Below are 115,343 nucleotides of genomic sequence, written 5' to 3' on the forward strand. Positions count from 1 at the left end.
TAAAAAATTATTCAGTATATTTTCTTAGGGGGATGACTATTCTTGAATAATAAATATGAATTTAAGATTAATAATAAGGTAGAAATAGAGTGGGATGATGGCTATTATAAGAGCATTATACAAGATGTAAATGAAGATACTATTTATATAACCATACCTGCTAATGAAGGTAAATATTTGCCACTAAACTATAATGATAAAATAACTGTTTTTTATTTTGATGGTGAAAAAATATTTAAGTTTAAAACTATAGTAACAGGAAGAAAAGTGGATAAAATATTGCTTATAGCCTTGAAAATACCAGAGAAAATGAACAGAATCCAAAGAAGAAATTTTGTAAGAATAAGTTTAATTTTAAAAACTTATGCCGCATTAATAGATACTAAAAGAGACTTAAAAGAAATTTATTATAGTAATAAATGTAATACTGAATTTGATTTTTTCGATGCTGATATTGTAGATATTAGTGGTGGTGGATTAAAGCTTTCTACTAAAAAGGAAATAGAATTTGACGAAGAAATTATAGTAAATATTCCTTTTGAAAAGGAAAATATAGCTGTAAAGGGTAAAATAATTAGAAAGCAAAAGGAAAACGAAAAATATATTTATGGAGTTAAATTTTTAGATATAGATGTATTAACGAGAGAAAAAATAATAAAATTTATTTTTTCTAAAATGAGAAAACAAGTGCATAGGCTATAGAGGAGGATAGGTCATGGCAATAGCTGATAATAATTTATATGTTAAAGAAGAAATAGTAAAAAAATATATCCCTTTGGTTAAATATATAGCCTCTAGGGTGATAATCGGTAAAACTAAATATATAGAATATGAGGACTTAGTTAGCTATGGTATGATCGGATTGATGGATGCTTTAAATAAGTTTGATGAATCTAAAGGCATGAAATTTTCTACTTATGCATCCATAAGAATAAAAGGTTCTATGATAGATGAATTAAGAAGAAATAGCCCCATATCCAAAGGGGCTATGGACAAATTAAACAGATATAATGAAGCTATAGAAAGGCTTCAAAAGAAATTAAACAAAGAACCAAATTTAATACAAATAGCGGATGAGTTAAACATATCTTTAAAGGAAGTAAGCGAAATTGAAAATTATATAAATTATATATCAGTAATTTCCTTAGAGGATTTAATATTCTCGTCAGAGGATGAGGTGCCACTTATAGGAACCATAAAGGATGAAAAAAGCCCAAGTCCAGAAAAACATGTAGAAGAAAATGAACAATTAGATTATTTAGCTAAAGCCATAGAACTTCTCAATGAAAAGGATAGATTAGTAGTAACCTTATATTATTATGAAGAGCTAACTTTAAAAGAAATAGGAAAAATATTAAGTGTATCTGAATCTAGAGTGTGCCAGCTTCATAGTAGAGCTATAATCCATCTAAAGAAAGCTATGACTAAATTAAAATATAACTAAAAACCATATTAATAGGGAGAATAAGAAATGGTAGCTTTTTTATTAATTGTTATAGGATCAATACTTATATTTATAAATTTTAAAGCTATAAAAAAGGAAAAGGGTTCTTTTAGTGAAACTCTTAAAGGAAGTATTGAAAATATAGATGAATATAAGGAAGAAATGGGACTAATAAGAAAAGAATTTGCAGAAACCTTAATAGATGTTCAAAAAGAAATGGAATATTTAAAAAAAGAGCTAAATGTTTTAAAGCATACATACGAAAATAATATAGAAACAGAAGATTTCTATAAGAAAAATCATAGTACAAATTACCCTAAGGAAAGTGAGGGCAATTTATTACAACCTAAATACATAGATAACAAGAATGCTGAAAATATTTCCAAGGAAATAAATAAAAAAAATATTCAAAAAGACATTTTAACAAATGATAATGATAAAAATAGTTCTAAGGATGATAATAGCATAAAAGTTAATGAAGTAAGCAAGCTCCTTGAAGAAGGACATGCTGTAGAGGAAATATGTGAGATTCTTAATATGGGTAAGGGGGAAGTAATATTAATAAAAGAATTATATTTAAAATAAAAGAAATTATTAATTTTCTTTCCGATAGAAAAATTTTAATAGGTATAGGTATAGGTATAATTTTAGGTACAACTGTTATGATTGGAGTTAAGATAAATTATAATTTAAGTAAAAGTCAAATAGAGAGCAAAGCTAGAGATTTAGGTATGGAATATCCCCAAGAAATGAAGGTTATAGACAAAACAAAAAAATAAATTATTTTTATATATTTAATTTTAAATATAAATTTATAAAGGAAAGTAAATGAGGTAGTGATAGTATGATAAGAAGTTTATATACGGCGGTTTCTGGTATGATATCTTTAGAAGCAAAGCAAGATACTATAAGCTCTAATTTATCTAATGCTTCTACAGTAGGTTACAAATCAACCAATTTAGCTTTTAAAAAGTTTGAAGATGTGTTAATGGAAAATTATGATAAAAAATTAGGAAATAAGAATATAAAGAATGTTATTGGTGGCTTGAGTATGGGAAATAAAATAGATGAAGTAAATAACTTATTTACTCAAGGCATTATTCAAGATACAGGAAAGCCTACAGATTTTGCATTAGAAGGAAGAGGTTTTTTTACTATAGAAAATAACGGAAGAAATTATTATACAAGAGATGGGCATTTTCATGTAGATACTAGAGGATATTTAGTAAATGATTCAGGATACAATGTAATGGGGATGAATAGAAATACAGGAGCCAGAGAGGCTATATTTGTAGGGAATAAAACAATTGGTACAGATGCTAGTGGAAATATAAGTTTAAATGGAGTACCTTCTTATAGTTTTCAAGTAGCAGATTTTAATGATTATAATTCATTAAAAAAGATAGGAGACAACTTATTCGAAGGAAATAATCCTCAAAACATAAATGGAATAGTAAGACAAAATTCATTGGAGAAATCTAATGTAAATGTAACTAATGAAATGGTAAATATGCTAACAACAATGAGAAGTTTTGAAACAAATCAAAAAATGGTACAAGCAATAGATGAAACTTTAGGAAAAACAGTTAATGAGGTTGGAGTAGCAAGGTAAAATAAATTAAGATGATTAATTATAAAATGTTTAAAGGGTGATGATTTTGTTAAGAGCTTTATGGAACAGTAAATCAGGATTAATAGCACAACAAAATAAATTAGATTCTATATCTAATAATTTAGCTAATGTAAATACTGTAGGATATAAAAGAGAAGATGTATCCTTTCAAGAATTAGTTCAGGAAACTTTAAAAAGAAAGGGGTATCCAACTTCAGATAGACCAGAAATTCAAACAGGAACAGGAGTTAAGGCTACTAATTGGATAAGAGATACCCATCAACAAGGAATACTTTTAAACACTGGAAATAAAACAGATTTGGCTATAGATGGACAAGGTTTCTTTAGAGTAATAATGCCAGACGGCAATTATGCCTATGAAAGATCAGGTAATTTTGTCGTAGATAGAAATGGAATGTTAGTAGATGAAAATGGTAATAGGTTAGAAATACAGTTGCAACAACCAGAAGGTAATCAAATTTTAAATAGAATAGGTGGATTTAACAAAAATAATATAAATATAGCTGAAGATGGATCTATTTCTGTAAAAGATGTAGATGGAATAAATAAAATGATAGGTAAAATTAATGTATATAATGCAGTAGGTTCTGATGCTTTTGTATCTATAGGAAGAAATTTGTATATTCCTCAAGAAGGGGTTAATGTTTTTGTTAATAATGATGTAAGTATGCTCCAAGGATTTTTAGAAAATTCTAATGTGGATGCAGGTAAGGAAATGACAGAAATGATAATAACTCAAAGAGCCTTTGAACTAAGCTCAAGAGGTATTAAAACAGCAGATGAGATGTGGGGTATAGTGAATAATCTGAGAAAATAAAGTGAAATTTAATTTACTTTGAGTTTTTACCATATCTTAATTTTAGTTGAGCTAATTTAGGGACTTTAAAATTGTGAAGTCTAGGATAAAAATTTAATATTAAACAAAAAAAGCTATGAAATATAGATTTAATTCTTATATTTCATAGTTTTTTATTTCTTATTTTAGAATAAATAGGAAATGATCTAGTTTAAAATAGATTTAATCTTAATATAGCAGATATAAAAAATACAATCAATAAACATATGAATAAAATTTAGTAGTTCTTAATTTGGTAGAATTAAAAATTTTTTCTGTAAACAAATAAAAAATTAATCATATAATGTGTTGTAAGGAATTATATTTAAAGTATAAGGTTAATAATAATTTATAGGGGGATTTATAATGAATAGTAATATATATGACAGAAAAAAGCACTCATATAAGAATAGACCCTATTATTGTCCTATAAACAACATGTGGTTTTATCCATATATGTATATGAACCCATATACATCTTATATGGTTAACCCTTTTATGACTCCATATATGGATCCTTATATGAATGCATATATGACTCCTTCATATTATAGAAATATATGTTCCTGTAATGATAGAGCTCAATGTGAAGCTACTAGAGTTTATGATGAAAATAATTATAATTTTACAAAGGAAGATATATATGCAAATCAATATGAAGAAGAAAAGAAAAAAATATATTACGAAGAAGATTCTTTAGATGATATAGTAATATTTAATGAAAAGGACAGAAATGAACATAGTGAAAAAGAAGAAAAATTAGATAAGGCACAACAGAATACTTTTGATTCAGATTTAAAATCTACTTTTACAGAAAAAAAAGATATACAGTTAGAGGAAGTTAATAAAGGAGAAGAAATAGATGAATCAAAAGAAAAAGAATCATATAGGTCAGTAAAAATAAATATGAGAAAGGTACCTTTAAAAGAAATAACAGATTAGAGTTGTAATTTTATATGTTAGAAGTTTTTAGTTGGAAAAAGATTTTATATAAAAATATATTTAAATTAATATAAGTTAAATATAAAAAATACACTTGATAAACCTTATAATAAACAAGATTTTGGATCTCTTAGGAATTTAAATTGGTTTATGAGTGTATTTTTTATATTTGTGTTATTAAGTTTAAATTATTATTAAATTAATCAAAGTAGTTATGATGTATTTAATAATAATTAGATTTGATAATTTTTCACTTTTTGTTTAACCAGAACATGATATGTATTTAAATACTTTTAACATTATATGTAATTCGTGACTTTTGATAGTACTAAATATTTATTTGTAAATAACATATTGGATACATGTTTAGATCCAAAAGAAGTATAGTATTACAGCTTATTTCAAATGTGAGCTATATACTATCTCTTTTGGATTTATAACAGTAGTATGCATAAAAGATATACTTGTCTAAAAATTACTACATATGGGATGACAAAAATATACCTGTACTAGCTTTTACATCTGCCCATGTATTATGTTCTATTTCATACTTCCCATGACCTATTTCTGTATAATCTTTATTTGTACCATTATCAATATATACATCTATTTGGTGATATCCAAAGTAGTCAAGATCTCGTCCATAAACCTTAACAGAGTAGTATCCATTTGAATCAGTATGTACTTGATCATATACTATTGTTCCCATTGTTGATGGGCCTGTTTGTGCCTCTATTTTAATCCATATAGCTGCATTTATTAATGGGGTTCCATCACTATTTTTGGCGTAACCACTTATTACACTTATTCCACTAACTGGTATAGCTGATTTACTTCTATCAACAGTTAATGATGGTAATTCTTCTTGTGATGCAGCTAAACTTGCACTAGTATTTTTTACAGTGTTTGTCGCAGCAAACACTGGAGTTGAAGACATTATTGTAACTGCCATTACTCCTAAAATTAATGATTTTATTTTGTTTGTTTTCATTTCATACACTCCTTTTAAGTGGTATTATATATAATTATCGGTATGAAATACAAAAACTTTAATCAATGTATAAAATAGTAAAATAAAATTTGCTTATAATCCAGTTTAATATTAAATTAATTTCTTGTGCTAGTTAATTATTTTGGCATAATTTACAAATAGAAAAGTCCCAACATAATATGATAACTTTTCATTAAAAACAACCAAATAATCAATAGAGGTAACATATATTTAGTTAGAAATATTATATAAGATTTACAAATGATATACTTATAAGAATAGAAGTAAAAAAGAAAATTAAGTACCTAAGAGATATAAACCTCATAAAAAAGGTGTAAAAAAATTCAATGGAGTTTTATTAAGTGCTGAAGAATATAGATATAGCATAGCAGTGTGTAAAGCAGAAGAATCAGAAGATACTTAGTATTTAGTAACCAATATGGATAGTAAAAAAGCCGCTAGAGAATATAAAAAAAGATTCATTATAGAAGAAATGCTTAGGGATTTAAAATCAAATTGATACATGGGCAGGAGATATTGTGTATTTTGAAAATTTATATTTATAATTAAATATAGCCTACACAGGGATGATAATATTAGGAGCAGATTGTTCTAAAAATAAAAAAGTAAAATTGTAGAAACCACAACAAATTAAAGAACAAGGTGATTAGAATATGTATGGTTTATTTAGTTGTGGTATGAGATGGTTCAATAGATACTATGATTCTGATATAAAAAAACATAGGCTTAAATTTAATTTCATACTTTATGATATATAAGAAAGATAGGTAAATTTAAAATTTATTAAAGTTTCAATTTCCAAAGGGATTTAGACAATTAATATTTAAGAGAAGAAGATTAATTGAGACTGTGAACTTACAGCTCACTGAACAGTTAAAGATCTATTAGGAGTTATTGTTAGATTGGAAACTAAAATTTCAGCTCATAACCTATACTATTTCATAAATATAATCCAAGATGATGTAGAGAATATGCGTAAAATAAATCAACTCATATTTGGATAACATATCCTTGAATTTAGAGTATTTAGTTAATAGAAATTTATACTATAAATTCAAGGATTAATAATCCAAGTAATGGAATATATATACTTTAGCTTTTAAATAGCTCAAGAGATTAAATTACTTATTTTCTATTGCATTGGTAATTGGTGGTATTACTTGTTTTTTTCTTGATAATACTCCCTCAGCATATAAAGAATTATCTTTGCCTAATGATTTTCCAAAGGCTGAAGCTATAGTTTCTTTTTTAGGTCCTATAACATATATATAAGAACCTTCCTTTAATAGGTCAGTTAACACTAGAACTAAACCTTCATAGCCTTCCTTTTCTACTTTTTCTTTCATTAAAGCTAACATATCTTCTTTTAGTGGATCAAAGCTTGAAGGATCCATAGTAGATACTTGAGATACGCCTATTTTTCCTCCACCTATAGTAAAATTCTTAAAGTCTTCATGGAATAACCCTTCTACAGTTTTCCCTTTTAAGGATGTACCTGCTTTAAACATTTCTACAGAATAGTTTTTAGGATCTATTTCTGCTATTTTAGCTAATTTACCTAATATTGTTTTATCTAATTCTGTGGAAGTTGGTGATTTAAATAATAATGTATCAGATATAATTGCAGAGGCTAATACACCGGCTATTTCTTTTGATGGTGTAATATTATTTTCAAAGAACATATTTGCAATTATAGTAGATGTACTTCCCACCGGTTGATTTCTAAAGAATATAGGGGATGCAGTATTAACTCCACCTATTCTATGATGATCTATTATTTCCATTATTTCAGCTTCTTCTAAACCTGGTACAGATTGACCCATTTCATTATGGTCTACTAATATAACCTTTTTCTTTTTAGGGGATATTAAATGATATCTTGAAATAGTTCCTACTATTTTATTATTTTGGTCTACTACAGGATAGCTTCTAAATCTTGTTTTTAACATAACTTCTTTAATATCTTCTACAAAATTAGAAAGTTTGAAACTTATTATATCAGAAGAAGTCATAATATAGCTAACAGGTATGCTTTGAGTTATAAGCACTGATGTTGTAAAGGTATCTTCCTTTGATACTAATATAGAGCATCCTAAATCTTTTGCTTTATTTAATATTTTATCTGATACTTTATGGGAACCTGTAACAACTAATAGATGCGCTTTGCAATCTAAAGCAGTTTCTTGAGCATCCTCTCTGTTTCCCAGGATAACTATATCTCCTTCTTTAACATAATTTTTAATATCCTTAGCTTCCATAGCAGCTACTACTAAATTACCTATAAATTTTTGTTTTTCTTCTTTCTTATAATAAACTTTAGCATTTAAAGTATCTATAATATCTTCTATATTAGCATTACTTTTAGCTAATATGTCCTTTTGCCATACTCCCATATAAGTAGAGCTTATATTAGATAAGGAAGCTAGACCAATTAATTTACCTTCTTCATCCTGTACAGGTAAGGTTTTAACATTATTTTCTTCCATTATAGTCCAAGCTTTTTTTAAAGATAAATCCTTAGATATAGGAGTAACTTTATCTATATCTAAATCAGAAACTTGAGTTTTTACTGTATCTATAAGAGTTGGAGCTTCAACGTTAAAATAATCTAAAACAAATTTTGTTTCGTTATTTAACTCTCCAAGTCTTCCAGATACTATGTTTTTATAACCTAATTGTTTTTTTAAATCTGCATAGCCTAAAGAGGCACAGATGGAGTCAGAATCAGGATTTCTATGTCCTGTTATATAAATAAGGTCTTTCATTTAAATTTCCTCCTAATGATATTTTATATAATAAATTTCAGTATTAACTATTTTATCACAAAAATGAACATTAAGTTCAAATTTCTAAATTTTATTAATATTTAAAAATATTGTTTTTTTTCATAGCTTCAGATTATGTATCATATATTATTATATAAAAATATATAGTTGTACTTCAATATGTAATATAAATAATTAATATCTTTATAAACAGAGTTCTTGGCTTCAGAGGGAGTTTTTACTCCCTCTAAAGCTTAGAAATCGTTATCCAGGGACATAGCCGCTCTTTACTCCCACTTTGAAAAAGATGGGAGTATTAGAGCGGATAGTCATCGGATAAAGAGAGTATTTAATATGTATATTATATAGGATATCTACAATTTTTAGTAAAGATTTAATAAAATTCATTTGTTTAAGTTAAAAAATATTCATAAAGTGCATCAATATTAATTATACATAATATAAGAAAATAGGTTAAGGGGGAATTAAAGTAATGAATGAGTCTAAAATAGATTTATATAGGGGACTTACCACAAGAGAAGCGCAAAGGCGCATTAAAAAATATGGACCCAATGTTTTAAAGAAGAAGAAAAAAGTATCTCCTTTCAAAATATTTCTAGAACAGTTTAATGATTTTATTATATGGGTATTAATAGCGGCTACTTTAATATCAGGATTTATGGGAGAAAAAGCAGATGCTATAACTATACTTATTATAGTTATAATGAATGCTATATTAGGATTTGTACAGGAATTTAAGACAGAAAAATCCCTAGAGGCATTAAATGAATTATCTTCTCCTACAGCTAAGGTTATAAGGGATTCTAGTGTAAAGGTTATAAATGCAGAAGAACTTGTTATAGGTGATTTGGTTATTTTAGAAAGTGGAGATAGAATACCAGCAGATTGTATATTAGTAGAACAGAGTAGTTTTATGGTGGATGAATCTCTTTTAACCGGTGAATCTGTAGGTGTGGAAAAAAATAGTAATTCTAAAAATAGTAGTATTTATATGGGTACTGTTGTTTTAAAGGGAAGAGCAAAGGCAAAGGTTGTAGAAACAGGCATGGGTACAGAAATGGGGAAAATAGCAGAAATGTTAGATGACATACAGGTGGAAAAATCTCCACTAAAAGAAAAACTGTCCTACTTGGGAAAAGTTCTTGTAGTTCTATGCATTATAATATGTGTTATTGTAACTTTAACGGGTATATGGAGAGGACAAGATAAATATGAAATGTTCCTTCTAGGAGTAAGCTTAGCAGTAGCAGCTATTCCTGAAGGACTTCCTGCTATAGTAACGGTAGCCTTAGCCTTAGGAGTATCTAGAATGCTTAAAAGGAATGCTTTAGTTAGAAAGTTACCTGCTGTAGAAACTTTAGGATGTACATCTATTATATGTTCAGATAAGACTGGTACTTTAACAGAAAATAATATGACTGTTAAAAAGATGTATTATGATAATAAGATTTATAATTTAGACAATAAAAATTTTCCAGAGAATTTAATACTAAAGAAAATCTTTACTTATTGTAATGACTTTAATTTGGATATGAAGGAAAAAGATATAAATAAGAGTGTGCTAGGAGATCCTACAGAAACTGCTCTTGTTAAAGCTTTTTTTAGAGGTAAAAATGAAATAAAAAGTTTTACAGACAAAGGTAGAAGAATTTATGATAATCCTTTTGATTCTGATAGAAAGATGATGTCTGTTATAGTACAAGATGGAAGTGGTGAAACCTGTTACGTAAAAGGTGCTCCAGAAAGAGTTATAAAAAAATGCAAATATATTTTAATTAATGGAGAAATAGAGGAATTAACAGATAAACATAGACATGAAGTAGAGAGAGCTATAGAAAAAATGTCCTATGAAGCATTACGTTGCATAGCAGGAGCTTATAAAAGAGAGGGACTTACAAGAAGTGCATCTTTGGAAAAGGATCTAATATTTGTAGGAGTAGCAGGTATAATAGATCCCCCAAGAAGAGAAGTTAAAGATGCAGTATTAAAATGTAAAATGGCAGGTATAAAACCTATAATGATAACTGGAGATCATAAAAATACTGCCTATGCTATAGGGAAAGAACTAGATATTTGTAAAAGTGAAAAAGAGGTTTTGCAGGGAGAGGAGATAGATAAATTAAATGATAAAGAGTTAAATAAAAAATTGGACACTATTACAGTATTTGCAAGAGTTAGTCCTAATCATAAATTGAGAATAGTAAAAGAATTTAAAAATAAAAATAAAATCGTGGCAATGACAGGAGATGGGGTAAACGATGCTCCAGCAGTTAAGGAAGCAGATATAGGTATATCTATGGGCATAACTGGCACTGATGTAACAAAAGAAGCCTCTTCTATGATTTTATTAGATGATAATTTTGCAACTATTGTAGCTTCAGTAGAAGAAGGAAGAGTTATATATGATAATATAAGAAAGTTTATAAGATATTTACTTTCCTGTAACTTAGGAGAAGTTTTGACTATGTTTATAGCTTCACTTTTGTATTTACCAACACCGTTACTTCCAATACAAATATTATTTGTAAATTTAGCTACAGATGGACTTCCGGCCATAGCTTTAGGTGTAGATCCTGCAGATACAGATATAATGAGTGAAAAACCTAGACCTAAAATGGAAGGGATATTTGCAAGAGGATTAAAAGAAAAAATAATTATAAGAGGTTCTTTAATTGGGGTTTGCACTGTACTTTCTTTTATGGCAGGGTCTTATTATGGATTCACCTTAGAGACTTGTAGAACATTAGCTTTAAGTACACTTATAATGTCACAACTTATACATGTTTTCGAATGTAGATCCGAAAGGCATTCTATATTTGAAATTAAATATTTTACTAATATATATTTAGTGGGAGCGGTAGCAATATCTGTAGCTATGCTTATAAGTATTTTATATATACCTTTTATGCAGAATATATTCCATACAGTTGCTCTTAATTTAGCTCAATGGCTTATAGTGATTTTTTTCTCTGGAACCATTGCATTTATAAATAGTCTTTATTTATATATAAAAAAATAATTATAAAAAATAGGGGTATCAATGATTTTGGAGGTACTATGAAAAAAATTATTAAATCCCTTATGATTATATGTTTAATAGGGATTTTCAGCTTTATTATAACTAAGCACTATTATGAAAATAATAAAGTTAAGCTTTATAATGATAAACTTAATTGTGTTTTAAAATATAAGGGATTAAAAGAAGCTAAAGATTTTGTTTTAGATAAGGAAGGGAATTTCTATATAGCTTTTAAAGATAAGATACAGTTTATAGATGTGAAAGGTAAGAGTTACGACATACTAAAGAAGGAGAACTTAAACATAACTAGTTTAGCCTATAGGGATAAACATTTATATTTTACTTCTAATAATGAACTTTATTCTTATGATATAGAAAAAAATAAGGAAAAGGTTTTAATGGATAATTTGCCAAATATGGGGGATTATAATAAAAGTCTTATTATAATAAAGAAAGATCATTTGTATTTGACTATTGGAGCTGCTACTAATTCAGCAGTAGTAGGTAAGGACAATAAATGGCTTAGTAGTTCTCCTTTCTTTTCAGATGTATCTCCTTATTCTCTTACATTAAACGGTAAAAATTTTGGACCTAAAGGTACAGGAGCTTTTAGTACTTATGGAACTAAGTCAGTAAGAGGGCAAAGGGTAGCAGAACATTTTCCAGGTAATTCTAGCATTATAATATATAATTTAAAAAAAGGACAAATGGAGACCTATGCATGGGGTATAAGAAATTTCAATGGTATAGATTTTAATAGTAAAGGAAAGCTTTTAGTTTCTGTAGGGGGAATGGAATTTAGGGGAGATAGACCAATAAAGGGAGATAGAGATTATATTTATGAAATAAATAAGGGTACTTGGTATGGGTGGCCTGATTATTCAGGCGGAGATCCTATAAATTCTCCTAGATTTAAGGGGAAAGACAATAAACCTGTAAGTTTTGTTTTGGATAAACATCCCCACACTAATCCACCAGCGCCATTATATCAACATAAAACATTAAATTCCATAGGAACTATTGCAATAGATTATACTGGGGATATATTTTCAAAGGATTCTATAATATTTTACGAAAAGAGTGAAAAAGCCTTATATTCTTTAGATGATTTAGGTATAATAAAAAAAGAAGCAGAATTTGAAAAAGCAAATATAGAAAGTATAAAAGTAATTAATAAAAAATTAATTATACTAGACAACAATAGAGGATATTTATATATTATAAATAAGGGAAATTAAATTAAGAGAAAGAAGGTTCCTAATGATAAAAAAACTTGAAAAAACTTATGGGAGTGCTTTAAAAGGAGTATTTTTTGCGGTAAATCCTTTAAAAAAGAAAATGCTTAAAACTAACTGTACTGTGCATAAATATATAAATATTAAAGCGGTGGATTTACTTAAAGTAGAGAATTATGAAAAAGAGTATGAGTTTTTTAAAAAATATATAAAGCACATAAATAACGGTGTTTCTTGGGCAGATCAGGATTTTAAAAGTTCTAATCATTTTTATCATGTAAGCAAAGGAAAAGGATTATATGGCTTTTCTGATGCATTAACAGAATGCAGAAAATATTATAAAAATGCAAAAGAAAGTTTTAATAAAGGTAATATAGAAAAAAGTTTATTTTATTTAGGTGCTGCCTGTCATTTAATACAGGATGCTACAGTGCCTCAACATGTAAATAACAAACTTTTAAAAAGCCATAGAAAATTTGAGCTTTGGATAATAAGTAAGCTTATGACAGATTATTCTTTTGATGCAGAAGAAGGAATAATTAAATATGATGAACTACAAGATTTTATAGTAAATAATGCTATAATGGCTAACGATACCTATTTAAGGAGCATAAATATAAAAAACACAGACAAAAGATATGCTAAAATAGCTACTACTATAATACATGAAGCTCAAAAGACCACTGCAGGGTTTTTATTATTATTTTATGAAGAAATGAAGGTAAAAAATAAGATTCTCCTTTAATAGGAGGATTTTTTTTTTTATTGTAGAATAGTATACAATTAAGAATTATTTATATATAGTGACTATACTTAATATAAATAAAAAAATGTTCCCTTTTGCTACAATTTGAAATTAAAATAAGTATTTTGATTATAAAAAAATGGTAAAGTGGACTTAGGGGATATATAAAGAGGGTGAGTATTATAAACGAAATTGTTATTAATATGGAAAATGAAATTTTTAGGGGCAACTTATTAGATGTGGGTACGGATAATTATGGAATAATATACAACATATATAAACAATATAATGAGGATTCAAACTTAGAATATATAAATGGAGCAGAGGAAAAGGAAAACATAAAAGAAGGTTATTATGATAACTGTATTTTATTGTTTTCCTTTAGCAATATATTTTTCAAAAAAAATAGGATGAGTCTTATACGTGATATATATAGGTATTTAAAGGAAGGGGGAAATGTTTATATTTGGGATATTGATAAAAAATTAAAGGAAACCTTTAATGGAAAAATAAAAATTTTATTGCCAGGAGAAAAAGTTAAAAATATATCTATAAAGGATCTAAATTTACTAAAAGATAGTTCTATAGATACTACTATAAAATTATTAGATCCTTATTTTGAAATAAAGGATTTAAAGTCTTCCGATGGAGTGTACTACATAAAAGGGAAGAAAAAAATAAATACTAATACCAAAGAGGACGAAAAGAGGAAGGAAGAAATTAATGAAAGCACTATTAGTAGCCATTAATTCTAAATATATTCATAGCAATCTAGCTCTTAGATATTTAAGAGCTAATACAGAGGATTTAAATTATGAGTGTATGTTAAAAGAGTTTACTATAAATGATAGGAAAGAAAATATATTAGAAAAAATAATTATGGAAAAAGCTGATTTAGTAGCTTTTTCTTGCTATATATGGAATTTAGAATATGTAGAGGAACTAGCAAATTTAATTAAATTAGTAAAGCCTTCTACAGAAATAATTTTTGGGGGGCCAGAGGTTTCCTATGACAGTGAAAGCTTTTTAAGAAAAGTTCCTGGAGAATATATTATAAGAGGAGAAGGTGAAGAAACCTTTAGAGAATTTATTAAATGCAAAATAGAAAATAAAAGTTTAGATAAGGTAAAAGGATTATACATTAAAACATTAAATGGGATAGAGTACACTGGAGAAAGACATAATATTTCTATGAATTCAGTAGTATTTCCTTATAAAAAAGAAGAAGATTTGAAAAATAAAATAGTTTATTATGAAGCTTCAAGAGGGTGTCCATTTAAGTGTAAATATTGTTTGTCCTCCACATTGCATGGAGTAAGATTTCATGATATAGAAAGAGTAAAAAAAGAAATTAAATTTTTAGTAGATAAAAATGTTAAGCTTATTAAATTTGTAGATAGAACTTTTAATTGTAATCACAAATTTGCAATGGAAGTATGGGAATATATTATAAATTTAGATACAGATGCTACTTTTCATTTTGAAATATCCGCAGACTTGCTTACAAAGGAAGAATTAGATATTTTAAGTAAATCAAAAGAAGGAAGAATTCAATTTGAAGTGGGAGTTCAAACTACTAATAATGAAGTTTTAAAAAATATAAATAGACATGTAAATTTTGAAACTATTAAAGAAAAGGTAGAGGAACTTAAAAAACTTAAAAATATCAAACAACATTTAGATCTTATTGCAGGGCTGCCAGGAGAAGATTATAATTCTTTTAAAAATTCCTTTAATGATGTTTACAGCATAGAGCCAGAAGAAATACAATTAGGATTTTTAAAGCTTTTAAAGGGATCTCCTATGAGGTCAGAAGCAGAAAAATGGGGTATGGTATATTCTCCTTATCCACCTTATGAAATATTAAATACAAAGGACATAAGTTATGAGGAATTGCTTATACTAAAAAAAGTAGAAGGGGTAGTAGATAAATATTATAACTCAGGAAAATTTAATAATATATTGAAATATTTTATGGGAGAATTTAAAAAACCATTTGACTTTTATTATAGGTTAGCTATGTTTTGTAATGACAAGGGATATTTTGACAGAAATATATCTGGACCTCAATACTATAAAGTTTTCTTAGAATTTAACGAAGAATTTCTAAATAAAAATAGTGAGTTTTTAAAAGAAATAATAAAATATGATTATTTAAAATTTAATAAAAAGCAATGGATGCCAGAGTTTTTAATTAGAGATATAGATAAAAAAATTAAAAGATATTTAAAGGATAAGCTACTACAAAATAGAGTTCAGATATCCGATAATATACACGTAGAGAAATTTTTCATAGATATAGAGAAGTTTATAAGGTCAGGTATAAAAGAAAAAAGAGAGATATATGTTATATTTGACGAAAGAGACAGAGAAAATATAGTTTTTTTAGGAAATAAGGAATAGATATTAGTTATAAGGAATTTTTAGTTAAAAATTAGTATTGATATGTATTGCTAATAAGTATAATTAGTATTATACTTAGATATAAATAATTTAAAGGTGTATTCAATACCATTTAATATAGTATTGAATTGTTTAATCTGCGAGGGGGTGATATTTTGGCAAAGGATGCAATTAAAGAAATTAAAGCTGCAGAGGAAGAAGCTAATAAAATAATTAATGATGCTAAGCTTGAGAGCAGAGAAATTATTAAAAAAGCTGAAGAAAATGCTTTAAGAGAGTATAAAGATATAATTAATAAGTCCTCTTTAGAAGCAAAAAGAATTATGGATGAAGTTGAAAGTAAGGCTAATGGGGAAGCAACACTTATTTTTAAAGAAGGTAAAGAGAAAGCAGATGAAATCTTAAATGTTTCCAATGACTTGCTTGATAAAGCAGTTAATCTTGTGGTTGAAAGGATAGTGAAGTTTAATGGCAATAGTTAAAATGAATAAATTTACATTATTAGCCTTTGAATCACACAAAGAAAAGCTTTTGGAAGAACTTCAAAGCTTTGAAGGAGTTCAATTCATAAATCTTCAAAATGATGCTTTGATTGAAGAAGATGAAAGTTTGAAGCTTCTTGATAAGGACTCAGTTGGTTCAAAATATTCAGAATATGCAGCGAATTTATCGAAGCTAAAATTTGTCTTAGATTTTTTAAAAGAATATGTTACTCAAGCATCAGGGTTAAAAGCACTTTTACAGGATAAAAAATCTTTATCTTATAGTACATTAAATGAAAAAATTAAAACTATTGATTGGAAAAGTACTTATGATGATTTAAGAATGAAAGAAGACAGATTAAATTATTTAAGCAATGAAAGAACAAAGATTGATGCAGAAATAAACAGTCTTCTCCCATGGAAAAAGTTTGATGCAAAGTTTAAAAATTTAAAGGAACTTAAACAAACTTCATATTTCATTGGTACTATATCTAAACAATATAAAGAAGATTTTCAAAATGAGTTTCAAGATAATCTTCAAAATAAATATATAGAATTTATTAATGAAGATAATGAAGACTTATATATCTTTGCTTTAGTTTTAAAAGAGGAAGAAGAAAAGGCAAAAGAATTATTTAAAAACTATGGATTTAGTTCTTTAACTTTAGTTTATGAAGATAGTCCTAAAGCAGTTATAGAGAATTTTAATATTAAAATTTCAGAAATAGATAAGGAAGTTGAAAAAATAAATACTGAAATTAAAACCTATGAAAGTAAGATTGAAGAAATACAAATTGCCTATGAATATTTCAATAATCTTATTATTAGGCTTAATGCGTCAGAAAATTTCCTTAAATCTGAAAAAGTTATTGCCATATGTGGTTGGAATACTCTAGATACAAATGAAGAACTGGAAAATATCATTAAGAAAGCTATAGGAAATGATTATTATCTAAGTTTTACAGAGGTTAATGAAGAAGATGATGTAGAAGAAGTACCTATTAAGTTAAAAAATAATGGTTTTGCATCAGCTTTTGAAAGTGTGGTTGAAATGTATAGCCTTCCTTTGTATAAAGAAATAGATCCAACACCAATTTTATCAATATTTTATTTCTTATTTTTCGGCATGATGCTATCTGATGCTGGATATGGATTAATTATGGTTATAGTATCTTCTATTGCTTTAAAGAAAGTTAAAGATACAGCAAAAAGAAATACCTTTAAACTTTTCTTATTTGCTGGAATTTCAACGGTTATATGGGGTGCAATGTATGGTGGATGGTTTGGAGATTTGTTCTCTAATTATTTAGGAATAAAGATACCATATCTTATAGACCCAGCAAAAGGTATAACTCAGATATTAATATTATCTGTTATATTTGGATTAGTTCATATATTTGTAGGCTTAGGTCTTAAGGCTTATATACTTATAAGGAGTGGACAATTAAAGGATGCAATATATGATGTGTTAACATGGTACTTTGTACTCATTGGCGCAATTTTAATGTTAGTTGGTGTAGCTTCATCTGTTGGAAAAATTCTTTTAATTATAGGATTTGTAGGATTACTTCTTACACAGGGAAGATCAGCTCCAACTCTTGGAGGAAAAATCGGTGGAGGCATATATGGAGTCTATGGTTCTACAAGCTATCTTGGAGATGTAGTATCTTATTCAAGGCTTTTAGCTTTAGGGCTTGCTACAGGATTTATTGCAAATGCATTAAATCTTATAGTAAATCTTATTCCAAGCCCATTTAGCTATATAATATCACCAATTTTATTTGTAGCTCTCCATTTATTTAATTTACTTGTTAATGCACTTGGATCATATGTGCATACTGCAAGACTTCAATACCTAGAATTTTTTAATAAATTTTATGAAGGTGGAGGAAAGAAATTTACTCCATATAAACTTTCAGATCAATACTTAAAAATAACTAAATAAGATTTATAAAGGAGGACTTTAATTATGACATTTATGAATTTTTTAACTGAAAATGGTGGATTAATATTTGCTCTTTTAGGAGCTGCATTAGCAACAGGTTTAGCAGGAATAGGTTCAGCGAAAGGGATAGGAATAGTTGGTGAAGCTGCTTCAGGACTTATGACAGAGGAACCAGAAAAGTTTGGTAAAACATTTATATTAGTTGCTCTTCCAGGTACACAAGGATTATATGGATTTGTTATTACACTTATGATTTTATTAAACATTGGTATTCTTGGTGGTAAGGCACCTACACTTGCTAATGGTTTTGCATACTTTATGGCAGCTCTTCCAATAGCACTTGCAGGTTGGAAGTCAGCAATAGCTCAAGGTAAAGCAGCAGCAGCTGGAGTACAAATACTTGCGAAGAAGCCTAATGATGTTATGAAGGGCGTTATATATGCAGTTATGGTTGAAACTTACGCATTACTTGGCTTCGTTGCATCATTATTTATGGTTTTAAACATAAAATAGTTTGGAGTGAGGCGAATGTCTAGCATAAATAATCTAACTGGGAAAATTCTTGAAGAAGCCAAAGTAAAAAAAGAGGAATTTATTAAAGAAGCTAAGGAAGATGGAAAAAAAATATTAGATAAAAAAACTGTCGAAGCTAAAATTATAGAAAAAAATACTATTGAAAAGGCAGAAAGAGAAAGTGTAATAAGAAGAGAAAGAATATTATCAAATGCAGAGCTTAAAGTAAGAAATGAAAAGCTTCAATCAAAACAAAAAGTTATAGAAAATGTCCTTGAAAAGTCCTTAGAAAAGTTAAGCTCTTTATCAAAAGAAGAATATCTTTCTTATATTAAAGAGAGAATCTTAACTCTTCCAATAGACGGAGATGAAAAGATTATAATAAATCTAAAGGACAAGTTACTTATAACTGAAGATTTTATAAATGAAATAAATAGTGAATTGGTTAAAAAAGGAAAACCAGGCAATCTTTCTTTAAGTGATGAAACAAGAGATTTTAAGGCAGGATTTCTACTAGAGAAAAATGGAATTGAAATAAATAATTCTTTTGAAGCTTTAATTAGTTCTATGAAAGATGAATTGGAGTATGAAGTTGCAAGAGTGTTATTTAACTAAGGAGGGAAATTCATGGATGCATTACTATTTACTCAGGTAATACCTAGAATTAGAGTATTAGAAACTAGACTCCTTGACAAAACAAAACTTGATAGGATGATAGATAGCAGCTCTCCTTTAGAAGCTTTAAAGATTCTTGAAGAAACTGAATATTCTATATTTATGTCAAAGGTAAAAAGGCCTGAGGATTATGAAATACTTTTAAGTAATGAGCTTAAAAGAGTTTATCATTTGCTCTACGAAATTTCCCCTGTAAAATCTTTAGTTAATATGATGAGTTTAAAGTACGATTATCATAACATTAAAGTTATGATAAAAGGGAAAATTTTAAATAAAGATTTTACAGATATAATAATCCCTGTGGGTAATGTGCCTATAGAAAAGCTTAAGACTTTTATAGATAATGAATATTATAGAGATTTAAATCCAATAATGAGAAAAGCTATAGAAGATGCTTTGGAAGACTTCGGTACTAATAAAGATCCACAGAGAATTGATATTATACTTGATAAATATATGTTTGAACAAATGCTTTCATTAAATAAGGAAATAGGAGATGAATTTTTAGATAAATATTTAAAAAGTCTTATTGACTTAAATAATATAAAAACTCTTTTAAGAGTTAAAAAGCAAAACAAAGATAAAAACTTTTTTACAAGTGTAATCATAAGTGGAGGTTTTATAGATAAAGATAAACTGATAGCTTTACTTAACGATTCAGTTGAAAATATTCCGGCAAAACTTTCTTATACAGATTATGGAGAAGTTCTTAGAGTTGGGATAGATGCTTATTCAAAGACTGGTTCAATAAATATTTTTGAAAAATTAAGTGATAATTTTATAATGGAGTATATGAAAAGAGCAAAATATATAAGTTTTGGCCCAGAACCAATAATATCTTATTTATATGCCAAAGAAAATGAAATAAAAGTTATAAGAATTATAATGATTGGAAAGCTCAATAACATGAAGAGCGAAATAATAAGAGAAAGGCTGCGTGATATCTATGTATAAAATAGGTGTAGTTGGAGATAAAGATTCCATATTGGCCTTTAAAGCTCTTGGTATTGATGTATATCCTGTTACTGAACCAGATGAAGCAAGAATTACTATAAATAAAATGGCCGCGGAAAAATATGCTATTATATTTGTTACAGAACAAATAGCTAAAAACTTGGAAGAAACTATTGAGAGATATAATAGAGAATTAATTCCTGCCGTTATACTTATTCCTAGTAATCAGGGGTCTCTAAATATTGGTATGCAGAGAATAAATGATAACGTGGAAAAAGCAGTTGGTGTTAATATTTTATAAGGAAGGTAGGTAGGTGAACTTGAAGACAGGACGTGTTTTAAAGATATCTGGACCTTTAGTTGTTGCTGAAGGAATGGAAGAGGCAAATATATATGACGTTGTAAAAGTTGGTGAAAAACGTCTTATTGGTGAAATAATAGAGATGAGAGAAGATAGAGCTTCAGTTCAGGTTTACGAAGAAACTGCAGGTTTAGCACCAGGAGATCCAGTAATAACTACTGGAGAACCTTTAAGTGTTGAATTAGGACCTGGATTAATAGAAGCTATGTTTGATGGAATACAAAGACCTTTAAATGCTATAAAAGCAAAGGCTGGAGATTTCATAACAAAAGGAGTAGAAGTTCATTCATTAGATAGAGATAAGAAATGGCATTTCACTCCAGTTAAAAAAGCAGGAGATACCGTAGAAGCAGGAGATGTAATAGGTATTGTTCAAGAAACTTCTATAGTAGAACATAAAATAATGGTTCCTTATGGTATAAAAGGAACTATAGAAACTATAGAAGAAGGGGATTTTACTATAGTTGATACTGTGGCAAAAGTTAAGGATGGAGATAAACTTTCTGACTTAATGATGATGCAAAAATGGCCTGTTAGAAAGGGCAGACCTTATGGTAGAAAACTTAATCCAGCACAACCTATGATAACAGGTCAAAGGGTTATAGATACATTCTTCCCAGTTACAAAGGGTGGTACAGCTTGTGTTCCAGGACCATTTGGAAGTGGAAAAACTGTTGTACAACATCAATTAGCGAAATGGGCAGATGCTCAAATAGTTGTTTATATTGGTTGTGGAGAACGTGGTAATGAAATGACAGATGTTCTTAATGAATTCCCAGAACTAAAGGATCCTAAAACTGGTGAACCATTAATGAAAAGAACTGTACTTATAGCAAATACTTCTAATATGCCCGTTGCAGCTAGAGAAGCTTCCATATATACTGGAATAACTATAGGAGAATATTTTAGAGATATGGGATATTCTATTGCACTAATGGCAGATTCTACATCTCGTTGGGCTGAGGCTCTTCGTGAGATGTCAGGAAGACTTGAAGAAATGCCTGGTGATGAAGGATATCCAGCATACTTAGGTTCAAGAGCAGCAGAATTCTATGAAAGAGCGGGTAATGTGTTATCTTTAGGATCTGAGGAAAGAGAAGGTGCTCTAACAGTTATAGGGGCTGTATCCCCTCCAGGAGGAGACTTATCAGAGCCCGTTACACAGGCTACTTTAAGAATAGTTAAAGTATTCTGGGGATTAGATGCACAACTTGCATATAGAAGACATTTCCCAGCTATAAATTGGTTGAATTCCTATTCATTGTATATAGAAAAAATAAGCCCTTGGATGGATGAAAATGTAGCATCTGATTGGACAGCACTTAGAATTAAGGCTATGTCACTTCTTCAAGAAGAAGCTAGCTTAGAGGAAATAGTTAGACTTGTAGGTATAGATGCTTTATCTGAAAAGGATAGATTAAAACTTGAAGTTGCAAAATCCTTAAGAGAAGATTACTTGCAACAAAATGCCTTCCATGAAGTAGATACTTATGCTTCATTAGAAAAGCAATATAAGATGTTAAAATTAGTTTTATTCTTCTATGATGAAGCTGAAAGAGCATTAAATGCAGGAGTATATTTAAAAGAAATTTTAGATTTAGAAGTTAGAGATAAAATAGCAAGATCAAAATATATTTCAGAGGAAAATATAAAAAATATAGATGCAATATTTAATGAATTATCAGAGGTAATAGATGAATTAATCAGCAAAGGAGGTATAATGAATGCTTAAGGAATATAGAACAGTTAAAGAAGTAGTTGGACCACTTATGCTGGTTGATCAAGTAGAAGGCGTTAGTTTTGATGAACTTGTTGAAATAGAACTTCATAATGGAGAAAAAAGACGTGGAAGAGTTCTTGAAATTAATAAAGATAAAGCATTGGTTCAATTATTTGAAGGTTCAGCTGGAATAAACATTAAAGGAGCTAAAGTTAAATTCTTGGGCAAACCTCTAGAGCTAGGTGTTTCTGAAGATATGTTAGGAAGAGTATTTGACGGACTGGGTAATCCTAAAGATGGAGGACCTAAAATAATTCCTGATGAAAAAAGGGATATAAGTGGTATACCAATAAATCCAGTGGCAAGAAACTATCCAGATGAATTTATTCAAACAGGGGTTTCAGCTATAGATGGACTTAATACTTTAGTTAGGGGACAAAAGCTTCCTGTTTTCTCAGGATCTGGTTTGCCTCATGCGGAACTTGCGGCTCAAATTGCAAGACAGGCAAAGGTTTTAAATTCAGATTCAAAATTCGCTGTTGTATTTGCAGCTATAGGAACAACTTTTGAAGAAGCACAATATTTTATTGATGACTTTACAAAAACAGGAGCTATAGATAGAGCGGTTTTATTTATAAACTTAGCTAATGATCCAGCTATAGAAAGAATTGCAACACCTAGAATGGCTCTTACTGCAGCTGAATACTTAGCCTTTGAAAAAGGAATGCATGTACTTGTTATAATGACTGATATAACAAACTACTGTGAAGCTCTTCGTGAAGTATCTGCTGCTAGAAAAGAGGTTCCAGGTAGACGTGGATATCCAGGATACTTGTATACAGATCTTTCAACTTTATATGAAAGAGCTGGAAGAATCTTAGGCAAAGAAGGTTCTATAACACAAATTCCTATACTTACAATGCCTGAAGATGATAAAACACATCCAATTCCAGACTTAACAGGATATATAACAGAAGGACAAATAATACTAAGTAGAGAATTATACAAAAAAGGTATAATGCCTCCAATAGATGTATTGCCTTCATTATCAAGACTTAAAGATAAGGGTATAGGTAAAGGCAAAACTAGAGAGGATCATGCAGATACAATGAACCAATTATTTGCAGCTTATGCACAGGGTAAGCAAGCTAAAGAATTATCCGTAATACTTGGGGAATCTGCATTATCCGATGCAGATAAATTGTATGCTAAATTTGCGGATGCTTTCGAAGGAGAATATGTATCTCAAGGGTTCACAACTAATAGAACTATAGAAGAAACACTAAATCTTGGATGGAAATTGTTAACTATATTACCTAAGTCAGAGCTTAAGAGAATAAGAGATGAATATCTAGAAAAATATTTAAATAAAGCTGAAGAAAGCAAATAATAACCATTAAAAGGGATGAGTGATCTTTATGAAATTAAATGTAAATCCTACTAGAATGGAGCTCACTAAACTTAAAAAGAGGTTAACAACAGCCACAAGAGGACATAAACTTCTAAAAGATAAGCAGGATGAGCTTATGAGAAGATTCATAGATATGATAAAAAAGAATAACGAACTTAGAAAAGATGTAGAAAAGGAATTGGAAGGGTCTTTTAAAGACTTTTTAATGGCTAGTGCTGTTATGTCTCCAGAGTTTTTGGAGGAAGCCGTAGCTTATCCAAAGGAAAGCATTTCTGTAGATGTTAAAAAGCAAAACATAATGAGTGTTAATGTGCCTGTATTTGACTTTAAAAGAAAGTTAGAAGGAGATAAAGGAAGTATATTCCCGTATGGTTTTGCCAATACTTCTGCTGAATTAGATGGTGCTATAGAAAAGTTATATGGTATATTACCTAAGCTTTTAGAATTAGCTAAAGTAGAAAAAGCATGCCAACTAATGGCGGATGAAATTGAAAAAACTAGGAGAAGAGTTAATGCTCTAGAATATATGACTATACCTCAACTAGAGGAAACTATAAGATTTATACAAATGAAGTTAGATGAAAATGAAAGAAGTACAGTAACAAGACTTATGAAAATTAAGAGTATGATGGAAGAAAAGCAAAGTAATATGGTATAAAAAAAGCAGCGAAACCCGCTGCTTTTTTTATCTAAAGTAAATATGTTTTACTTTAAAATCAGTGAATAGTTATATATGAGAAAATAATTTTAATAAAATATTATGTTTGCACATATATTAAAGTAAGTATTTTAATTTTAGAGCAAGACTATAAGTATAGCTAAATAAATTTCTAAATTTCGTATTTTCCATAATAATCTCGCATTTTTCTTGAATATTATGTATAATTTAGATATACATCACAAAAAGGAGGGAGTTTTAAAGCTTTTGGCTTTAAGAGTTATTATGGCAGTAAGAGAGATATTACAAGTTGGAGATAAGACTTTAAAAAGAGTTAGTAAAAAAGTAGAATGTATTGATGATGAAATTAAAGGTATTATAGAAGATTTAAAGGATACTTTATATGCAGGTACCGGTATTGGCCTTGCAGCACCTCAAATAGGTTATTTAAAAAGAATTTTTATTATAGATTTAAGAAATGGGCAAGAACCTATAATTCTTATAAATCCTAAATTTTTAAAGGGAATAGGAAAAGAAGAAAGTCAAGAAGGATGTTTAAGCTATCCTGGTTATGAAGGGATCGTTATTAGACCTAGAAGAGTTGTTATAATAGGACTAAATGAGAAAGGTGAAGAAGTTACTTATGAAGCAACAGGCTTACTAAAAGATGCTTTTTGCCATGAATATGATCATTTAGATGGCATAGTTTATATAGATAAGGCTAAAAAAGTATACAAAGTGGAACAAATAGAATAAAAAAGGGGAGAATGCTAATGCATAGGATTATTTATGACTGTGATAACACCATGGGGCTTAAAGATAAAGACGTGGATGATGGTTTAACTTTAATGTATCTTATAGGTAATGAAAATGTAGAGCTAATTGGTTTAACATCAACTCATGGTAATGGTACTGTAGAGGAAGTTCATGAAAATAATCTTAGAATTATGAATCTTTTGGACAAAGAATATAAGCCTATTTTTAAAGGTGGAGATTTAAACACAGGAAGAATTAGTGAAGCAGCTAAATTTTTAGCTATAAGTGCTAGCAGATATAAAGGAGAAATAACTATACTTGCTACAGGTTCCATGTCTAACTTATATGGTGCATATTTATATGATGAAAATTTTTATAAAAATGTAAAAAATATTGTACTGATGGGTGGTATAACAAAACCTTTGCTTATTTCAGGGGTAGAGGTTAGGGAATTAAATTTATCCTGTGATTATGAAGCATCCTATAGTGTTTTAACTTCAGGAGCAGATATAACTATATTAGATGGACATGTTACTCTTCAAGCTTTGTTTAGAGAGAAAGAGTTAAATGTACTTAAAAATAGTTCAAATGAAATATTGAGATATGTATATAAAGAAATAGAGCCTTGGTTTAATTCTATGGAAAAAACTTTTAATATAAAAGCCTTTTGCAATTGGGATGCATCGGCAGCTATGTATATAACAAATAAGGAGATTTTCAATGAAAATTTTGTTTATATAAATCCTGATATAGAAGAACTAAAATCTGGAATTATAAGTTTAAGTGAAAAAGATAAAGGATTTAAAGTAAATATGCCAAATAAGATAATAGATTTAGATAAATTTAATAGTATTCTTATTGAAAAGTGGGGAAAACTATAAAAGGAGTAATTCTTAAGTTTACATGTAGTTTATTTATGAGAAGAATCTATATTTATTTAAATTTTGAAGGCCCTTACCTTAAGACATGGCTATGGAATAAAATTATTTTAAGATAGTAGGTGTTTATATGAAAAATATAGTTATTCCAATAGAGGAAAATGAGATATGCGCTCTAGAGGAAGATACTACTAAATTTACGTTCTATACACTAAAAGAAGATAAGTTTATAGAAAAGCATATTATTTTAAAAAAACTTAAAGAAGATATGGTAGAATTTTTAAAAAAGCAGGACGTAAATACTATTATTACATTAGGGATATCTAATAATCTTAATTTAAAATTAAAAGAAAATAATTTTCATGTAGTTGTTTTAAATGATAAAGAAAAATTAAAAGATTTTATTCATAAACTGACATAAAATTATTACTAGTTTTAGATAGACTGCATTTATCATAAGCACCTTTATTCACTAAAAATTTAGAAAAGTTTATATAAATATTATATGTTAAAGATATATTAAAAGTAAAAAGCTATAAATTTGAAAGATTAAATTTCAAATTTATAGCTTTTTAATTATTAATTTATTAAAAAAATATTTATATGCTTTGTATTTTTAGTTTATTGTAATTAAAATTCTATTTAGGGTACTAGTACTCCTTTAATACCATATATAGCCCCTATAAAAGGAAGTTTAAGCTTTTGATAAACTAATATTTCTTCTCCAAGTTTTAGAGATTTATTTATAAATATTTTTATGCCTTCATATTCAAAACTATGAAAAGCATTTTTTACTGGAATTTTCTTTGAAATCTCAACACTGAGATTTTGGATTTGGGATCCGTTAGATCCTCATCCACCACAGGTCGTAGTTATTAAGTTAATTATAAAATTTGAATTTTTTTCTTTTGCTATTTTTAATGCTTTTTCATCTATTTTTATCATAATATATTCACCTCCATACCCATATGGGGTATGCTTATATATTAATATATTCTATAGATAGTGTCAATAGGTATAATTTATATTAATAATAAATTTAAATAATTTAATAATAGATTTAGTTTTTTAAAGTAAAGAAAAATTTCTAATATATATTTTCATAATAGTTTAATAAAGATTTAGTTGTAGAGAAGATAATTATATAACTTTTTATCAATAAGCAATATAAAAGTATATTTACAAAAGGGAAAGTATAGTGTATACTAATGTATATACACTTAACTATACAGGGGGATAAAAAAATGAAAAATGTAAAAAAAATGACCTATGCTGCAGTTTTAACTGCTTTAGCCATAGTAATTCCATTAGCCTTTGGATTTTTAAAAATTCAATTAGGACCTTTTACAGCTACCTTAGCATCACATGTGCCTTTGTTTGTAGCTATGCTTTTAGGACCAGCTTCAGCGGTGATGGTAGGGTTAGGTTCCACTTTGGGATTTTTAGTATCTACCCCTTTAGTGGTCGCAGCTAGAGCGTTTATGCATACTTTTGTTGGGCTTATAGGAGCTATTCTTATAAAAAAAGGTATGCCTTTTAAAAAAGTAATAGCTATAACTGCGCCAATACATGGAGCTTTAGAAGCTATAGCAGTAATTCCTTTTGGATTTACACTATATAAAATATTAGTTGCTGTAGGAATAGGATCTATACTCCATCATTTAGTAGATGGTATAATTGCTTTTGCTTTAGTAAAAGCACTATCTAAAACATTAAACATAAAATTAGTGCCTACAGTTTCATCAAAATAATAAATATATGCTTAAACTATTATTTAAAAATAAATTTTAAAAAATATATAAAAAGGCTATGATTCCTTTATTTAAAACTATTTAGGTTATAATACTATTATGTAGTTTTAAATATAATATGTTTTAGGAATAAAGCCTTTTTTCTTCTAGTAAATTATAATTTCTTTAAGAATTAAATATAAAATACCTTATATAAAACTTCCTAAAGCTACATAGATAACTATTAGTATTTAATATTTTCTTTTAATATGTTAAAATAAATATAAAAGATAAAGTTAGTATATTGTGAAAATATTTCTTAAAATACAGGAGGTTAAAAATATGGCGAGTGTACAATTGAAAAAAAACATACATTGGATTGGAGTTAGAAATCCAGAATTAAGAGTTTTTGATATTATAATGGAAACTAAAAAAGGAACCACATATAATGCATACCTTATAGATGATGAGAAAGTAGCTCTTATAGATTGTGTTAAAGATGGTTATTTTGATGAATACATGGAAAATATAAGAGAAGTAATAGGTGATAAAAAGGTCGATTATATAATTGTTCAACATACAGAATTAGATCATAGTGGATCTTTGAGTAAATTATTGGAGATCTATCCGGAGGCAACAGTTATAGGATCAAGAGCTGCATTAATTTATATTAAAGATATTATAAATAAAGAATTTAAAAATTTACCAGCACCAAAAGAATTAAATTTAGGAAAAACCACATTAAAGTTTATAACTGCACCAAACTTACATTGGCCAGATACTATGTTTACTTATGCTGAAAATGAAAAAGTGTTATTTACCTGTGATTTCCTAGGTTGTCACTACTGCCCAGAAGGTTGTATAACAGATACTTGTTCTGGAGATTATTTAGAAGAGATGAAATATTATTTTGATGTTATTATGGGTCCATTTAAAAAGTTTGTATTAATGGGATTAGACAAAATAAAAGATTTAGATTTTGACATGGTAGCTACAAGCCATGGTCCTGTTCATATAGAAGATATTTCTAAATATATAGATCTTTATAGAAAGTGGGCTACAGAAGATACAAAGGAACAAAATATTCAAGTATTATATATTTCAGCTTATGGAAATACAGAAAAAATGGGAGAATATTTAGTTCAAAAACTTAATGAAAAAGGAATTAAAGCAGAAGGACATGAAATAACTTCTATGCCTATGGAAAAGGTATTAGAATTAATAGAAAATTCTACAGGAATTATTTTAGGTTCTCCAACTATAAACCAGGATGCAGTAAAGCCAGTTTGGGATGTAATGAGTCATATAGGTGTTATAAGTAATAGAGGTAAAGCAGCAGGAGCCTTTGGATCTTATGGTTGGAGTGGAGAAGGCCCTTCTCTTATGACAGATAGATTAAGAGGGTTAAAATTAAAAGTTGTAGAAGAACCTTTTAAATTTAAGTTTGTTCCAAGTAAAGATGACTTTAAAAGAGCAGAGGAATTTATAGAAGAATATATAAAACTTCTTTAAAAATAATATTCTTGCATGGGTTTGTGGATTTATCATAGTATAAAGCAATTTGTTTTTATAAAGAACCATAAGGACATCAGATAGAAAAGTAATAAAACAAATTTTATTTTAAATTTAAAAAGCTATGAATTTGGAAATATAATATTCTAAATTCATAGCTTTTTTATTAGAATTATAATATTTCTATTTTAGATAGTTTTATAAGATTTTAAAATTCTAAAATAAAGAAATTATTTAAAATTAATAAAGATTTTTTAAAATTTAAATCTTTATTAGATTTAAAAATCATATATTGGGTAAAATGATATTTAAAGAAACTTAGTAATTGTTAATTTATTTCTAAAATCAGCACATATTTACAAACAACGCATACATATAAATAGATTAATTAAAGGATTTTTTTAAAATTCGTTGAATTAATAAAAATGATATTTTAATAATTAAATTATAAGTAGGAGGATTAAAATGAACAGAGAAGAAATAATAGATTATTTAAATGACAACGACATATATAATATTGAAGAAATAGAATATAATGAGGATGTTTTTCCAATTAAAATTTATTATGAATTTGATGAGGAAGAGATATTAGCAGCTAAAGCTTATGCAGAGGAAGAAGCTTCTAAGGAAAATATAGAAGATGGAGAAGAAGTGGATGATTTATATAAGCCTTATTTAAATGATATATCAAAAGATAATATAGAGGACATACTTGAAGACTTAAGAGAAGATTTAGATATAGAAGCTCAGTATATATGTTATGATGATACTGTAGATAATGGGGTAAATGAATTTATTGTAGTTTTCTATGAACAAGGTAGAAACATAGATATAGATGAAATAATAGGATTTGTTTATTAAAAATGAAACCACAGATAAATCTGTGGTTATTTTATTAATATAAATTTTTATATTTTTTATTTTCATATTCTACAATAAGCTTGTCCAATTCTTTACTGCATTGTATTACTTCAGAATTAGATAAATCATGCTCATCTATTAAGGTATATAAATATTGTTTAAGATAATAAATTTTTAAATTTAAAGTTTTTAATTGTAAATTATTCACAGCATCAACTCCATTTATTGTGTAAGTTTAATTATAATTAATTACTTCTTTGTTTTATATCCTTATTCTAACAGATTATATCGAAGTTATCATATATTTCGTAAGTCAAGGTTATACATTCTGCAACATAAATAACTATAATTTCTGTTGATAAAATGTGTATTACTATGTTGATAAATTGTGGAAAAATTGTGTAGGAATTGTGGAAAAATATGCTAGTTGTTGGCACCTAAGGGATAGAACTGTGAATAAAAAACTATAAAATAAAAACAAGATGTCGAAAAGTTTTTTTATTTCAACAAAATAATCTATTTTATTTAAGCTACTTGTCATATTTATTAAATATGATATAATAAAAAAGATTAATGGTTACATATATATTAATATGATATGCTAATTGAGAGATTTTAACGAAATAAAAGTAAAAAATATATATAAATTATTATTTGTATACAATAAACCATGATTTGAGGGGGAAAATATATGCTAAATACAGATATTGCTATGGGACTTGCGAGAGTAACAGAAGCAGCAGCGTTAAGTGCATCAAAATTTATGGGTAGAGGAGATAAAAACGCAGCAGATCAAGCAGCAGTGGATGGTATGCACAAAGCTTTTCAAATAATGCCTGTAAGAGGTAAGGTTGTTATAGGAGAAGGAGAATTAGATGAGGCTCCTATGTTATATATAGGTGAAGAAGTTGGAATTGGTGCAGAGGATATGGTAGAAATGGACATAGCTGTAGATCCAGTAGATGGAACTAAACTTATAGCAAAAGGTTTAGAAAATGCTATAGCTGTAGTAGCTATGGGACCTAAAGGAAGTTTATTTCATGCGCCAGATATGTATATGAAGAAAATAGCTGTAGGATCAGGGGCTAAGGGAGCTATAGATATAAATAAATCCCCTAAAGAAAATATATTGAATGTAGCTAGGGCTTTAAATAAAGATGTAACAGAACTTACAGTTATAGTTCAAGAAAGGGATAGACATGATTATATAGTAAAAGATGCAAGAGAAGTAGGGGCTAGAGTTAAGCTTTTTGGAGAAGGAGATGTAGCGGCAGTATTAGCCTGCGGATTTGAAGATACTGGAGTAGATATAATGATGGGAACCGGCGGAGCTCCAGAAGGTGTTATAGCAGCAGCTGCTATAAAATGTATGGGCGGTGAAATGCAAGCGCAACTTTGTCCAACTAGTCAAGAGGAAATAGAAAGATGCAAGACTATGGGAATAAAAGATCATGAAGCTATACTTTATATAGATGATTTAGTAAAAAGTGATGATGTTTATTTTGCAGCTACAGCTATAACAGATTGTGATTTGTTAAAGGGAGTAGTTTACAATAGAAATGAGAAGGCTATTACAAATTCTATAGTTATGAGATCTAAAACTGGTACTATTAGATTTGTTAAAGCTTGCCATAATTTAGCCAAAAGTGCTATAGTAGTTGAATAATTTAAAAATTAAATTAGTTCTTTAATAATTCTTTATATATAAAAAAAGTATGTATTAAGATTTAGCTCTTTAATACATACTTTTTTGATTTATAGTAGTGTATAAAATTTCTTATTTATAGATTACTATACAATATTTTAAATTTAATCAACTAATACTTCAATATAGTTCTATTTTAAAATGTGATATTTAATAATTTAATTAATATATTCAAATTATTTTTCTATTTGTAAATTCTTATCCGCTGACCACATATAGAAGGACCCATCATAGTTTTTAACGTTATTATATCCGCACATTTTTAATACTAAAGCTAAGTGGGCAGATCTTATACCAGCAGTACAGTAAGTAAGTATTTCATCATCTTTTTTAATACCAGCTTCTGTTAACAGGTCTTCTATCTCTTTTTGGCTTTTTAAACTTTGATCCTCATTGAATGCTTTATTAAAAGTAAATAGTTTAGCTCCAGGTAGGTGTCCACCTCTAGCCTCACCATATTTTGTTGCACCCTTATATTCCACTTCTTCTCTAGCATCTAATATTTTTATTTTGTCTAAGTTTTCTTTAACCCACTTTGTATCTGCATACATAGATTTGTCCATATTCTCTACTATAAAATCACTTTTTTTAGGAGTAACATCATCTTTTGATATTTCTAAGTTTTTGTTTTTCCAATAGTCAAATCCACCATTTAACATTTTGGAATTTTCTATGCCTAGCATTCTAAGCATCCAAATTATTCTCCCATCTTCTCCCCAACCACTTTTATTTTCTGCATAAGCAACGATGGTTTTGTTTTTATCTATACCTAAGGAAGACAATTTTTTAGAAAGTTCTTTTTCTGGTAAAAGCATTCCCCAATCTTTTTCACCGGGTTTTCCTTCCTGGTTAGTAAAATATGGCCACTGAACATTTATAGCTCCAGGTATATGACCTTTTTTATAGTCTTTGTCAGGGCGAGCATCTATTATTATTACATTATCTTTATTTAAATTTTTAGATAGCCAGTCAGAATCTACTATGTAACTACTGTCTTTATAGGATTTTTTTTGTGTTGTTTCTTGCTTTTTATCCTTTGTTTCTTCTTTATTAGAAGATGAGTTAGAACAACCAGTAAAAAGTGTAATTCCTAAAACAAAACAAAGAACAATAGAGGAAAAACTTCTAAAGAAATTTTTTTCCATTTTCATATATTATTTCACTCCTTTTTTAATAGATGTTATAATTAGTATATCATTTAATTTTATACATATAAAAGTCAATAAAAAATACAAATAGGTGGACTATAACCTATAATTTTTTTTTATATAACAACAAATAAGTATTTCAAAAAATTATAATTAGATTAATACATGAGATAAGGGTTGATGAGATTATATGGTTTCTATAATAGTTCCAGTTTTAAATGAAGAAAAAACTATAGAAAATTTATTGATAAATTTAAAAAGATTAAAGGGTGAAAAAGAAATTTTAATTATAGATGGAGGAAGCAAAGATTCTACTATAGATATAGCCTCTCAATATGGTAAAGTTATAAAAAGTAAAAAGGGTAGATCTAATCAAATGAATTGTGGAGCTAAAGAAGCTAATGGAAGTATTCTTTGGTTTGTACATTCAGATTCTACAGTTCATTATGAAAGCACAGTGGCTATAGAAAAAGCTATAAAAGATGGATATATAGGAGGTGGATTTCCTATATATTTTTATGATTTAAATAGTTTATTTATGAAATATATATCTAAAACTTCAAATATAAGAGCGAATAAATTTAATATATATTATGGAGATCAAGGAATATTTGTTAAAAAAGATATATTTTTAAATATGGGAGGATATCCAGCATTGGATATAATGGAGGATTTAGAATTTTCTTTTAGATTAAGAAGATTAGGCAAACTTAAGCTTTTACCTTATTATATTGGTACCTCTGCAAGAAGGTTTAAAAAGGGAGGCCAATTTAAAACACATATTCTAATGCATAAATTAAGAATTCTATATTTTATGGGAGTACCTACAGAAAAATTAAATAAAATATATCGGGAGGAAAGGTAATGAATGCACTTATAATAATGACTAGGATACCTGTACCGTGTAAGACTAAAACTAGGCTTATGAAAATATTAACAGGGCAGCAGTGTTCAGAGATACATAAATGCTTTTTAAAGGATGTATTTAATATGTGTAAATACTTAAAAGAGAGTATGGATATATATGTAACTTACAGTGATGAAGGGGATTTTAGTATAATAGAGCCTTTGGTACCAAGTTTTGCCAGATATTTTTCACAAGAAGGTAAAGATATAGGACAAAGAATGGGAAATGCTGTAGATGAGGTTTTAAAAAAAGGTTATGAAAAAGTTGTTTTAATAGGTTCTGATATACCAGAGATTCAGATCAAGGATATATTAAGGGCTTTTGATATTTTAGAATATAAAGATTTATGTTTTGGACCTACATTTGATGGAGGCTATTATCTTGTAGGTATGAAAAAATTAAATAAAATAGTTTTTAAAGAGGATATAAAATGGGGAGATAAATCTGTATTTTATAGTACTATGGATTTATTAAATAAAGAAAATTTAACAGTAGATTTTACAGGGAAATATGAAGATATAGACACAAAAGAGGACCTTAAAAACTTGATTTATAGATTAAATTACAAATTATATAAGTATGATATTATACCTAAAAATACTAAGAAGTATTTAGAAAATTGGTGGAGAGATGAAGATGCTGAAAGATATGTTGATTAAAGAAATAAGAGAATATGTTTATCATAAGAATTTGTTTGAAATAATAAATTTAAGTAGAAATTTTAATGTTAGATTTTTGGCCCAGGGTGAATATAATATAAATTTTATATTAGAGGATAAAATAAATAAGTATGTTTTTAGGGTAAATACGGGAAGCCAATTGTCATTAGAAAATCAAATACAATATGAATATGGAGCATTAAAAAGGTTAGGAAAGAGTAAAGTTACTCCAAAGGTTTATTATGTAGATGGTAGTAAAGAGTACATAAGGTATGGTGTGTTAATAATGGAATTTTTGGAAGGCATACCATTAAATTATGAAAAAGACCTAAATAAAGCTGCTGAAATATTTGGCAAAATACATTCTATAGAACTTAATAAAGAGGATTTTTCTTCTTTTATAGTAGAAAATAATATATTTTCTGACAGAATAAAAGAAGCTAATAATCTTTTAAAGGATTTTTGGAATAGTTCATTAATAAGAGAAGATATAAAAAAATTCTTTTATAAATTTATAAATTGGGCTACAGAAAATTCTTATAAAGAAAAATATTTTACAGATAATCCTATGCAGGTAATAAATAACACAGAGGTTAATTCGCATAATTTCATAATAGGATTTAAGAATTTTTATTTAATAGATTGGGAGAAACCAGTTATAAGCGACCCCTGTCAGGATTTAACACAGTTTTTAGCACCAACCACTACTCTTTGGAAGGGGAATTATATATTAAAGAACTATGAGATAAATGAGTTTTTTTGTAATTATGAGAAATTTTTTAAAGGGAAAAATATAAGAGAAAGAGTAGATATGTATACACCCTATCTTTATTTGAGAGCTTTAAGCTGGTGTGCTTATGCTTATTTAGAATATCAAAATCCAGATAGAGATATAAAAAATATGGATACTTATGAAAAGATAAAAGAGTATTTAGAATTAGATTTTATGAGTAATCTATTGAATAGGTGGTTTTAATGGATAAGAAATGTTTTTATATAAAAGATACAAAAAGAAAAAAACGTATAGAAAACATAAAAGAAAATTGTATAGAGTGTAATATATGTGTTAAAAATTGTTCTATGTTAAAAGAATTTGGAGGTAATCCTAAGAAAATATTTGGTAGGATACTTGAGGAGGGGCAGTTTGAAGCTATACTTCCTTATTCTTGTGCTATCTGTGGGAAATGCAAAGAAGTTTGTCCTAAAGATTTAAATATGACAAAAGTTTTTATGGATCTTAGAGTAGAAACTGTAGAGCAAAATAATGGCAAAACCCCTTTAAAAGAGCATAACTCTGTGCACATGCATCAAAAATTAGGATTCTCAAAATTATTTACAAAGTATGTAGAAGACAAAAATAGGGAAACTAATAAGGTAGAGAGAATATTTTTCCCCGGTTGTACACTTCCTGCTTATAGTCCAGAATTGGTTTTAAAAATATATGAATATTTAAAAGAAGAACTACCAGGTACCTCTATGCTCTTAGAATGTTGTGGAAAACCCACAGAAGCCTTAGGGGAAGAGGGGAAATTTAATAAATTATTTAGTAATGTAGAAAAACATATAAGGGATACTGGAGCGATAGAAGTAATAACTGCCTGTCAAAACTGCTATATGATAATGAAAAACTATAGTAAAGATATAAAGGTTAAATCCCTTTGGACAACTTTAGAGGAGATAGGTTTGCCAGACAATGCTGTAAATAAGGGAGATAATAGTAAAGTTAAATTTTCTATTCACGATTCTTGTGTTACAAGACATGAAAAAGAAATACAAAGCAGTATAAGATGGATTATGAAAGAATTAGGATATGAAATTTTAGAAGGAGATAATATAAAAAATAGGACTAATTGTTGTGGTACAGGAGGAATGATTCATGCAGTAAACTCTAAGGTATCTAATGCTATGATGAGGGAAGCTGGAAAAAAAACTGGACAAGATTATATAATTACTTATTGTGCAGGTTGTAGAGAATCCATTATTAAGGGGGGAGCAAAATCACTGCATATATTAGACTTGATTTTTGGAGAGAAAATAGTTAACGAGTATAAGGATATAAAAATAAATTCTCCTTTAAAATCCTGGAGTAATAGGCTAAAAATAAAGAGAATGATAAAGTAAAATTTAATAATTTCTATTGAGTTTTGATTATATTTCAGATTCTCCTTTAAATAAAGGTTACAATTGAGAAATGCAGGATAAAATAAAAATTTTAATGGGGGCGTTTGTGTGGAAAAATCTAAAAAAAATATTATAGTTTCCATAATATTTGTTGTTTTATTAGCTTTTTTAGTATATTTTTTAAGAAATACTATATTGGCTAAAGATGTAAGTGCAGTTTCTATAAAGGAGTATGTAAATAGTTATGGTGCCATAGCTCCTATAATTTATATAATATTATTTACTTTAGTACCCCTTACATTGTTCCCAGATTCCATATTAGCTATAGCTGGAGGTATGGCCTTTGGAATGGTGGAAGGCAGCATATATACTATAATAGGTGCTGTTTGTGGAGCATCGCTATCTTTTTATATAGCTAGAGTTTTAGGAAGAAATGTAGTGGAAAAACTGGTTAAAGGAAAAGGAAAATGGTTTGAGGATGGGGTAGAGAAAAATGGATTTTTAGTTGTATTTATATTAAGATTAATACCTTTAGTTCCTTTTGACATTATAAGTTATGGAGCAGGACTTTCAAAAATAAAATTTAAAGATTTTATTTTGGCTACTACAGTAGGAATAATTCCTGGTATATTAGTTTTTATAAATCTTGGGGATAAAGCTTTAAATATTAAATCTAAACAATTTGTAATATCTATAGTATTATTGGTTTTGCTATGTTTAGTTTCTTTTATTATGAAAAAGAAACTATCCTTTAATAAATTACAGAAAGATATAATTAAGAAAGGGGATAGTTATGAATCAAAAGAAAAAGAAGAGTTTAATAATTAAATTAGGTTTTCTTTTAGGCATAATACTTTTGTATTTTTTAATTCCTGGTTTTAAAAATGGAGTAAATAAAATAGCTTCAATGCTTGCTAGACTAAATATAGAAGAGGTAAAAGATTATATAAAATCCTTTGGTATTTGGGCTCCACTTATATCTATGGCTCTTATGATGTTTCAATCTATTGCAGCTCCACTTCCAGCCTTTATAATAACCTTTGCTAATGCTTGGGTATTTGGATGGGCCTTTGGAGCTCTAATATCTTGGACAGGGGCTATGATGGGAGCGGTTTTATGTTTTTATATAAGTAAATTCTATGGAAGACCTGTAGCGGAAAAGATAATTGGTAAAAAAGCATTAGATATGACAGATAAGTTTTTTGACAAGTATGGTAAATATGCTATATTAATAGCTAGACTTTTGCCCTTTGTATCTTTTGATGCTATAAGTTATGCAGCTGGGCTTACAGAAATGTCGTTCTGGGCTTTCTTTTGGGCCACAGGAGTTGGACAACTTCCAGCTACTATAGTCTATTCTATATTAGGACAAAACATAGGTAACATGGCAAAAATGGGATTATGGATATTTTCAGGGGTAATAGCTTTAATAGTATTTGCCGTAGCTGTGAAAAAATATTTAATGGATAAAAAAAAGAAAGAAGATAAAGCTAAAGTTGATGATGAAAGTTTAGAAAGTTAAAAGAATATAAAAACATTAAAGAGGGTGTTAAATAGTAAATTTATTTTGGTATGAACCCCGTTAAGTAGATTTCACACAGTATTTTTATCTGTGGCTACCTACGGGGTACATATCAGTTTAGTTTACATTTTGATACATCCTCTTATTTTATGCTATTTTTAGTCTTTATGGTGCTATTTAACCTTAATTTAATAAATAATAGATTTAGATGTATTTTATTTTTACAAAATATGATGTAAAATAAAATGTAAATTAATATTAAGGAGTTGTAAAATATGGATATGAAAAAACTTATAGAAAGAATTAATTTTTTATATAAAAAAAGTAAAGAAGAAGGACTTACAGAAGAAGAAAAAATAGAACAACAAAAATTAAGAAGAGAATATATAAATATAATAAAAGGAAATGTGAAGGTTCAATTAGAAGGGGTAGAAAAGATACCAACTCCTAATAGAAAAAACTAATAAGTCTTTATTCAAAGGAGGTGTAAACCATTTGGTTAGGGTAAAGAATTTAATAAAGGATATGGAATTAGAGGTATTAGTAGAGGGATTAGAGAATAATATTATAGATGTTAGTGATATTAATAGACCAGGTCTTCAATTTTCAGGTTTTTATAATTATTTTGCTAATGAAAGAGTCCAGGTAGTTGGAAAAACAGAATGGAGTTTTTTAGATGTAATGAAAAAGGAACTTAGGATTAAAAGATTAAATAAATTTTTTGAATTTAAAACCCCATGTATTATAATAACAAGAAATCTAGTGGCTCATGATGAATTTATAAATAGTGCTAAAGAAAAAGGACAGTGGGTTTTAAGAACTGGTGAAATATCTACTAGATTTGTAAGTTCCTTAATGTCTTATTTAGATGAGAAATTAGCTCCGGAGACTAGAATGCATGGCGTTCTTTTAGATGTATATGGGATTGGTATACTTATCACAGGAGAAAGTGGCATAGGAAAAACGGAAACAGCTTTAGAACTCATAAAAAGAGGGCATAGATTAGTAGCAGATGATGCAGTGGATATTAAAGAGATAAATGGGATATTAAAAGGTACATCTCCATCTATTACTTCAGGCATGATGGAAGTTAGAGGAATGGGAATAATAGATGTAGCAGCTCTTTATGGATTAAGTTCTATATTAAATGAGAAAAAAATTGATTTAATGATTAATTTGGAGCAATGGAAAGCGGAAAAAACTTATGATAGATTAGGTGTGGATAAAGAATATATAGATATATTGAATACACCAGTTAGAAAGCTTACTGTACCTATAAGACCAGGGAGAAATTTAGCTGTTATAATAGAGGCGGCAGCAGCGAATTATAGATATAATTTAGTTACAAAAAATTGTCCAGCAGATATAATAAATGAAAGAATTAGTAAGGAGGCTGTTGGTTTAAGAGAAGATGAATAATAAAGCTATTTTAAGAGAAAAAATTATAAATGTAAGAAAATCTTTAACTTTAGAAGAAAAAATAGAAAGAGACACAATAATAAAAGATAAGTTCCAGAAAAATTCTTCATATAAAGATTCAAATTTCATATTTATATATGCAAGTTTAAGGGATGAAGTTAATACCCATGATATTATAAAAGAAGGTCTAAAACATGGGAAAAGAGTATGTGTGCCTAAGGTTATATCTATAAAGGAAGGCATGGTAGCTATAGAAATAAAGGATTTTTCAGAACTTATAGAATGTGGACATTATAAAATATTAGAGCCTAAAAATTTTCAAAACATAGTAGATCCAAAAGAAATAGATTTAGCTATTTTGCCAGGTTTGGCCTTTGATATTAAAGGGGGAAGACTGGGGTATGGTGGAGGTTTTTATGACAGGTTTATTCCTAAACTAAAAAGAGAAGTCCCCAAAATAGCTTTAGCTTATGATTTTCAAATATTAAAAGAGGTTCCAAAGGATGTACATGATATATTAGTAGATGAAATTATAATAGATTTTTAATATTTAGAAAAGAAGTGTTTTTTAGTAGTATATATAAATTAAGTTTAAAATAAATGTATTTTTATAATAAAGCTAACTATAATTTTTTCATATAATATAAAAAATTTAGTTAGTTTTTTAATATTTTATGTTTAAATATAAAAATAATATTTGATTATTAAGAAATAAAAAGTTTATATAAGAATAATAAACACATTAAGTCCAAACAATAGTCATATAAAAAATAGTATTTAGGTGATTTTATATGATAATTTTTGATTTGTTAAATAATTTTGAGGAAATTAAAGGGGATTTTAAGGTTGGAAAAAGTTATTATTGGATAGTAGTTCATTCACAGGATTTGAATGTGTTAAAGGATAAACTAAATTTAAAGGAAGAAAATATAAAAGAATGTGAGAATTATACTCAAGGAGCTCAAATAAATTTTTATAAAGATTATATATTTATTATTTTGAATTTGCTCCAATACGATAAAGCTGTGGAAACAAATGAAATTAATATATTTTTGAGTAAAGACTATATAATAACAGTTTATAAAGAAAAATTAAACTTAATAGAAGAAATACTAGATGATATTAAGGAATGCAAAAATTGTTTTCTGATTAAAGAAAATCCTAAACCCTTTATTTTATTATATTATATTATAGATAGAATAATAATTAAAAACTATGAAGTCATAGCTACTTTAGAAACCAAAGCAGACAAGATAGAAATAGATATATTAGAGGAACCAAGACATGAACATATAGATGAAATAATATATTTAAGAAGACAGGTTTATAGAATTAGAAAATATATAACCCCCTTAAGGTATATAGGGGATAGTCTTATAAGTAATGACAATGGTATGATAGAAAAAGAATGTGTTAAATATTGTATAACTTTAAATAATAAAATAGAAAAATTAATGGTAGCATTAGAAACTTTGGTACAGGATCTTTCTTTAGTTAGAGAAGCTTTTGAGTCAGAAATATCAAATAAAACTAATGAACTAATGAAAGTTTTTACTTTAATTGCTACTATTTTTTTACCAGCCAGTTTAATTACTAGTATTTACGGAATGAATTTTGACAATCTCCCTCCTATGCAAAATCCCTATGGATGCTTATATGTTTTAGGATTTACCCTTATTATATCTTTGTTTTTAGTTTATTTATTTAAAAGAAAAAAATGGCTATAAAACAAATAAATGTATTTATAAGAAAAATAAACTATTATCTATTGATTTATGTTAAAATATATATAGAATATTATGGAAGAGGGGTGAAAGACTTAGGTGATATTTTTCACTTAAGCAATAGTATGGAAAAAGATTTAACTAAAAAGTATGAATTAGCCTGGGATAAGTACTCTAAAGAAGATTTAACAAATGTTTTTGATTTATCTGAAAAATACAAAGATTTTATGTCAAAGTGCAAAACAGAAAGAGAATGTGTAAAAGAATTCATAGTTTTAGCAGAAAAAAGTGGATACAAAAATTTAGAAGAAATCATAAAGAATAATGAAAAATTAGAGCCAGGTGATAAGGTATATGCAAATAATATGGATAAAACTTTAGCTTTATTTGTTGTAGGTAAAGAGCCTATGGAGAAAGGACTTAAAATATTAGGAGCTCATGTGGATTCACCAAGATTAGATTTAAAACAAAATCCTTTATATGAAGATACAGATTTAGCTTTATTTGAAACTCATTATTATGGTGGAATAAAAAAATATCAGTGGGTTACTCTACCATTAGCTATACATGGTGTAATAGTAAAAAAAGATGGAACTAAGATTAATGTGGAAGTAGGAGAAGAAGAATCAGATCCTGTATTTGGTGTATCTGATCTATTAATTCATTTATCAGGAGAGCAAATGGAGAAAAAGGCTTCTAAAGTGGTAGAAGGGGAGAATTTAAATGTACTAATAGGAAGTATGCCCATAGAAGATAAAGAAGCTAAAGATAGAGTAAGAAGAAATATATTAAAATTGTTAAATGAAAAATATGAAATAGAAGAAGAAGATTTTGTCTCAGCAGAATTAGAGGTAGTTCCAGCTGGAAAAGCAAGAGATTATGGTTTTGATAGAAGCATGGTAATGGCTTATGGCCAAGATGATAGAATTTGTTCTTATACTTCTTTCGAAGCTATGATGAAAATGGACAAAGTAGATAAAACTTGTGTTACATTACTTGTAGATAAAGAAGAAATAGGTAGCGTAGGGGCAACTGGTATGCAATCTAAGTTTTTTGAAAATACAGTAGCGGAAGTAATAAATTTAACATCAGATAATTATAGTGATCTAAAATTAAGAAGATGCCTTACAAATTCAAAGATGTTATCTTCTGATGTATCTGCAGCTTTTGATCCTAATTATCCATCTGTTATGGAAAAGAAAAATTCAGCTTATTTTGGAAAAGGTATAGTATTTAATAAATATACTGGATCTAGAGGAAAAGGTGGATCAAATGATGCAAATCCAGAATATATAGCTGAGATAAGGGCTATGATGGAAAAGCATAATGTATCATGGCAAACAGCAGAATTGGGAAAAGTAGATCAAGGTGGTGGAGGTACTATAGCTTACATACTAGCTCAATACGCTATGGAAGTTATAGATTGTGGAGTTGCTCTTCATAATATGCATGCGCCTTGGGAAATAGCTAGTAAAGCAGATATTTATGAAGCTATGAGAGGATACCACGCTTTCTTATTAGAAGCATAAAATAAGGAAAGTGCTTAGCACTTTCCTTATATTGAGTCTATAGATTTTAGGAGCTTTTCTATATTACCTTGATCTAAGGTAGTTGCTCCTATTCTATCTGGATGGCTTCCATCGGTTTTGGTTAATCCATGAAAATCCGAACCACCAGTTATAATTTTGTTATATTTTTTAGCCAGATTTTCAAATCTTAAGGTATCTTCTGGCTTATTCATATAATATATGGCTTCTACTCCTTTGAAATCCAATTTAAATAAGTCTTCTACATTAGTTTTTTTTATTAATACAGGATGAGCTAAAACTGATATGGCACCAGATTCTTTTAATAGAGATATACCTTCCTCAGTAGAAATAGTTTTATTAGGTACATAAGCCTTACATCCTTCTCCGATGAAGTTTGAAAATATATAGTCCCAGCTATAATCATATCCCGCTTCTACAATTGCTTTTGCAATATGTGGTCTTGAAATAACTCCTTTTGTAGATTCCATTATTTCATTAAAACTTATTATTATATTAAAATACTTTTTTAGTTTATCTACTATTTCATTGGCTCTTTTTTTTCTATATTCTTTTTTGTGTTTTTGAAAATTTTGTATTAAGTTATTTTTATAATTATTTCCTTTAAAATATCCTAAAACGTGAATACTGCAGTTATTATATGTAGTGGATAATTCTATACCAGGAATAACCTTTATGTTTAATTTTTTTCCATAAAATAATGCTTCCTCTATTCCACCTGTAGTATCATGATCTGTTATGGATATTATATCTAGTCCTTCCTCTTTAGCTAGATAAACTAATTCCTTTGATGAATACTTACCATCAGAAGCATTAGTATGAGTATGAAAATCACCTTTTATATAAATAAGAATTACCTCCTTTAAAAATTAATGAGTTTACTATATATTTTATAGTAAACTATAATAAATAAAATATACAACTATAATAAATTAACTTATTTATAAATAGATTAGTTCTAGAATAATGATGTTTATTAGTAAAGAGGGTTTATAAAATATTAATAAGATATAAGCAAATAAGCTTAAAATTTTTAGGCTTATTTGCTATTAATTTTTTTTATATTTAATGCAAATTCTTCAGCTTTTTCTTTTATATTAGGTATTTTAAATATAGCATTAGGATCATTTGCTGTTTCCATTAATAAGGCATAGGGTGGTAATAAAAATCCTTTATTTATATTTAGTCCTCCTATTAATTGTTTCCCCACAGAATCACTTCCAGAATTTCCAGATACTATTACTCCGAATAGATATTTTTCGTAGAAATTTGTTCTCCTATAAAGTACTGTAAGTCTATTTATTGTAGCAGATATATTAGAGGAAATAGCGTCATTATAATTTGGGCATAGCCAAACTACTATATCGGATTTTTCTATAGCAGGTAATATATTTTCAACCATAATACCTCCATAAAAACAACTATTTTGTTTGCCATAATGTAAGCACATTCTATAGGAACAGCCTTTGCAATCTTGGACTTTACCATTTTCTATTTGAATTTCATCTATATCATACTCCTTTAATTCACATGAAGCCATATGCCACAGGCTTAATGTATTAGAAAAAGTATGAGGAGAAGAATAAAGGGCTGTTATTTTAGGAGATTTTATATATTTAGGAGTATAACTTAAAAGTCTTTCTCCAAGTTTATGACATAGATCCAAACAGATCCTTTCTAAAGGCATAGAGAGGGTTTTTTGCCAAGTTAAAAAATTTTTAAAAGAACCAGTAGCTTCAATCATTGGGTGACCTATAAATCTACAACCTAAAGAATTAGTTATAAATATTAAATCTTGACATACATCCTTTGTAAAAAGTTCTGTAGCACTATGCACCAGTAAAGTAGCAGTAGAATCATAAAAAAAATCTTTTTCTTTAGTTTTTAAATTATCTAGAAAAGACCACATATATAAGTCTATACCAGAAAAACCTACTTCAATAGTAAATAAAATTTTTTTATTTTTTAAGTTTAACAAATTATCACTATTTGTTATCTTAGTAACTTTAGAAAAGTTGTCACAAAATTTATTTATCATATTATTTAGTTCTTTAGATGGATTAGGATTTGGCATTATAAGGAACAATTCCTCCATAAGAACACTCCCCTAAAAATAATTTGTATTTGAGCTAAAAAATTTAGAATAATCGTTATATTATTTTTCAAAAACATTAAAAATTCTTTAAATAAGCATGAGTTTTTTCTAATTTTTTTAATAAGGTAGGGGGCATATTTTTATAGGTTTCTAATTCTATAGTATTGTTTATAAATTTATTTCTAATTCCCATAAAAGCACCATTTAAAAATGTAGCACTATAGTGCCACTCTGATTTTATAGTAGATATTAAAGAAAAACTTCCAGAGGATAGGGCAGGAGCTATATAGGGTTTAAAGCCAAAGGAACGTATTTCCAAATTTGCTTCTCTAGTTTTTTTAGTTAAAATGTCAGATAAATTTTCATCGTAATTGTCTATACTATTAGCTATTACAAGACCTTCTCCATGGGGACCAAATGCTCTTCCTTCTATAGAATAATTTTTAAATTTAGGATCTTTACCTGCGTAATAGGCAGCCCTAGCATTCATAACTCCAAGACCATAGCCTCTAACTTGTTCAGGAGCTAAACCTTCTTTTAGAGCTGATTTGCATAGAAGATCTACCGGATCGGATACTACGGCAAATATGCCTTTAAAGTTTTTTTCCTTTGCAAGTTTGGCATAGAAAGATACTATTTTACTGTTTCCCTCAAATTGAACTAGCCTTACATCTTTAATTTCATTTCCTATTTTAGGGACACCTACAGAAACGCAGAATACAAACATATTACAATTAAAAATTTCATCTTCATTTAATACTTTTATTTTAGGTAAATTTGGATTTAAGTTAGGACTTTGAATTTGATTACATTCATATTCCCATCGGTTTATTTTATTTATATCTTTGTCATATATACCTATTTCATCTATACAATCTTCTCCTAAAAGTCTTAATCCTGTAATTAATGTTCCTCCTACATCACCCAATCCTACTATATTTATTTTCCATTTTCGGTTTGTACAAGGATTAAATTTTAATGTTCCCTTCCAATTTTCATAAGCTTTATTAATAGCTACTAACCTTTTTTCTTTTATAGCTTTTTTTATAAATTGTGGAACTTTAATAGGAGAATCTCTTTCTATTAAAATATTTAAATTTTCATTTTTTATAAAAAGCAGGGAGGTATTAGTTATTAAAAAGCTTCTTCTAGAATTCTTTTGATCTATATTTACTAAAAAATACATTAATCCCTTATGAAAAGAGGCTTCTTTTTCTGTTATTTCTTTTAAGTTTTCTTTTTCTGTTGAAATTATAATATCATTTTCTATAATATAATAAAATAAATTTAAGTTATTCATAAATTCACATCCTACATATTATTGTTATAATAGTTATACATAAAATATTATTTAGTTGTTTACATAAGATTAATTTTTAATCTTCCATAATATTTTCTAATCTTAATAGACTTTCTAAATCATTTTTTAAATAGTGAGAAGGGTTTAAGTTTAAATCATAGTACATATTTTTTCCTTGGTCTGGGCATCTTGGCACATTAAACACATGACCTAGTAGGTATAAGCTTAAATTTCTGTCTGTTATATTACGATATTCTTCTTCTATGATTTCTAATATGTTTATAGAGTTTTCTATACAAATTTTAGATAAATTGAATATGGCGTTTTTATTACTGCCAACTATAAATTTAGGATAGGTATAAGGTAATATTAAATTTATAGAAGGAAGTAAATTTCTTTTAGGGTACTTTCCACGCCATAATAAATCACCACCCATAAAAGGATACATAGACACTTCATTAAACCAAAGTTTTAATCTAGGTATAAAATAAACACTGTCTACAGATCTATTTTGCCTATCCATTAAATCCTTTCCTCGTCCAGACATAATACCTACTACTATATTTTTTATTTCTAGGTTTTCTTTTTTAAATATAGGATCTAAAGCTTTTATTCTATAACCTTTATGAAGCAAATTATCTACCAAAATAACAGGTCTATTAAAGGATTTTAACATTCTTACTTGAGTGTTTAAGTCAAGATAGTGAGGAAATTCCCCAATTTTAAATCCTTTCATATTAGAATAAAATATTTTTTCTGTATGAAGAGCTTTAGTTACAGTATTAGGAATTATATGCCTATCTAATATATCTCCATAGGGAACACACATAACTTTACCTAGTTTTCTAGGTGTTTCTACATAACTAGGCACATTATTTTCACTACAAATTTTATCAATCATAGCTTGATGTAAGAAATTACTATGAAAGGATAGAATCAGCTCACCTTTATATAAATTTGTTAAGGCTTTTTGTAGCTTTCTTCTGCTTTCTAAAATTATGTTTTTAATTTTTTTGTTATTTCTATAGGGTTCTTTTATAAAATTTTCAATATCTAAGTTTAATATACAAGGATTACTCATATCTACAGCATATATAGATAAAGAATTATTAACAGTTGGGACTTTAATAAAACCTTGGAGTTTTAATATATCAACTATAGAAGGATTTTCAAATTCTTCACATTTTGGATGGAATACAGCATATTCATAATCTGTAGAGGCACAAAAGGCTAAGGTCTCAGTTACTAGAATTTGTTCTATATATCTACTTTTTTCTGTATTTTTAATATAAAATCCATCTAAAGATAACATTCTACCAGTACTGTTATTTCTTATATATTCCGTAATATGATTGTCTTTCATTTCTTCATATAATACGGTAGATCTTATCCAATGAAATAAAGAGAATCCTATTAGTTCATTTTTTTTGTCTCTTATTAAAATTATTCTAGAAGAGGGCTTTCTTTTTATATTATCTAGTATTTCTTTTATATTTTTTACTTTATATTTTAAAAGAGAAGATATTTCATTTATTATAAAATCATCTATAAAATTTAAAATTATTAATCTTAAAGAAATAGGTTTTATTATAGATTTGTCCTGGGATTCTCTTTGATAAAATCCTTTTTCATATATATATTTTTCTGCTATAGGGTCTACTAAACTAGATATATTTTTATTTTCATCTATATAGCTTCTAATTTGTGTAGAGCTTATCTCTGAATATTTAGAGGACAAAGAAAAAATAAGCACATCTCTTTTTATATAAGAGATTATCTCCCTTAATTTTTCATTGTTTTTTCCCCGTTGAAATATTATATGAGAAAAATTAAATATAGAATTTGCTACATTTATATTTTCTTTTTTATAGCTGGAAGCATTTAATATTACATCACTACCAACGGCTATATATAGTTCAGACTTTGGGAATAGACTTTTTAATTTTTTTAAGTCTTTGTTATTAGCTATGTTTATAGGTATACTAGCAGGATAAATATAGATATTAAGTTGATCTGCAATGGATAAATTTAGTATATCCCTTCTCAGAAGACTAGGAAGTGTTCTTTTAGACCAAGAAAATTCGTCTACTGCTAAAAAAACTTCAAATCCCATGTCCCTTAAAGCTTTGGCTATTTCTTTATGGCTTGCAGAAAAAGGATCAAAGGTTCCAGGGAAAAACGCTACTTTTTCTGCAGAAATCATATTTAAATCTCCAACAAAAAAATTGTAGTCGGATATAAATCTATATATATAATGCATACCTACAGAATTTGTAAGCATCATTAAGTTTTTATTTCTATCCTCTGCAATAAGAGTAAGGATTTTTTTTCCCGTTAGTTTAAATAATTCTGCCTTTTCTTCAAATGAATTTTCTTCTCCAAAAAGATGCTTACCTAAAGAGATAAAAGCAGATTGCTTAACTTGTATGTTATAATCCCCTAAACCATTTAATAAAATTCCAAGCATATTTATCAATCTATTATTAAAAAATTTAGTATCTTCTTTAAATCTAATTTTATAAGTAGAATAATTTGATATAGTAATTCCTATAGTTTTTAAAAGTAAACACTTTAAATTTGTATTAGATTTTTTAAATTTAATAGTTAAATCCTGTATTATTTCATCTAATTCTATAGGTTGAAGCCATAGGAGCACCTGTCCTGCATAGGTTGGAATATATTCTGTAAACCTATTACCTTCTATTTCTAGTCCCCTTAGTAATTCAATAGCAATTTCATTTCTTTCTGCTAAACTTAGGTAAGGCATAAGTTCTAAAATAGCATTACCAGCTTTACTTCTAACACTTTCTATATTACTTACTTTTAAAAGATTAGAAAAGTGTATAACTGTATGCATGGCAAAAGAAGAGGGATTTTCTTTTGCATATTTTAAAAGAAGATCTATTTGTATATGCTTTTTTATCCAAGTTGTGTTGGATTTTAAATTACTTAGAGATATTTCTGTAGCTAATTTTTTATTTATATTAATATGCTTTTCAAGACTACAGTATAAGCTTTTCATATTTAAATTTTTAGCCAGTTTTAATTTAAGTAAATTCTCAGTAATATATTTTTTATTTATAATAGAGGAATTTAAATAATCCTCTATTTTATTTTTTATGTTTTCGGGTAAATTTTCCTTTGCCAATAAATTTAAAGTTTTAAGAGCTCCTAATCTTAATGATTGATTTCTTTTTTTCAATATATTAAATATAAAATCCCAAAGATTATTAGTATACTCTGAGGAGAAATCTATAGGTATATATTTTGCAGTATCTAATAAAAAAAGTTRAATATCTACATTTTTATATTTTTTATGATCAAAATGATTAAGTACAATTTTTCTGTAATCATCTAGGGAGCTTTCTTTACAATATTTAAATAAAGATTCAATCATTGTAGAAGTATTATATCCTAGATTGAATTTATTTATATAAATCATATTGCTTGGAGGAGATAGCATAGCTTTTAAATATTCTCTTAAAACATCTCCAGAGGTTATTTCAGCCTTTGGAAGTTCTACATTAGAAGGTATTTCTTTCATATAACTTTCATCAAAGGTTGAAATAAGTTTACCTATTAGTTCAGCACAATGTTTTCTAATATCGTCTTCAGGATGGGTTAAATTTTCAAATAAAAATTTAAGAGTTTGTTTTTTTTGTTTTTGAGTAAGGTAAGTAGAATATTCCTGAAGAACTCTAATATATTCCCTAAGATTTTTCCAGTCCTTTTCAGAACGAGCCGAATCTAGTATGGTTTCTAGAGAAATTTCATCTCTAAGTTGATGCATTAAATAAATACTATGATATATAGATATATTTTTAAGATTATTTGTTATTTCTTCACCTTGCATTAATGAATATTCAGTATTATTTAAAGAGGAATACTTATTAAACATATTTTTGTTAGGATCTACATTTATGTTTAGGCTTAAAAGATAGTCCTCAAAATCTTTTAATTTTGAATAAACACCTTTATATCTTTTTTCTTTTTTTTCATCTAGGTTTTCTAGCTTGTTAAGTATCACATAAAAGGAATCTTCTAAAGAATAAATATGCATTTTATAACCGCAGTTTGTTTCCATATTTTTTACTCTAAAATCTGAATAAATTAATATTAAAGATTCTAAAGATAAATTTTCAACTTCTAGATCCCAGGTAGAGTGGTTCATGGCAATATTCCCAATATAGGGTATATTGTATCTTTTGAACCACTGATCTGTATAATAATAATGAAGATGAGGCACTCTTTTTAAATCTTCACCAGTACATCCGTATTTACCTATATCGTGTCCAGCACCAGCACCAGATACTCTACCTAAATCTATAGGTATACCAACTTTTTTTAATTGACGACCTATATGAACACATAAATAGTGGACACCACATACGTGATCTAAAGTATTAAAGCCCATAACTTCTTCACTTAGTTTCATCATTTCATAAATATAATCCTTTTTAAAATTAGATAAAAATTTTTTATACTCATGGGGTCTTTCTAAGGCTTCTATTTCTTCATCTTTTAAAAAATTTAAGGGGTACTTGCTTTTGAAGTTAGAGGCATTACAATCTTTTTCAAAGTCATTTATTATACAAAATATTTTCAAAAATATTTCCGCACAAATATTTAAATTAGAATCATTTTTTATTTTGTTAGTATGAGGAAAGGTTTTATTTAGAGAGTAAGTATATATTTCTTTTAAACATTCTTCTTCGCTTTTTATAGGATAAATGCCTTCTAATAAACCTTTGCATAATTGCAAGGTGTTTTTAGCAGAAAAATCCTGATTTATTATCATTTTAGATAATTTTTTATTAAATTCTAAAGAATCAATATGTAAACTTATATATTCTTTATTTATACCTTGTTTTTTTATCCAGCTATTATTTTTTAAGCTTTTAGATATTTTATTATATAAATATTTAAAGTTTAATTTAGTCATATAATTTTTAGCCTCCTTTATAAAATGATTTTTAAATTAAAAGGGAGTATTATTATGGATAGTTTTATTCACAGAAATTTTTAGAAAAATTTCTCATGGGATATAGTTTATATTTTTAAATATTTATAGAAGAGAATATATTATAACAATTGTTGTTACGATAATAATGTCTATTATAAAGATTATATAATTTATTTGGATTTTTTTATAGGGATATAAGGAATTTATCTTATTATTATTTTACTTTATTTCAGTTAATAATCACTGTAATATTATTTAAATTTTAATTTAAGATAATAGAATAAAAATTATAGATTTAAACTTTTACAATGTTAAAAAGTCATATATTCACTAAAAGATTATTTGCATTTCAACAAATTTAGTATTTTTAGCAATATACGACCTTTTATTTATACTATTTATTGAATAAAAAATTACATAGATTATATAAATTATAGGCTTCAGGTATATTATTCATATCTATATAATCCATAGGGAAGTTACCATCAAAGGGATACACTGAAATATATTGTTTATTATATACATTTATTATGTATTTATCTTTTTCAAATGTAAAAAATATTTTATATAGTGGTTTTGATTCTGGTTTTTTTTCTAAAGTTTTAAAATTTTCTTTTTTTAAAAGAGTTATAAAGTGTTTTATTAGTTCTTTATCTTTTTTATTTATTTCAGATCCTTTATAAAAATTAGTTTCTGATATAGTAACTTTATATTGTTTTTCTAGGGTTATATTTTTAGCTAAAAGGTTAGTATAGTAGAAATTGTTTGGCTTTTTACCCTTTAGTCCATCTATGGGGAATGCTATATTGCAGGATGTTAGAAGAAAACATGAAATAAATATTAAAAATATTAGTTTTAAAAATTTTTTCAAATAAATCACCTACATAATTTATTACTAATTAAAACTATGTGTTCTTTTTAGGTTTTATTACCTTTATTAATGGTATAATAATAAAAAAATAGATTTATCAGGGAGGGGTAAATTTGAATTTTCAATTAATAGCATTAGATATGGATGGAACTTTATTAAATGATGAGAAGAAAATAACAGAAAAAACTCTTTCTTATATAAAAAGAGCAAAGGAAAAAGGAGTTAAGGTAGTTATATCCTCTGGAAGGGTTCCAGGAGGATTGAAATTTTATGAAGAAACTATAGCTAAAGGGGAACCTATGATTTGTGCTAATGGGGCTTTGATTTTAAATGATAAAAAAGAAACCATATATAATGAAGGAATTAATAAAAATACACTTTTAGATATCATAGATATTTTAAGAAAATATAAGAATACATACTATCATTTTTATCATGATAATATAATGTGTACGGAAAAATTTGATTATAGTACAAAAAAATTTTATGAATTTAATAAAGATATAGAAAGAAAATATAGAATAGAAATAAGGATAATTACGGATGGTAAAGAATATATTAAACATAGGTCTAGTGAGATCACTAAAATAGTAGTAGTTGATAATGATTTGGAATATTTAAATAGAATACAAAAGGAAATAGAAGATAATTTAAAGGTCAGTGTAACTAAATCCCATATAAGTAATATAGAAATATGTAACTTTGGAATTAGTAAGGGAATAGCCTTGGAAAAACTAGCTAATTATTATAATATACCTATAGAAAAATGTATAGCTGTAGGAAATGATGAAAATGATATAAGTATGATAAAAAAAGCAGGTCTTGGAGTATTTATGAGAAATACAAGAGAAGAATTGAAGAAATATGCTGATTACATAACTTGTATGGATAATAATAATGATGGAATAGCAGAAGTAATAGAAAAATTTATATTGTAGTTAAATATATATTAATTTTATATTAAAAAAGCTACTTATAATGGAAGGTAAAATTATTTATAAATATACAATTATTTATAAATATACATACTTTTTAAAGGAAAATTATAAATAAAATTGAAGATATAATTAAAAAATGATATAATACCCGGCAGAGGTATAATTATAGTCGAAGTAAAAAAAAGAGGAGTTTTAGTTATGGAAAATCAAAAGAAAGATGTTAAGAAAGATATACAAACGAGACTTAGAAGAATTGAAGGACAGGTGAAGGGCATAGAAAAAATGGTAGAAAATGAATGCTGTTGTAGAGATGTGCTTATACAGATAGCCGCTATAAGAGCTGCTATGAATAAAGTAGGAGGCTTGGTTTTGGAAAATTATGCCAAACAGTGCTTCTTAGGGGAAGATAAGGAAAAAGATCAAGCTATAGAAGATTTAGTATCTACTTTTACTATGTTTATGAAATAAGGAAATTATGATTTGAAAAGCTGTGTTAGCTTCCTTTTTTTAAAATATGGGAACTATTTAGAGATAAATTCATATTAAAAAACAATTAAGGAACATAGTATCATATAATAATATGTTCCTTAATTATTTTTTTATTTGAAATTATATTTTTGTACTTACGCTGTTATGTTTTTCCTTTTTTACTTTATTCATTGTAATTTTTTCTCTAAATTTATATATAAGTCTCGTCATAGAGGATACCATAACCATACCTAAAGCTATAGCCCCTGCTACAGATAAAGTGGTGAACCCTGTATTTAAAGCTCCACTTACATCTCCTTCAATAACCTTTTGCATGGTGTAGTACATACCACCACCAGGAACTAAGGGGATCATGGCACATATTACCATTAAGGTCACAGGAGTTTTTTCTATTCTTGCCATTACTTCTGAATATATGCTTCCTGCTATAGATCCTATAAAGAAGCTAAATACTGTAGAACAGTTGCTGTTTTTACATATAAGATAGGATAGCCAAGCTATACTTCCCCCTAAAGATGCGTATATAAGTTTTTTACCTTTTATGTTGAATATACCCGCAAATCCTAAAGAGGCTAAAAATGAAAATATAAAATTTGAAATCATAATCATAAAGTAGTTCCCCCTAAATAAATCCATAATTTAAGTACTACACCACTTCCTACTGCTATGGCTACTGCTATTAAGAATGCTTCTGCACCTCTTACAATTCCAGAAATTAAATCTCCCGCAATTGTATCACGTAAAGCATTAACTATTCCTATTCCTGGAACTAATATCATAACAGAGCCGATTATTATTTTATCTACATTTAAATTTGATACCATTAAAGTACTTAAAACTGCTAAAAAAGATACTGTAAAACCACCTACTAGATTAGTAAAGAACACATTAACATTTAAATAACCTAGAAAAGAAAGTACAGGCTTTAGGGCGGCGCCTATTACAAATGCAATAATAAAATCTAAATAGTTTCCTCCAAACAATAATGTAAAGAAAGATGAAATAAAGCAAGAAAAAAGTATTCCTAATTTATTACTATAAGGAATTCCTTTTTTTATTATATTTAATTCTTCTTGAACTTGCTCTAAGGTTAAATTATTTTCTTTTATATTTCTAGATAAACTATTTACCTTATCTATTTTATCTAGGTCTATTGTTCTACTTGTAATTCTTCTACTAAGAGAAACAGTTTTACCATTTTCGTTTGTAGCGGAGATCATTATTACAGTAGGAGTAACATAAGGATCAGAATCTTTAATATTATATGCAGAACATATTCTAGACATAGTTTCTTCTACTCTATATGTTTCTCCGCCACTTTGTAATATTATTTTTCCAGCTTCTGCAGCTATTTTTATTATTTTATTTATATCCATATTATCACCGTTTATTGTTATATTTTTATGTTATCAAAAGTATTATAACACCAAAATTATCTTTGTAAAATGAAATTTTTGTAGAAACATAAAAGTTAAATTTAATTGATTGTTTCAAATTTTACAACTATAATCTATAATTAAGATATGTTTATTTTTAGGAGCGTGATAATATGAACTTTACAAATTTAAAAAAGACAGATTTAACATTATTAGGCATGATAAAGAAAGAAGAGGAAAGACAAGAATATAATATTGAATTAATAGCCTCAGAAAATTTTACTAGTTTATCTGTTATGGAAGCCATGGGATCTTTATTAACGAATAAATATGCAGAAGGCTACCCACATAAAAGGTATTATGGAGGATGCGAATTTGTAGATGAGGTAGAGGATTTAGCAAGAGAAAGATTAAAAAAATTGTTTGGCGCAGAGCATGCTAATGTACAACCACATTCTGGTTCACAAGCTAATATGGCAGTTTATATGTCCGTGCTTCAGCCTGGAGATACTATATTAGGTATGGACCTATCCCATGGTGGACATTTAACTCATGGAAGTCCAGTAAATTTTTCAGGAAAGTTATATAATTTTATATCATATGGTGTAGATAAAGAAACAGAAACTATAGATTATGAATTGCTAAAGAAAATAGCTTTAGAAAATAAGCCTAAAATGATAGTAGCTGGAGCTAGTGCATATCCTAGAATTATAGATTTTCAAAAAATAAGAGAGATTTGTGACGAAGTAGATGCTTATATGATGGTAGATATGGCTCATATAGCAGGTTTAGTAGCAACAGGATTACATCCATCACCAGTACCTTATGCAGATTTTGTTACAACAACTACTCATAAAACTTTAAGAGGACCTAGAGGTGGAGCTATTTTATGTAAAGAAGAATATGCAAAAGCAGTAGATAAAGCTATATTCCCAGGAATTCAAGGTGGACCATTAATGCATATTATAGCAGCGAAGGCTGTTTGCTTTGGGGAAGCTTTAAAAGAAGATTACAAAGAGTATATGGATCAAGTTGTTAAGAATACTAAAGTTTTAGGAGAAGAGTTAAATAATTATGGATTTAGATTAATATCTGGGGGGACAGATAACCATTTATTACTAATAGATTTAACTAATAAAAATATAACTGGAAAAGATGCAGAAAAACTTTTAGATTCAGTAGGAATTACTGTGAATAAAAATACAATCCCTTTTGAAACTTTAAGTCCCTTTGTAACTAGTGGAATTAGAATAGGAACCCCAGCAGTAACCACAAGAGGATTTAAGGAAGAAGAAATGAAAAAAATAGCCTATTTCATGAATTATTCTATAGAGCATAGGGAAGAGAATTTATCTCAAATAAAAGAACAGGTAAAAGAAATTTGTAAAAAGTACCCATTGTATCAAAATGCATAAAAAATGTAGAATTTACACATAATAGATAGGGCTTATGTACCAAAACAGGAGCATAAGCCCATATTCTTGCGATATATTGTAGAAAAACCATATAAATTCAAAAAATATAGCAATTTTAAAGGTTAATCATGTGTAGACAAAAATATAAATAGTATGTACAATGAATCTGTAATAAGAAAACTTTAATTAAAAAATAAATACATAGAAAATCCTCTTCTTAAAACATAAAATTTTTATATTTTTAAGAAGGAATTTAAAATTTTATGTAGAATATTAAGCTTAGGGTGAGGAAATTCAAAAATTACCCAAAAATATAAAATGTTGCTATTTATATGTGAATAGCCTTTTATTATAAAACTATTTGTTATAACTTTAACTAATTTGTTATAATTTTAATTAGTTTTGCAAACGTATTCCTAATATTAAAGATATTAATATATTTACAAAGATTTAAACTTGTAATTATATTTTTATTATATTTATAATGTATCATAATTTACATAAGCTAATGTATGTAATTAAATTTAAAGTATTAAACATATTATTTTTCGGAGGTGCTTTTATGAAAATAGTATTAGCTTTAGGAGGAAATGCCTTACAATCAGATCCAAAAGACAAAACTCCAGAAAGTCAATTAAAAACTTGTAAAGATACAGCAAAATCTATAGTAGATTTAATTGAGGAAGGACATACAGTTTCAGTAGTTCATGGAAATGGCCCTCAAGTAGGTCAAATATTAGCTTCTGTAGAGGCTGGATATAAAGCAAATAATTCTAATGTATTATTTCCATTTGATGTTTGCGGAGCCTTTTCACAAGGTTATATAGGATATCATCTTCAAAATGCTATAGAGGATGAATTAGGTAAAAGAAATATTAATAAACCTGTAGGAACAGTAGTTACTCAAGTATTAGTAAATGCTGATGACCAAGGTTTTCAAAATCCTACAAAACCAATAGGTTCTTTTTATAGTGAAGAAGAGGCTAAAAAATTAGAGGCTGAAAAAGGCTATGTAATGAAAGAAGATGCAGGAAGAGGATATAGAAGAGTTGTTGCTTCACCAAAACCTGTAGATGTTATAGAAAAAGCTATGATAAAACAATTAGTTGAAGCAGGAAATGTAGTAATTTCTTGTGGTGGCGGCGGAATTCCAGTTGTTAATGACAATGGTATTATAAAAGGTGTTCCAGCAGTTATAGATAAAGATTTTGCAGCTGAAAAATTAGCAGAAATAATAGATGCTGATATGTTACTAGTTCTTACAGCTGTAGATCAAGTTGCTATAAACTTTAACAAACCAAATCAAGAATCTTTGGCTAAAATGACTTTAGAAGAAGTTGACAAATATATTGCTGAAGGACAATTTGCACCAGGAAGTATGCTTCCAAAGGTTGAAGCTTGCAAAAAATTTGTTCAATTTAGCGAAAATAAAACTGCATTAATAGCATCCCTTGCAAAAGCAAAAGAAGCTATTAATGGAACTTCAGGTACAAGAATAGTAAAATAATAATTAATTAAAAAGCTAAAATGATTGCATAATACATATGTAATCTAAAATATAAAAGTTTATAATATAAATATTATACTATTAGGAGGAATAACATATGTTTAACTTAAAAAACAGAAACTTTTTAACACTAATGGATTTCACACCAAAGGAAATAAACTATTTCTTAGATTTAGCTAGAGATTTAAAAAGAGCTAAATATACAGGAACTGAAGTACAAAGATTAAAAGGCAAAAACATTGCTTTAATATTTGAAAAAGCTTCAACTAGAACAAGATGCGCATTTGAAGTTGGAGCAAAAGACCAAGGAGCTCATGTAACTTACTTAGGACCAACAGGAAGCCATATTGGTAAAAAAGAATCAGCTGCAGATACTGCAAGAGTTCTAGGAAGAATGTACGATGGTATAGAATACAGAGGATTTGGTCAAGAAATCGTTGAAACTTTAGCTGAATATGCTGGAGTACCAGTTTGGAACGGATTAACAGATGAAGATCACCCAACTCAAATATTAGCTGACTTCTTAACAATAAGAGAACATTTCAATAAACCATTAAGCGAAATCAAATTTGCTTATGTTGGAGATGGTGCTAATAACATGGCAAATGCTCTTATGATAGGTGCTGTTAAAATGGGAATGGACTTTAGAATAGTTTCTCCAAAAGAAATACCAACTGATGCTGCATTAGTTGCTAAATGCAAAGAAATAGCAGCTGAAACTGGCGCTAAAGTTACAATAACTGATAATATCGAAGAAGGTGTTAAAGGTTGCGACGTTTTATATACAGACGTTTGGGTATCAATGGGAGAACCAGATTCAGTATGGGAAAGCAAAATAAAATTATTAACTCCATACAGAGTTGACATGAACATGATAAAAATGACTGGAAATCCTGATGCTAAATTCATGCACTGCTTACCAGCATTCCATGATGAAGAAACAGCAGTAGGTAAAGAAATAAAAGAAAAATATGGCTTATCAGAAATGGAAGTTTCTCACGAATTATTCGAAAGCAAATACTCAATTGTATTTGATGAAGCTGAAAACAGAATGCACACTATAAAAGCTGTTATGGTTGCAACACTAGGAGATCAATAATCTTTAAATATATAAGGTAAAAGGAAGAATGGAAACATTCTTCCTTTTATTTTTGATATATAAAGAAATAATAAAACAACTTTAAAACACTTGAAATTTAAGTAGAATTTCAAGTGTTTTTTGTGTGAAAATTAAAAAAGCTTTAATTAAAGTAGATAGATATAAATTAAAATGATATATACTATATATTTTTCCAGGGATTGTGGATGTTTGCCAATAAATATATTCAATCAATATGTGCAGATAAATATTAATTGAATATAAAAATAATTTTGTTCATTTATATAATATTTGGTAAATAGATAGTATTTTGGAAAATGATATTGACAATTATTATCAATTGTGGTATATTTATGATTATAAGATAAAGTAGTATAGTTTAAAAGATAAATTGCTTATTTGAATACTAGCAAAGAAAAAAATAAAGAATAATACTTTAAAAAATATGAGGTAATAATGTTAGAACAAGTAAAAAATAATATTGTTTTTGATGCAAATAAAATTAAATATATAAAGATAGATAATTTTAAATCAATAGATTACAAAATATATATGAATTTTATTAAGAATGGATTTTCATTAGTGCTAACAATAAATGTGGATAATTTTAATGATTATGATAAAGTTTCTTATTTTTTAACAGAAAAGGAGAAAGCTAAAAGGAATAAATATTTAAGAATTAAAGATAAAAAGTGTTTTTCAATATCCCATGGATTGATTAACTATTTATATTCTAATTGGAATAATTGTGGAATAGAACATCTGTTTATAGGACAAGGATTTTACGGCAAACCGTTTATAAATAATGTTGATAAAATAAACTTTAATATTACCCATTCGATGGATGTTATAGGTATTTGCATTACAAAACATTTAGTGGGGATAGATATAGAGTATATGGATAAGGAAGTTGATTATAAGAATATAATTAATAGTTTATTTAATGAAAATGATAGAGGAATAGTGGATAAGGAGGAGGATATTTTTTTAAAATACTGGGTAGCAAAAGAAGCATATATTAAGTTGGGTGGTAATAGTCTTAATAAGTTGTTGAAATTCTTATATGTTAAAAGAATTTCAAATAATGTTATTGAAATTTTTGATACTTATAATAATGTTTATAAAGGAATCCATATTTTTGAGCCTGAGATTAATTATAAAGGAGGATTGGCTTTACAATGTGCTAAAACTAATTAAAGGATGGAGAGGGTTTAAATGTTTAAGTATTCCATAAAAAATTTAAGAGAAGAAGATAAGGATTTTTTTAAAGATATGATACCGTATTTATCACAGTACATTATAAAATATGAGATTAAAGAAGGGGATATAATTATTTATTGTGATGTAGATAATGAAAATCAGATACGCAACTGTCTGGATCATCTCATAAATATGATTAATAAAAATATCTTGTCGGAAAAAACTGAAGAAATTAAAACTATAGAAGACTATACTAGTTATACAACTATTAACCATTCTAATATTTATAATGAGCTTGTAAGTAGAGGTGATGTTAGAGAATTAGCAAAAGGATCTTTTGCTTATAGTGGATTGTTTTTAGATATATATGAATATTTTGAAAGAAAGATTGATGAGTTTGCTTGTTCTAAATTCAAAAATATAAGAAAAATGGTGTATCCAGATTTGCATTCGATTGAGGATTATATAAAAGGTCGTTATTTTGAAAATTTTCCTCATTATATGATGTTTCAGACGACATTAAAGAATGATATGAGTGTTTATGAAAAGTTTTCTAAATGTAAATTTCATTATAAAAGTATTTTAGATGAAATAAAGACTCCTCAAAATGTTCTTCGGCATGCGGCTTGCGTACCTGTATATTCTTTATTGGAAAATAAGATGTTAGATGCAGAAGAAGTGCAAAGTTTTATTGTATCAGGAAAATGTTTTAGAAACGAAGAAGATAATATATTTGAATTAAGTAGATTGAATGAATTTTATATGAAAGAATTTGTTTTTGTAGGTGATGAAAATGCAGTTAATAAAATGATAGAAATTTCTAGAGAATTGATTAAATTTTGGGTTGATATATTTAAATTTAATAGTAAATATGAAACTGCAAATGACTCATTTTTTGCTAGTAATTATAAAAAAATGAAATTCTTCCAAACTATAGGTAAATCAAAACAAGAATTTAAAGTCTTTATTCCTGGGAATAAAAATTATATTGCAGCAAGCTCAATTAATTATCATAGGACTCATTTTTCTAAGGCATATAATATTATAGGTGAAAAAGGTAATTATTGTTATAGTACATGTTTTGCCTTTGGAATTGAGAGATTAGCTTATGCATTACTATCACAAAAAGGATTGAATATTGCTAAATGGGATTTTGAAACTATTAAAGAGATAGAAAAATACAGTAAAATTAAGGAGTAATGAAAAATGAATTACAATATAGAGGTTAGACGTTGTAAAAGTTGTATTTTACCTGAAGTCCCAGGACATGTAGAGTTAGATAGTAATGGTATATGCAATATTTGCAATGGAGATAAACGTACAATAAACAAAGAAAATAATTCTAAAAAAGAGTGCAATCTAGATTATTTTAAACAAAAAATTTTATTTTATGATAAAAAAAATAGTAAGTATAATTGTGTAGTAAGTGTTTCGGGAGGAAAAGATAGCATTATGACATTATATGTTGCAAAAAAGATATTGAACCTTAATGTTTTAGCTATTTTTATAGATAATGGTTTTGCTTTACCAGAGATGTATGATAATTTAAATAATGCAACAGATATTTTGAATGTAGATATGATGATTTTTAAAACCTCTGACATGATAGATATTTTCAAAAAATGTATAGAATCTAAAAAAGATATATATTATTGTAGGGTATGTCATACTTTATTAGAGTATTATATAAAAAGTATTTGTGTTCAAAATAATATTAATGTAATTTTGGGGGGATATACAAAGGGACAGCAATATATCAAAAATTCAGAATTATTTTGGGTTTATGAAAAATCTGATTATAATATTGTTGAATTGTTTAAAAATGATAAAAAATTTAGTGAATTATCAGCTATTTTTCAGAGTCCAATAAAATATATGACTGAAAAGTTTGGAAATATTGTACAACTTTCTCCATTTAAATATATGACATGGAATGAGAATGAAATATTAAATATTATAACAGAAGAGTTGAAATTTAAAATTCCTAAAAATAGTTGGCCTGACAAATCATCAAATTGTATGTTTAATTATGTATCTCAATTAAAAACTATGAAACAGTTTGGTTATGCTCAGCATGAAACAGAGTTAAGTGATCTTGTAAGAGAAGGTGAGTTATCAAGACAACGTGCATTGGAAATCATAAGAACACCTATAGAAGAAGAAAATTTGAAAAAACCACTTTTAAAGTTGGGATTGTGTATAGATGATATTCTTAATTATTAGGAGGAAAAATGAATATAAAAAATCAAATTAAAGATATTTTAAAAAAGAATATTTTTGAACTAGAAGATGTTGAAATAAATGATGAATTAGAGCTGATATCCAAGGGGTATCTGGAATCATTTGATATAATCAATATTATTTCAATATTAGAAATGAAATTTAATATAAATATACCCATAGAAGAAATTGAAATAATGGATTTTAATACTGTAAATAATATTTATTGCTTGATAGAAAGAATAAAAAGTTTGGAGTAAAAGATGGTTCAGAATAATAAAATATATGATAGATCAAAAGTTATAATTGAAGTAGTAAAGGAACATGAGTTAAAAGAGTGCTGTTTTAGACTCTTTCAATCTGATTTTGGGAAAACGTATTATCCTACATATAAAACAGTATTAGAAATACTGAAAAAAGCATACAGAAAAAATAATATCTTTGTTGCAAAATTGGACAATGCTATGCTTGGATTCATCTGGTTTTCTATGGATGGAGTGTTTAATAAATTTCCTTATTTAAATATGTTGTTTGTATTTCCTGAATTTCGGAAAAGTGGTATTGGAAGATGTTTGTTAAGTTTTTTTGAAAACATGGTATGTAAGGAAAATAAAATACCCCAAGTAAAAATTTTTCTTTTAGTAAAAAGTAGCAATGATATAGCTTTAAAATTATATTCAAATTCTGGGTATAGAGAACTATATACATTTGAAGGCTTATTTAGAAAGAAAATAGATGAAATTTTAATGATTAAAGAAATTATAAATAATAGGTAAAAATGTGAGTTATATAAAAATGATTAGGAGAAAATAAGATGGACCGTAAATATTTTGAAAAACAACAAAGAGAAGATTCTATATTGGTTGGACAGGATATTTTAAGTTTTAGATATAATAATAGCAGAACAGATACTACAATAATTTCTTGCTTAAGAAAAATTGTTAACTTAAGCAAAGAAAAAGTAGCTATTATAGATAATGAAACAAAGATAACTTATGGATATTTCATGAAGCTAGTTAATGCTCTATCAAATTTTTTGCTGAATCAAAAGGAGTTTGAAAGAACATCACCAATTACTTTAATTTTAAATGGGAATTATTTAAGATATGTTTGCGTATATGGTGTTTTAGCTTCAGGTGGATATTATCTGCCTATAGAGCCAGAACTAAACAATATTAATAGAATAATTTCTTTAGTAGAACGTTCTAAAAGTAAAGTTGTAATTACAAATAGAGAGTATGTAAATATATTAAAAGAAAAAATATCAGAAAGTGTAAAGCTTATAATTATAGAAGATTTATATTTTAGTAGCCTAGATAGCGCAGAAAACGTTATTGATATAAAAGCCGATGATCCAGCATATATGATATATACATCTGGATCTACGGGAGTACCTAAAGGTGTTATTATACCTCATAGAGCTGTTGTGAATTTAGTTAATGCATTGTACGTTAATTTTAGATTAACAAAAAAGGATAGGGGTGTGGCATTTACATCATTTTCTTTTGATTCATGTGGTTGTGATATATATCCATATTTATTGAATGAAGTCCCTTTAGTATGCATTGAGAAGAGAAAACAGTATGTTTACGATATTGAAAAATTAAATAAATTTTGTATTGATAATATGATATCAATAATGTTTTTACCTACGGTTTTAGCTGAAAAATTTATTACAGTTGATAATAATGTGCTAAGAGTTCTTTATTTTGGAGGGGAAAAATTTTGTAAGAATAAAGTTACTAATTACGAGTTATTTAATTCTTATGGATTGACGGAAACAGGAATACTTAATACAGTCTATAAGATTAAAGGAGATGAGCGAGAAATTCCTTTGGGAGATCCAATAATAAATTCAGGAATATTAATTTTAGATGATGAAGATAAAATTATACCTAAAGGGAAATTGGGGGAAATTGCAATTTTTGGTTCTGGTATAGCAATAGAATATGATAATAATACAGAGTTGACCAATAAAAAATTTATTAAGTTAAAAGAAATGGGGAATTTGAGATGTTGTAAAACTGGAGATTTGGGATATATAAATGAGAATGATAATCTATATTTTAAGGGTAGAAAAGATAAACAAGTAAAAATAAGTGGTTACAGGATAGAGTTAGATGAGATACGATTTTATTTGCAGAAATATGATTGCATAGAATTAAGTATTCCTATGGTAATAAAAAAAGGTGAATTATCTTTATTAGTTAATTTTTATGTTGCAAAAGAAGTACTTGATGAAGAGTTAATTAATAAATTTTTAAGTAAGTATTTACCTTTTTATATGGTGCCATTATGTCACATTAACATAAAAGATGTTCCATATACTACAAATGGGAAAGTTGATTATAATAGGTTACAAAAAATTTTTGAGAATAAAAAAGAAAAAGTACATCTAAAAAGTAATTTACTATATAGCAAATTAAAACTAAGAGAGTTTCTAATTGATAGTTATGCCAATATACTTAAAATGGATAAAGATGAAATAATGGAAGATGTTAGTTTTTTTGAAATGGGTGGAGATTCACTTAAAGCTATGAAATTACAATGGTATATACAAGATGAATTAGGTGTAGAAGTGGACATATCTAAAATTTATGAAGAATTCAGTATAAAAAAACTCCTGAATTTAATACTAATATGATTATATCCAAGTTATTCTATTTTTAAGGAGGTGTGATGCTGTGAGTATAGTTCGATTATTTACATTGCCAGGGGCGGGTTCTTCATCAATAATGTATTACAAATGGATACCGATTATTGGAAAGCAAATCAGACTAAGTCCATTGGAGATACCAGGCCGAGGAATTAAAGAGAGGGATAAAAAAGCAGTAAGTCGTAGAAATCTTATAGATTTGTTATTTGAGGATGTTAAATTAAAGTTGAAGAATAATGAAGAGTATATGATATTAGGAAATAGTTCAAGTTCAATTATAGCAATAGATTTATGTAGACTAATAGAGATGCATGAATTTAAAAAACCGAAGCACATTTTTATTGCTGTGGAACCGCCACCTGATATCTTGAAAAATAGAAAAAAAATGTTGGAAGATCCTAAGAGAAAGAATTTTGTAAAAAGTGTTTTTGAAAAATATTTTCTTGATGATTTAATTACAAAAGAGGAATTAGATAAATTATTGTCCGTATTTTTAAATATTGTTTATAACAACATAGAAAAATTTTTAGATTTTTCTGTAGAAGATATGTATAGGGAGATATATGGAGATATAAAGCTGATAAAAGGGAAGAAATATAAAGCATTGGAGTTTGTGCTTGAACATATAAAACTTTTTATTGAGGATGAAAAAATAACTTTAGAAGATGAAATAAGTCTATTGCCTATCAATGTTGATTTAACTGTTTTTGGAGCTACTAATGATGAAATAGCTAGTGAGTTAGAATTAATGAAATGGAAGAAATATACATGTGCAAAGTTTGAGTTATATATGGTAGAAGGAGATCATTTGATTCTATTTAATAATAATGAAACTGTATTACAGAAGATACAGGAAAAAGCAGAAACTATATTAAAAAAATTTGAGGTGAATTATGAGATCAAGGATTAAGGGAGTAGGAAGATACTTACCAAATAGAATTGTAACTAGCGAAGAAGCGGAAGAACTCGCAGGTTTTAAAAAATTGGGGGTTAGAAAAGGACTTTGTAAGATGCTAACGGGATGTGAAGAAAGAAGATATTCAGATACCAATGAATATAGTTCACATATTGCAGCGAAGGCAGCTATAGATGCCATGAAAAAGGCAGGAGTTTCAAGTGCTGAAATTGATGCACTTATTTTTTGTTCTGTATCTCAAGATTTTGCTGAACCAGCAACAGCAAATGTAGTGATGGATTTATTGAACATAAAGAATGCATTTGGATTTGATGTTAAAAATGCTTGCAATGCATTCTTAACAGGTATTGATATTGCAGATAGTTTAATAAAGACAGGAAAAGCTGATATAGTTCTTGTTGTTTCTGGAGAAGCTTTATCAAAATGGATCAATTTTAAGTTTGAATCTAAAGAGGAACTAATTAGAAGGGCTCCGGTGACTTTGTCTATAGGCGATGGTGGCGGTGCTTTTATAATGGAAAGAGAGGAAGATAACAATAAAGGCATTGTGAAGGGTATTTTCCGTACATATGCAGAATATTGGAACAATAATGTAGTTTGGGGAGGTGGAGTTCGTTTCCCGAGAGATCCTGATAAAATGTATATTCCTGGGACCACTAAAGTTATAATAGATGAGCAAAGAAATTTAGGGAAAAACTTATTGCCAATTTTAGAACGTGAAGTTGGGTGGAATTTTCAGAAGGATGTAGATTGTTATATACCAACACAAGTAGCTAAATGGATTAATAAGAGTATGTCTAAGGAATTATCTTTCCCAATTGAAAAAATTATTCAAGTCGTTGATAAATTTGGAAATGTTGGAGCTAGCAATATTCCGATAGCAACATATGAAGCTATTATGGATGGAAGACTAAAGACTGGAAGTAAGACCTTAATGTCTGGTGTTGGAGTTGGAATTAATATTGCGACTATCGCAGTAATACTTTAGTTATGTAGGTGAGTATATGAAAGAAAAGGTTACTTTTGGAGATATATATACTGTAATTTTTCAAGAGGAAGATAGTAATAAAGAATGTATAATAGTCTACAATGATGAAAAAAGGATTGTGTACAATAAAAAACAATATCAAATGTTGATTAATAAAATGAGTAGATTTTTAAAACTTCTTTATCCAAATATAAAAGTTGGAGATTGGATTGGTTTGAAATATCATAATAACTATCTCTATTATGCAGTAGTATTTGGGGCTATGAAATTGGGATGGAATATATTATTACTTGACAACAAAAGTGAAAGTAATAATAGGTATAGATATAAGATAGATGTGGAATTAGTTGCTATTTTAGATAATAATATATTAGATAATTTTCATAATGAAGCTATTGATATTCAATGTTTAAATAGTAAATTTGAGAAAGATATTTGGTCTAGCAAAGTAGCATTTTTATCTTCTGGAACAACAGGAAAGCCACAAGTTATTATATATCATGCTTATGCAATTTTAAATCAAATAAAAAATGTTAAATATGAATTCTTAAAAAATGAGACATTAGCAGATATTGTGTATAAAACTGATAATTCGTACAGAAAAATAGTAAGTTTTTTACCTATGAATCATATTTTAGGATTTTTATTACCTTTAATTTTGATTACTTTAGACTTAAAAGTTGTTTTTCTATCAGATCAAACACCATATGGGATTATTAAAGGAATAAGAAATGAGAATGCTTTAGGAAGCTTTGGTGTGCCTATGGTGTGGAAATTAATAAAAAATATATTGAAGAGAAGGTATTCTGAAAATCGTGAAGGTGTAGATAAATTATTGGGAAAAAATTTTAAAATTATTTTAAGTGGTGGAAGTAAAACAGATGCTTCTATTAGAAATAGTTATATTAGAGCAGGAATTGAATTTTTCGTTGGTTATGGATTAACAGAAACTGGTTTTTTATCTATAGGTAAAAGTGATTTAAATGATTGTGAGTCTGAGGGAAAAGTTTATGATAATTATGAAATTAAAGTTTTAACTTCAGATGGAAGTATAAGAAATGAGGGCACTGGAGAAATTATCGTAAAATCAGATGCGATATACACTGCTTCTATAAAAGATAAAAAAGAAATTTGCCCTGAACTAATTGAAGGCATGTATTATAGAACGGGGGATATATTTGAGCTAAAAAATAGAAAACTTTTTTTTAAAGGTAGGATGAAAAATATTATTGTAGATGAATCTGGAGAAAATATATATGCTGAAGAATTAGAAGAATTTTTTAAAGATATGAGGCCTAAAGGGATTGTATACTTTATATCAGAATATAAAAATAGGGCTACTATGTTCATTGATAGGAATACACATAAACGCATTTCAAAAGAATATATTATTGAGTTAATAAGGGAAAAAAATAAGAATCTTCCTATTTCAAAGAAAATATTAAAAGTACTATTTTTAAATATAAATATTGAATTTACTCAAAAGGGAGATCCTATCCGCATTCTGGAAGAATATAGGGATGTTGGTGAGGTATTTAATATAAAAGGAGTATGATAATTATGATAGATAATAATACAAAAATTGGACTAAAAAAACAAATTAAAAAATATCTATCGGAGCTAATGGATGTTAACACTGAAGATATTATGGATGATGTAGATTTAACAGAAATGGGAGCTACAAGTATGGTAATCATTCAATTATATGTTATTTTACAGGAGGAGTATGGTATATCACTAGATGCTACAGTAGATCTTTATAAATCAATATCTCTGAATGAAATAGTTGAGAATATTGAAAAGACTAAAATTGATTTAAAAGATATAGTGGGGTGAAAAAATGTATACTAAAAATATTATTGGCATAAAAGATGCACGGAAAAATCAAATTGATATTGTAGGAGGAAAAGGGGCTAATTTAGGACTAATGATTTCATGTGGCATTCCTGTTCCAGATGGCTTTATTATAACAGCTAATGCATATAAAAATTTCTTGAAAAGTAATGGTATATTAGAAATAATAGAACAAAAAATTAGTAATATGGATAAAGAAACTTTATCTATAGAGGATGAAACTGAAGAGATAAGAAATTTAATCTTAAAAGCTGAGTTTCCAAAGGACTTAAAAGAAGATATATTGAGTAGATTTAATAAATTTAAGAGACCTATTCACTTAGCAGTAAGATCTTCGGCAACAGCCGAAGATTTACCGGAAGCAAGTTTTGCAGGGCAACAAGAGACATATTTGAATATTATGAATAAGGAAGATTTATTTGTATCAATAAAAAAGTGCTTTTCTTCTCTTTGGAGCATTAGGTCATTTTCATATAGAACTAATAATGGATATGATCATTTGAATGTTGGTATAGCAGTTGTTATTCAAGAAATGATAGAATCGGATATTTCTGGTGTTATGTTTACATCTAACCCAATAACTGCTGAAAAAGAAATAATGATAGATGCATCTTATAATTTGGGGGAAGCCATAGTGTCAGGAAAAGTTACACCAGATAATTATGTTCTTGATAAAAATGGTAAAGAAATAGCTTTTACTCTTGGAAGTAAGGAAATTTCAGTTGTATATTCGGATAAAGGAACTGTGGTTGTAAATAATTCTTTTGATATGAGAGAAAGAAGATGTCTTCATAATGAAAATTTAAAAGAATTATTTGATATGGCTTTAAAGATAGAAGGTTTATATAAAAAACCTATGGATATAGAATGGGCAATTAAAAATAAAAAAGTATATATTCTTCAGGCACGTCCAATTACAACTATAAAGAAAAAACAGAATAAAAATACCAGAAAGCAGTACTCACAAAAAGAAAAAAAGTATTTAAATAATATGATAGAACATTTTCCAGTTGCATGTTATCCACTAGATTATGAAATTGCAATGATATTGCAAAATATGAAATTTGAACTTTTTAAGGATGTAGGACTAAAAATAGAAAGTCCTATATATATGGATAATATGGGTATAATCCATATGAATAAAATTAGGTGGAAAGTAAATCCAAAAGTTTTACGCTTTTTTAAAGTTTATAATGAATATAAAAATAATGAAAAGAATATTGAATATGGAGAAAAAATTTTAGATTCTTGTAAAAAAGAACTCAAAGTAATAGAACAAAATATAAATGAAAATAGTTATAAATTTTCTCTTTGTGATGTAGATAAATACATGAGTGATATTATTTCAATTCATAAAAGAATTTCTTTTGCAAGATTTAGATATTTTCTTTTTCCATCTGTTATTATTGGTGAAAAACTTGATAAAGAACTTAAATCTATAAATCCAAATTATACAGAGTATGATCTCTTATCAGATTTAGATTATGTAACAGTAGATATGAATAAGGATATTGATATTTTATCAAAAACTTTATCAAGAAATAAAGAATTAATAAAGGATTTAATAGAAGGGGCAAGCTATGCATTTATAAAAGAAAAATATGATTACGATTCAATAGAAATAAAAGAGTTTTTTAATAAATATGGTTGGAAGTCTAATTATTGCTGTATTCCATTCTCTTCATCTTCTTGGAATGAGGAACCAAATAGATTTATAAAACTTCTTAAAATAACCATTTCAGAGAATAAAGAATATAAAGAAAACAAATCTGGAAAATACATGGGTATATTGAAAGAGTTGGAGGAAAGTAAAGGTACAAAAAGATTTAAGAAAACAATGGCAGATATTACTTATTATAGACTAGCTCATGTTAGACGTGAGGAAAGTCAATATCTTTGGGAAACAGGATTTGGATTATTGAGGGTGATTTTAAAACGAATAGAAGCTTTGTTAAATACAAAGAAAGAAGATTTGCTCTATTTGTCTTTTCAAGATTTAAGAAAAGTAATAGCTATTGGTAAGTTAGAGCATGAATGTAGAGAATTGATTTCATATAGGAAAAATCACCGTAGAGAGGCTGAAGAACTTTGGGAGCAGATGACATTAGATGCTTTTTACGATAATGAGAAAAATATTTTTAAGGGAATAAGTGGAAGTTCAGGTTTAGTGAGAGGTAGAGTTTGTATTATAAAAAATCATACTGAATTTGATAAACTGAAAGAAGATAATATTCTTATATGTCCATACACTGATCCTGAGTGGACCCCTCTTTTTAAAATAGCAAAAGGAGTTGTTTCAGATACAGGGGGAGCTTTATCTCATGCAGCTATCGTTGCACGTGAATATAATATACCAGCAGTATTGGGTGTTGGAAATGCCACAGTAAATTTATCAGATGGAGACTATATATTAGTAGACGGAAATAATGGTATTGTAAAGCGATTATCAGAGGAAATAATATGACAAAGAATATAGAAGAAAAACAGGAGAAATTTGAAAAACTTACTAAGACGCCAATTCCTAAATTAATATTGAAAATGGCTATACCGTCTACAATGGCAATGCTAATAGGAATTGCATACAGTTTAGCAGATACTTATTTTATATCCAAGATCGATACAATATCTACAGCATCAGTAGGGCTGGCATTTTCATTTATGAGTGTTACCCAGGCCTTTGGACTTTTATATGGACACGGTTCAGGAAATTATATGTCAAGAATGGAAAGTAAAAAAAATAGAACAGAGTCATCAAAAATGGCAATAGATGGTCTTGTTATATCATTTCTCACAGGGACAATTATAATGATCTTTGGGGAACTGTATTTAAATGAATTAGCACTTTTTTTAGGAGCCACTAATTCTCTTTTATTTTCAACGAAAGAATATCTTTTAATACTATTAATAGGTACCCCGTTTATGATTTCAGCTTTGACGATGAATAATCAATTTAGATTACAAGGAAATCCAAGTTTGGGGGCGGCTGCTATTGCATCTGGAGCAGTAATTAACTGTATACTGGATCCTATTTTTATTTTTTATTTTAATTTAGGAATTAAAGGAGCCGCGTATGCCACGATTATTGGAGAAATAATAAGCTTTATCATTTTAATTATAGTTAGTGGAATGAGAGAAAATATAAAATTTAATCTAAAAAATTTTTCTATAAATAAAAAAATATTGTCTGAGCTTTATGGAGGAGGGATACCGAATTTTACAAGAGAAATTTTTATAGGAATATCTCTTATGCTTTTGAATAATGAATTAAAAATTTTTGGCGAAGAATATATAGCTTCTTTTACTATAGTTAATAGATTAGTGCTTGCAGGAACTTATCTTATGGTAGGGCTTGGACATGGATTTCAGCCTGTGTGTATATTTAATTATGGTGCTAAGTTATATGAACGAGTAGAGAAAGCTTTAAAATTTACATTAAGATCAGCTATAATATTTATGGCTTTTATTTCTATAATATTTTTAATGTACAGCGAAAATATGGTAATGTTGTTTAGAAATGATAATGAGATAATTAATATAGGTTCACAAGTTTTAAGTATACAATCAATCACTTTACCACTTATAGGATATATTACTATAACGGGTATGTTCTTACAAAGTACACATAAATTCAAAGAAGCTACTTTAATTACTTCATCCAGGCAGGGTTATATATATATACCTTTAATTTTAATAATGTCTAAGATGTTGGGGATAAAGGGTATATTGTATGTTCAACCTTTATCAGATTTTATTACTTTTGTTATTTCAGTTGTTTTAGTAGCTAAGTATAAAAAAGAGTTAAAATGTTAGAATATACTTTAATATAAAATAATTATAAACTACTACCAAGAAAATATGAATGGGAGTAGTTTTTTTATATATAGTTCATAAAATAATAGATTTTAAAGATAAAACAACCTATTATTTTGAGATAACCTATGATATAATTAATTTAACACGAATTATAAAAAAGAAATTTAAAAAAATATTCGGAAAGAGGGATAGAAGTGGGGAATGAAATAAAAACATTATTCGTAGAAAAAAAACCGCAATTTAGGGTGGAAAGTAAAAAAATATTAGATAATTTTAAGTTAAGCCTAAATATGAAAAATATAAAAGATGTAAGAATTTTAAATAAATATAATATAAGTGGTATAAGTGATGAGGAATATAATTTGGCTAAGTATAATATATTTTCAGAAAAGACTGTAGATGAGCTATATGAAGAAAAATTTTCTTATGATAGTGAGGATAAGATTTTTTCAGTAGAATATTTACCAGGTCAATATGATCAAAGGGCAGATTCTGCGGCTCAATGTATAGAAATACTTACTCAAAAACAAGGAGCTATTGTAAAGTATAGTAAAGTTTTTGTTATAAAGGGGAATATAACAAAAGAAGAACTAGAAAAAATAAAAGAATATTGCATAAATAAAGTAGATTCAAGGGAAGCACAGCTTGAAAAGCCTAATTCCTTAGTAGATGTACAGTTAGAAGTACAGTCTGTAGAAGTATTAGATGGATTTATAGATCTAAGTGAAAAAGAATTGAAAGAATTTTTACAAGATAGAAATTTAGCTATGACCTTTGAAGATTTAAAATTTTGCAGAGAATATTTTAAAAATGAAGAAAAAAGAAATCCTACTATAACAGAAATTAAAGTTATAGATACTTATTGGTCAGATCATTGTAGACATACAACCTTTATGACAGAAATAGAGGATATAAAAATAGAAGAAGGATTATATTCTAATGCAATAAAGGAAACTTATGAAGAGTATAAAAATATTAAAGGCTTTGTACATGCAAAAGAAAAAGCTACATGTCTTATGGATATAGCTACTATAGCAGCAAAAGAGTTAAGAAAAAAAGGATTAATGGAGGATTTAGATGTGTCTCCAGAAATTAATGCTTGTAGCATAGTTGTAGATGCTGAAATAGATGGTAAAACAGAAAAATGGCTTGTTATGTTTAAAAATGAAACTCATAACCATCCTACAGAAATAGAACCTTTTGGTGGAGCAGCTACTTGTGTTGGAGGTGCTATAAGAGATCCTCTTTCTGGAAGAGTTTACGTATATCAAGCTATGAGGGTTACAGGTAGTGCAGATCCAAGACAAAATATAGAAGATACCTTAGAAGGAAAACTTCCTCAAAAGAAAATAACTACTGAAGCAGCTCATGGATATAGTTCTTATGGAAATCAGATAGGTTTAGCTACAGGTCAAGTTTCAGAAATATATGATGAAGGTTATATGGCTAAAAGAATGGAAATTGGTGCAGTTATTGGTGCAGCGCCTATGGAAAATGTAATTAGAAAAGAACCTAAACCTTCAGATATAGTTATATTATTAGGAGGAAGAACAGGTAGAGATGGTATAGGAGGTGCTACTGGTTCTTCTAAAAAACATACAGAATCATCTATAGAAAACTGTGGTTCAGAGGTACAAAAAGGAAATGCACCAACAGAAAGAAAAATTCAAAGACTTTTTAGAAATAAAGAAGTAAGTACTATGATAAAAAGATGTAATGATTTTGGAGCTGGCGGAGTATCTGTAGCTATTGGGGAACTTACAGAAGGTCTTTACATAGATTTAAATAAAGTCCCTAAAAAATATGAAGGCTTAGATGGAACAGAATTAGCTATATCAGAATCACAGGAACGTATGGCAGTGGTAATTTCAAAGGAAGATAGAGAAAGATTTATTAAATTTTCAGAAGAAGAAAACCTAGAGGCTACAGTAGTTGCAGAAGTTAAACAAGAAAAAAGACTTAAGATGCTATGGAAAGATAATATTATAGTTGATTTGGACAGAGAATTTTTAAATACTAATGGGGTGGTGCAAAAGACTAAGGCGTATATAAATACTCCAGAAAAAGAAAGCTATTTTCAAAAAATAGTTATAGGTTCTAAAGAAAATATAAAGGATAAATGGATTGAAAATATAAAAGATTTAAATGTATGTAGTCAAAAAGGATTAGTAGAAATGTTTGATAGTACAGTAGGAGCTGGTACCGTTATAATGCCCTTAGGAGGTAAATATCAGAAAACTCCACAGGAGGGTATGGCAGCTAAACTTCCAGTATTAGAAGGAGATACTACTACAGCTACAGTTATGACTTATGGATTTAATCCTAAAATATCTAAATGGAGTCCTTTCCATGGAGCAATGTATGCTGTTATAGAATCTGTAACTAAAGCTGTAGCTATGGGGATAGACTATAAAAAAATAAGACTTACTTTCCAAGAGTATTTTGAAAAACTAGAAAATAAAGAAGAAAAATGGGGAAAACCATTAGCGGCTCTTTTAGGAGCACTAAAGGCTCAAAGAGAATTTTCTATTGCAGCTATAGGTGGAAAGGATAGTATGTCAGGAACTTTTAAAGATATGAATGTACCACCAACTTTAGTATCCTTTGCAGTAGGAGTTACAAATGTGAATAGAATAATATCCTCAGAATTTAAAGAAGTAGGAAGTGTTATTTTATATATAAAAGCTAAAAGAAATAAAGAAGAAATCCCAGATTTTAATATTCTTAAGGAAAATTATGAAAAAGTATATGAAGCTATAGGAACAGGTAATGTTCTAGCGGCCTCTACTATTAAATTTGGAGGAATTTCAGAAGCTATAAGTAAAATGTGTTTTGGAAATAATATAGGGGCAAAGTTAAAGAATTTAGAAAAAGAAGAATTATTTTCGAGAGACTATGGATCAATAATATTAGAGGTTAATAAAAACTTTGATTTAAACCTATTAAAAGAAATAGATTATAAAATAATAGGTGATACTACTGAAAGAGCTTCTATAGAAATTTTAGAGGAGGAAATATTATTAGATCAATGTTACAAAGAATTTGAAAGTACTCTAGAGAATGTATTTGTATGGAAAGTAGAGAAAGAATATAAGAAAGATTTAGACATACCACTATATAAAAAGAAAAATAAAAAATCCCCAAGCATAAAAGTTCCTAAACCAAAGATTCTAATTCCAGTATTCCCAGGTACTAATTGTGAATATGATTCTAAAAGGGCCTTTGAAAAAGCTGGTGGAGAGGTAGAATTAGTTGTATTTAATAATATGAGTTCAGACAATATAAAGGAATCTATAGATAATTTAAGTTCTAAAATAAAACAATCTAATATAATTATGTTACCTGGTGGATTTAGTGCAGGTGATGAACCAGAAGGTTCTGGTAAGTTTATAGCAACTATATTTAGAAATGAAAAAATTAAAGATTCAGTTATGGAATTTCTAAAGGTTAAAGATGGATTGATGCTAGGTATATGCAATGGATTCCAAGCTTTAATAAAATTAGGGTTAGTACCTTTTGGGGAAATACGTGATATAGATGAAAGTTGTCCAACACTAACTTATAATGATATAGGAAGACACCAATCCAAAATAGCTTATACTAAAGTGGTTTCTAATTTATCACCTTGGTTTAATAATGTGGAAGTAGGAGATATACATGCAATACCTATATCCCATGGAGAAGGTAAATTTTATGCTAAAGATAATGTAATGAAAAAATTAATAGATAATGGCCAAATAGTTACTCAATATGTAGATGTTAATGGAAATGTTACTTCTGATATAAAATATAATCCCAATGGATCTGTATTTGGTGTAGAAGGTATTTGCAGTCCTGATGGTAGGATTCTTGGTAAAATGGCACATTCAGAAAGAATAGGCTATGGAACACTAAAAAATGTATCAGGTAATAAGGATCAAAAAATATTTGATGCGGGAATAAAATATTTTAAATAAATTTTATTTATAGCTTTAAAAAAGGTATCTGAAACTAGGCTTAATTTTAATATAGCAAAGATAAAAAATACACGTAATAAACATATTAGTTAAATGAAGTGGTTTATTATGTGTATTTTTTATCTTTGTGACTTTAAAATTAAATCTGGTTTATTTGGAAATACACTTTTTTACTTATGTATATATGTTGTATTGTAAAAAGCAACCAATTTTTTTCAATATATTTTAATTTCTTAATATTTTTAATTGACAAAATACTAACCAGGATATTATAATTAAATCAGATAAAAGTAGAATTTAATACTATATAATGTGTAGTTTAAATTTATTTTTTATAATAATGAAGAGGTGATATGGTGAAAATTATTTTATACAGCTTTATAGGTTTGTTATCTTTTAGTCTAGTTGATCTCCTTTTAAACGCTGCAAAATTCATGTATCATCACAAATATGGTAAAGTAGTTTTTAAAATAAACAAGAATAAATACAAGAAAAGTAAGGTTTCTAAAAAAGAATTTTTAATGACTGTAAGTCCTTTTAAGGACGAAAATAACAATGTATATTTACCTTTAAAATATGTGGCAGATTCCTTGGGAATAAAGCTATATAATGATGATGAATATAGTATAATTATAAAGGTAATGGATAAGAATATTAAAGCTAATGAAGAAGTAATTTTTATAGAAAATAGTTCAACAAATCTAAACAGAAAAATAGATAAGAATATAAGAATTAGAAATAATGAATTAATGCTGCCACAAAGCTATATTAAAGATATATTCGAAGTAAATATAGAGGTAGATAATAAAACAGGAGAAGTAATACTTAAATAAATATATCGGTAAAAAATTATGTAGAAGCTAAAAAAGTTTTTTATAAAGTAAATAACACCCTATTTAGTTAATGAAATATTATAACTAAATAGGGTGTTTGCTTTTCAAAAAATATTTAAATTTTATATAAAGCTAAGAATTATTTTATATATGAGTTACCATCAAGAGGAATTAAAACTTCTAGGGAAGGTTTACCATTAGCTAATCCTACAGCATAAACAGTATAATATTTATTAGCTTTTAAATTAGCATTTGGAGATGTTAATACTGTATTTTCTGTATTAGCAAACTTTAGGGTTATTGTATAATTTTTAGGATCTACAGGTGAGTAATCTGTTATGTTTTTATAGCCTATATTATTAAATATTTCTTTACTATTCATATAAAAATCTACCTTTGGAGCATTAGGAGAAAGATGCACAAAACGTACATAGGCCTTGTTTGGATCTTTGTTGTCTAATTTTTTATCAAGTATAGGAAACAAAGCTATATCTTTAAGGAGTCCTGTAGCTGCTATTGTATATATAGAGTTTGGTGGAATGAAAAAAAATTTATTTATAAGGGGTACATCCTTTTTACCAGTAGGAAATAGTTTTATGTTATAAATCGTAGATGTTAAAGGCATATACTCAGTAAAGCCTTTATAAGATAGTCCTTTATATATTAAGTTATCGTTTATATATATATCTACGGCAGGAGCATCGGGGGATGCGTGAAGAATTCTAACATGTGATTTTTCATCACTTTTTCTAAATTTTACTTTGTTTTCATCAAAACAAGGCAAATCAAACATAATAAAACCTCACTAAAAATTTCTACAGTATTAATATATAGATATGGTTGAAAATTTGTTACATAATATTTTGTTTATTTGTTAAATTATTCATTAAATAAAATGTGGTAAATTTTATTTGAAATATACGCAATTATACAAATATGAAATTGCAATTATGTATATGTTTTAACAAGAATATAGTAAAAATAACTTTATACTGCAAGATTTTAAAATAAACAAATCAATATACAGTAAATTAAAAAAACTTAGACTTATTTTGAGTAAATAACCTAATTTGAGCTAAAAAGAGGTTTTACCAAGAAATTAAAAGATGATAACATTTACAATAAATAAAAGAGATTTTTTAGGAGCGTATTAAAACAAAGGAGGGTTTTTATGGACTTATTAAAAATTGTTGAAGGTTTTAACAATATACTTTGGAGTTATATTTTAATGTTCTTTTTATTTGGGGCAGGAATATTTTTTACTTTTAATTTAAAATTTGTACAAGTAAGAAAATTTAAAGCCATGTTTAAACAGGTTTTTTCAAAAAATCAAAATAAAGATTCAGGTATAACATCTTTCCAAGCTTTGGCTACAGCAGTGGCGGCACAGGTTGGAACGGGAAACTTGGCAGGGGCTGCTACAGCTATAGCTGCTGGAGGCCCAGGAGCTATATTTTGGATGTGGGTTAGTGCTTTCTTTGGTATGGGAACTATATTCTCAGAAGCAATTTTAGCCCAAAAATATAAAGTGAAAAAAGATAATGGAGAAGTACTTGGTGGACCAGCTTATTATATAAGGGATGGATTTGGTAGTAAGAAATTAGCTGCATTCTTTGCTTTTTCAATGATGGTATCAGCTTGTTTAACTGGTGATATGGTACAATCCAATTCAATTGGTATATCTGTAAATAAAGCCTTTGGAGTTCCCAATATAGTTGTAGGTATAATAGTAGCAATACTTACTGCGTTAATAGTTCTTGGAGGAATACAAAGAATAGCATCAGTTACAGAAAAATTAGTTCCTATTATGGCTTTATTTTTTATCATAGGAAGTTTAATAATAATAGGAATTAATTATGATAATATAGGACCAGCCTTTAAAATGATATTTGTAGGAGCATTTAATCCTAAAGCAGCTACAGGAGGTCTTATAGGTGTATCTGTAAGGGAAGCTATGAGATATGGAATATCTAGAGGATTATTTTCTAATGAAGCCGGTATGGGTTCTACTCCGCATGCTCATGCTGTGGCAGATGTTAAGCATCCAGCTCAACAAGGTCTTGTAGCTATGTTTGGATTATTTATTGATACCTTTGTTGTTTTAACTTGTACAGCTATGGTAATTTTAACAACTGGAGCCCTAGATGGAAAGACTACAGGTATAGAGTTAACTCAACAGGCTTTTATAAATGGTTTTGGACATTTTGGTAATATATTTGTAGCAATAAGCTTATTCTTCTTCGCTTTTTCAACAATAATCGGATGGTATTTCTTTGGATTATTAAATGTTAAGTTTATATTTGGGGATAAAGGAACAAAGCCTTATGTAGTATTATTCCTTGTAGCCTTAGTAGTAGGAACAGTTTTAGATGTACCATTAGTATGGCAATTAGCAGATACCTTCAATGGATTTATGGTAATACCTAATTTAATAGCATTAATAGCTTTAGCTAAATTAGTTAAGAAAGAACTTAAGGATTATGAAAATAATTTCTCTATAAAATAATTATTAACTTTAGATAAACCTTTAGTAAAAAAATTGCCTATATAGGATAAAATTTAGAAAAAATTATTTAAAGAGTTAGTAGAATGTTAACAATGAAAAATATGTACTAAAATAAAATATCTCTTAACATAATATTATGTAAATTTATTATGTTAGAGATATTTTTTTATTTGCAAAAATTAAAAAAAAGTAGGATTAAAATTATGATATTTTTAAAATCTTCTGAATACTTTGTTATATTTTTATAAAGCATATTGATAAAAATAGTTTTATCTTTGTGAATAGATAATAAAAAACATATATGGAAAAATCATAAATATATTTGTAAATATATTTATATTAAGTGAAAAAAATTATATAAAGCTAAAAATAAGACAGTATAATATAAAATTTTTAATGAGTAATTAAAATTTATTTATTAAATATTATTTTAAATTATAATTTTAATGAAAAAATTCTTTGCAATTATAATTTAGCAATGCACAGTTATAAAATAGATTGTTAATAAATATGAAATAATATATTTTAAAATATTCATAAATGTATATTTTTTAACAATTATAGTTGGTTAGGATTATTGTGAATGCAATTGGTTGAAGGTTTTAAGATTATTATGCAGTAAATTCAAAATATTCAAAGGTAATTATTTTAAATAAAGAATAAAGATATAAATACTAGTTTTACTTAATATTTGAAAAATGATAACATTTACAATGAGGATTTGATCCTAATACATTTTAAGATATACATAAAAAGGGGAGAAGTTTATGGAATTTTTACTAAATATTTTTGAAAATATCAACAACGTGCTATGGACCTATATATTAATGTTTTTTTTATGTGGTGCAGGAATATTTTTTACTTTTAAATTAGGTTTTGTACAAGTTAAGAAGTTTAAGGCAATGTTTAAACAAGTATTTACTAAAAGTGATAATGATGATGGGATTAGTTCATTCCAAGCATTAGCTACTGCAGTAGCAGCACAGGTAGGAACAGGAATTTTAGCTGGGTCTGCAACGGCTATAGCAGCAGGGGGGCCTGGAGCTATATTTTGGATGTGGATTAGTTCCTTTTTTGGTATGGGTACTATATTTGCAGAGGCTGTTTTAGCTCAAAAATACAAAATTAAGGATGAAGATGGTGAAGTATTAGGAGGACCAGCTTATTATATAAGAGATGGACTAGGTAGTAAAAAACTAGCTAAATTTTTTGCTTTTGCTATGATGGTATCAGCCTGTTTAACAGGAGATATGGTTCAGTCAAATTCTATTTCTATATCAATGAACAAAGCCTATAATATTCCAACTTTAATTACAGGAATAGTGTTAGTTGTTCTTACAGCTATGATAGTTATAGGTGGAATACAACGTATAGCATCAGTTACAGAAAAACTAATACCTATAATGGGAGCATTATTTATACTAGGGAGTTTAATAATTATATTTAAAAATTACAATAATATAATACCAGCTCTTAAGATGATATTTGTAGGAGCTTTTAATCCAAGAGCTGCTACAGGTGGTCTTATAGGTGCATCTGTAAGAGAAGCTATGAGATATGGTGTATCTAGAGGTTTATTTTCAAATGAAGCTGGTATGGGTTCTACACCTCATGCTCATGCAATTGCAAATGTTAAGCATCCAGTACAACAAGGATTAGTTGCTATGTTCGGAGTTTTTATAGATATATTCGTAATATTAAACTGTACAGCCTTTGTTATACTTACAAGTGGAGCTTTAGATGGTAAAACTACAGGTATAGAATTAACACAAAAGGCTTTTGTAAATGGTTTTGGAGGATTTGGTAATTCCTTTGTGGCTATCAGTTTATTCTTCTTTGCATTCTCAACTATGATAGGATGGTATTTCTTTGGTGCTTTAAATGTTAAATTTATATTTGGAAAAAAAGGAATGAAGCCATATACTGCCATATACCTAATTTCTTTAGTATTGGGTACTGTTTTAGATGTACCACTAGTATGGCAATTAGCGGATACTTTTAATGGATTAATGGTTATACCAAATTTAATAGCTTTAATAGCTTTAGCTAAATTAGTTCAAAAAGAACTTAAAGACTATAATGAAAATTTCCTATTAAAACAGGCAGTAGCAGATAGAAAGGCTAGTAATATATAATTAAGTGAAACTTTATTAACTAATATAATATAGTAAAAAACTAATATTCCTATTTAATAATACTCCATAATGTAATATTATATATATAAGAGTTTAATATTATATTATGGAGGTATTTTTATGCTTATTTTAACAGCAGAAGATATTAAAAAAGTATTTACAATGAGGGATGCTATAGAGGCAGATAAAGAAGCTTTTAGGCTTTATTCAACTAAGGAAGCTGAAGTTCCATTAAGAACAAATATAAATATACCTAAATATAAAGGAACAAGTCTTTTTATGCCAGCTTATGTTGAGGAATTAGATACAGCAGGAATTAAGATAGTATCTGTATTCCCTGAAAATGTTAAACTAGGAAAACCAGCAGTGCCAGCTCAAATGATACTGTTAGATGGAAAAACAGGAGAAGTTTCAGCTATAATGGATGGAACTTATTTAACTCAGCTTAGAACTGGAGCATCTGCTGGAGCAGCTACAGACATTTTGGCTAAAGAAGATTCGAAAATAGGAGCTTTAATAGGTACAGGTGGTCAAGCTTTATGTCAGCTAGAAGCTTTATTAGCAGCTAGAAATTTAGAAATAGTAAAGGTTTATAGTAGAAATTTCCAAAATGTAAAAGCTTTTGTAGAAGAGGCTAAAGAAAAATTAAGTCATTTTGGTGCAGAAATAATAGGAGTAACTAGTTCAGATGAGGCTATTGAAGATGCAGATGTTATAACAGTAGTAACTACAGCTACCTCACCAGTTTTTGATGGGAAAAAGGTTAAAAAAGGAGCACATATAAATGGCGTAGGATCCTATATGAAACATATGCAAGAAATTGATGAATATATTATATCTAAGGCAGATAAAATATATTTAGATTCAAAAGACGCTGTTTTAAGTGAAGCAGGAGATTTTATAATACCTTTAGAAAAAGGGGTTATAAAAGAAGATATAGTTACTGGAGAATTAGGACAGGTTATTTCAAAAACTATAGAGGGAAGAAAAAGTGAGAATGAAATAACTTTATTTAAATCTGTAGGTATTGCCGTTCAAGATGTGGTAACAGCATATAAAATATATGAAAAGGCCTTAAAAAATAAAGTAGGTAAAGAAATAGAAATATAAGCAGCGAACCCAAATCTACGATTTGGTGTGAGTCGCTTACTCTTATGTAAATAGGAGTTTCATACAGTTTAATGTAAATTAAAAAGCAGGAATTTTTAATTCCTGCTTTTATTATATACTTATAATTATGACAGTGTGGGTTTATGGAGGTTACATAATTATAAGTTATACAAACAAATTTTATTTAGATGAATATAGTATTATCTGCAGAAGTCATTTCTTCTACTATAGTGTACATATTTGTTATTTCTCCAACTTTAAGTTTATCTTTTATACCATAAAAATCAAGACAAGTTCCACAACTTAGTATAGTAACACCTTTATCTTTTAGGGATTGTATACTTTCAAGGCATTCAGAACCTTCTATTGTAAGTTTAACTCCACCATTTAAAAATAATAAATGAGAAGGAAGTTTATCACTTTCAGATAAAGCATATAAATAACTCTTCATTAGAGCAGTTCCTAATTTATCATCTCCACCACCAAGAACATTTTTAGAAATAACCATAACTAATTTTTTTTCGTTTGATAAAATTGCTTCACAAGCAACACAATGTTCTTTGGTCATAGTTATGTAATATAAAGAATCCTTTTCTTCTACTTCGCTTTTAAAACCATTTTTTTCAGCAAGCTTTATAATATTATTTTTAGCAACTTCATTATCTACTATAGTAGTAGCTTGTCCTTCTTCTATAGAATCAAAATATTTTTTTGTATTGATTACAGGTTGAGGACATTTTAGTCCTTTACAATCAATTATTTTAGTCATATTTTTAGCCTCCTAAAATAAATCTTACTTACATTTTTAATTATATCACAAATTTACCAGTGGACTTATAAATAATACTTATAGATGATAGTAAAACTATTTTATAATATAATGAAATTTTAAAATTTATCTTGAAATTTTCTTTCATGTTAGGTATATTTATAGTTGTTTTTATTTTAGCAGTTCTTAAAATTATCTAAACATATCTTTATTATAAAGGATATAAAAGAAGTTTATAGAATATAATTATAATTGATGGATTTATTTTTTGTTTTTAATAATTAAATATACCAGTGCTACAAAGTACTATAAATAAGGAGTGAGACTATGGTTCCAATAATTTTTACGGATGCTAGTTGTGATTTACCAAGAAATTTTATAGATGAAAATAATATACCTTTTTTAGGACTTATGTGTAATTTTAAAGGAAAAGACTGGGAAGATGATTTTGGAAAGACATTATCCTATGAAGAATTTTATACAGGTATTAAAAAGGGTGAAATGCCTTCTACCAGTCAAATTAATGAATATAGGTTTGAAGAAAAATTTAAAGAATTATTGAAAGAAGAGAGACCTATAATATATATAGCTATGTCATCCGGATTAAGTGGTACTGTAAATAGTGCTAAGATGGCAAGAGAAGAGATATTAGCACAAAATAAAAAGGCAGATATAACTATAATAGATACAAAATGTTCCTCTATAGGACAGGGATTATTGGTATATAATGCGGTTCAAATGGCTAAAGAGGGTAAAAGTAAAGAGGAAATAGTAAAATGGGTAAATGAAAATAAGGATAAAGTTAATCATTGGTTTATGGTGGAGAATTTGACCCATTTAAAAAGAGGAGGAAGAGTATCAGCAACCTCTGCAACTATAGGAACTTTATTAAATATAAGGCCCATTATACACATAGAGAAAGATGGCACTTTAAAAAATATAACTAACATAAGAGGAAGTAAAAAAGCTATAAGATATCTTTTAGATAGATTCAAGGAAAATTGTACAAATCATGAAGATGTTTTAATAGGTATAGTTCATGGACATTGTGCAGAAGAAGCAGAAAAATTGAAAGAAATGGTAATAGAAGAGTTTGGTACAAAGAATTTTATAATTAATGAATTAGGTATTGGTATGGGAGCTCATTGTGGAGATGGAATGCTTGCATTATGTTTTATAGGAAATAATATATAAGTAACATATAAAAAAATCCTCCTTTTTAGTATAATAGCAAAGAGGGGGATTTTTCTTTTGAAAATAATTAAATGTTTATATTAATTTAAAATATGGGGGGGGTTCTTTTGAAGAGTAATATTATTAATCAGGTTTTAATTCTTTCTATAATAATGGGCATAGGAGTTATTTGTGGCAAAAGAAAAATTTTAAATGAAGAAGCAAATAAAAAACTTTCAGATCTTTTAGTTAAAGTTACTTTACCTTGTCTTATTGTTTCTTCTTTTAACTATAATTTTACTGGAGATATGATAAAAAACGCTAAGATGTTTTTTATATATTCAATAATTATACATATAGCTTTACTACTAATAAGTGGTTTGTTTTTTGTAAAGTATAATGAAAGAGCTAGAAAGGTACTTATGTTTTCTACTATATTTTCTAATAGTGCATTTATGGGGTATCCTGTAATAGAAGCTTTATATGGTAAGGTTGGAGTATTTTATGCTTCTATTTTTGGCATACCCTTTAATATATTTATGTTGTCTGCAGGTATCATGATATATACAGGAGAAAGAGATGTTAAAAACTTAAAGGGTATATTAAAACATCCTGGTATAATTGCTACAGTATTAGGTATGTTTATACTTGTATTTTCAATTTCTATTCCTATACCTATAAATACAGCTTTACAATATGTTGGATCTATGACTACTCCTTTATCTATGATAATAGTGGGTTCCATGCTTGCAGATATAAATATAAAGGAGATTTTTTCAGGAACGGAGGCTTATTATGGCTCTTTTGTTAGACTTATAATAATACCTGCTTTAGTTTATATTTTAATGATTGTAGTAAAAGCTGACAAGCTTTTACTAGAAATATGCGTAATATTAGAAGCTATGCCTACAGCGGTATTAGCTACTGTGCTTGCAGAAGAATATGATGGGGATGTGGTTTTGGCAGCTAAGTGTGTATTTATAACTACTATTTTGTCTGTTATAACTATACCTTTAGTAGTAGCTTTTATAAGTTAAATGTATTTCCCTTATTAAAATGTATTTTAGTATGATAAAAATTTAAATTATAATGTTATAATATAGATATTAATTTTAAAATTATTTTTTATTTATACTATGTTTAATTGAATATTATAAAAGAGGTGGAAAAATGTTTGATACACATTTACATACGAAGTTTTCTACAGATTCTAAAATGACCATAGGTGAAGCTATAAAGGCTTCTAAAGATAATAATTTAGGTATAATAGTAACAGAACATATGGATTTAGGATTAAAGGATGAAAATAAATTTTGTTTCCATGTACCTTCTTATTTTGAGAAGTATAACAAATATAGAAGCGGCAAACTTCTTTTAGGTATAGAATTAGGAATGGAAAGAGATCTTATAGAAGAAGGAAAAGAAGTAATTAATAGTGGAGAATTTGATTATGTAATAGGTTCTATTCATTTAATAGATAAAATTGATTTATATTTAGATGAATTTTATAAGGATAAGAGTAAAGAGGAAGCTTTTCATATTTATTTTAAAAATATGAGCTATAATTTAGCAAAGTATGATTTTGTAGATAGTTTAGGACATATAGATTATATTTCAAGATATGCTAATTATGAAGATCCTGAGATAAATTATGATATTTTTAAAGAGGATATAGACGAAGTTTTAAAGGTTATAGTAGAAAAAGAAAAATCTATGGAAATCAATACAAGAAGATTAAATGATAAAAGAGCTGCAACAAATTTAGTTAAAATATATAAGAGATTTTATGAACTAGGAGGAAGGACAGTTACTTTAGGTTCTGATTCTCACAATGCTAAAGACATAGGAAATAGACTAAGTTTTGGAAAAGAAATTGCGGACTATTGTAATTTAAAGGTTGTGTATTATAAAAATAGAAGACCTGAATATGATAAATAGAATTGATTAGAGAGTATGTATCTTAAAATTAAATAGATTTAATTTTAAAGGCACAAATATAAAAAATACACTCATAAACCAATTCATTTTGTTAACAAGTTTTACTTTATAACTTGATAAAACAAGGACTTTAACTTACAATGAGAGTTAAAGTCTTTTTTAGTGAGGTGAGAGCATGAGACCTTTAGCAGATTTAATGAGACCTAACAAATTAGAAGATTTTGTAGGGCAAAAGCATATACTATCTGAGAATAAGCCTTTGTATAATTTAATGAAAAATAAATCCATATGTAATTCTATATTTTATGGACCACCAGGTACAGGTAAAACTACTTTAGCTAATATTATGGCAAATTATGTGGACAAAAAATTTTATAGATTAAATGCTACTACAGCATCTATTAAGGATATTCAAGAAATAACTTCTAGCATAAACAGTTTGTTAAACTATAGTGGTGTTGTGTTGTATATAGATGAGCTGCAACATTTTACTAAAAAGCAACAACAGGCTTTATTAGAGTTTATAGAGGATGGAAGAGTGGTATTAATAGCTAGCACTACTGAAAATCCTTATTTCGTTATACATAAAGCTATTTTGAGTAGATGCAATATATTTCAATTTAAACCACTTAATAAAGAGGAGATTATTTTAGGTTTAAAAAAGGCCATAAGCAAATTAATAGATAAGGGTATAAATATAAAGTATACTGATGAAGCTTTAGAATATATAGGTGAGATATGTCAGGGAGATTATAGAAAAGCTTATAATATTTTAGAATTAGCTGTAAATTCTCACTGTGGATTTAATATAGAAATTACATTGGACTATATAGAATCCTTAGAACAGTCTAACATTAGAGCAGATGCTACAGGAGATGAATATTATAACATTTTAAGTGCTTTCCAAAAGAGTATAAGAGGAAGTGACGCTGATGCAGCAGTTCATTATTTAGCAAGACTTATAAAAAGTGGAGATATGACATCTATTACAAGAAGGTTATCAGTAATGGCAGCAGAGGATATTGGATTAGCTTATCCTAATGCATTAACTATTGTGAATTCTGGTATAGAGTTAGCTTTAAAAGTAGGATTTCCTGAGGCACAAATTATTTTATCTGAAATTACAATATATTTAGCTACCTTGCCAAAATCAAATAGTGCGTACATAGCCATAAAAAATGCTATGAAAGATTTAGAAAATATTAATTTTGGAGATGTGCCAGGTCATCTAAAGGATTCCCATTATTATGGTGCTAAAAATTTAGGGGTAGGGGGGTATAAATATCCCCATGATTTTAATAATCATTATGTTAGTCAAGAGTATTTACCTAAAGAGTTGAAAGATAAGATATATTATAAAGCTCAACATAATAAATATGAAGAAAATTTAAAAAAATATTGGGAAAATATAAAAAGTAGATAAATAAAGGGATATTTTAGTATAGTCTGTTACAAATTAAGACTATACTTTTTTATATTAAAAAATTTTCCAAAAAAATTGATTAATATTGTTGACAGTTTTACTCAGGTTTGCTATTATAAAAATAAATCATAGTAAAGTGGTCAACATTAAAAGGATGTGATTAAATGAAGTTGTCAACTAAGGGTAGGTATGGAGTAAAGGCTATGGTAGATTTGGCAATTAACTACGGTGGGCAACCAGTTTCTATAAAAAATATTTCAGAAAGGCAACATATATCTGAATATTATTTAGAACAACTATTTTCTCCACTTAGAAAGGCTAAACTTATAAAAAGCATAAGGGGAGCTCAAGGGGGCTATATTTTGAATAGGCATCCTAAGGACATAACCGTAGCAGATATTATGGAGGTTTTAGAAGGACCTATAGAAATATCTAGTTGTTTAGAGGGAGAGGATAGTTGTGGTAATGTGGATTGTTGTGCAACTAGGCTTTTGTGGGCAAAGATAAAGAAAAGTTTAGATAATATAATGGAATCAACTACCTTACAAGATATGGTAGAGGACTATAGAAAAATAAATCCACCAATTAAAAGGAGTGAAAATAATGAATAAACAAGTTTATATGGATTATTCAGCTACTACTTATACAAAACCAGAGGTATTAGAAGAAATGCTTCCATTCTTCACTGAAAATTTTGGAAACCCATCTTCTTTATATTCTTTCTCAGATAAAACTAAAAAAGCTGTAGACCTAGCAAGAGAGAGAGTAGCAAAGGTATTGAATGCAGAAAAAAATGAAATATTCTTTACAAGTGGTGGTTCGGAAGCGGATAACTGGGCCCTAAAAGGTATAGCTTATGCTAATAAAAATAAAGGAAATCATATAATAACTACTAAAATAGAACATCATGCTATATTACATACAGCACAATTTTTAGAAAAAGAAGGTTTCAAAGTAACTTATCTTCCAGTAGATGAAGAAGGTTTTGTAAGTGTAGAGGATGTAAAAACTGCTATAACAGATGAAACCATTTTAGTTTCTATAATGTTTGCTAACAATGAAATAGGAACTATAGAGCCAATAAAAGAAATAGGTAAATTATGCAAAGAAAAAAATATTTATTTCCATACAGATGCAGTTCAAGCTATAGGTCATGTAGATATAGATGTAAAAGATATGAATATAGATTTATTATCTATGTCTGCTCATAAATTTTATGGGCCTAAAGGAGTAGGTGCTCTATATATAAGAAATGGAGTTAAAATACAAAATTTAATTCATGGCGGGGGACAAGAGAGAGGCAAGAGAGCTAGTACAGAAGATATAGCTGGTATAGTAGGACTTGGTAAAGCAATAGAATTAGCTATAGAAAATATGCCTGAGGAAAATAAAAAATTAGCTAACTTAAGAGAAAAGCTAATAAAAGAAGTTGAAAAAAGAATACCTGAAGTAAAATTAAATGGACCTAGAGATATGAGCAAAAGATTACCTAATAATGTTAATATTAGCTTTATAGGTATTGAAGGAGAAACTTTATTATTAGATTTAGATATGAATGGCATATTTGGATCTACAGGAAGTGCTTGTGCTTCAGCATCCTTAGACCCATCCCATGTGCTTTTATCTATAGGATTGCCACATGAAGTTGCTCATGGTTCTTTAAGATTAAGCTTAGGAGATAAGAATACAGAAGAAGATATAGATTATGTATTAGAAGTACTTCCTAAAATAATAAAACAAAGAAGAGAAATGTCACCACTTTGGGAAGATTATATGAAAAACAAGGAGGAAAAATAATATGTATACAGAAAAAGTAATGGATCATTTTAGAAATCCTAGAAATGTAGGAGAAATAGAGGATGCTAATGGTATAGGCGAAGTAGGAAACGCTAAATGTGGCGATATAATGAAAATATATTTAAAAGTTGAAGATAACATAATTAAAGATGTAAAATTTAAGACCTTTGGATGTGCATCAGCTATAGCATCATCAAGTATGGCCACAGAACTTATAAAGGGAAAAAACTTAGAAGATGCATGGCAGCTTACAAATAAAGCTGTAGCAGAAGCTTTAGAAGGATTACCACCAGTAAAAATGCATTGTTCTGTACTTGCAGAAGAAGCTATACACAAAGCAATAAATGAATATAGAGTATCTCAAGGTTTAGAGCCATGGGAAATGAAGACGCATTCTGAACATATTCACGAACATGTACATGGTCATTAATAGATATGTAGATTGCTGTAAAACATAATAAATTATTTTTATATAAGATATTTTAAAAATACCCTCGTTAAAGAGGGTATTTTTTATTTTTTTGATAAAACTAAAGGTAAGATGTAGGCAATTAAACCATAAGTTTTTAATTTTAAAATATTAATATAAAGTGGGGTAAATATGTATAGAAGCAAATATTTTAAATATATGAATGTATACTATAGTAATGGTAAAAAAGCAGGTTTTATAAAAGATATATTAATAGATTTTAATGAAGAAAAAATTGTAGGTTTTTGTGTAAGTTCTTATAAAATATTAAATAAAAATAATATAGTGCTTGTAGAAGATATAATATCAATAAATAAAAATATGGTAGTAAAAAAATTAGGAAGAGGAAAGTATTTAAGTTTTAATGATATAAAGCATTTAGAGGTTATAGATATAGAGGGCGTTTTAATGGGAGTTATTGAAGATATAATAATAAATGAAGATGATTTTAGAATAGCTGCTATTATAATATCTATGGGATTTTTAAATAATTTTATAAAAGGGAAAAAAATAATAAGTCCTAATGAAATAATATTAGGAGAAAGAAATCTACTTTACTTTAATTATAGAAGTAGAAATTTAGATTTTAAAATTATGGTTAAAAACAAAATAAATACATAGGAGTAAGAGATCATGAGAAAATACTATAAAAATTTGTACTGTAAACTATTATTTTTTATATTAGTGTTACTAATATTTTTTATTATACTTATAAAAAATACCATAGTAAGAGATATACTTTCCTTATTTTTTATATCTTTTGTTATATATTATATACTAAAACCTATACATACATTTTTAAAACATAAAGGTGTAAATGAGAAATTTTCTGCATTACTTTTAGTTGTTACATTAATAATGATCATAGGAATTTTTATTATTTCTATAATACCTGCCATAATAAAAGAAGGGTACAATATAACAAGTTCTGTAGGATATATTCAAAAATATATAGATTATATATATAATAAAATAAATTTATTAAATAATAATAAAATTTTAGGTGGGATTTTAAATAAAATAAATGTGAAAATTGAAAGTTATACAGTATCAATCGGAGAAAATATTTTAAATAAATTTGTAGGGTTTGGAGAAAATATATTGGATTATGCAGTTATTCCTATAATAGTATATTATTTTTTAGCCGCAGGGAATAAAATAATACAAAAGTTTTTTATGATTTTTCCTGTTAAGGTAAGAGGGATAGTAAAAAATGTATTCGAGGATATAGATAAAATTTTAGCGAGATATATTATAAGTCAAATAATATTATGTTTAATAATAACAATTCTTACTTTCTTAGTCTTAGTAGGTCTAGGCATAAAATTACCTATATTATTATCTTTGATAAATGGTTTTTTAAATATAATACCTTATTTTGGGCCGGTTATAGGATCCTTGCCAGCTATATTAATAGCCTTTACAAAATCACCTAAAACAGCTTTGTGGGCTTTAATTTTATTATATTCTATACAACAAATAGAAGGTGATATATTGTCTCCTAAAATTACAGGAGATAGTGTAGATATGCATCCTTTAACAGTTATATTGCTTCTTTTAATAGGAGGAAAAATATATGGCTTTTTGGGAATGGTTTTAGCTATACCTATAGGAGTTATAATGAAAATTATATATGAAGATTTAAATTACTATTTATTTTAAATAAATTATGGGATGAATTTTTGCATATCTTGACATAATGGTAATTTTTATTTATAATTTGAACATAATAATATTAAATGAATATATATAATAGTGATGATTAAAAGGAGTAAGTAGATTAACTTTATATAGAGAGGGAGTGGCTGGTGAAAACTTCTTAAGGTTTGTACTGAAGGCTGTTTATGAACTATTTTACAGGAGTTGTAAATGCAGTTTTGTATTTAAATTAGGGTGGTACCGCGGAATATAAACTTTCGTCCCTTTTTAGGGATTGAAGGTTTTTTTTATTACAAAAATATGAAAATAAAGGAGCGATAAACCATGGAAAGAATGGGTTTAAATGAAATAAGAGAAGAATATCTAAAGTTTTTCGAAAGTAAAGCACATTTTAGACTACCAAGTTTTTCTTTAGTGCCTAAAAATGATAAAAGTTTACTTCTAATAAATGCAGGAATGGCACCTTTAAAGCCTTATTTTACAGGTCTTCAAGTTCCACCAAGTAAAAGGGTTACTACTTGTCAAAAGTGTGTAAGAACTGGAGATATCGAAAATGTAGGTAAAACTTCAAGACATGGTACTTTTTTTGAGATGATGGGAAATTTTTCCTTTGGGGATTATTTTAAAGAAGAAGTTATCCCTTGGGCTTGGGAATTTACTACAGGAGTTTTAAAATTACCTAAAGAGAAACTATATGTGACTATATATGAAGAGGATGATGAAGCCTTGGATATATGGGTAAATAAAACAGATGTGAATCCTAAAAGAATATTTAGATTAGGAAAAGAAGATAACTTTTGGGAACATGGATTAGGACCTTGTGGACCTTGTTCAGAAATTCATTTTGATAGAGGAGCAGGAGAGGTTAAAACTTCAGAGGAGTTTGTAAAAGCTAGTGATGAAGATAAAATAGTGGAATTTTGGAATTTAGTATTTACTCAATTTGATAAGGATGAAGAAGGAAATTATAACAGACTTGCCAATCCTAATATAGATACAGGTATGGGACTTGAAAGAATGGCTACTATAATGCAAAATGTGGATAGTATATTTGAAGTTGATACAATAAAAGCTGTATTAGATCAGGTGTGTAAACTTTCAGGAGCTAATTATAAAGAGGATAGGGTAAAAGATATATCTATAAGAATAATAACAGATCATATAAGAAGTATTACTTTTATGATAAGTGATGGTATATTACCTTCTAATGAAGGAAGGGGATATGTTCTTAGAAGAGTTTTAAGAAGGGCTGCAAGACATGGAAAAACTTTAGGAATAAACAATACATTTTTACATAACTTAACAGATATAGTTATAGAAAATTGTTATAAAAATTATCCAGAATTAGAAGAGAAAAAAGAATATATAAAGAAAGTTATAAAACTAGAAGAAGAAAGATTTGATGAAACTATAGATGCTGGAATGCAAATATTAAATGATTATATAAAAGAAGTTAAGAATAATAATCATAAAGTTCTTTCAGGAGATAAAGCTTTCAAACTATATGATACTTATGGATTTCCAGTAGAATTAACGGAAGAAATCTTAGAAGAGCAAGGTATAAATATAGACAAAGAAGGCTTTAATAAAGAAATGAAGGAGCAAAGAGAAAGAGCTAGATCTGCTAGAGAAGAAACTAATTATATGGGCGCAGAAGATACCATATTAAATAAAATAGATTTAAGTATAAATACACAATTTGAAGGTTACGATAAATTAGAACTTAAATCAAAAGTAGCTTTAATTGTAGAAAATGAAGAGTTTAAAAATCAGATTGAAAAAGGAAATAAAGGGCTAATAGTAACTTATAATACTCCATTTTATGCAGAAATGGGTGGCCAAATAGGAGATACAGGTATTATATATAATGACAGTTTTAAAGCAAAAGTTATAGATTGTAAAAAGAACATATCAGGTAAAATACTTCATTTTGTAAAAGTTTTAGAAGGGAAAGTGTCTTTAGAGGATGAGGTTATATTAAAAGTAAATGAAGAAAGAAGAAATAATATAAGAAAAAATCATACAGCAACTCATATATTACATGCTGCCTTGATAAAAGTGGTAGGAGATCATGTACAGCAATCAGGTTCCTATGTGGATGATGAAAGATTAAGATTTGACTTTAGTCATTTTGAAGCAGTATCAGAGGCTGAATTAAAAGAAGTAGAGAAGATAGTAAATAAAGAGATAATGAAAGCTAATGTTGTAAATACTAAAGTAATGAACATAGAAGAAGCAAAAGAACAGGGGGCCATTGCATTATTCGACAATAAATATAAGGATGATGTTAGAGTAGTTTCTGTAGGAGAATTTAGTAAAGAATTATGTGGTGGAACTCATGTAGGCAATAGTGGTGAAATTGGAATGTTTAAAATAGTTTCTGAGGCAGGGGTTGCAGCTGGTATAAGAAGAATAGAAGCAATAACGGCTTTTAAGGCTATAGAATATGTAGATCACAAAAATAACATATTAAAAGACGCAGCTCAAATATTAAAATGCAATGAAAAGGAATTATTAAACAAATTAAGTCATCAAGTTTTAGAAATGAAAGAAAAAGAAAAGGAAATAGAAGCTTTAAAATTAAAACTAGCAAGTGGTGCAGAGGATGAAATATTAAATAACATAAAAGAAATAAAAGGTGTTAAAGTAGCATCAGCGGCAGTAAAGGATATAGATGGAAATGCCCTAAGAGATTTAGGAGATAAAATAAGAGATAATATGCAAAGTGGAGTAGTTGTTCTAGGAAGTAACTATAAAGGTAAAGTTTTATTTGTTGCTATGGCAACTAAAGATACAGTAGCTAAGGGAGTACATTGTGGAAAGATAATTAAAGAGATTGCAACTATAGCCGGTGGTGGCGGTGGTGGAAGACCAGACATGGCACAAGCAGGAGGTAAAGATCCAAATAAATTAGAAGAGGCTATAAAAACAGTAGAAACTGTAGTGGAAAGTTTAGTTAAATAGTATACTTTTTAATAAATATGTCTTATAATATAATTAAAGAACATAAAAAACACTCAAATACTGGTTGCTCCAAAGAAAGTTGCAATCCTTAAAGATTGTATAGGAAGGTGATAAAATGAGTGGAGATAAAACAATACAATTTGATCCTGTAGAAAATAAAAAAACATTAACAAAAGAAATACTTACGAAAGTTTATAATTCTTTGCTAGAGAAAGGTTATAATCCAGTAAATCAACTAGTGGGATATTTGATCTCTGGTGATCCAACTTATATAACTAATTATAATGGAGCTAGATCTTTAGTTATAAAGCTAGAAAGAGATGAAATACTAGAGGAAGTAATAAAATCATATTTAGGGATAAATTAAAAAAATAAAAATGCCCTGTAGGGCATTTTTATTTTAAATATGGAAATAATATAAGCAGTGAACCCAAATCTACGATTTGGTATGAATAGCCTACTCCTATGTAATAGGAGCTTAGTATAAAATGAATACAAATCTAGGATTTAAAGATGATGACTTACTCCGATAATATAGGAGTTTGATATAAATACAATACTTAGGAGAGATTTATGAGAATATTAGGTCTAGATATAGGTGATAGAACTATTGGGGTAGCTTTAAGTGATCCATTAGGTTTTACAGCACAAGGAATTACAACTATAAGAAGAAAAAGTGAAGCATATGATTTGGAAGAGATAAAAAAAATATGTGATAAATATGAAGTAGATACTATAGTATCAGGGCTTCCTAAAAATATGAATGGTACATTAGGACCACAAAGTGAAAAGGTTCTAGAGTTTTGTGATTTAATAAAAGAACATGTGAATATTGAAATAAAAATGTGGGATGAAAGATTAACGACTGTAGCGGCTACTAGAGCTATGCTAGAGGCGGATTTATCTCGCTCAAAGAGGAAAAAAATAGTAGATAAAATGGCTGCTACTTATATATTACAAGGATACTTAGATAGTTTATCAAAATAAGGAGGATAATGATATGGATAATAATATAGATACAATAACATTAACAGATGAAGAAGGAAAAGAAACTGAATTTGAGGTAATAACAAAGCTTGATATAGAAGATAAAGAATATGTAGTTGTAGTTCCAAAGAATGAAGAAGTAGATGAGGCTATAGCTCTTAGAATAGATAATAATGACAAGGGTGAAGAAGTGCTAGTACCAGTAGAAGAAGATGAAGAATTTAATATGGTAGCAGAGGCTTATGAATTGTTATTTTCAGAAGAATAATAGTTTTTATTTAATCTATAAATATATAATTTGAAATTACAGATAAAGATTATCAATTGACAATAAGATAATACTGTATTAAACTTATATTAAAATAAAGTAGTTAAAGGTGGAATGAAAAGTGGCAGATTTTAAGAGAGAAGAAATTGAAAAGTTAAAAGAAGAATTAAAATCTAAGGGATATAAGTTAACTCCTCAAAGAAGAGCAATTATAGATATGATAAAAAAACACGAGGGTAGCCATTTAACTACAGAAGAGTTATACGATTTAGTAAAAGAGGAATGCCCAGAAATAGGTCTTGCAACGGTATATAGAACAGTACAACTTTTAGAAGAAATGGGTGTTATATATAAATTAGACCTAGATGATGGATGTAGTAGATATGAATTGGTAAATGAAGATGAAAATCATCAGCACCATCACTTAATATGTAGTAAGTGTAATAAGGTAATAGAGGTTAAGGATGATTTCTTAGAGGATTTAGAAGAAAATATTGAAGAAGAATATAATTTTAAAATAGAGAATCATAGTTTAAAGTTCTACGGTATCTGCAAGGAATGTCAAGGAAAATAAATAATAAAACTATGATAAAAACATAAAAGAAAAAGGAGGGAAGAAGTTTGCGAGTGGACAAAGAAAGAGATAAAGTAAAAGATAGAGTAAAAGATAAGGAGAAGGATAAAGTAAAGATTATTCCTTTAGGCGGCTTAAATGAAATTGGCAAAAATTTAACTGTTATAGAATACAAAAATGATATAGTAGTTATAGATTGCGGCCTTAAGTTTCCAGACGACGATATGTTAGGAATAGATGTGGTTATTCCTGATATAACTTATCTTAAAAAGAATATCAATAAAGTAAAAGGTATATTTTTAACTCATGGTCATGAAGATCACATAGGAGCATTGCCCTATGTTCTGAGAGAAGTAAATGTACCAGTATACGGGACTAAGCTTACATTAGGCATAGTAGAAACCAAGTTAAAAGAACATGGACTACTAAGTTCTGTGGAGTTAAAATGCATAAAGCCAAGGGAAATAATTAGACTTCAAAATGTTTCTGTGGAATTTATAAGAACTAGCCACAGTATAGCAGACACAGTAGCTATAGCTATACATACACCTTTGGGGGTTGTTCTCCATACAGGAGACTTTAAAATAGACTACACTCCTATAGATGGTCATGTTACAGATTTAGCTAGATTTGCTGAAATAGGTAAGCGTGGAGTTATTGCTATGATGGCAGATAGTACAAATGTAGAAAGGCCAGGCTATACCATGTCAGAAAGTACTGTAGGGGAAGCTTTTTTAAATATATTCTCAGGAGTTAAAGGAAGAATAATTGTTGCTACTTTTGCATCTCATATCCATAGAATCCAGCAAATAATAAGAGCTGCTGAAAAATTCAAAAGAAAAGTAGCAGTTTCCGGTAGGAGTATGGAAAATATTATGGAAGTAGCTATGAAGCTTGGATATATAAAAGCAGAAAAAAATATATTTATAAGCATAGATGCTATAAATAAATATCCAGATGACCAAGTAGTTATAATAACTACAGGAAGTCAAGGAGAACCTATGTCAGCTCTTTCTAGAATGGCAGCTTCAGAGCATAAAAAAGTAAATATAAAGCCTGGTGATAAGGTAATTATATCTGCAACACCTATTCCAGGTAATGAAAAATTAGTATCTAGGGTGATAAATCAGTTATTTAAAAAGGGTGCAGATGTTATATATGAAACACTTGCAGATATCCATGTATCTGGTCATGCATGCCAGGAAGAACTTAAACTTATGCATACATTAGTAAGACCTAAATATTTTATACCTGTTCATGGAGAATATAGGCACTTAAAACAACATGGAGAACTTGCTTGTCAATTAGGATTACCAGAAAACCATGTTATGGTTTCAGATATAGGTGATGTTATAGAAGTAAGTAGGGAATGCATTAGAAAAAATGGTTCTGTAGTGTCAGGTCAAGTCTTTGTAGATGGACTAGGTGTAGGAGACGTAGGGAATATAGTATTAAGAGATAGAAAACACTTATCTCAAGATGGTATATTAACAGTAGTTGTTACTATAGAAAAGGTTTCAGGTTCTGTTATTGCAGGCCCTGATATAATATCAAGAGGTTTTGTTTATGTAAGAGAATCAGAGGATTTAATGGAAGAAGCTAAAGATTTAGTAAAAAAAGCTCTAGAAGAATGTGAAAGAAATCATATTACAGAATGGGCTGCAATTAAAACAAACATAAAAGATGTTTTAAGAGGATTCTTATATGAAAAAACAAAGAGAAAACCTATGATATTGCCAATTATAATGGAAATATAGTACAATATATTAAAATAGCTTATAAAAAATAATTTTTAAGTGAAAATTTTAAAGAGCTTTTTAATACCTAATAATTTTAAAAAGATAAGCTATGAATTTTAGAAATATAATATTTCAAATTCATAGCTTTTTAACTTAATTAAACCTATACATTATTTAATTAAGATTATTTTGTTATAAGATACTTTTGTTGATATGGGTAGTTAAATAATTATGAAGTCTAATATAAGATTATTAAACAATTTAAATTTTTATGAAAAACAGTCAGTAATAAAGAAAGATATAATGAAAATGTTTAAGGAATCAGCAGATGTAAGTTTAGATAAATAAATTAATATACTACATAAGTTGACTTTTTTTGAGTATAATATTAAAATAATAAGGTGAACCAAGTTGGATACTAGGAAGTATCCAATTTTTTTGAGTAAATGATATTTCATTTAAAAATCTTTGGTTTAAAATTTTAAAAATAAATAGTAAAAAATATTTATTAGAACTTGCCTTTAGAAGAAGTAATAGCTTTTGCTAAAGATTAGTGAAATTATCCGGGACTTAGTGCCATTTATTTAATAGTCATAGGTTAATGGTACTTATCTGTGAGATAAAATATATAAGTTTTTTAATTTAATAATTGGAGGAAAGAATATGAGTTTATTTGTTAGAAATGACATTAGAAATGTGGCCATAATCGCTCACGTTGACCACGGTAAGACAACACTTGTAGATGCACTTTTAAGACAAAGCCACGTTTTTAGAGACAACGAAAAGGTAGAGGAAAGAGTTATGGACTCTAATGACATAGAAAAAGAAAGAGGAATAACTATATTATCTAAAAATACTGCCGTAAATTATAACGGTATTAAGATAAATATAGTAGATACTCCAGGACATGCGGATTTTGGAGGAGAAGTTGAACGTGTACTAAAAATGGTAGATAGTGTTTTATTAGTAGTAGATTCCTATGAAGGGGCTATGCCACAAACAAAGTTTGTTACTAAAAAGGCATTAGAACTTAACCTTAAGCCAATAGTAGTAATAAATAAAATTGATAAACCAGATGGTAGACCAGAAGAAGTTTTAGATGAAATATTTGACTTGTTCGTAGAACTTGGAGCTAATGATGAGCAATTAGATTTTCCAGTAATATATTGTTCAGCTAGAGACGGTATAGCTAAAAATGAAATGGAAGATGAATCAGATAATATGGAAGCTTTATTTGAAGCTATAATTAAAAATGTTAAATCACCAGAAGGACATATAGATAAGCCATTACAAATGTTAGTAACTACTATAGATTATAACGAATATGTAGGTAAAATAGGTATTGGTAAAATAGAAAGAGGAAGCATAAAGAAGAATCAACAGGTAGCTTTAATAAGAAAAGATGGAAAAGTAGAAAATGTAAAAATATCTTCACTATATGTTTACGATGGATTAGCAAGAATAGAGACAGAAGAAGCTAAACTAGGAGACATAGTAGCGGTAGCAGGTATACCAGATATTAATATAGGAGAAACTGTAGCGGATGTTAATGAACCAGAAGCTCTTCCTTTTGTAGAGATAGATGAGCCTACATTAAGCATGAACTTTATGGTTAATGATTCTCCTTTTGCAGGACAAGATGGCAAGTTTGTTACATCAAGACATTTAAGAGATAGACTTATAAAAGAATTAGAAACTAATGTTAGCTTAAGGGTAGAAGATACAGATAGAGCAGAATGCTTTAAAGTAAGTGGAAGAGGAGAACTTCATTTATCTGTATTAATAGAAACTATGAGAAGAGAAGGTTACGAATTCCAAGTTTCAAAACCAACAGTTATATTTAAAGAAGAAAATGGTAAAAAATTAGAACCTATTGAAAGATTAACTATAGATGTACCAGAAGAATTTATGGGTGTAGTTATGGAAAAATTAGGACCAAGAAAAGCTGAGATGATTAATATGACTTCAGCTATAAATGGTTATACAAGATTAGAATTTAAAGTTCCAGCAAGAGGATTAATAGGATTCAGAAATGAATTTATGACTGATACTAAGGGTAATGGTATAATGAACCATGTATTAGAAGATTATGAAGCATATAAAGGAGAAATACCTGAAAGATCAAGAGGATCATTAGTAGTATTTGAATCTGGAGAAGCTATAACTTATGGATTGTTTAATGCTCAAGAAAGAGGAATACTATTTTTAGAACCAGGAACCCCAGTATATGCAGGTATGATAGCAGGACAATGTTCTAGAACAGGAGATATAGATGTTAATGTATGTAAGAAAAAGCATTTATCTAATACTAGATCTTCAGGTGCTGATGAAGCTTTAAAGTTAGTTCCAGTGACAAAAATGTCTTTAGAACAATGTCTTGAATTCGTAGCATCTGATGAATTAGTAGAAGTTACTCCAAAAAATATAAGAATGAGAAAGAAAATATTAGATTCAGAATTAAGAAGAAAAGCTACAATAAGAAAAAAATAAATAGGCATCATAATTCTAACAAACAACTAGCTTAGGGCTGGTTGTTTGTCTATATTAACCTATGGGTGGTGATTTTGTGAAAAATAAAAACAGGCTAATTATTTTAGTAATGGCTATAGTTGCAGTTTTAGCTATAGGTTTTGTATCTATTAAGTATTATGACAGAAAAATTTTAAAAGCTCCATTAAAAGCAGATGGAAATGAAGTTGTTAAGATTGTTGTAGACAAGGACCAGAGTTTAAATGATGTTATAGAAAAAATAGATAAAGAAGGCAAGATTAAAAGCAAAAAAATATTAAAAAATTATATTAAGAAAGTACAAGCACCACAAAAAGTAGTTCCAGGAGAATATGTATTTTCAGTTAATTTAAATGCTTATAATTTATTGCTCAATTTAAAAGAAGGCATATATGATAATAGACCTATAAAAGTTACTATTCCAGAAGGGTATAATATAGATGAAATAGGAAATAAATTGGAAAAACAGGGAATAATAAAGAAAGAAGATTTTATAAAAAGTATAAAAGAATACAAAACTCCTTCTTTTGTAAAGGAAGATAAGAATAGGAAGTACTCTTTAGAAGGATACTTATTTCCAGATACTTATGAGTTTTTTAAAGGTATGCAAGGAGATAAAATAATAGATAAAATGTTAGATAGGTTTAATTATGTTATTAAAGAAATAGAAAAAGAAGATAATATAAAAATAAAAGATGAAGACATGGATAAATTAATTAGCATGGCATCTGTTATAGAGAAAGAAGCTGAAAAAGATGCTGAAAGAGGTAAGGTAGCATCTGTATTTTATAATAGAATAGATAAAAAAATGAAAATGGAATCCTGTGCTACAGTATTGTATGCATTAGGATATCATAAAGATAAATTATATTATAAAGATCTAAAAATAAAGTCTCCTTATAATACTTATTTGAATACGGGATTACCTATAGGACCTATATGTTCTCCAGGTAAAAATTCCATAAAGGCAGCATTAAATCCAGAAAAAACAGATTATCTGTATTTTGTTTCTAAAAATAATGGAACTCACTTTTTTACAAAGAACTATAACGATTTTTTAAAGGTGAAAAAGGAAACTCAAGGAGATTAATATATTTTGCTGCAGGTGACCTATTATATTTAAAAATTAAAAGGTCACCTTATGTATTATTAATTTTAAATTGGAGGTAAACATGAGTAAAGTAGCCTATGATTATATGGAAGAATATATAAGAGGTCTTATACCAGAAAATGAGGGAATATTAAAGGAATTAGAAGACTATGCTAAGGAAAATACTGTTCCAATAGTACATAAAGAAGTGGCTAATTTTTTAGAGTTTATGATAAGTGTAAAAAAACCTAAAAAAATACTTGAGTTAGGCACAGCTATAGGATACTCTTCAATATTTATGAGTTTAAGTTCAAATGGAGAGTCTAATATTACTACCATTGAACGTGATGATAAAATGATAGAAATTGCAAGAAGTAATATTGAAAAACATGGCTTTAAAGATAAAATAAAAATTATTCATGGGGATTGTCTAGAAATCCTTAAAGATTTAGATGATAAATATGATATGATTTTTATGGATGCAGGAAAAGGACATTATAATGAATTTTTGCCTTATTGTTTAAAGCTTTTAAATAAAGATGGAATTATAATAGCAGATAATGTACTTTTTAGAGGTATGGTTGCTAATGATGAATTAGTTATAAGAAGAAAGATAACTATAGTTAAAAGAATGAGAAAATATATGAATATGATAAGTGACAAGGATAATTTCATAACCTCAATTATACCAATGGGAGATGGAATTGCCATAACTAAGAGGAGGAATGAGGATGCTTAATATAAAAAAACCAGAACTTTTAGCTCCAGCAGGAAATTTGGAAAAATTAAAGACAGCTATAAACTTTGGAGCGGATGCGGTTTATTTAGGTGGTAGCAGATTAAATTTAAGAGCCTTTGCAGACAATTTCACAGATGAAGAACTTAAAGAGGGTATAAAATATGCTCATGATAGAGGTAGAAAGGTTCATGTTACAATAAATGTGTTCCCTCGTAACGAAGATTTTAACGGATTAGAAGAGTATTTAAAAAAATTATATGAATTTAGAGTAGATGCCATAATAGTTTCAGACCCGGGAATTATTATGACTGCAAGAGAAACTGTACCAAATTTAGAAATACATTTAAGTACTCAAGCAAATACAGTTAATTTTAAAACCATAGATTTTTGGTATAAACAAGGTGTTAAAAGAATTGTATTAGCAAGAGAACTAACTATAGAAGAAATAAAAACCATAAGAGAGAAAATAGAAAAAGATTGTGAATTAGAAGCCTTTGTTCACGGTTCTATGTGTATGTCTTATTCTGGCAGATGCCTCTTATCTAATTATATGACAGGGAGAGATTCTAACAGAGGAGCATGTGCACAACCTTGTAGATACAAATATTATTTAATGGAAGAAAAAAGAGAAGGGGAGTATTTCCCTGTAGTTGAAGATGATAAAGGAACATATATAATGAATTCAAAGGATATGTGTATGATAGAGCACATACCAGAATTAGTTCAAAGTGGTATAGATTCTTTTAAAATAGAAGGAAGAATGAAAAGTTCTTTCTATGTAGCTACAGTAGTTAAAGCCTATAGAGAAGCTATAGATGCTTATTTTAAAGATCCAGAAAATTATACTTTTAAAGAAAGATGGATGGATTATCTAAAAAAGGCTAGCCATAGAGCATATTTTACAGGTTTTTATTTTAATGATCCTAATAAGCAATTACATGAATCTTCTTCATATATTAGAACTTGTGATATTGTAGGTATTGTAAAGGAATTTAATGAAGAAACTATGGAAGCTATAGTAGAGCAAAGAAATAAGGTTTTAGATGGAGATGAACTAGAAGTTTTAAGACCTGAAGGTCCTATATTTAAAATAAATATAGTCAATATGAGAGACAAAAATGATAAAAAGATAGAGTCTGCTCCTTCAGCCCAAATGATATTTAAAGTTAACACAGATAAAAGCTTAAAAGAAAATGATATACTTATAAAAAATAAATAATATATAAAAACATATTTATATATTATTGTGAAGGAAGAGAATTAGCCAAGAATACACCACTAATTTGTTATAATTGTAAATTTTATTATACATAAAATGATTTAATTAAATGTTTAATAAAAAACTAGAAAATAAGGGGGAAAGCTAATGAAACGCCCAGTGTTGATAGGTATAACTGGAGGAACTGGTTCAGGAAAAAGTACTGTAGCTAAGGAAATATATAATAAATTTGATGAAGCTTGTATTTTTATGATAGAGCAGGACTCTTATTATAAAGATCAAAGCAGTATACCTTTTGAAGAAAGATGCAAAAAAAATTACGATCATCCAGATGCTTTTGATAATGAACTTTTAATAGATCATTTAAAAAATTTAATAGATTTAAATGTTATAGAGAAACCTATTTATGATTTTGAAACTCATAATAGAAAAAAAGAAACTGTAAAAGTCGAACCTAGGGACATTATAATTGTAGAAGGTATATTAGTGCTTCAAGATCCAAAGATTAGAGAATTATTAGATATAAAGATATATGTGGATACAGATGCAGATGTAAGAATAATAAGAAGACTTTTAAGAGATATAAACGAAAGAGGAAGAACTGTAGATTCAGTCATAAATCAATACTTAACCGTTGTAAGGCCAATGCATATGCAATTTATAGAGCCTTCAAAAAGATATGCAGATATAATAATTCCAGAGGGTGGACATAACAAAGTAGCCATAGATATGATGGTAGCAAATATAAAACATTTGTTACAAAAATAAAATATTATTTAAAATGAAATAGTAATAATTTAGAATAAAACACCTTATTTTGGTTATAATTTAGCTAAGATGAGGTGTTTTTATTATGAGATACAGGGAGAAAAGAAAGGCTTATAAATTATTAACATTATTTATGGTTATATTTTTGTTTCTTATATATAGAATGGTTAAATTTCAGATTTTTGATGCAGAAAAATTAGCTACTATGGCAGAATCCCAATACGCTTATGAAGAAGATACAAGAGATAATAAATATAAGCTTCTAGATACTAAAGGGAATGATTTATTAAAATATAAAGAGAAATATTATGCTGTTCTGGTGCCAAGTGCTTTTAAAGATAACAAAGAAGAAAAAGATGAAGAAAAACTGTTAACAATAATGTATATTTTAAGAAATTATAATGAAAAATATGATATAACCCAAAATCAAACTATAGATAATAGTGGTAAAAATTACTATGAAATAGATAAAATAACTTATGAAAAACTAAAAGATATAAAAGGTGTAAAGGGATTTTATGCATACAAAAAACAAGAGGTAGATAAGAATATAAATGATAAAAAAGAGGCCTGGAAGTTAGAAAATATGCTATTAAATCCTTATAAAAATGATCAAAAAACTTTTAAAGGCAAAGAGTCTTTAGAGATGAAAATATATAATAGGGTAAAAGATAATAAAAAATCTAAAATAATATATGAAAAAGATTTAGGAGGAGAAATTATATCAGAAAAGACAGAAGAACCTAAGTCTAATATAAACCCTAGACTTACATTAGACTCTAAAGTTCAAGATAGTATAAGAAAGGTTTTAAATAAAAAAGAATATAAGGATTTTAACCAAGTAGGTGTAATTCTTTCAGAAGCAGAGTCAGGGAAGATACGTGCTATGGTTCAAAAGGATGAAACATTACCTAATGTAAATATAGGGGCGGCTACACAAAATGGGTTTCCACCGGGATCTATATTTAAAATAATAACAGAAGAAGCCGCATTAGAAAACAATAAAGTATCCTTAAAGGATAGTTTTAAATGTACTGGAGAATTTGAAAATAATAAAAAAGGAACTCATGGAAGTTTTAGCACAAAGGAGGCTTTTATAGTTTCTTGTAATGATATATTTTCACAAATAGGAAGAAAAGCAGGATTTGAGAATATTGATAATATGGTTAAAAAGCATGGGATATATAACAAAGTGTTAGATTTACACTATGAACAGCAGGGTGCTATTCAAATGGAAAAAGGAGAAAAACCAAATTTAAGTGATGGTACTTTATCCTTAGTATCCTTTGGTCAGCTTATTAGAATAACTCCTATAGAAGCAGTTTCTATGGTGAGTACTGTGGTGAATAATGGTGTTTACGTTAAGCCCTACGTATTAGAAGCCTTTGTAGATGATAAAAATAATACAGTAGAAGAATTTAATACTACAAAAGAACAAATTATAGGAACTTATTCTGCAAATAGTTTAAAGGAACAAATGAAAGAGGTTGTAAAAAGGGGAACTGCTACTTTAGCTTATGATTCTAATATAGAAATTGGAGGAAAAACTGGTACTAATGAAAGACAAGAAGTTAATGCTGAAGGTAAAATGGAACCACTTTCAGATGCTTGGTTTACAGGTTTTTTCAAGATAAATAATAAATATTATACTATGGTAGTATTCATACCTAAGATAAAAGCCAAAGGAGAAAGTGCTGCAACTACTTCAGTACCCATATTTTATGATATAGTTAAAGAAATAAAAGACTCTATTTAAACTATACAGAAAAAATAAAGTATATTTATGTGTACATGCACTTTTCTATATTAAAGAACATATTATATTAATAAGCACTATTCTAGGTTTAAGGTCTGTAAAATCAATACTTAACAGGTAGACGTCAAAAGAAACGTCAAAAATAAAAAATTAAAAAATAGAACGTATAGTTTGTGTGGCTTTTTTCATCATTTCATCTGTCACATGACTATATGTTCTTATTGTTTGCTCTACAGAGTGGCCCATTAATTTTGCAACAGTTTTAAAATCAACTCCGTTTGCAATCAAAGTAGTAGCATATGTATGCCTTAATTCGTGAACACTTATGTCATAACCTTTTTTAAAATACAATTCAGATAATCTGCTTGCCATTGAGGCTGTATTTGTAAATTTGAATAATCTATTATCAAAATTTAGAGGATAAATATTTTTAAAATTTTTCAATTCCTTATAAACATTATCTGAAAGTGGAACTGTCCTGTATGAGTTTTTACTTTTTAAACTACCAATTCCATATTTTTTCTTTTTCTTAATTTTTTTTAATTGTCTTTTAATAGATACAGTTAAATTAATCTCATCAATGTCACTCCATTTTAGTCCAAGTATTTCACCGATTCTAAGCCCACAGGAACCAGCTAGAAGTGTTATTAGATTTAATCTAGTATCATTAATGATATCTAATAGATTTTTGAACTCAGCTTGCGTTAGGGCTTTTTTCTCTTTTAAGCCTTTATCTTCTGGTAATTTAATATTAGTTATAGGATTAGAAGTTATAATATTAAATTGATCTATAGCAGAATTAAACATTGCTTTAAGCATACTCAAATAATTTTTAATTGTTTGTTTACTTAAATCCTCTTTAACCATAGTATCAACACATTTTTGAATATCTAAATTACTTATATCTTTTAATAACATATCTTCTAATATCTCAATCTTTTTTAGAGAATATTCTTTCATTTCAATAGTGTTTTGTTCCCTATACAATGTTTCATGTTCTAAATATATTTCAGAGAATTTTTTTAAAGTGATACCTGTATATTCAACATTTAAATGTTTTTGATTTTCGATTTCATTTTCTAAATCATCTAGCATATTTTCCATTACAGGTTTAGCTTCTTTTTGAGTTTTAAAACCTTGTTTAGATTTTTGCTTCCACTTACCATTAATTTTATAACTAATAATAAATTGCCAACCTTTGTCTTTTTTTCTCCAGGTTATATTATAATCCATTTAATTACTCTCCTTTCAAAACATATGTTCTAATTTATTGTCAAAAAAATTAATGCGGATTGCTTAACATTTCATAACGCAGCCTTAAAAGTTCAATTGGAATATATTCAGCACTTGAAATATATTCAAAAGAATAGCCTTCATAGTGAAAGAATATATCAGAAGGAATTAATAAACTAGCAGCAAACATATTAGCTTGACGTTCTAATTTATTTACAGAATAAAATGTATTATTTACTAAAAAAGGAGTATTAGCGTTAGGATGATGAATAGCATGTCCTAATTCATGGGCACATGTAAATAATTGCTTAGAATAAGTTAAATCCGCATTTATATGTATTATTTTTTGTCTAACAAATTTATTATAGTATCCATTAATAGAACCAAGAGGTTCTTTGATAACTATAATATTTTTAGCATTAGCAATATCAAATGGGTTATTGGTTTTATATTGTTTTACTAGTTTATTAACACTTTCTTGTATTACGTTTTTCATTATCCATACCCCCTAAAATTATTTCTTATACTTTTTAGGAGTATATTTTTTCTTAGCTATTTCTTTAGCTAACCTCATAGAATTTTCTAAACTTATTTTTAATAGTTCTCTTGTTTCATCATCTATAGGTTCACCATCAAACATCAACCCATCTTGAGAGTTTTCTAATTGGCTTAGTGTTTCATTAAGGGCTTTTTTTATGTCTTTTTCATCTTTCTTATTCAATTTAATTATTTCTTCTTCTGATGCAATATCTTCTGATAGTAAATAATCAACTGATACGCCAAAAAAATCAGCTAATTTTATTAATGTTTTTCTACCAGCTGGTCGTTTATTACCCTCAATCATACCAATAGTAGATTGAGCTATATTTAATTTATTTGCTAACTCGTGTTGAGTTAATTTTTTATTCTCTCTTAATTGCTTAATTTTATCACCTAACATAACAAATTCACCTCTTAGGATAATTTTATCACATTTTAGGATAAAATCAATAGGAAATTTAAGATAAATAAAGAATTTTAAAGGAATGTAAATATAATCTTCTATATTATCCTTATTTGTGATAAAATAGAAGTTTGATATTATCGCAAAACAGGATAATATATAGCTATAGTAAGAAAAACAAATCACGGAACATAACAGATTAATCAAAGAAAGGATGTGATAACAAATGAAAATAACACCAATAAAGATAAGAAGAATTAACATAGGGCTAGACACTAATGAGGCTGTCGAAAAGCTTGGTATAAGTAAAAGTACTTTCTATAAATTAGAACAAGGGCATACAACACCAAGTGCAAAGTTAATTAGTAAAATTGCTAAGGTTTACGAATGCACAACAGATGAGATATTCAAAGATTTAAAAATTAATTAGAAGGGGGACAAGTTAAATGAAGTCAACAGTATTAACACCTAAACAATTAGCGGAAAGATGGCAAATATGTTTAACAAAAATTTATGAAGACAATAATGCAGGCAAGTTACCTCACTTAAAAACAAATAAAAATAGATTCCCATTAGCAGTAATAGAGGAGATGGAAAAGGAAACTTTATTTAATAAATATGATATTAAAACTCCTAGGGAAAGAAGATTAGAAAAAGAATCAGAAGAATGGAAGTTTAAATATGAAACATTAAAAAATTGTATAAATAATGCATTACCAGAATTACTTAAGACAATGAATTTATAAATTTTATAAGAGGAAAAAAATTATAGAAATGGAGAAATAGAAATGTTAAAAAAATTACTAGAAGAAAGGGGAATCAATCTAACAAAAGCAGAGTTTGGAGTAGTAATGGAAATAGTAACGGATGATATTAAGTTTAATAGGATTAGTTTTAAAAAATGTACAAGCTTAAGTTATGTGTTGGATATTGCAATAAGAAGTGCAAATATTTTTAAAAGATGCGTATAGGAAGGAGGATTAAAAAGTGGATAAAAACTGGTGCATCTTATTAATAACAATCCTAAGAGAGCAACCATGCACTATGGAACAAGCGGCAGAATTGTACGATAAAGGAACATTATTTAGAAACAAAAGACCCAAAGAAGATGTAGAGGATATGGTTAAGTTTAGAGAAATGGGTTTTAAATTTAAAGAAATAGCTGAAATTTTCTGTTTAGACAAAAGCACGGTATGCAATTTGGTAAACACTTTTAAAAAGAAAAAAAAGCTCCCTGCCAGGAGCCAAACAATTAAGTTAAAATACGTTACTTAAATTTTAAATGAGATTGGAGGATTTGTAAAGATGATGAAAGATATAGTAGTTGCATTATTAACTACAACTATAGATAGATATTCAGACTTAAAATGCGATAGAAACTGGTTACCCAAAGAAATGGTCATTAAGGATTTAACAGGTATTTTAGATTATATAGCAGACTTGAAAGAAGCGGATAAACAACCTATAACAGTAGTTTTAAATGACAATACAAATATAGCAGGGCTGGAAGAATATATAAAAGAACTTGAAGAAACATGTGAACGGAACAATGAAATCATAGGACAGCAATGGGAGAAAATAAATAAGCTTAAGAATGACAACCGTATGTGGCAAAATACTTGCAACTCACTTAGAGAAAAGTTAGAAAACATGGAGGGAATAAAGTGAAAAGTAGTAATTATATAAAACTCCATGAAAGAGATATTTTGACCTTGAAAATAATTAACAAACAATTAGAAAAACATATTAATTATAATAATGCAAAAATAGAGCAATTAAGAAAATATAATAGAGAGCTTAAGGGGAGGAAATAATAATGGTAAATTCAATCTTTTTAAAAAATTTGAGCCTAAAAAACTTTAAGGGCCTAAAAGATTTAGCTATAGATTTTGGTGAGATAACAAACATATTTGGGGAAAATGGAACAGGAAAAACTACTATTCAAGATGCATTTAATTTTCTACTGTTTGATAAAGATTCTAAAGATAGTACTAAGTTTGATGTACAACCATTGGACAAGGATAATAACCCAATTCATAATTTAGAAACAATTATAGAGGCAATATTAGATATAGATGGCAAGGAAGTAGCCTTAAAGAGAGTGTATAAAGAAAAATATAGCAAGGTAAGAGGTACTGCTAAATTAGATTTTAAAGGATATGAGAGCCAGTATTATGTTAATGAAGTGCCTAAAAAAGTAGGAGAATATAAACAATTTATATCTGAGTTATTAGATGAAAAGCTATTTAAATTAATAACTAATCCACAATATTTTGCTAGCTTACCATGGAAGGATAGAAGAGCTATTATAACAGAGATTGTTGGGGATATGGATTGTAATAGTGTAATTGATTCTAAAAAAGACTTAGAACCATTAAGAAAGCATTTGAATGATAATACAGTTGATGATTTTGTAAAAGCTAATAAATCTAAAATTAATCAACTTAAAAAAGATAGAGCTCAGATGCCAAGCAGGATTGATGAAGTAAATAATTCAATACAAGAGTTTGACTTTGATGAATTAGATATACAGCGAAGAGGTGTAGCTACAGGCATTAAAAATATAGATGAACAATTATTGGATAAGAGTAAAGCTAATGAAGGGCTATTCAAGTTAAAGGCAGCATTACTGGAAAAAAGACAAGAATTAACAGAGGCTGAATATAAGTTTAAGGCAAATGTAAATAAGCCCAAAATGGAAGTTGAAGGAAAGATAAGGAGTACAGAGATAAACATAAGACATTTGAGTATGAACATAAATGAATTTGAGAAAGAAGTAAAAAGAAATCAGGACCATATAGATAATACACTTTTAAAAAGAAATAACTTATTAAACGTATATAAGGAGATTAAAAATTTTAAATTTGTGTTTGATGAAGCAACTTGTATATGCCCAACCTGTAAAAGAAAATTTGAAACAAGTGATATTGAAGCTAAAAGGGAAGAATTAGAAGGTAATTTTAATTCCAATAAAGCTAAAAAGCTAAAGGAAAATATAGCAGAAGGTAAATCTACTGCGGCTAAGATAGAAGAATTAAAAAGTAAAAATGAGAGTTTAAATAAGAAAATAGAAGATGAAGAAAATATGTTAGCAGCAACTAAAAAATCTTTGGAGACACTTCAAGGCAAATTAAATAGTCTTAAAACAGAAATAGAGGATCCAGAAGAAATTAAATATATAAAACAAGAAATTTATAGTCTTGAAAGTCAAATTCAGTCTTATAAGAAAGAAGATACTGCAGAATTAAACAATAAGAAGGAAGAATTACAAGAGCAACTTAGAGAATTGGACAAGCAACTAGCACATAAAGAAGTAAATGAAAAGGCTAAAGAAAGAATAAGGGAGCTTGAAAAGGAAGAAATAAAACTAAGTGAAAAAATTGCAGAGCTTGAAGGGTTAGAAATTCTTTCAGAAGAGTTTATAAGAACTAAAGTTGAGCTATTAGAAGAAAAGGTAAATTCTAAATTTAAGTATGTAAAATTTAAAATGTTTAAAAATCAAATTAATGGCGGCTTAGAGGAAACATGCGAGCCTTGCATAAACGGGGTGCCATATAGCAGTAATTTAAATAGTGCCGCAAGAATTAACGCAGGGTTAGATATTATAAATACTTTATGCAACCACTATGGTGTACAAGCTCCAATTTTTATAGACAACCGTGAAAGTACAAATAAAATTATTCCAGTAGAAAGTCAAGTTATTAATCTAATTGTTAGTAAAGATAAAAAAATGAAAGTGGAGGTAATTTAGTATGGACCAATTAGCAAAAGCAGAGAATGTAAAATCAATTTTAGATAGTAGTAAAGGAACTCAAATAAAGGAAAGACTTAATGAAATCTTAGGTAAGAAAACGCCTGGATTTGTAAGTTCAATGATAAATGTTTCAAATAGTCCTACCTTAAAAGAATGTGAGCCAATGACGGTTATTAGTTCTGCAGTTGTTGCAGCTACATTAGATTTACCAATAGACCCCAATATAGGGTTTGCTTATGTAGTACCTTATAACTGTAAGGATAAAAAGACTGGAAAATGGATTAAGAAAGCACAGTTTCAACTTGGTTATAGAGGGTATGTTCAATTAGCTTTAAGAACTTCACAATATAAAAATATAAATGTAGTTGAAGTATATAAAGGACAATTAAAATCATGGAATCCACTTACAGAAGAATTAGAATTCAATTTTGAAAACAAAGAAAGTGAAGAGGTAATAGGATATGCTGGATTTTTTAGACTTACAAATGGATTTGAAAAGGTTGTTTATTGGAGAAAAGAAGATGTATTAAGCCATGCTAAGAAATATTCAAAAACCTTTAGTAGTGGTCCTTGGAAGGATGATTTTGATTCTATGGCCAAGAAAACTGTACTTAAGGATATGATTAAAAAATGGGGCATCTTAAGCATAGAAATGCAAACAGGAATTAAAGCAGATCAAGCGGTAATAAAAGAAGGAATTGTAAATAAAGATAGCGGTTTAGATGAAAATATTGATTATGTAGACAATCCTCAAAATGCAAAGGATGTTGATTTTCAGGAAATTAAAGAGGAAATAAAACAGGAAGCCAATAAAGAAGTTATTGATATGGAAGAGACAACACCAGTAGAAAACAAAAATAATAAAGAAAAAAATAAAGTTGTTGAGGATGAAATAGTAAGCGAAGAAGAAAGTGAGGATAATCCATACTAATGATTAAGGTATTGTCTAGTGGATCTAAAGGTAATTGCTACATTATTCAAGCGGGAGGAGAAAAACTCCTGCTTGAGTGTGGGATTGATTGGAGAAATATACTCAAAGGTTTAAATTATAATATTAAAGAAGTTAAAGGGTGTTTGATAAGTCATAAACATTCAGATCATTGCAGAAGCCTTAGAAAAGTTTTAGATAGTATAACAAAGATATATGCACCATTAGAAGTAGCAGAGAAATACAATTGTAAAGCAAATAGAAAAGTAAGGATAGTTCAAAATAAAGATAAATTTTCAATAGGTAATTTCACAATTCTAGCTTTTAATTGTCAACATACAGATTCAGATGGGACAGAATGTGAAAATCTAGGATATTTAATACAGCACCCACAGCTAGGTAAAATATTATTTGCAACAGATACGTATTACCTAAAGTATAAGTTTAAAAATGTGGACCATATTCTTATCGAGTGCAACTATTCAGAAAAGTATATGGAAGATTTAGAACCATATCAAACAAGAACTTTTAAATCCCATATGAGTTTAGAAACATTGAAGGAAACTTTAAAAGCTTGGGATTTATCTAACACAAAAACCATTACTTTAATTCATTTAAGTGAGAATAATGGAAATCCAGAAGAATTTAAAAAAGAGATAGAAGCTTTAACTGGCATACCAACATATATTGCAGTGCCAGGATTAGAAATAAGTTAGGAGAGTAGAAAATGAAAGATATTTTTGAGATTAAAGAAAGAATAATTAACCTTTTAAAAAGCACTGGAAGAGAGGGTATAGATAAAGTTATTAAGTATCTGGAAGAAACAGATTTCTTTGTGGCTCCAGCTTCAACTAAGTATCATGGAAATTTTGAGGGAGGACTAGCAGAGCATAGCTTAAATGTATATGAGCTTTTAAAGATTAAAAATAAACAATTTGATTTGGGAGTATCAGAAGAAACTATGATAGTAACTGCAGTATTGCATGATATATGCAAAGTTAATTTATATCATAAATGCACAAAGAACAGGAAAAACGAGAAAACTCAAAAATGGGAGAGTTACCAAGGATATGGATTTGAAGATGCTTTTCCAGTAGGGCATGGTGAGAAATCCATTATAAAATTACAACAATTCATAAGGTT

108 protein-coding genes and 1 other annotated feature (2 of these 109 cut by a window edge) are annotated in these 115,343 nt (G+C 27.7%); of the genes, 92 read left to right on the forward strand and 16 right to left on the reverse strand.

What is annotated here, in order from left to right:
* The 7 genes from ACYUEW_RS00555 to ACYUEW_RS00585 form a co-directional block, all read left to right on the forward strand.
* Window positions 1-28, forward strand: the final stretch of a protein-coding gene (locus ACYUEW_RS00555) for a MinD/ParA family protein (RefSeq protein WP_460275998.1). The gene continues 833 nt to the left of window position 1, outside the view; the window shows 28 of its 861 coding nt (coding positions 834-861); the start codon falls outside the window, past its left edge; it ends in the stop codon at window positions 26-28.
* Between the two features lie 14 nt (window positions 29-42).
* Complete coding sequence (locus ACYUEW_RS00560; protein ID WP_434297000.1) at window positions 43-702, forward strand: flagellar brake protein; 660 nt, start codon at window positions 43-45, stop codon at window positions 700-702.
* 13 nt (window positions 703-715) lie between these two features.
* Entirely contained in the window at window positions 716-1,444 is a 729-nt protein-coding gene (locus ACYUEW_RS00565; RefSeq protein ID WP_030035916.1) for a FliA/WhiG family RNA polymerase sigma factor, read from the forward strand.
* A gap of 27 nt (window positions 1,445-1,471) precedes the next feature.
* Window positions 1,472-2,029: a hypothetical protein gene (locus tag ACYUEW_RS00570; protein WP_030035914.1), complete on the forward strand. Its 558-nt coding sequence runs from the start codon at window positions 1,472-1,474 to the stop codon at window positions 2,027-2,029.
* A 259-nt stretch (window positions 2,030-2,288) separates the two neighbouring features.
* A complete protein-coding gene (locus ACYUEW_RS00575; protein ID WP_460275999.1) occupies window positions 2,289-3,056 on the forward strand; it encodes a flagellar basal-body rod protein FlgG in 768 nt (255 codons plus the stop codon).
* A 46-nt stretch (window positions 3,057-3,102) separates the two neighbouring features.
* Window positions 3,103-3,894, forward strand: coding sequence for a flagellar basal-body rod protein FlgG (locus ACYUEW_RS00580; RefSeq protein WP_159033991.1), 792 nt, complete (start codon window positions 3,103-3,105; stop codon window positions 3,892-3,894).
* A 384-nt stretch (window positions 3,895-4,278) separates the two neighbouring features.
* Window positions 4,279-4,854 (forward strand): hypothetical protein, encoded by a 576-nt coding sequence (locus ACYUEW_RS00585; RefSeq protein ID WP_460276000.1) that lies wholly within the window; start codon window positions 4,279-4,281, stop codon window positions 4,852-4,854.
* Window positions 4,855-5,332: 478 nt separating this feature from the next.
* Here the strand turns inward: ACYUEW_RS00585 and ACYUEW_RS00590 are convergent, their stop codons facing one another.
* The gene (locus ACYUEW_RS00590) at window positions 5,333-5,845 is read right to left on the reverse strand and encodes a hypothetical protein (protein WP_460276001.1); all 513 of its coding nucleotides are present in this window, start codon (window positions 5,843-5,845) and stop codon (window positions 5,333-5,335) included.
* 1,142 nt (window positions 5,846-6,987) lie between these two features.
* Window positions 6,988-8,631, reverse strand: coding sequence for a putative manganese-dependent inorganic diphosphatase (locus tag ACYUEW_RS00595; protein ID WP_460276002.1), 1,644 nt, complete (start codon window positions 8,629-8,631; stop codon window positions 6,988-6,990).
* A gap of 493 nt (window positions 8,632-9,124) precedes the next feature.
* Between ACYUEW_RS00595 and ACYUEW_RS00600 the strand changes: the two genes are divergently transcribed.
* From ACYUEW_RS00600 to ACYUEW_RS00695, 20 genes are all read left to right on the forward strand, one after another.
* On the forward strand, window positions 9,125-11,671 hold the full coding sequence (locus ACYUEW_RS00600) for a calcium-translocating P-type ATPase, SERCA-type (RefSeq protein ID WP_460276003.1): 2,547 nt from the start codon (window positions 9,125-9,127) through the stop codon (window positions 11,669-11,671).
* A 38-nt stretch (window positions 11,672-11,709) separates the two neighbouring features.
* Window positions 11,710-12,909, forward strand: coding sequence for a hypothetical protein (locus ACYUEW_RS00605; protein WP_460276004.1), 1,200 nt, complete (start codon window positions 11,710-11,712; stop codon window positions 12,907-12,909).
* Between the two features lie 22 nt (window positions 12,910-12,931).
* The gene (locus tag ACYUEW_RS00610; RefSeq protein ID WP_003484522.1) at window positions 12,932-13,651 is read left to right on the forward strand and encodes a zinc dependent phospholipase C family protein; all 720 of its coding nucleotides are present in this window, start codon (window positions 12,932-12,934) and stop codon (window positions 13,649-13,651) included.
* A 173-nt stretch (window positions 13,652-13,824) separates the two neighbouring features.
* On the forward strand, window positions 13,825-14,400 hold the full coding sequence (locus ACYUEW_RS00615) for a hypothetical protein (RefSeq protein ID WP_003484523.1): 576 nt from the start codon (window positions 13,825-13,827) through the stop codon (window positions 14,398-14,400).
* Window positions 14,375-16,054 (forward strand): B12-binding domain-containing radical SAM protein, encoded by a 1,680-nt coding sequence (locus ACYUEW_RS00620; RefSeq protein ID WP_460276005.1) that lies wholly within the window; start codon window positions 14,375-14,377, stop codon window positions 16,052-16,054. The genes ACYUEW_RS00615 and ACYUEW_RS00620 overlap by 26 nt, the downstream gene beginning before the upstream one ends.
* A gap of 155 nt (window positions 16,055-16,209) precedes the next feature.
* Window positions 16,210-16,536, forward strand: coding sequence for an ATPase (locus ACYUEW_RS00625; RefSeq protein ID WP_460276006.1), 327 nt, complete (start codon window positions 16,210-16,212; stop codon window positions 16,534-16,536).
* A complete protein-coding gene (locus tag ACYUEW_RS00630) occupies window positions 16,523-18,481 on the forward strand; it encodes a V-type ATP synthase subunit I (protein ID WP_003484526.1) in 1,959 nt (652 codons plus the stop codon). Before ACYUEW_RS00625 ends, ACYUEW_RS00630 begins: the two co-directional genes overlap by 14 nt.
* Before the next feature lie 24 nt (window positions 18,482-18,505).
* Window positions 18,506-18,994: a V-type ATP synthase subunit K gene (locus ACYUEW_RS00635; protein WP_003484527.1), complete on the forward strand. Its 489-nt coding sequence runs from the start codon at window positions 18,506-18,508 to the stop codon at window positions 18,992-18,994.
* Window positions 18,995-19,009: 15 nt separating this feature from the next.
* A complete protein-coding gene (locus tag ACYUEW_RS00640; protein ID WP_460276007.1) occupies window positions 19,010-19,609 on the forward strand; it encodes a V-type ATP synthase subunit E in 600 nt (199 codons plus the stop codon).
* Window positions 19,610-19,621: 12 nt separating this feature from the next.
* A complete protein-coding gene (locus tag ACYUEW_RS00645; protein WP_003484529.1) occupies window positions 19,622-20,623 on the forward strand; it encodes a V-type ATP synthase subunit C in 1,002 nt (333 codons plus the stop codon).
* Window positions 20,610-20,924, forward strand: a complete 315-nt coding sequence (locus ACYUEW_RS00650) for a V-type ATP synthase subunit F (RefSeq protein WP_187116478.1) — start codon at window positions 20,610-20,612, stop codon at window positions 20,922-20,924. The genes ACYUEW_RS00645 and ACYUEW_RS00650 overlap by 14 nt, the downstream gene beginning before the upstream one ends.
* A 19-nt stretch (window positions 20,925-20,943) precedes the next feature.
* Window positions 20,944-22,716, forward strand: coding sequence for a V-type ATP synthase subunit A (locus ACYUEW_RS00655; protein WP_460276087.1), 1,773 nt, complete (start codon window positions 20,944-20,946; stop codon window positions 22,714-22,716).
* The gene (locus tag ACYUEW_RS00660; RefSeq protein WP_163200901.1) at window positions 22,709-24,094 is read left to right on the forward strand and encodes a V-type ATP synthase subunit B; all 1,386 of its coding nucleotides are present in this window, start codon (window positions 22,709-22,711) and stop codon (window positions 24,092-24,094) included. Before ACYUEW_RS00655 ends, ACYUEW_RS00660 begins: the two co-directional genes overlap by 8 nt.
* A gap of 28 nt (window positions 24,095-24,122) precedes the next feature.
* Complete coding sequence (locus tag ACYUEW_RS00665) at window positions 24,123-24,773, forward strand: V-type ATP synthase subunit D (protein ID WP_030035883.1); 651 nt, start codon at window positions 24,123-24,125, stop codon at window positions 24,771-24,773.
* Window positions 24,774-24,992: 219 nt separating this feature from the next.
* Window positions 24,993-25,529, forward strand: coding sequence for a peptide deformylase (def, locus tag ACYUEW_RS00670; RefSeq protein ID WP_460276008.1), 537 nt, complete (start codon window positions 24,993-24,995; stop codon window positions 25,527-25,529).
* A gap of 17 nt (window positions 25,530-25,546) precedes the next feature.
* The gene (locus ACYUEW_RS00675; RefSeq protein WP_043032137.1) at window positions 25,547-26,410 is read left to right on the forward strand and encodes a nucleoside hydrolase; all 864 of its coding nucleotides are present in this window, start codon (window positions 25,547-25,549) and stop codon (window positions 26,408-26,410) included.
* A gap of 127 nt (window positions 26,411-26,537) precedes the next feature.
* Complete coding sequence (locus ACYUEW_RS00680; protein WP_003484536.1) at window positions 26,538-26,828, forward strand: NifB/NifX family molybdenum-iron cluster-binding protein; 291 nt, start codon at window positions 26,538-26,540, stop codon at window positions 26,826-26,828.
* Window positions 26,829-27,651: 823 nt separating this feature from the next.
* The gene (locus tag ACYUEW_RS00685; RefSeq protein WP_030035876.1) at window positions 27,652-28,158 is read left to right on the forward strand and encodes a membrane protein; all 507 of its coding nucleotides are present in this window, start codon (window positions 27,652-27,654) and stop codon (window positions 28,156-28,158) included.
* A gap of 321 nt (window positions 28,159-28,479) precedes the next feature.
* Window positions 28,480-29,649, forward strand: a complete 1,170-nt coding sequence (locus ACYUEW_RS00690; protein WP_043032136.1) for an FprA family A-type flavoprotein — start codon at window positions 28,480-28,482, stop codon at window positions 29,647-29,649.
* 465 nt (window positions 29,650-30,114) lie between these two features.
* Complete coding sequence (locus ACYUEW_RS00695; protein ID WP_003484539.1) at window positions 30,115-30,510, forward strand: hypothetical protein; 396 nt, start codon at window positions 30,115-30,117, stop codon at window positions 30,508-30,510.
* A 34-nt stretch (window positions 30,511-30,544) separates the two neighbouring features.
* Here ACYUEW_RS00695 and ACYUEW_RS00700 read toward each other — a convergent pair whose 3' ends face one another.
* Window positions 30,545-30,718, reverse strand: coding sequence for an aspartyl-phosphate phosphatase Spo0E family protein (locus ACYUEW_RS00700; RefSeq protein ID WP_043013515.1), 174 nt, complete (start codon window positions 30,716-30,718; stop codon window positions 30,545-30,547).
* Window positions 30,719-31,201: 483 nt separating this feature from the next.
* Between ACYUEW_RS00700 and glpX the strand changes: the two genes are divergently transcribed.
* Window positions 31,202-32,176: a class II fructose-bisphosphatase gene (glpX, locus tag ACYUEW_RS00705; RefSeq protein ID WP_003484554.1), complete on the forward strand. Its 975-nt coding sequence runs from the start codon at window positions 31,202-31,204 to the stop codon at window positions 32,174-32,176.
* 215 nt (window positions 32,177-32,391) lie between these two features.
* On the opposite strand, the gene ACYUEW_RS00710 is transcribed toward glpX, so the two are convergent.
* Complete coding sequence (locus tag ACYUEW_RS00710) at window positions 32,392-33,366, reverse strand: sulfurtransferase (RefSeq protein ID WP_460276009.1); 975 nt, start codon at window positions 33,364-33,366, stop codon at window positions 32,392-32,394.
* Between the two features lie 187 nt (window positions 33,367-33,553).
* Here ACYUEW_RS00710 and ACYUEW_RS00715 point away from each other — a divergent pair, with 187 nt between their 5' ends.
* The 11 genes from ACYUEW_RS00715 to ACYUEW_RS00765 all read left to right on the forward strand — a co-directional run bounded on the left by ACYUEW_RS00715 (window position 33,554) and on the right by ACYUEW_RS00765 (window position 43,244).
* The gene (locus ACYUEW_RS00715) at window positions 33,554-34,228 is read left to right on the forward strand and encodes a TIGR04283 family arsenosugar biosynthesis glycosyltransferase (RefSeq protein ID WP_460276010.1); all 675 of its coding nucleotides are present in this window, start codon (window positions 33,554-33,556) and stop codon (window positions 34,226-34,228) included.
* On the forward strand, window positions 34,228-34,929 hold the full coding sequence (locus ACYUEW_RS00720) for a TIGR04282 family arsenosugar biosynthesis glycosyltransferase (protein WP_460276011.1): 702 nt from the start codon (window positions 34,228-34,230) through the stop codon (window positions 34,927-34,929). The genes ACYUEW_RS00715 and ACYUEW_RS00720 overlap by 1 nt, the downstream gene beginning before the upstream one ends.
* Window positions 34,907-35,905, forward strand: coding sequence for a phosphotransferase (locus tag ACYUEW_RS00725; RefSeq protein WP_460276012.1), 999 nt, complete (start codon window positions 34,907-34,909; stop codon window positions 35,903-35,905). The genes ACYUEW_RS00720 and ACYUEW_RS00725 overlap by 23 nt, the downstream gene beginning before the upstream one ends.
* Window positions 35,905-37,050, forward strand: coding sequence for a (Fe-S)-binding protein (locus ACYUEW_RS00730; RefSeq protein WP_460276013.1), 1,146 nt, complete (start codon window positions 35,905-35,907; stop codon window positions 37,048-37,050). Before ACYUEW_RS00725 ends, ACYUEW_RS00730 begins: the two co-directional genes overlap by 1 nt.
* A 108-nt stretch (window positions 37,051-37,158) precedes the next feature.
* Entirely contained in the window at window positions 37,159-37,878 is a 720-nt protein-coding gene (locus ACYUEW_RS00735; RefSeq protein ID WP_257412271.1) for a TVP38/TMEM64 family protein, read from the forward strand.
* Entirely contained in the window at window positions 37,844-38,572 is a 729-nt protein-coding gene (locus tag ACYUEW_RS00740) for a TVP38/TMEM64 family protein (RefSeq protein WP_257412270.1), read from the forward strand. The genes ACYUEW_RS00735 and ACYUEW_RS00740 overlap by 35 nt, the downstream gene beginning before the upstream one ends.
* 275 nt (window positions 38,573-38,847) lie before the next feature.
* Window positions 38,848-39,036 carry a DUF896 domain-containing protein gene (locus ACYUEW_RS00745; RefSeq protein WP_003484568.1) on the forward strand — a complete coding sequence of 63 codons (189 nt, stop codon included), beginning with the start codon at window positions 38,848-38,850 and terminating at the stop codon, window positions 39,034-39,036.
* A gap of 31 nt (window positions 39,037-39,067) precedes the next feature.
* Entirely contained in the window at window positions 39,068-39,991 is a 924-nt protein-coding gene (hprK, locus tag ACYUEW_RS00750) for an HPr(Ser) kinase/phosphatase (RefSeq protein ID WP_080333551.1), read from the forward strand.
* Window positions 39,984-40,538, forward strand: a complete 555-nt coding sequence (locus ACYUEW_RS00755; protein WP_460276014.1) for a 5-formyltetrahydrofolate cyclo-ligase — start codon at window positions 39,984-39,986, stop codon at window positions 40,536-40,538. Before hprK ends, ACYUEW_RS00755 begins: the two co-directional genes overlap by 8 nt.
* Before the next feature lie 244 nt (window positions 40,539-40,782).
* Window positions 40,783-41,718: a magnesium transporter CorA family protein gene (locus ACYUEW_RS00760; RefSeq protein WP_003484572.1), complete on the forward strand. Its 936-nt coding sequence runs from the start codon at window positions 40,783-40,785 to the stop codon at window positions 41,716-41,718.
* A complete protein-coding gene (locus ACYUEW_RS00765; protein WP_003484574.1) occupies window positions 41,709-43,244 on the forward strand; it encodes an aminopeptidase in 1,536 nt (511 codons plus the stop codon). The genes ACYUEW_RS00760 and ACYUEW_RS00765 overlap by 10 nt, the downstream gene beginning before the upstream one ends.
* A gap of 26 nt (window positions 43,245-43,270) precedes the next feature.
* On the opposite strand, the gene ACYUEW_RS00770 is transcribed toward ACYUEW_RS00765, so the two are convergent.
* From ACYUEW_RS00770 to ACYUEW_RS00790, 5 genes are all read right to left on the reverse strand, one after another.
* Window positions 43,271-44,110 (reverse strand): PHP domain-containing protein, encoded by an 840-nt coding sequence (locus ACYUEW_RS00770; RefSeq protein ID WP_085333643.1) that lies wholly within the window; start codon window positions 44,108-44,110, stop codon window positions 43,271-43,273.
* 191 nt (window positions 44,111-44,301) lie between these two features.
* Window positions 44,302-45,357, reverse strand: coding sequence for a flavodoxin family protein (locus ACYUEW_RS00775; protein WP_460276015.1), 1,056 nt, complete (start codon window positions 45,355-45,357; stop codon window positions 44,302-44,304).
* Window positions 45,358-45,433: 76 nt separating this feature from the next.
* Window positions 45,434-46,657 (reverse strand): lactate/malate family dehydrogenase, encoded by a 1,224-nt coding sequence (locus ACYUEW_RS00780; protein ID WP_460276016.1) that lies wholly within the window; start codon window positions 46,655-46,657, stop codon window positions 45,434-45,436.
* Window positions 46,658-46,733: 76 nt separating this feature from the next.
* The gene (locus ACYUEW_RS00785) at window positions 46,734-51,599 is read right to left on the reverse strand and encodes a nicotinate-nicotinamide nucleotide adenylyltransferase (RefSeq protein WP_460276017.1); all 4,866 of its coding nucleotides are present in this window, start codon (window positions 51,597-51,599) and stop codon (window positions 46,734-46,736) included.
* A 415-nt stretch (window positions 51,600-52,014) separates the two neighbouring features.
* On the reverse strand, window positions 52,015-52,491 hold the full coding sequence (locus tag ACYUEW_RS00790) for a DUF4883 family protein (RefSeq protein WP_159033971.1): 477 nt from the start codon (window positions 52,489-52,491) through the stop codon (window positions 52,015-52,017).
* A 113-nt stretch (window positions 52,492-52,604) separates the two neighbouring features.
* On the opposite strand from ACYUEW_RS00790, the gene ACYUEW_RS00795 reads away from it, so the two are divergent.
* Both ACYUEW_RS00795 and ACYUEW_RS00800 read left to right on the forward strand, forming a co-directional pair.
* Window positions 52,605-53,429 (forward strand): Cof-type HAD-IIB family hydrolase, encoded by an 825-nt coding sequence (locus ACYUEW_RS00795; protein ID WP_003484586.1) that lies wholly within the window; start codon window positions 52,605-52,607, stop codon window positions 53,427-53,429.
* Window positions 53,430-53,627: 198 nt separating this feature from the next.
* Entirely contained in the window at window positions 53,628-53,897 is a 270-nt protein-coding gene (locus tag ACYUEW_RS00800) for a metal-sensitive transcriptional regulator (protein ID WP_003484588.1), read from the forward strand.
* Between the two features lie 141 nt (window positions 53,898-54,038).
* On the opposite strand, the gene ACYUEW_RS00805 is transcribed toward ACYUEW_RS00800, so the two are convergent.
* Window positions 54,039-54,527: a threonine/serine exporter family protein gene (locus ACYUEW_RS00805; RefSeq protein WP_003484589.1), complete on the reverse strand. Its 489-nt coding sequence runs from the start codon at window positions 54,525-54,527 to the stop codon at window positions 54,039-54,041.
* On the reverse strand, window positions 54,524-55,294 hold the full coding sequence (locus tag ACYUEW_RS00810; protein ID WP_003484590.1) for a threonine/serine exporter family protein: 771 nt from the start codon (window positions 55,292-55,294) through the stop codon (window positions 54,524-54,526). Before ACYUEW_RS00810 ends, ACYUEW_RS00805 begins: the two co-directional genes overlap by 4 nt.
* 173 nt (window positions 55,295-55,467) lie before the next feature.
* Between ACYUEW_RS00810 and glyA the strand changes: the two genes are divergently transcribed.
* The 17 genes from glyA to ACYUEW_RS00895 all read left to right on the forward strand — a co-directional run bounded on the left by glyA (window position 55,468) and on the right by ACYUEW_RS00895 (window position 77,751).
* A complete protein-coding gene (gene glyA, locus ACYUEW_RS00815; RefSeq protein WP_003484591.1) occupies window positions 55,468-56,709 on the forward strand; it encodes a serine hydroxymethyltransferase in 1,242 nt (413 codons plus the stop codon).
* 562 nt (window positions 56,710-57,271) lie between these two features.
* Window positions 57,272-58,216: a carbamate kinase gene (arcC, locus tag ACYUEW_RS00820; protein ID WP_265204455.1), complete on the forward strand. Its 945-nt coding sequence runs from the start codon at window positions 57,272-57,274 to the stop codon at window positions 58,214-58,216.
* A gap of 97 nt (window positions 58,217-58,313) precedes the next feature.
* Entirely contained in the window at window positions 58,314-59,315 is a 1,002-nt protein-coding gene (argF, locus tag ACYUEW_RS00825; protein WP_030035825.1) for an ornithine carbamoyltransferase, read from the forward strand.
* Between the two features lie 456 nt (window positions 59,316-59,771).
* A complete protein-coding gene (locus tag ACYUEW_RS00830) occupies window positions 59,772-60,512 on the forward strand; it encodes a 4'-phosphopantetheinyl transferase family protein (protein WP_460276018.1) in 741 nt (246 codons plus the stop codon).
* A gap of 18 nt (window positions 60,513-60,530) precedes the next feature.
* Complete coding sequence (locus tag ACYUEW_RS00835; RefSeq protein WP_460276019.1) at window positions 60,531-61,715, forward strand: aminoacyl--tRNA ligase-related protein; 1,185 nt, start codon at window positions 60,531-60,533, stop codon at window positions 61,713-61,715.
* A 6-nt stretch (window positions 61,716-61,721) separates the two neighbouring features.
* A complete protein-coding gene (locus ACYUEW_RS00840) occupies window positions 61,722-62,738 on the forward strand; it encodes a phosphoadenosine phosphosulfate reductase domain-containing protein (RefSeq protein ID WP_045516152.1) in 1,017 nt (338 codons plus the stop codon).
* An 8-nt stretch (window positions 62,739-62,746) separates the two neighbouring features.
* On the forward strand, window positions 62,747-62,995 hold the full coding sequence (locus ACYUEW_RS00845) for a phosphopantetheine-binding protein (RefSeq protein ID WP_003484597.1): 249 nt from the start codon (window positions 62,747-62,749) through the stop codon (window positions 62,993-62,995).
* A gap of 3 nt (window positions 62,996-62,998) precedes the next feature.
* Window positions 62,999-63,511, forward strand: coding sequence for a GNAT family N-acetyltransferase (locus ACYUEW_RS00850; RefSeq protein ID WP_003484598.1), 513 nt, complete (start codon window positions 62,999-63,001; stop codon window positions 63,509-63,511).
* A 38-nt stretch (window positions 63,512-63,549) separates the two neighbouring features.
* On the forward strand, window positions 63,550-65,379 hold the full coding sequence (locus tag ACYUEW_RS00855) for a non-ribosomal peptide synthetase (RefSeq protein WP_460276020.1): 1,830 nt from the start codon (window positions 63,550-63,552) through the stop codon (window positions 65,377-65,379).
* A gap of 40 nt (window positions 65,380-65,419) precedes the next feature.
* Entirely contained in the window at window positions 65,420-66,301 is an 882-nt protein-coding gene (locus ACYUEW_RS00860; RefSeq protein WP_042384607.1) for a thioesterase II family protein, read from the forward strand.
* A complete protein-coding gene (locus tag ACYUEW_RS00865; RefSeq protein WP_003484604.1) occupies window positions 66,285-67,295 on the forward strand; it encodes a 3-oxoacyl-ACP synthase III family protein in 1,011 nt (336 codons plus the stop codon). Before ACYUEW_RS00860 ends, ACYUEW_RS00865 begins: the two co-directional genes overlap by 17 nt.
* A gap of 16 nt (window positions 67,296-67,311) precedes the next feature.
* Window positions 67,312-68,850, forward strand: a complete 1,539-nt coding sequence (locus tag ACYUEW_RS00870) for an AMP-binding protein (RefSeq protein WP_265203860.1) — start codon at window positions 67,312-67,314, stop codon at window positions 68,848-68,850.
* 5 nt (window positions 68,851-68,855) lie between these two features.
* A complete protein-coding gene (locus ACYUEW_RS00875) occupies window positions 68,856-69,131 on the forward strand; it encodes an acyl carrier protein (RefSeq protein WP_030035812.1) in 276 nt (91 codons plus the stop codon).
* A 4-nt stretch (window positions 69,132-69,135) separates the two neighbouring features.
* Window positions 69,136-71,613 carry a PEP/pyruvate-binding domain-containing protein gene (locus tag ACYUEW_RS00880; RefSeq protein ID WP_265203861.1) on the forward strand — a complete coding sequence of 826 codons (2,478 nt, stop codon included), beginning with the start codon at window positions 69,136-69,138 and terminating at the stop codon, window positions 71,611-71,613.
* Window positions 71,610-72,959 (forward strand): MATE family efflux transporter, encoded by a 1,350-nt coding sequence (locus tag ACYUEW_RS00885; protein WP_003484609.1) that lies wholly within the window; start codon window positions 71,610-71,612, stop codon window positions 72,957-72,959. Before ACYUEW_RS00880 ends, ACYUEW_RS00885 begins: the two co-directional genes overlap by 4 nt.
* A 197-nt stretch (window positions 72,960-73,156) precedes the next feature.
* Window positions 73,157-76,918, forward strand: a complete 3,762-nt coding sequence (locus ACYUEW_RS00890) for a phosphoribosylformylglycinamidine synthase (protein ID WP_460276021.1) — start codon at window positions 73,157-73,159, stop codon at window positions 76,916-76,918.
* 356 nt (window positions 76,919-77,274) lie between these two features.
* Window positions 77,275-77,751 (forward strand): copper amine oxidase N-terminal domain-containing protein, encoded by a 477-nt coding sequence (locus tag ACYUEW_RS00895; RefSeq protein WP_042384610.1) that lies wholly within the window; start codon window positions 77,275-77,277, stop codon window positions 77,749-77,751.
* A gap of 139 nt (window positions 77,752-77,890) precedes the next feature.
* On the opposite strand, the gene ACYUEW_RS00900 is transcribed toward ACYUEW_RS00895, so the two are convergent.
* On the reverse strand, window positions 77,891-78,544 hold the full coding sequence (locus ACYUEW_RS00900; protein WP_265203863.1) for a DUF4397 domain-containing protein: 654 nt from the start codon (window positions 78,542-78,544) through the stop codon (window positions 77,891-77,893).
* A gap of 378 nt (window positions 78,545-78,922) precedes the next feature.
* On the opposite strand from ACYUEW_RS00900, the gene ACYUEW_RS00905 reads away from it, so the two are divergent.
* The 3 genes from ACYUEW_RS00905 (at window position 78,923) to ACYUEW_RS00915 (ending at window position 83,502) form a co-directional block, all read left to right on the forward strand.
* Window positions 78,923-80,257, forward strand: a complete 1,335-nt coding sequence (locus ACYUEW_RS00905) for an alanine/glycine:cation symporter family protein (protein ID WP_003484614.1) — start codon at window positions 78,923-78,925, stop codon at window positions 80,255-80,257.
* 767 nt (window positions 80,258-81,024) lie between these two features.
* Window positions 81,025-82,392, forward strand: coding sequence for an alanine/glycine:cation symporter family protein (locus ACYUEW_RS00910; protein ID WP_265203864.1), 1,368 nt, complete (start codon window positions 81,025-81,027; stop codon window positions 82,390-82,392).
* 120 nt (window positions 82,393-82,512) lie between these two features.
* A complete protein-coding gene (locus ACYUEW_RS00915; RefSeq protein ID WP_460276022.1) occupies window positions 82,513-83,502 on the forward strand; it encodes an ornithine cyclodeaminase family protein in 990 nt (329 codons plus the stop codon).
* A gap of 184 nt (window positions 83,503-83,686) precedes the next feature.
* On the opposite strand, the gene yedF is transcribed toward ACYUEW_RS00915, so the two are convergent.
* Window positions 83,687-84,271: a sulfurtransferase-like selenium metabolism protein YedF gene (gene yedF, locus ACYUEW_RS00920; RefSeq protein WP_045516130.1), complete on the reverse strand. Its 585-nt coding sequence runs from the start codon at window positions 84,269-84,271 to the stop codon at window positions 83,687-83,689.
* Window positions 84,272-84,598: 327 nt separating this feature from the next.
* Here yedF and ACYUEW_RS00925 point away from each other — a divergent pair, with 327 nt between their 5' ends.
* The 21 genes from ACYUEW_RS00925 (at window position 84,599) to ACYUEW_RS01025 (ending at window position 107,342) form a co-directional block, all read left to right on the forward strand.
* Window positions 84,599-85,465: a DegV family protein gene (locus ACYUEW_RS00925; RefSeq protein WP_265203865.1), complete on the forward strand. Its 867-nt coding sequence runs from the start codon at window positions 84,599-84,601 to the stop codon at window positions 85,463-85,465.
* A 107-nt stretch (window positions 85,466-85,572) separates the two neighbouring features.
* A complete protein-coding gene (locus ACYUEW_RS00930) occupies window positions 85,573-86,481 on the forward strand; it encodes an AEC family transporter (RefSeq protein WP_265203866.1) in 909 nt (302 codons plus the stop codon).
* A 133-nt stretch (window positions 86,482-86,614) separates the two neighbouring features.
* Window positions 86,615-87,382: a histidinol phosphate phosphatase gene (locus tag ACYUEW_RS00935; protein WP_265203867.1), complete on the forward strand. Its 768-nt coding sequence runs from the start codon at window positions 86,615-86,617 to the stop codon at window positions 87,380-87,382.
* A gap of 175 nt (window positions 87,383-87,557) precedes the next feature.
* The gene (locus ACYUEW_RS00940; protein WP_460276023.1) at window positions 87,558-88,805 is read left to right on the forward strand and encodes a replication-associated recombination protein A; all 1,248 of its coding nucleotides are present in this window, start codon (window positions 87,558-87,560) and stop codon (window positions 88,803-88,805) included.
* Between the two features lie 164 nt (window positions 88,806-88,969).
* A complete protein-coding gene (locus tag ACYUEW_RS00945; protein WP_003484625.1) occupies window positions 88,970-89,416 on the forward strand; it encodes an RrF2 family transcriptional regulator in 447 nt (148 codons plus the stop codon).
* Window positions 89,409-90,602, forward strand: a complete 1,194-nt coding sequence (gene nifS / locus ACYUEW_RS00950) for a cysteine desulfurase NifS (RefSeq protein ID WP_265203869.1) — start codon at window positions 89,409-89,411, stop codon at window positions 90,600-90,602. Before ACYUEW_RS00945 ends, nifS begins: the two co-directional genes overlap by 8 nt.
* A 1-nt stretch (window position 90,603) precedes the next feature.
* A complete protein-coding gene (gene nifU, locus ACYUEW_RS00955) occupies window positions 90,604-91,032 on the forward strand; it encodes a Fe-S cluster assembly scaffold protein NifU (RefSeq protein WP_003484630.1) in 429 nt (142 codons plus the stop codon).
* Between the two features lie 171 nt (window positions 91,033-91,203).
* Window positions 91,204-91,692, forward strand: a complete 489-nt coding sequence (locus ACYUEW_RS00960; protein ID WP_096043503.1) for a PRC-barrel domain-containing protein — start codon at window positions 91,204-91,206, stop codon at window positions 91,690-91,692.
* Between the two features lie 12 nt (window positions 91,693-91,704).
* Window positions 91,705-92,733, forward strand: coding sequence for an AI-2E family transporter (locus ACYUEW_RS00965; protein WP_460276024.1), 1,029 nt, complete (start codon window positions 91,705-91,707; stop codon window positions 92,731-92,733).
* Between the two features lie 87 nt (window positions 92,734-92,820).
* Window positions 92,821-92,998: a binding site (T-box leader), on the forward strand.
* Window positions 92,999-93,054: 56 nt separating this feature from the next.
* Window positions 93,055-95,694: an alanine--tRNA ligase gene (gene alaS / locus ACYUEW_RS00970; protein WP_460276025.1), complete on the forward strand. Its 2,640-nt coding sequence runs from the start codon at window positions 93,055-93,057 to the stop codon at window positions 95,692-95,694.
* Between the two features lie 115 nt (window positions 95,695-95,809).
* Window positions 95,810-96,061 (forward strand): IreB family regulatory phosphoprotein, encoded by a 252-nt coding sequence (locus ACYUEW_RS00975; RefSeq protein ID WP_003385813.1) that lies wholly within the window; start codon window positions 95,810-95,812, stop codon window positions 96,059-96,061.
* A gap of 206 nt (window positions 96,062-96,267) precedes the next feature.
* Window positions 96,268-96,681, forward strand: coding sequence for a Holliday junction resolvase RuvX (ruvX, locus tag ACYUEW_RS00980; RefSeq protein WP_003484637.1), 414 nt, complete (start codon window positions 96,268-96,270; stop codon window positions 96,679-96,681).
* A 13-nt stretch (window positions 96,682-96,694) separates the two neighbouring features.
* Window positions 96,695-96,949, forward strand: coding sequence for a DUF1292 domain-containing protein (locus ACYUEW_RS00985; protein WP_003484639.1), 255 nt, complete (start codon window positions 96,695-96,697; stop codon window positions 96,947-96,949).
* Between the two features lie 121 nt (window positions 96,950-97,070).
* Window positions 97,071-97,523, forward strand: coding sequence for a Fur family transcriptional regulator (locus ACYUEW_RS00990; RefSeq protein ID WP_003385810.1), 453 nt, complete (start codon window positions 97,071-97,073; stop codon window positions 97,521-97,523).
* 47 nt (window positions 97,524-97,570) lie between these two features.
* Window positions 97,571-99,280, forward strand: coding sequence for a ribonuclease J (locus tag ACYUEW_RS00995; protein WP_042384628.1), 1,710 nt, complete (start codon window positions 97,571-97,573; stop codon window positions 99,278-99,280).
* Between the two features lie 645 nt (window positions 99,281-99,925).
* Window positions 99,926-101,752: a translational GTPase TypA gene (gene typA / locus ACYUEW_RS01000; protein WP_085333636.1), complete on the forward strand. Its 1,827-nt coding sequence runs from the start codon at window positions 99,926-99,928 to the stop codon at window positions 101,750-101,752.
* A gap of 76 nt (window positions 101,753-101,828) precedes the next feature.
* Window positions 101,829-102,860, forward strand: coding sequence for an endolytic transglycosylase MltG (mltG, locus tag ACYUEW_RS01005; RefSeq protein ID WP_085333635.1), 1,032 nt, complete (start codon window positions 101,829-101,831; stop codon window positions 102,858-102,860).
* A gap of 82 nt (window positions 102,861-102,942) precedes the next feature.
* Complete coding sequence (locus tag ACYUEW_RS01010; protein ID WP_003484645.1) at window positions 102,943-103,599, forward strand: O-methyltransferase; 657 nt, start codon at window positions 102,943-102,945, stop codon at window positions 103,597-103,599.
* On the forward strand, window positions 103,592-104,818 hold the full coding sequence (locus ACYUEW_RS01015) for a peptidase U32 family protein (protein WP_085333634.1): 1,227 nt from the start codon (window positions 103,592-103,594) through the stop codon (window positions 104,816-104,818). The genes ACYUEW_RS01010 and ACYUEW_RS01015 overlap by 8 nt, the downstream gene beginning before the upstream one ends.
* Window positions 104,819-104,965: 147 nt before the next feature.
* Complete coding sequence (gene udk / locus ACYUEW_RS01020) at window positions 104,966-105,586, forward strand: uridine kinase (RefSeq protein ID WP_003484647.1); 621 nt, start codon at window positions 104,966-104,968, stop codon at window positions 105,584-105,586.
* A gap of 85 nt (window positions 105,587-105,671) precedes the next feature.
* Entirely contained in the window at window positions 105,672-107,342 is a 1,671-nt protein-coding gene (locus tag ACYUEW_RS01025) for a peptidoglycan D,D-transpeptidase FtsI family protein (RefSeq protein WP_003484648.1), read from the forward strand.
* A 150-nt stretch (window positions 107,343-107,492) separates the two neighbouring features.
* On the opposite strand, the gene ACYUEW_RS01030 is transcribed toward ACYUEW_RS01025, so the two are convergent.
* The 3 genes from ACYUEW_RS01030 to ACYUEW_RS01040 are packed head-to-tail and all read right to left on the reverse strand — an operon-like array spanning window position 107,493 to window position 109,515.
* Window positions 107,493-108,575, reverse strand: a complete 1,083-nt coding sequence (locus ACYUEW_RS01030; protein WP_460276026.1) for a site-specific integrase — start codon at window positions 108,573-108,575, stop codon at window positions 107,493-107,495.
* Window positions 108,576-108,624: 49 nt separating this feature from the next.
* Window positions 108,625-109,071: an ImmA/IrrE family metallo-endopeptidase gene (locus ACYUEW_RS01035; RefSeq protein ID WP_219649661.1), complete on the reverse strand. Its 447-nt coding sequence runs from the start codon at window positions 109,069-109,071 to the stop codon at window positions 108,625-108,627.
* Between the two features lie 18 nt (window positions 109,072-109,089).
* Window positions 109,090-109,515, reverse strand: coding sequence for a helix-turn-helix domain-containing protein (locus ACYUEW_RS01040; RefSeq protein ID WP_460276027.1), 426 nt, complete (start codon window positions 109,513-109,515; stop codon window positions 109,090-109,092).
* A 229-nt stretch (window positions 109,516-109,744) separates the two neighbouring features.
* On the opposite strand from ACYUEW_RS01040, the gene ACYUEW_RS01045 reads away from it, so the two are divergent.
* The 10 genes in view from ACYUEW_RS01045 to ACYUEW_RS01090 are tightly spaced (at most 42 nt apart) and all read left to right on the forward strand, a layout consistent with a single transcriptional unit that may run on beyond the window.
* Window positions 109,745-109,948, forward strand: a complete 204-nt coding sequence (locus ACYUEW_RS01045) for a helix-turn-helix domain-containing protein (protein ID WP_460276028.1) — start codon at window positions 109,745-109,747, stop codon at window positions 109,946-109,948.
* A 16-nt stretch (window positions 109,949-109,964) separates the two neighbouring features.
* Entirely contained in the window at window positions 109,965-110,264 is a 300-nt protein-coding gene (locus tag ACYUEW_RS01050) for a hypothetical protein (protein ID WP_460276029.1), read from the forward strand.
* Between the two features lie 42 nt (window positions 110,265-110,306).
* The gene (locus tag ACYUEW_RS01055) at window positions 110,307-110,489 is read left to right on the forward strand and encodes a hypothetical protein (protein ID WP_003495328.1); all 183 of its coding nucleotides are present in this window, start codon (window positions 110,307-110,309) and stop codon (window positions 110,487-110,489) included.
* A 16-nt stretch (window positions 110,490-110,505) separates the two neighbouring features.
* Window positions 110,506-110,793, forward strand: coding sequence for a hypothetical protein (locus tag ACYUEW_RS01060; RefSeq protein WP_080443598.1), 288 nt, complete (start codon window positions 110,506-110,508; stop codon window positions 110,791-110,793).
* 30 nt (window positions 110,794-110,823) lie between these two features.
* A complete protein-coding gene (locus tag ACYUEW_RS01065; RefSeq protein WP_460276030.1) occupies window positions 110,824-111,186 on the forward strand; it encodes a hypothetical protein in 363 nt (120 codons plus the stop codon).
* Complete coding sequence (locus ACYUEW_RS01070; protein ID WP_460276031.1) at window positions 111,183-111,332, forward strand: flavodoxin; 150 nt, start codon at window positions 111,183-111,185, stop codon at window positions 111,330-111,332. The genes ACYUEW_RS01065 and ACYUEW_RS01070 overlap by 4 nt, the downstream gene beginning before the upstream one ends.
* Before the next feature lie 2 nt (window positions 111,333-111,334).
* Entirely contained in the window at window positions 111,335-113,269 is a 1,935-nt protein-coding gene (locus ACYUEW_RS01075) for an AAA family ATPase (protein ID WP_460276032.1), read from the forward strand.
* 1 nt (window position 113,270) lies between these two features.
* A complete protein-coding gene (locus ACYUEW_RS01080) occupies window positions 113,271-114,203 on the forward strand; it encodes a recombinase RecT (protein ID WP_460276033.1) in 933 nt (310 codons plus the stop codon).
* Window positions 114,203-114,916 (forward strand): MBL fold metallo-hydrolase, encoded by a 714-nt coding sequence (locus ACYUEW_RS01085; protein WP_460276034.1) that lies wholly within the window; start codon window positions 114,203-114,205, stop codon window positions 114,914-114,916. The genes ACYUEW_RS01080 and ACYUEW_RS01085 overlap by 1 nt, the downstream gene beginning before the upstream one ends.
* Before the next feature lie 11 nt (window positions 114,917-114,927).
* Window positions 114,928-115,343, forward strand: the 5' portion of a protein-coding gene (locus ACYUEW_RS01090; RefSeq protein WP_460276035.1) for an HD domain-containing protein. The gene runs 205 nt beyond the window's last position; only the first 416 of its 621 coding nucleotides appear in the window; its start codon is at window positions 114,928-114,930; its stop codon lies beyond the right edge, outside the window.

Source organism: Clostridium sp. CTA-1, assembly GCF_054768215.1.

Bases quoted from the DNA above. Each gene is read 5' to 3' on its own strand.
- ACYUEW_RS00640 (WP_460276007.1), top strand. From the start codon at position 19,010: ATGTCTAGCATAAATAATCTAACTGGGAAAATTCTTGAAGAAGCCAAA.
- yedF (WP_045516130.1), bottom strand. From the start codon at position 84,271: ATGACTAAAATAATTGATTGTAAAGGACTAAAATGTCCTCAACCTGTA.
- ruvX (WP_003484637.1), top strand. From the start codon at position 96,268: ATGAGAATATTAGGTCTAGATATAGGTGATAGAACTATTGGGGTAGCT.
- ACYUEW_RS01065 (WP_460276030.1), top strand. From the start codon at position 110,824: ATGATGAAAGATATAGTAGTTGCATTATTAACTACAACTATAGATAGA.
- ACYUEW_RS00685 (WP_030035876.1), top strand. From the start codon at position 27,652: ATGAAAAATGTAAAAAAAATGACCTATGCTGCAGTTTTAACTGCTTTA.
- arcC (WP_265204455.1), top strand. From the start codon at position 57,272: ATGAAAATAGTATTAGCTTTAGGAGGAAATGCCTTACAATCAGATCCA.
- ACYUEW_RS00765 (WP_003484574.1), top strand. From the start codon at position 41,709: ATGGCTATAAAACAAATAAATGTATTTATAAGAAAAATAAACTATTAT.
- ACYUEW_RS00945 (WP_003484625.1), top strand. From the start codon at position 88,970: ATGAAGTTGTCAACTAAGGGTAGGTATGGAGTAAAGGCTATGGTAGAT.
- ACYUEW_RS00605 (WP_460276004.1), top strand. From the start codon at position 11,710: ATGAAAAAAATTATTAAATCCCTTATGATTATATGTTTAATAGGGATT.
- ACYUEW_RS00875 (WP_030035812.1), top strand. From the start codon at position 68,856: ATGATAGATAATAATACAAAAATTGGACTAAAAAAACAAATTAAAAAA.
- ACYUEW_RS00695 (WP_003484539.1), top strand. From the start codon at position 30,115: ATGAACAGAGAAGAAATAATAGATTATTTAAATGACAACGACATATAT.
- ACYUEW_RS00575 (WP_460275999.1), top strand. From the start codon at position 2,289: ATGATAAGAAGTTTATATACGGCGGTTTCTGGTATGATATCTTTAGAA.
- ACYUEW_RS00810 (WP_003484590.1), bottom strand. From the start codon at position 55,294: ATGGATATAAATAAAATAATAAAAATAGCTGCAGAAGCTGGAAAAATA.
- ACYUEW_RS00960 (WP_096043503.1), top strand. From the start codon at position 91,204: ATGTATAGAAGCAAATATTTTAAATATATGAATGTATACTATAGTAAT.
- ACYUEW_RS00885 (WP_003484609.1), top strand. From the start codon at position 71,610: ATGACAAAGAATATAGAAGAAAAACAGGAGAAATTTGAAAAACTTACT.
- ACYUEW_RS01050 (WP_460276029.1), top strand. From the start codon at position 109,965: ATGAAGTCAACAGTATTAACACCTAAACAATTAGCGGAAAGATGGCAA.
- ACYUEW_RS00925 (WP_265203865.1), top strand. From the start codon at position 84,599: ATGGTTCCAATAATTTTTACGGATGCTAGTTGTGATTTACCAAGAAAT.
- ACYUEW_RS00740 (WP_257412270.1), top strand. From the start codon at position 37,844: ATGAATCAAAAGAAAAAGAAGAGTTTAATAATTAAATTAGGTTTTCTT.
- ACYUEW_RS00805 (WP_003484589.1), bottom strand. From the start codon at position 54,527: ATGATTATGATTTCAAATTTTATATTTTCATTTTTAGCCTCTTTAGGA.
- ACYUEW_RS00620 (WP_460276005.1), top strand. From the start codon at position 14,375: ATGAAAGCACTATTAGTAGCCATTAATTCTAAATATATTCATAGCAAT.
- ACYUEW_RS00675 (WP_043032137.1), top strand. From the start codon at position 25,547: ATGCATAGGATTATTTATGACTGTGATAACACCATGGGGCTTAAAGAT.
- ACYUEW_RS00665 (WP_030035883.1), top strand. From the start codon at position 24,123: ATGAAATTAAATGTAAATCCTACTAGAATGGAGCTCACTAAACTTAAA.
- ACYUEW_RS00645 (WP_003484529.1), top strand. From the start codon at position 19,622: ATGGATGCATTACTATTTACTCAGGTAATACCTAGAATTAGAGTATTA.
- ACYUEW_RS00730 (WP_460276013.1), top strand. From the start codon at position 35,905: ATGGATAAGAAATGTTTTTATATAAAAGATACAAAAAGAAAAAAACGT.
- ACYUEW_RS00835 (WP_460276019.1), top strand. From the start codon at position 60,531: ATGTTTAAGTATTCCATAAAAAATTTAAGAGAAGAAGATAAGGATTTT.
- alaS (WP_460276025.1), top strand. From the start codon at position 93,055: ATGGAAAGAATGGGTTTAAATGAAATAAGAGAAGAATATCTAAAGTTT.
- ACYUEW_RS00845 (WP_003484597.1), top strand. From the start codon at position 62,747: ATGAATATAAAAAATCAAATTAAAGATATTTTAAAAAAGAATATTTTT.
- ACYUEW_RS00775 (WP_460276015.1), bottom strand. From the start codon at position 45,357: ATGGAGGAATTGTTCCTTATAATGCCAAATCCTAATCCATCTAAAGAA.
- ACYUEW_RS01025 (WP_003484648.1), top strand. From the start codon at position 105,672: ATGAGATACAGGGAGAAAAGAAAGGCTTATAAATTATTAACATTATTT.
- def (WP_460276008.1), top strand. From the start codon at position 24,993: ATGTATAATTTAGATATACATCACAAAAAGGAGGGAGTTTTAAAGCTT.
- ACYUEW_RS00660 (WP_163200901.1), top strand. From the start codon at position 22,709: ATGCTTAAGGAATATAGAACAGTTAAAGAAGTAGTTGGACCACTTATG.
- ACYUEW_RS00830 (WP_460276018.1), top strand. From the start codon at position 59,772: ATGTTAGAACAAGTAAAAAATAATATTGTTTTTGATGCAAATAAAATT.
- ACYUEW_RS00760 (WP_003484572.1), top strand. From the start codon at position 40,783: ATGATAATTTTTGATTTGTTAAATAATTTTGAGGAAATTAAAGGGGAT.
- glpX (WP_003484554.1), top strand. From the start codon at position 31,202: ATGCTAAATACAGATATTGCTATGGGACTTGCGAGAGTAACAGAAGCA.
- ACYUEW_RS00905 (WP_003484614.1), top strand. From the start codon at position 78,923: ATGGACTTATTAAAAATTGTTGAAGGTTTTAACAATATACTTTGGAGT.
- ACYUEW_RS00720 (WP_460276011.1), top strand. From the start codon at position 34,228: ATGAATGCACTTATAATAATGACTAGGATACCTGTACCGTGTAAGACT.
- ACYUEW_RS01085 (WP_460276034.1), top strand. From the start codon at position 114,203: ATGATTAAGGTATTGTCTAGTGGATCTAAAGGTAATTGCTACATTATT.
- ACYUEW_RS00725 (WP_460276012.1), top strand. From the start codon at position 34,907: ATGCTGAAAGATATGTTGATTAAAGAAATAAGAGAATATGTTTATCAT.
- ACYUEW_RS00690 (WP_043032136.1), top strand. From the start codon at position 28,480: ATGGCGAGTGTACAATTGAAAAAAAACATACATTGGATTGGAGTTAGA.
- ACYUEW_RS00755 (WP_460276014.1), top strand. From the start codon at position 39,984: ATGAATAATAAAGCTATTTTAAGAGAAAAAATTATAAATGTAAGAAAA.
- ACYUEW_RS00570 (WP_030035914.1), top strand. From the start codon at position 1,472: ATGGTAGCTTTTTTATTAATTGTTATAGGATCAATACTTATATTTATA.
- ACYUEW_RS01015 (WP_085333634.1), top strand. From the start codon at position 103,592: ATGCTTAATATAAAAAAACCAGAACTTTTAGCTCCAGCAGGAAATTTG.
- ACYUEW_RS01055 (WP_003495328.1), top strand. From the start codon at position 110,307: ATGTTAAAAAAATTACTAGAAGAAAGGGGAATCAATCTAACAAAAGCA.
- ACYUEW_RS00855 (WP_460276020.1), top strand. From the start codon at position 63,550: ATGGACCGTAAATATTTTGAAAAACAACAAAGAGAAGATTCTATATTG.
- ACYUEW_RS00590 (WP_460276001.1), bottom strand. From the start codon at position 5,845: ATGAAAACAAACAAAATAAAATCATTAATTTTAGGAGTAATGGCAGTT.
- ACYUEW_RS01045 (WP_460276028.1), top strand. From the start codon at position 109,745: ATGAAAATAACACCAATAAAGATAAGAAGAATTAACATAGGGCTAGAC.
- udk (WP_003484647.1), top strand. From the start codon at position 104,966: ATGAAACGCCCAGTGTTGATAGGTATAACTGGAGGAACTGGTTCAGGA.
- ACYUEW_RS00935 (WP_265203867.1), top strand. From the start codon at position 86,615: ATGTTTGATACACATTTACATACGAAGTTTTCTACAGATTCTAAAATG.
- ACYUEW_RS00780 (WP_460276016.1), bottom strand. From the start codon at position 46,657: ATGAATAACTTAAATTTATTTTATTATATTATAGAAAATGATATTATA.
- ACYUEW_RS00985 (WP_003484639.1), top strand. From the start codon at position 96,695: ATGGATAATAATATAGATACAATAACATTAACAGATGAAGAAGGAAAA.
- ACYUEW_RS00915 (WP_460276022.1), top strand. From the start codon at position 82,513: ATGCTTATTTTAACAGCAGAAGATATTAAAAAAGTATTTACAATGAGG.
- ACYUEW_RS00600 (WP_460276003.1), top strand. From the start codon at position 9,125: ATGAATGAGTCTAAAATAGATTTATATAGGGGACTTACCACAAGAGAA.
- ACYUEW_RS01080 (WP_460276033.1), top strand. From the start codon at position 113,271: ATGGACCAATTAGCAAAAGCAGAGAATGTAAAATCAATTTTAGATAGT.
- ACYUEW_RS00610 (WP_003484522.1), top strand. From the start codon at position 12,932: ATGATAAAAAAACTTGAAAAAACTTATGGGAGTGCTTTAAAAGGAGTA.
- ACYUEW_RS00745 (WP_003484568.1), top strand. From the start codon at position 38,848: ATGGATATGAAAAAACTTATAGAAAGAATTAATTTTTTATATAAAAAA.
- ACYUEW_RS00850 (WP_003484598.1), top strand. From the start codon at position 62,999: ATGGTTCAGAATAATAAAATATATGATAGATCAAAAGTTATAATTGAA.
- ACYUEW_RS00975 (WP_003385813.1), top strand. From the start codon at position 95,810: ATGAGTGGAGATAAAACAATACAATTTGATCCTGTAGAAAATAAAAAA.
- ACYUEW_RS00635 (WP_003484527.1), top strand. From the start codon at position 18,506: ATGACATTTATGAATTTTTTAACTGAAAATGGTGGATTAATATTTGCT.
- ACYUEW_RS00630 (WP_003484526.1), top strand. From the start codon at position 16,523: ATGGCAATAGTTAAAATGAATAAATTTACATTATTAGCCTTTGAATCA.
- ACYUEW_RS00965 (WP_460276024.1), top strand. From the start codon at position 91,705: ATGAGAAAATACTATAAAAATTTGTACTGTAAACTATTATTTTTTATA.
- nifS (WP_265203869.1), top strand. From the start codon at position 89,409: ATGAATAAACAAGTTTATATGGATTATTCAGCTACTACTTATACAAAA.
- ACYUEW_RS00715 (WP_460276010.1), top strand. From the start codon at position 33,554: ATGGTTTCTATAATAGTTCCAGTTTTAAATGAAGAAAAAACTATAGAA.
- ACYUEW_RS00800 (WP_003484588.1), top strand. From the start codon at position 53,628: ATGGAAAATCAAAAGAAAGATGTTAAGAAAGATATACAAACGAGACTT.
- ACYUEW_RS00870 (WP_265203860.1), top strand. From the start codon at position 67,312: ATGAAAGAAAAGGTTACTTTTGGAGATATATATACTGTAATTTTTCAA.
- ACYUEW_RS00595 (WP_460276002.1), bottom strand. From the start codon at position 8,631: ATGAAAGACCTTATTTATATAACAGGACATAGAAATCCTGATTCTGAC.
- glyA (WP_003484591.1), top strand. From the start codon at position 55,468: ATGAACTTTACAAATTTAAAAAAGACAGATTTAACATTATTAGGCATG.
- typA (WP_085333636.1), top strand. From the start codon at position 99,926: ATGAGTTTATTTGTTAGAAATGACATTAGAAATGTGGCCATAATCGCT.
- ACYUEW_RS00910 (WP_265203864.1), top strand. From the start codon at position 81,025: ATGGAATTTTTACTAAATATTTTTGAAAATATCAACAACGTGCTATGG.
- ACYUEW_RS00585 (WP_460276000.1), top strand. From the start codon at position 4,279: ATGAATAGTAATATATATGACAGAAAAAAGCACTCATATAAGAATAGA.
- ACYUEW_RS01040 (WP_460276027.1), bottom strand. From the start codon at position 109,515: ATGTTAGGTGATAAAATTAAGCAATTAAGAGAGAATAAAAAATTAACT.
- nifU (WP_003484630.1), top strand. From the start codon at position 90,604: ATGTATACAGAAAAAGTAATGGATCATTTTAGAAATCCTAGAAATGTA.
- ACYUEW_RS01075 (WP_460276032.1), top strand. From the start codon at position 111,335: ATGGTAAATTCAATCTTTTTAAAAAATTTGAGCCTAAAAAACTTTAAG.
- ACYUEW_RS00900 (WP_265203863.1), bottom strand. From the start codon at position 78,544: ATGTTTGATTTGCCTTGTTTTGATGAAAACAAAGTAAAATTTAGAAAA.
- argF (WP_030035825.1), top strand. From the start codon at position 58,314: ATGTTTAACTTAAAAAACAGAAACTTTTTAACACTAATGGATTTCACA.
- ACYUEW_RS00565 (WP_030035916.1), top strand. From the start codon at position 716: ATGGCAATAGCTGATAATAATTTATATGTTAAAGAAGAAATAGTAAAA.
- ACYUEW_RS01010 (WP_003484645.1), top strand. From the start codon at position 102,943: ATGAGTAAAGTAGCCTATGATTATATGGAAGAATATATAAGAGGTCTT.
- ACYUEW_RS00880 (WP_265203861.1), top strand. From the start codon at position 69,136: ATGTATACTAAAAATATTATTGGCATAAAAGATGCACGGAAAAATCAA.
- ACYUEW_RS00940 (WP_460276023.1), top strand. From the start codon at position 87,558: ATGAGACCTTTAGCAGATTTAATGAGACCTAACAAATTAGAAGATTTT.
- ACYUEW_RS00710 (WP_460276009.1), bottom strand. From the start codon at position 33,366: ATGAAAATGGAAAAAAATTTCTTTAGAAGTTTTTCCTCTATTGTTCTT.
- ACYUEW_RS01035 (WP_219649661.1), bottom strand. From the start codon at position 109,071: ATGAAAAACGTAATACAAGAAAGTGTTAATAAACTAGTAAAACAATAT.
- ACYUEW_RS01030 (WP_460276026.1), bottom strand. From the start codon at position 108,575: ATGGATTATAATATAACCTGGAGAAAAAAAGACAAAGGTTGGCAATTT.
- ACYUEW_RS00865 (WP_003484604.1), top strand. From the start codon at position 66,285: ATGAGATCAAGGATTAAGGGAGTAGGAAGATACTTACCAAATAGAATT.
- ACYUEW_RS00840 (WP_045516152.1), top strand. From the start codon at position 61,722: ATGAATTACAATATAGAGGTTAGACGTTGTAAAAGTTGTATTTTACCT.
- ACYUEW_RS00680 (WP_003484536.1), top strand. From the start codon at position 26,538: ATGAAAAATATAGTTATTCCAATAGAGGAAAATGAGATATGCGCTCTA.